This is a genomic window from Escherichia sp. KTE114 (assembly GCF_000407765.1).
In the GTDB taxonomy this organism is placed as follows: Bacteria; Pseudomonadota; Gammaproteobacteria; order Enterobacterales; family Enterobacteriaceae; genus Escherichia; species Escherichia ruysiae.
Genome location: NZ_KE136626.1, coordinates 1,976,508 through 2,091,850 on the forward strand (window position 1 = coordinate 1,976,508; position 115,343 = coordinate 2,091,850).

The window sequence follows — 115,343 nt, forward strand, 5'->3', positions numbered from 1 at the left end:
TTATCCTTTCCGGGCAGGTGGCAACCTCGCTGATAGGTTACGATGCCTTTCAGGAGTGTGACATGGTGGGAATTTCCCGGCCGGTGGTTAAACACAGTTTTCTGGTTAAGCAAACGGAAGACATTCCGCAGGTGCTGAAAAAGGCTTTCTGGCTGGCGGCAAGCGGGCGTCCTGGTCCGGTGGTGGTTGATTTACCGAAAGATATTCTTAATCCGGCGAACAAATTACCTTACGTCTGGCCGGAATCGGTCAGTATGCGCTCGTATAACCCGACAACGTTGGGTCATAAAGGGCAGATTAAACGTGCACTACAAACGCTGGCTGCGGCGAAAAAACCGGTCGTTTACGTAGGCGGTGGCGCAGTGACTGCGGCTTGCCATCAACAACTCAAACAGATTATTGAGCAACTTAATCTTCCTGTCGTCTCGTCATTAATGGGATTAGGCGCGTTTCCGGCAACGCATCGTCAGGCGCTGGGAATGCTGGGAATGCACGGCACTTACGAAGCCAATATGACAATGCATAATGCCGATGTCATTTTTGCGGTTGGCGTACGCTTTGATGATCGCACTACTAACAATCTGGCAAAGTACTGCCCAAATGCGACGGTGTTACATATTGATATCGATCCAACCTCTATCTCAAAAACCGTGACCGCCGACATCCCGATCGTTGGCGATGCGCGGCTGGTGTTGGATCAAATGCTGGAGTTGCTGGCACAAGAAACGGCTCACCAACCGTTGGATGAAATCCGTGATTGGTGGCAGAAAATTGAACAGTGGCGCGCTCGCCAGTGCCTTAAATACGACACTCGGAGCGAAAAGATTAAACCGCAGGCGGTGATCGAGACACTCTGGCGACTGACGAAGGGGGACGCTTACGTTACGTCCGACGTCGGGCAGCACCAGATGTTCGCCGCACTTTATTATCCTTTCGACAAACCGCGTCGCTGGATCAACTCCGGTGGCCTCGGCACCATGGGGTTTGGTTTACCTGCGGCGCTGGGCGTCAAAATGGCGCTGCCGGAAGAAACTGTGGTCTGCGTTACTGGCGACGGCAGTATTCAGATGAACATTCAGGAACTGTCTACTGCCTTGCAATACGAGCTTCCGGTGTTGGTGGTGAATCTTAATAACCGCTATCTGGGGATGGTGAAACAGTGGCAGGACATGATCTATTCCGGTCGTCATTCACAATCTTATATGCAATCTCTGCCAGATTTCGTCCGTCTGGCAGAAGCCTATGGTCATGTTGGTATCCAGATTTCGCGCCCGGATGAGCTGGAAAGTAAACTTGGCGAGGCGCTGGAACAGGTACGAAATAATCGCCTGGTATTTGTTGATGTCACCGTCGATGGCAGTGAGCACGTTTATCCGATGCAGATTCGCGGGGGCGGAATGGATGAAATGTGGTTAAGCAAAACGGAGAGAACCTGATTATGCGCCGGATATTATCGGTATTACTCGAAAATGAATCAGGCGCGTTATCCCGCGTGATCGGCCTTTTTGCCCAGCGTGGCTATAACATTGAAAGCCTGACCGTTGCGCCAACCGACGATCCGACATTATCGCGCATGACTATCCAGACCGTGGGCGATGAAAAAGTGCTTGAGCAGATCGAAAAGCAATTACACAAGCTGGTCGATGTGTTGCGCGTGAGCGAGCTGGGGCAGGGTGCGCACGTTGAGCGGGAGATTATGCTGGTGAAAATTCAGGCCAGCGGCTATGGACGTGACGAAGTGAAACGCAATACGGAAATATTTCGTGGGCAAATCATTGATGTCACGCCTTCGCTTTATACCGTTCAACTGGCAGGCACCAGCGATAAACTCGATGCATTTTTAGCATCGATTCGCGATGTGGCGAAAATTGTTGAAGTTGCCCGCTCTGGCGTCGTCGGTCTTTCGCGCGGCGATAAAATAATGCGTTGAGAATGATCTCAATGCGCAATTTGCAGCCCAATAAGCCACGTTGGGCTTTTTTTGCGAATTTAGTAGGAACCTGGAATAAAAGCAGTTGCCGCAGTTAATTTTCTGCGCTTAGATGTTAATGAATTTAATCCATACCAGTACAATGGTTATGGTTTTTACATTTTACGCAAGGGGCAATTGTGAAACTGGATGAAATCGCTCGGCTGGCGGGAGTGTCGCGGACCACTGCAAGCTATGTTATTAACGGCAAAGCGAAGCAATACCGTGTGAGCGACAAAACCGTTGAGAAAGTCATGGCAGTGGTGCGTGAGCACAATTACCACCCGAATGCCGTGGCGGCTGGGCTTCGTGCTGGACGCACACGTTCTATTGGTCTTGTTATCCCCGATCTTGAGAACACAAGTTATACCCGCATTGCTAACTATCTTGAACGCCAGGCGCGTCAACGCGGTTATCAGCTACTCATTGCTTGTTCCGAAGATCAGCCAGACAACGAAATGCGTTGTATTGAGCATCTTTTACAACGTCAGGTCGATGCCATCATTGTTTCGACTTCGCTGCCGCCAGAGCATCCTTTCTATCAACGCTGGGCTAATGACCCGTTCCCGATTGTCGCGCTGGATCGCGCCCTCGATCGTGAACATTTCACCAGCGTGGTTGGTGCCGACCAGGATGATGCTGAAATGTTGGCGGAAGAGTTACGTAAGTTTCCGGCCGAAACGGTACTTTATCTTGGCGCGCTGCCGGAGCTTTCTGTCAGCTTCCTGCGTGAGCAGGGTTTCCGTACTGCCTGGAAAGATGATCCGCGCGAAGTGCATTTCCTTTATGCCAATAGCTATGAGCGGGAAGCTGCTGCCCAGTTATTCGAAAAATGGCTGGAAACGCATCCGATGCCGCAGGCGCTGTTCACTACCTCTTTTGCATTGTTGCAGGGAGTGATGGATGTCACGCTGCGCCGCGATGGTAAACTGCCTTCCGATCTGGCGATTGCCACCTTTGGCGATAACGAATTGCTCGACTTCTTACAATGTCCTGTGCTGGCAGTGGCTCAGCGTCATCGGGATGTCGCAGAGCGCGTGCTGGAGATTGTCCTGGCGAGTCTGGATGAGCCGCGTAAGCCAAAACCAGGTTTAACGCGCATCAAACGAAATCTCTATCGTCGCGGCGTCCTCAGCCGTAGCTAAACGTTAAACAAAAAATGATGCGCTGGTTGATTGCGGCTGGCGCATTGAGTACGTAATTGGACATCAATATCCTTTATGTAAATAAGACTATTCCTGACTATTATCCATAAGACCTTCTAAATATCTCACCAATTAACTTCATTCGATGTGCTTAATGATAATTAAGTCGTAACGATGGATTGCAATTGCATTATTTTGTTACATGCAAATCGGCAATTGCCGATTAAACAAACACTTTTCTAATCTTTTACGCAAAGTCGCTGGCGTCAGGCATGGCGCGTGCGCAACAGGGACTGTTATCCGGGGGCGATATGTCCTAAAATGCCGCTCGCGTCGCAAACTGACACTTTATATTTTCATTAAGGAAAAAGAAGTCGTTTTTAAAACGGTAATGATGAGTGGGATTTTTTCTTACAACTATTCATAACGTTAATTTGCTTCGTTCGTTGGGCGATTTTTAAACAATGCAGATATTAGTCGTAAACATCGGGTTTTTTGCTTCGGTAAGGAATGTTCCTGGCTTGACAAGCTTTTCCTCCGCTCCGTAAACTCCTTTTAGTGGGAATTTGTGGGATAAAGTGGTAATTGGGAGAAGACTGGCATGTTCCGGGGAGCAACGTTAGTCAATCTCGACAGTAAAGGGCGCTTATCGGTGCCCACCCGTTATCGGGAAGAGCTGCTCGGGAACGCTGCCGGTCAAATGGTGTGTACCATTGACATTCATCACCCATGTCTGCTGCTTTACCCCCTTCCTGAATGGGAAATTATCGAGCAAAAATTATCGCGTCTGTCGAGCATGAACCCGGTTGAGCGCCGTGTGCAGCGCCTTCTGTTAGGTCATGCCAGCGAATGTCAGATGGATGGCGCAGGTCGATTGTTAATCGCGCCAGTACTGCGGCAACACGCCGGGCTGACAAAAGAAGTGATGTTGGTTGGACAGTTCAATAAGTTTGAGCTGTGGGATGAAACAACCTGGCATCAACAAGTCAGGGAAGATATCGACGCAGAACAGTTGGCTACCGAAAACTTATCGGAGCGGCTGCAGGACTTGTCTCTATAAAATGATGGAAAACTATAAACATACTACGGTGCTGTTGGATGAAGCCGTAAATGGCCTCAATATCCGTCCTGACGGTATCTACATTGATGGAACTTTTGGTCGCGGTGGTCACTCACGTCTGATCCTCTCGCAGCTTGGCGAAGAGGGGCGTTTGCTGGCGATCGATCGCGACCCGCAGGCTATTGCCGTTGCGAAGACTATTGATGATCCGCGCTTCTCCATCATACATGGACCTTTCTCCGCGCTGGGCGAATACGTCGCCGAGCGTGATCTTATCGGCAAGATTGATGGCATTCTCCTCGATCTTGGCGTCTCTTCACCGCAACTCGATGATGCTGAACGCGGTTTTTCCTTTATGCGCGATGGCCCGCTGGACATGCGTATGGATCCGACGCGCGGTCAATCCGCTGCTGAATGGCTACAAACTGCCGAAGAAGCCGATATCGCCTGGGTATTAAAAACGTATGGCGAGGAGCGTTTCGCTAAACGCATTGCGCGCGCCATTGTCGAGCGTAACCGTGAACAGCCGATGACCCGTACCAAAGAACTGGCGGAAGTCGTTGCTGCCGCAACGCCGGTGAAGGACAAATTCAAACATCCTGCGACCCGTACCTTCCAGGCGGTGCGCATCTGGGTAAACAGTGAACTGGAGGAGATAGAGCAGGCGCTAAAAAGCTCGCTCAACGTGTTGGCGCCAGGTGGGCGGCTTTCGATCATCAGTTTTCATTCGCTGGAAGACCGTATTGTGAAACGCTTTATGCGTGAAAACAGTCGTGGTCCGCAAGTTCCGGCAGGATTACCGATGACTGAAGAGCAGCTCAAAAAACTGGGTGGCCGTCAGTTGCGAGCATTAGGCAAGTTGATGCCGGGTGAAGAAGAGGTGGCAGAGAACCCTCGTGCCCGTAGTTCAGTTCTGCGTATTGCAGAGAGGACGAACGCATGATCAGCAGAGTGACAGAAGCTCTAAGCAAAGTTAAAGGATCGATGGGAAGCCACGAGCGCCATGCCTTGCCTGGCGTCATCGGTGACGATCTTTTGCGATTTGGGAAGCTGCCACTCTGCCTGTTCATTTGCATTATTTTGACGGCGGTGACTGTGGTGACCACAGCACACCATACCCGTTTGCTGACCGCTCAGCGCGAACAACTGGTGCTGGAGCGAGACGCTTTAGACATTGAATGGCGCAACCTGATTCTTGAAGAGAACGCGCTCGGCGACCATAGCCGGGTGGAAAGGATCGCTACGGAGAAGCTGCAAATGCAGCATGTCGATCCATCACAAGAAAATATCGTAGTGCAAAAATAAGGATAAACGCGACGCATGAAAGCAGCGGCGAAAACGCAGAAACCAAAACGTCAGGAAGAACATGCCAACTTTATCAGTTGGCGTTTTGCGTTGTTATGCGGCTGTATTTTACTGGCGCTGGCTTTTCTGCTCGGGCGCGTAGCGTGGTTACAGGTTATCTCCCCGGATATGTTGGTGAAAGAGGGCGACATGCGTTCTCTTCGCGTTCAACAAGTATCCACCTCACGCGGCATGATTACTGACCGCTCTGGTCGCCCATTAGCGGTAAGTGTGCCGGTAAAAGCGATCTGGGCTGACCCAAAAGAAGTGCATGACGCTGGCGGTATCAGCGTCGGTGACCGCTGGAAGGCGCTGGCTAACGCGCTTAACATTCCACTGGATCAGCTCTCAGCCCGCATTAACGCCAACCCGAAAGGACGCTTTATTTATCTGGCGCGTCAGGTAAACCCTGACATGGCGGACTACATCAAAAAACTGAAACTGCCGGGGATTCATCTGCGTGAAGAGTCTCGCCGTTACTATCCGTCCGGCGAAGTGACCGCTCACCTCATTGGCTTTACCAATGTCGATAGCCAGGGGATTGAGGGCGTCGAGAAGAGTTTCGATAAATGGCTTACCGGGCAGCCGGGTGAACGTATTGTGCGTAAAGACCGCTACGGTCGCGTAATTGAAGATATTTCTTCTACCGACAGCCAGGCGGCGCACAACCTTGCTCTGAGTATTGATGAACGCCTGCAGGCGCTGGTTTATCGCGAACTGAACAACGCGGTGGCCTTTAACAAGGCGGAATCCGGTAGTGCCGTGCTGGTGGATGTCAACACTGGCGAAGTGCTGGCGATGGCTAACAGCCCGTCTTATAACCCCAACAATCTGAGTGGCACGCCGAAAGAGGCGATGCGTAACCGTACCATCACCGACGTGTTTGAACCGGGTTCAACCGTCAAGCCGATGGTGGTGATGACCGCGTTGCAGCGCGGCGTGGTGCGAGAAAACTCAGTACTGAATACCGTTCCTTATCGAATTAACGGCCACGAAATCAAAGACGTGGCACGCTACAGCGAATTAACCCTGACCGGGGTATTACAGAAGTCGAGTAACGTCGGTGTTTCCAAGCTGGCGTTAGCGATGCCGTCCTCAGCGTTAGTAGATACTTACTCACGTTTTGGACTGGGAAAAGCGACCAATTTGGGGTTGGTCGGAGAACGCAGTGGCTTATATCCTCAAAAACAACGGTGGTCTGACATAGAGAGGGCCACCTTCTCTTTCGGCTACGGGCTAATGGTAACACCGTTACAGTTAGCGCGAGTCTACGCAACTATCGGCAGCTACGGCATTTATCGCCCGCTGTCGATTACCAAAGTTGACCCCCCGGTTCCCGGTGAACGAGTCTTCCCGGAATCCATTGTCCGCACCGTGGTGCATATGATGGAAAGCGTGGCGCTACCGGGCGGCGGCGGCGTGAAGGCGGCGATTAAAGGCTATCGTATCGCTATTAAAACCGGTACTGCGAAAAAGGTCGGGCCGGACGGTCGCTACATCAATAAATATATTGCTTATACCGCAGGCGTTGCGCCTGCGAGTCAGCCGCGCTTCGCGCTGGTTGTTGTTATCAACGATCCGCAGGCGGGTAAATACTACGGCGGCGCCGTTTCCGCGCCGGTCTTTGGTGCCATCATGGGCGGCGTATTGCGCACCATGAACATCGAGCCGGATGCGCTGACAACGGGTGATAAAAATGAATTTGTGATTAATCAAGGCGAGGGGACAGGTGGCAGATCGTAATTTGCGCGACCTTCTTGCTCCGTGGGTGCCAGACGCACCTTCGCGAGCACTGCGAGAGATGACACTCGACAGCCGTGTGGCTGCGGCGGGCGATCTCTTTGTAGCTGTAGTAGGTCATCAGGCGGACGGGCGTCGATATATCCCGCAGGCGATAGCGCAAGGTGTGGCTGCCATTATTGCAGAGGCGAAAGATGAGGCGACCGACGGTGAAATCCGTGAAATGCACGGCGTACCGGTCATCTATCTCAGCCAGCTCAATGAGCGTTTATCTGCACTGGCGGGCCGCTTTTACCATGAACCCTCTGACAATTTACGTCTCGTGGGCGTAACGGGCACCAACGGCAAAACCACGACTACCCAGCTTCTGGCGCAGTGGAGCCAACTGCTTGGCGAAACCAGCGCGGTAATGGGCACTGTTGGTAACGGCCTGCTGGGGAAAGTGATCCCGACAGAAAATACTACCGGTTCGGCAGTCGATGTTCAGCATGAGCTGGCGGGGCTGGTGGATCAGGGCGCGACGTTTTGCGCAATGGAAGTTTCCTCCCACGGGCTGGTACAGCACCGTGTGGCGGCATTGAAATTTGCGGCGTCGGTCTTTACCAACTTAAGCCGCGATCACCTTGATTATCATGGTGATATGGAACACTACGAAGCCGCGAAATGGCTGCTTTATTCTGAGCATCATTGCGGTCAGGCGATTATTAACGCCGACGATGAAGTGGGCCGCCGCTGGCTGGCAAAACTGCCGGACGCGGTTGCGGTGTCGATGGAAGACAATATCAATCCGAACTGTCACGGTCGTTGGCTGAAAGTGACCGATGTGAACTATCACGACAGCGGTGCGACTATCCGCTTCACCTCAAGCTGGGGCGATGGCGAAATAGAAAGTCGCCTGATGGGCGCTTTTAACGTCAGCAACCTGATGCTGGCGCTGGCGACACTGCTGGCGCTGGGTTATCCGCTGGCCGATCTGCTAAAAACCGCCGCACGTCTGCAACCGGTTTGCGGACGTATGGAAGTGTTCACTGCGCCAGGCAAACCGACGGTGGTGGTGGATTACGCGCATACGCCGGATGCACTGGAAAAAGCCTTACAGGCGGCGCGTCTGCACTGTGCGGGCAAGCTGTGGTGCGTCTTCGGCTGCGGCGGCGATCGTGATAAAGGCAAGCGTCCACTGATGGGCGCAATTGCCGAAGAGTTTGCTGACGTGGCGGTGGTGACGGACGATAACCCGCGTACCGAAGAACCGCGCGCCATCATCAACGATATTCTGGCGGGAATGTTAGACGCCGGACATGCCAAAGTGATGGAAGGCCGCGCTGAAGCGGTGACTTGCGCCGTTATGCAGGCTAAAGAGAATGATGTGGTGCTGGTCGCGGGCAAAGGCCATGAAGATTACCAGATTGTTGGCAACCAGCGTCTGGACTACTCCGATCGTGTCACGGTGGCGCGTCTGCTGGGGGTGATCGCATGATTAGCGTAACCCTTAGCCAACTGGCGAACATTCTCAACGGTGAACTGCAAGGGGCAGATATCACCCTTGATGCCGTAACGACTGACACCCGTAAACTGACGCCGGGCTGCCTGTTTGTTGCCCTGAAAGGCGAACGTTTCGATGCCCATGATTTTGCCGACCAGGCGAAAGCTGGCGGCGCGGGCGCGCTGCTGGTCAGCCGTCCACTGGATATCGAGCTGCCACAGTTAATCGTCAACGATACGCGTCTGGCGTTTGGCGAACTGGCTGCATGGGTTCGCCAGCAAGTTCCTGCTCGTGTGGTTGCCCTGACCGGTTCCTCCGGTAAAACCTCTGTGAAAGAGATGACGGCGGCGATTTTAAGCCAGTGCGGCAACACGCTTTATACGGCTGGCAACCTCAACAATGACATCGGCGTGCCGATGACGCTGCTGCGCTTAACGCCAGAATACGATTACGCAGTCATTGAACTTGGTGCGAACCATCAGGGCGAAATTGCCTGGACTGTGAGTCTGACCCGCCCGGAAGCCGCGCTGGTCAACAACCTGGCGGCGGCGCATCTGGAAGGCTTCGGTTCTTTGGCGGGCGTGGCAAAAGCGAAAGGCGAAATCTTTACCGGCCTGCCGGAAAACGGTATCGCCATTATGAATGCCGACAACAACGACTGGCTGAACTGGCAAAGCGTGATTGGCAATCGCAAAGTGTGGCGTTTCTCACCCAATGCCGCCAACAGTGATTTTACCGCCACCAATATTCATGTGACCTCGCACGGTACTGAATTTACACTGCAAACTCCAACGGGTAGCGTCGATGTCCTGCTGCCGCTGCCGGGGCGTCACAATATTGCGAATGCATTGGCTGCTGCGGCGCTCTCCATGTCCGTGGGCGCAACGCTTGATGCCATCAAAGCAGGGCTGGCAAATCTACAGGCTGTTCCTGGCCGTTTGTTCCCCATCCAACTGGCGGAAAACCAGTTGCTGCTCGACGACTCCTACAACGCTAACGTCGGCTCCATGACCGCCGCTGTTCAGGTTCTGGCTGAGATGCCGGGCTACCGTGTACTGGTCGTTGGCGATATGGCGGAACTGGGCGCTGAAAGCGAAGCCTGCCATGTACAGGTGGGCGAAGCGGCAAAAGCTGCCGGTATTGACCGCGTGTTAAGCGTGGGTAAACAAAGCCATGCTATCAGCACCGCCAGCGACGTTGGCGAACATTTTGCTGATAAAACTGCGTTAATTACGCGTCTTAAATCACTGATTGCTGAGCAACAGGTAATTACGATTTTAGTTAAGGGTTCACGTAGTGCTGCCATGGAAGAGGTAGTACGCGCTTTACAGGAGAATGGGACATGTTAGTTTGGCTGGCCGAACATTTGGTCAAATATTATTCCGGCTTTAACGTCTTTTCCTATCTGACGTTTCGCGCCATCGTCAGCCTGCTGACCGCGCTGTTCATCTCATTGTGGATGGGCCCGCGCATGATTGCTCATCTGCAAAAACTCTCCTTTGGTCAGGTGGTGCGTAACGATGGCCCGGAATCGCACTTCAGCAAGCGCGGTACGCCGACCATGGGCGGGATTATGATCCTGACAGCGATTGTGATCTCCGTACTGCTGTGGGCTTACCCGTCTAACCCGTATGTCTGGTGCGTACTGGTAGTGCTGGTCGGCTACGGCATCATTGGCTTCGTTGATGACTATCGCAAAGTCGTGCGTAAAGACACCAAAGGGTTGATCGCACGTTGGAAGTATTTCTGGATGTCGGTCATTGCGCTGGGTGTTGCTTTCGCTTTGTATCTTGCCGGGAAAGACACGCCAGCAACGCAACTGGTTGTACCGTTCTTTAAAGATGTGATGCCGCAGTTAGGTTTGTTCTACATCCTGCTGGCCTACTTCGTTATTGTCGGCACCGGTAACGCGGTAAACCTGACCGATGGTCTTGATGGCCTGGCGATTATGCCGACCGTATTTGTCGCCGGTGGTTTTGCGCTGGTGGCGTGGGCGACCGGCAACATGAACTTTGCCAGCTATTTACACATACCGTATCTGCGACACGCAGGGGAACTGGTCATTGTCTGCACCGCGATAGTCGGAGCAGGGCTGGGCTTCCTGTGGTTTAACACCTATCCGGCACAGGTCTTTATGGGCGATGTTGGTTCGCTGGCGTTAGGCGGCGCGTTGGGCATTATCGCCGTGCTGCTGCGTCAGGAATTCCTGCTGGTGATTATGGGCGGCGTGTTTGTCGTCGAAACCCTGTCGGTTATTTTGCAAGTCGGCTCCTTTAAACTGCGCGGGCAACGTATTTTCCGCATGGCGCCGATTCATCACCACTATGAACTGAAAGGCTGGCCGGAACCGCGCGTCATTGTACGTTTCTGGATTATTTCGCTGATGCTGGTCCTGATTGGTCTGGCAACGCTGAAGGTACGTTAATCATGGCTGATTACCTGGGTAAAAATGTCGTCATTATCGGCCTGGGCCTCACCGGGCTTTCTTGCGTGGACTTTTTCCTTGCTCGCGGCGTGACGCCGCGCGTAATGGATACGCGTATGACACCGCCAGGCCTGGATAAATTACCCGAAGCGGTGGAGCGCCATACTGGCGGTCTCAATGATGAATGGCTGATGGCGGCAGATCTGATTGTCGCCAGCCCCGGTATTGCGCTGGCGCATCCTTCCTTAAGCGCCGCTGCTGATGCCGGAATTGAAATTGTTGGCGATATCGAGCTGTTCTGCCGCGAAGCACAAGCGCCTGTCGTGGCGATCACCGGTTCTAACGGCAAAAGCACTGTCACCACCTTAGTGGGGGAAATGGCGAAAGCAGCAGGCGTTAACGTTGGCGTGGGTGGCAACATTGGTCTGCCAGCATTGATGCTGCTGGATGCTGAGTGCGAGCTGTATGTGCTGGAACTGTCAAGCTTCCAGCTGGAAACGACATCCAGCTTACAGGCGGTGGCGGCGACGATTCTGAACGTGACTGAAGATCATATGGATCGCTATCCATTTGGTTTACAGCAGTATCGTGCGGCAAAACTGCGTATTTACGAAAACGCAAAAGTTTGCGTGGTTAATGCCGATGATGCCTTAACGATGCCGATTCGCGGTGCGGATGAACGTTGCGTCAGCTTCGGCGTCAATATGGGTGACTATCACCTGAACCATCAGCAGGGTGAAACCTGGCTGCGGGTGAAAGGCGAGAAAGTGTTGAACGTGAAAGAGATGAAACTTTCCGGGCAGCATAACTACACCAATGCGCTGGCAGCACTGGCGCTGGCTGATGCCGCAGGTTTACCGCGTGCCAGCAGCCTGAAAGCGTTAACCACGTTTACCGGTCTGCCGCATCGCTTTGAAGTGGTGCTGGAGCATAACGGTGTGCGCTGGATTAACGATTCGAAAGCGACCAACGTCGGCAGTACCGAAGCGGCGCTGAATGGCCTGCACGTAGACGGCACGCTGCATTTGTTGCTGGGCGGCGATGGTAAATCGGCAGACTTCAGCCCACTGGCGCGCTATCTGAATGGCGATAACGTGCGTCTGTATTGTTTCGGTCGTGATGGCGCACAGTTGGCGGCGTTACGCCCGGAAGTGGCAGAGCAAACCGAAACTATGGAACAGGCGATGCGCTTGCTGGCTCCGCGTGTTCAGCCGGGAGATATGGTTCTGCTCTCCCCGGCATGTGCCAGCCTTGATCAGTTCAAGAACTTTGAACAACGAGGCAATGAGTTTGCCCGTCTGGCGAAGGAGTTAGGTTGATGCGTTTATCTCTCCCTCGCCTGAAAATGCCGCGCCTGCCAGGATTCAGTATCCTGGTCTGGATCTCCACGGCGCTAAAGGGCTGGGTGATGGGCTCGCGGGAAAAAGATACCGACAGCCTGATCATGTACGATCGCACCTTGCTGTGGCTGACCTTCGGCCTCGCGGCGATTGGCTTTATCATGGTGACCTCGGCGTCAATGCCCATAGGGCAACGCTTAACCAACGATCCGTTCTTCTTCGCGAAGCGTGATGGCGTCTATCTGATCCTGGCGTTCATTCTGGCGATCATTACGCTGCGTCTGCCGATGGAGTTCTGGCAACGCTACAGTGCTACGATGCTGCTCGGATCAATCATCCTGTTGATGATCGTGCTGGTGGTGGGTAGCTCGGTTAAAGGGGCATCGCGTTGGATCGATCTTGGCTTGCTGCGTATCCAGCCAGCTGAACTGACCAAGCTGTCGCTGTTTTGCTATATCGCCAACTATCTGGTGCGCAAAGGCGATGAAGTGCGTAACAACCTGCGCGGCTTCCTGAAACCGATGGGCGTGATTCTGGTGTTGGCCGTGTTGCTGCTGGCACAGCCTGACCTTGGTACGGTGGTGGTGTTGTTTGTGACTACGCTGGCGATGCTGTTCCTGGCTGGGGCGAAATTGTGGCAGTTCATCGCCATTATTGGCATGGGGATTTCAGCGGTTGTGTTGCTGATCCTCGCCGAACCGTACCGTATTCGTCGTGTTACCGCATTCTGGAACCCGTGGGAAGATCCTTTCGGCAGCGGCTATCAGCTGACGCAATCGCTGATGGCGTTTGGTCGCGGCGAACTGTGGGGACAAGGTTTAGGTAACTCGGTACAAAAACTGGAGTATCTGCCGGAAGCGCACACTGACTTTATTTTCGCCATTATCGGCGAAGAACTGGGGTATATCGGTGTGGTGCTGGCGCTTTTAATGGTATTCTTCGTCGCTTTTCGCGCGATGTCGATTGGTCGTAAAGCGTTAGAAATTGACCATCGTTTTTCCGGTTTTCTCGCCTGTTCAATTGGCATCTGGTTTAGTTTCCAGGCGCTGGTTAACGTCGGCGCTGCGGCGGGGATGTTACCGACCAAAGGTTTGACATTGCCGCTCATCAGTTACGGTGGTTCGAGCTTACTGATTATGTCGACAGCCATCATGATGCTGTTGCGTATTGATTATGAAACGCGTCTGGAGAAAGCGCAGGCGTTTGTACGAGGTTCACGATGAGTGGTCAAGGGAAGCGATTAATGGTGATGGCAGGCGGTACTGGCGGACATGTGTTCCCGGGGCTTGCGGTTGCGCATCATTTAATGACCCAGGGGTGGCAAGTTCGCTGGCTGGGTACTGCCGATCGTATGGAAGCGGACTTAGTGCCGAAGCACGGTATCGAGATCGACTTTATTCGTATCTCTGGTTTGCGCGGCAAGGGTATTAAAGCGTTACTCGCAGCCCCGTTGCGTATCTTTAACGCCTGGCGTCAGGCGCGGGCGATTATGAAAGCGTATAAACCTGACGTGGTGCTCGGTATGGGCGGCTACGTTTCAGGCCCAGGAGGTCTGGCAGCGTGGTCGTTAGGTATTCCGGTCGTACTTCATGAACAAAACGGTATTGCGGGCTTAACCAATAAATGGCTGGCGAAGATTGCGACCAAAGTGATGCAGGCGTTTCCAGGCGCTTTCCCTAATGCGGAAGTGGTGGGTAATCCTGTTCGTACCGATGTGCTGGCGCTGCCGTTGCCGCAGCAACGTCTGGCTGGACGTGAAGGTCCGGTTCGTGTGTTGGTAGTGGGTGGTTCTCAGGGCGCACGCATTCTTAACCAGACAATGCCGCTGGTTGCAGCAAAGCTGGGCGATTCAGTCACTATCTGGCATCAGAGTGGCAAAGGTTCGCAACAATCCGTTGAACAGGCGTATGCCGAAGCGGGGCAACCGCAGCATAAAGTGACGGAATTTATTGATGATATGGCAGCGGCGTATGCGTGGGCGGATGTCGTCGTTTGCCGCTCCGGTGCGTTGACGGTGAGTGAAATCGCTGCGGCGGGGTTACCAGCATTGTTTGTGCCGTTTCAGCATAAAGACCGCCAGCAATACTGGAATGCGTTACCGCTGGAAAAAGCGGGCGCAGCCAAAATTATCGAGCAGCCACAGCTTACCGTGGATGCTGTCGCCAACACCCTGGCCGGGTGGTCGCGAGAAACCTTATTAACCATGGCAGAACGCGCCCGTGCTGCATCCATACCGGATGCCACCGAGCGAGTGGCAAATGAAGTGAGCCGGGCTGCCCGGGCGTAATTGTGGCGATGCCTTTTGCATCGCATGAATTTGAGAAGTTAATGGCGTAAAGAATGAATACACAACAATTGGCAAAACTGCGTTACATCGTGCCCGAAATGCGTCGCGTTCGGCACATTCACTTTGTCGGCATCGGTGGTGCCGGTATGGGCGGTATTGCCGAAGTTCTGGCCAATGAAGGGTATCAGATCAGTGGTTCAGATTTAGCGCCAAATCCGGTCACGCAGCAGTTAATGAATCTGGGGGCGACGATTTACTTCAACCATCGCCCGGAAAACGTGCGCGACGCCAGCGTGGTCGTTGTTTCCAGTGCAATTTCTGCCGACAACCCTGAGATTGTTGCCGCTCATGAAGCGCGTATTCCGGTGATCCGTCGCGCGGAAATGCTGGCTGAGTTAATGCGTTTTCGTCATGGCATCGCCATTGCCGGAACGCATGGCAAAACGACAACCACCGCGATGGTTTCCAGCATCTATGCGGAAGCGGGTCTCGATCCAACTTTCGTTAACGGTGGGCTGGTAAAAGCGGCAGGTGTTCATGCGCGTTTAGGGCATGGTCGCTATTTGATTGCCGAAGCAGATGAGAGCGATGCATCGTTCCTGCATCTGCAACCCATGGTGGCGATTGTCACCAATATCGAAGCCGACCATATGGATACCTACCAGGGCGACTTTGAGAATTTAAAACAGACCTTTATTAATTTTCTGCACAACCTACCGTTTTACGGTCGTGCGGTAATGTGTGTTGACGATCCGGTGATCCGCGAATTGTTACCGCGCGTGGGGCGTCAGACCACGACTTACGGCTTCAGCGAAGATGCCGATGTGCGTGTAGAAGATTATCAGCAGATTGGCCCGCAGGGGCATTTTACGCTGCTGCGCCAGGACAAAGAGCCGATGCGCGTTACCCTGAACGCGCCTGGTCGTCATAATGCGCTGAACGCGGCGGCTGCGGTTGCGGTTGCTACGGAAGAGGGGATTGACGACGATGCTATTCTACGTGCGCTGGAGAGCTTCCAGGGAACCGGTCGTCGCTTCGATTTTCTCGGTGAGTTCCCGCTGGAGCCGGTCAACGGTAAAAGCGGTACAGCAATGCTGGTTGATGACTACGGTCACCATCCGACCGAAGTGGATGCCACCATAAAGGCGGCACGTGCAGGCTGGCCGGATAAAAACCTGGTAATGCTGTTTCAGCCGCATCGTTTTACCCGTACTCGCGACCTGTATGACGATTTCGCCAATGTACTGACTCAGGTTGATACCCTGTTGATGCTGGAAGTTTATCCGGCAGGTGAAGCACCGATTCCGGGAGCGGATAGCCGTTCACTGTGCCGCACGATTCGTGGACGTGGGAAAATTGATCCTATTCTGGTGCCAGATCCGGCGCAGGTAGCCGAGATGTTAGCACCAGTATTAACCGGTAACGACCTGATTCTCGTGCAGGGTGCGGGTAATATTGGAAAAATTGCCCGTTCTTTAGCTGAAATCAAACTGAAGCCGCAAACTCCGGAGGAAGAACAACATGACTGATAAAATCGCGGTTCTGTTGGGCGGGACCTCCGCAGAGCGGGAAGTTTCTCTGAATTCTGGCGCTGCTGTGTTAGCCGGGCTGCGCGAAGGCGGCGTCGATGCACATCCTGTTGACCCTAAAGAAGTTGACGTGACGCAACTGAAATCGATGGGATTTCAGAAAGTATTTATCGCTCTGCACGGGCGCGGCGGTGAAGACGGCACATTGCAGGGGATGCTTGAGCTGATGGGACTGCCTTATACCGGCAGCGGAGTGATGGCATCTGCGCTTTCAATGGATAAACTACGCAGCAAACTGCTGTGGCAAGGTGCTGGTTTACCGGTCGCTCCGTGGGTGGCGTTAACCCGCGCAGAGTTTGAAAAAGGCCTTAGCAATAAGGAGTTAGCCGAAATTTCTGCCCTGGGTTTACCATTAATCGTTAAGCCGAGCCGCGAAGGTTCCAGCGTGGGAATGTCAAAAGTAGTAGCAGAAAATGCTCTACAAGATGCATTAAGATTGGCATTTCAGCACGATGAAGAAGTATTGATTGAAAAATGGTTAAGTGGGCCGGAGTTCACGGTTGCGATACTCGGTGAAGAAATTTTACCGTCAATACGTATTCAACCCGCCGGAACCTTCTATGATTATGAGGCGAAGTATCTCTCTGATGAGACACAGTATTTCTGCCCCGCAGGTTTAGAAGCGGCACAAGAGGCCAATTTGCAGGCATTAGTGCTGAAAGCATGGACGACTTTAGGTTGTAAAGGATGGGGGCGTATTGACGTCATGCTGGACAGCGATGGACAGTTTTATCTGCTGGAAGCCAATACCTCTCCGGGTATGACCAGCCACAGTCTGGTGCCGATGGCGGCACGTCAGGCAGGCTTAAGCTTCTCGCAGTTGGTTGTACGAATTCTGGAACTGGCGGACTAATATGTCGCAGGCTGCTCTGAACACGCGAAACAGTGAAGAAGAAATTTCTTCTCACCGCAATAATGGAACGCGTCTGGCGGGGATACTTTTCCTGCTGACGGTTTTAACGACTGTGTTGGTGAGCGGCTGGGTCGTGTTGGGCTGGATGGAAGATGCGCAACGCCTGCCGCTCTCAAAGCTGGTGTTGACCGGTGAACGCCATTACACGCGTAATGACGATATCCGGCAGTCGATCCTGGCATTGGGTGAGCCGGGTACTTTTATGACTCAGGATGTCAACATCATCCAGACGCAAATTGAACAACGCCTGCCGTGGATTAAGCAGGTGAGCGTCAGAAAGCAGTGGCCTGATGAATTGAAGATTCATCTGGTTGAATATGTGCCGATTGCGCGGTGGAATGATCAACATATGGTAGACGCCGAAGGAAACACCTTCAGCGTGCCGCCAGATCGCACCAGCAAGCAGGTGCTCCCGATGTTGTATGGCCCGGAAGGCAGCGCCAATGAAGTGCTGCAGGGTTATCGCGAAATGGGGCAAATGCTGGCAAAGGACAGATTTACTCTGAAGGAAGCGGCAATGACCGCGCGGCGTTCCTGGCAGTTGACGCTGAATAACGATATTAAGCTCAACCTTGGCCGGGGCGATACGATGAAACGTTTGGCTCGCTTTGTAGAACTTTATCCGGTTTTACAGCAGCAGGCGCAAACCGATGGCAAACGGATTAGCTACGTTGATTTGCGTTATGACTCTGGAGCGGCAGTTGGCTGGGCGCCCTTGCCGCCGGAGGAATCTACTCAGCAACAAAATCAGGCACAGGCAGAACAACAATGATCAAGGCGACGGACAGAAAACTGGTAGTAGGACTGGAGATCGGCACCGCGAAGGTTGCCGCTTTAGTAGGGGAAGTTCTGCCCGACGGTATGGTCAATATCATTGGTGTGGGCAGCTGCCCGTCACGTGGTATGGATAAAGGCGGGGTTAACGACCTCGAATCTGTGGTCAAATGCGTACAACGCGCTATTGACCAGGCAGAATTGATGGCTGATTGCCAGATCTCTTCGGTATATCTGGCGCTTTCTGGTAAGCACATCAGCTGCCAGAATGAAATTGGTATGGTGCCCATTTCTGAAGAAGAAGTGACGCAAGAAGATGTGGAAAACGTCGTCCATACTGCGAAATCGGTGCGTGTGCGTGATGAGCATCGCGTGCTGCATGTGATCCCGCAAGAGTATGCCATTGACTATCAGGAAGGGATCAAAAATCCGGTAGGACTTTCGGGCGTGCGAATGCAGGCAAAAGTGCACCTGATCACATGTCACAACGATATGGCGAAAAACATCGTCAAAGCGGTTGAACGTTGTGGGCTGAAAGTTGACCAACTGATATTTGCCGGACTGGCATCAAGTTATTCGGTATTGACGGAAGACGAACGTGAATTGGGAGTCTGCGTCGTCGATATCGGTGGTGGTACAATGGATATCGCCGTTTATACCGGTGGGGCATTGCGCCACACCAAGGTAATTCCTTATGCTGGCAATGTGGTGACCAGCGACATTGCCTATGCCTTTGGCACGCCGCCAAGCGACGCCGAAGCGATTAAAGTTCGCCATGGCTGCGCGTTGGGTTCCATCGTCGGTAAAGATGAGAGCGTGGAAGTGCCGAGCGTAGGTGGGCGACCACCGCGTAGTCTGCAACGTCAGACGCTGGCGGAGGTGATTGAGCCACGGTATACCGAGTTGCTCAATCTGGTCAACGAAGAGATATTGCAGCTGCAGGAAAAGCTTCGCCAACAAGGCGTGAAACATCACCTGGCGGCGGGCATTGTATTAACCGGTGGCGCGGCGCAGATCGAAGGACTTGCCGCCTGCGCTCAGCGCGTGTTTCATACGCAGGTGCGTATTGGCGCGCCGCTGAATATCACCGGTTTAACTGATTATGCTCAGGAGCCGTATTACTCGACGGCTGTGGGATTGCTTCACTACGGGAAAGAGTCACATCTTAACGGTGAAGCGGAAGTAGAAAAACGTGTTACAGCATCAGTTGGCTCGTGGATCAAGCGACTCAATAGTTGGCTGCGAAAAGAGTTTTAATTTTTATGAGGTCGACGGTGATTACGGCCTCAGGCGACAGGCACATATCGGAGAGAAACTATGTTTGAACCAATGGAACTTACCAACGACGCGGTGATTAAAGTCATCGGCGTCGGCGGCGGCGGCGGTAATGCTGTTGAGCACATGGTGCGTGAGCGCATTGAAGGTGTTGAATTTTTCGCGGTAAATACCGATGCACAGGCGCTGCGTAAAACGGCGGTTGGGCAGACGATTCAGATCGGTAGTGGTATCACCAAAGGACTGGGAGCTGGCGCTAATCCAGAAGTTGGCCGTAATGCGGCTGATGAGGATCGCGATGCACTGCGTGCGGCGCTGGAAGGTGCAGACATGGTATTTATTGCAGCAGGTATGGGTGGTGGTACTGGTACAGGTGCTGCGCCGGTCGTTGCTGAAGTGGCAAAAGATTTGGGTATCCTGACCGTTGCTGTCGTGACTAAGCCTTTCAACTTTGAAGGCAAGAAGCGTATGGCCTTCGCGGAGCAGGGGATCACTGAATTGTCCAAGCATGTGGACTCATTGATCACCATCCCGAACGACAAACTGCTGAAAGTGCTGGGGCGCGGTATTTCCCTGCTTGATGCGTTTGGCGCCGCGAACGATGTGCTGAAAGGCGCAGTTCAGGGTATCGCCGAACTGATTACTCGTCCGGGTCTGATGAACGTGGACTTTGCAGACGTACGTACCGTGATGTCTGAAATGGGCTACGCAATGATGGGTTCTGGCGTGGCGAGCGGTGAAGATCGTGCGGAAGAAGCGGCTGAAATGGCTATCTCTTCTCCGCTGCTGGAAGATATCGACCTGTCTGGTGCGCGTGGCGTGCTGGTTAACATCACGGCGGGCTTCGACCTGCGTCTGGATGAGTTCGAAACCGTAGGTAACACCATCCGTGCATTTGCTTCGGATAACGCAACCGTGGTTATCGGTACTTCTCTTGACCCGGATATGAACGACGAACTGCGTGTAACCGTGGTTGCAACAGGTATCGGCATGGACAAACGTCCTGAAATCACTCTGGTGACCAATAAACAAGTTCAGCAGCCAGTGATGGATCGTTACCAGCAGCATGGTATGGCACCGCTGACGCAAGAGCAGAAACCGGTAGCTAAAGTGGTGAACGACAATACGCCGCAAACCGCGAAAGAGCCGGATTATCTGGATATCCCTGCTTTCCTGCGTAAGCAAGCTGACTAAGATTAAGCTGGAATTTGGGTTACCAGGCTCTTTGTGCTAAACTGGCCTGCCGAATGTATAGTACACTTCGGTTGGATAGGTAATTTGGCGAGATAATACGATGATCAAACAAAGGACACTTAAACGTATCGTTCAGGCGACGGGTGTCGGTTTACATACCGGCAAGAAAGTCACTCTGACGTTACGCCCTGCGCCGGCCAACACCGGGGTCATCTATCGTCGCACCGACTTGAATCCACCGGTAGATTTTCCGGCCGATGCCAAATCTGTGCGTGATACCATGCTCTGTACGTGTCTGGTCAACGAGCATGATGTACGGATTTCAACCGTTGAGCACCTGAATGCTGCGCTCGCGGGCTTAGGCATCGATAACATCGTTATCGAAGTTAACGCACCGGAAATCCCGATCATGGACGGTAGTGCCGCTCCGTTTGTTTACCTGCTGCTTGATGCTGGTATCGACGAGCTGAACTGCGCCAAGAAATTTGTTCGCATCAAAGAGACTGTTCGTGTCGAAGATGGCGATAAGTGGGCTGAATTTAAGCCGTACAATGGTTTTTCGCTGGATTTCACCATCGATTTCAACCATCCGGCTATCGATTCCAGCAATCAACGTTATGCGATGAACTTCTCTGCTGATGCATTTATGCGCCAGATCAGCCGTGCGCGTACGTTCGGTTTCATGCGTGATATCGAATACCTGCAGTCTCGTGGTTTGTGCCTGGGCGGCAGTTTCGATTGTGCCATCGTTGTTGACGATTATCGCGTACTGAACGAAGACGGCCTGCGTTTTGAAGACGAATTTGTGCGTCACAAAATGCTCGACGCGATCGGTGACTTGTTCATGTGCGGTCACAACATTATTGGTGCATTTACCGCTTATAAATCCGGTCATGCACTGAATAACAAATTGTTGCAGGCTGTCCTGGCAAAACAGGAAGCCTGGGAATATGTGACCTTCCAGGACGACGCAGAACTGCCGTTGGCCTTCAAAGCGCCTTCAGCAGTACTGGCATAACGACATTTATACTGTCGTATAAAATTCGACTGGCAAATCTGGCACTCTCTCCGGCCAGGTGAACCAGTCGTTTTTTTTTGAATTTTATAAGAGCGATAAGAAACGGTGCGAACGCTGTTTTCTTAAGCACTTTTACGCACAACTCATCTTCATTCCTGCTGTGGACTTCGGGCTTTAATGATAAGATTTGTGCGCTAAATACGTTTGAATACGATCGGGATGGCAATAACGTGAGTGGAATACTGACGCGCTGGCGACAGTTTGGTAAACGCTACTTCTGGCCGCATCTCTTATTAGGGATGGTCGCGGCGAGTTTAGGTTTGCCTGCGCTCAGCAATGCCGCCGAGCCGAACGCGCCCGCAAAAGCGACAACTCGCAACCACGAGCCTTCCGTCAAAGTTAACTTTAGTCAGTTGGCCTTGCTGGAAGCGAACACGCGCCGCCCGAACTCAAACTATTCCGTTGATTACTGGCATCAGCACGCAATTCGCACGGTAATCCGTCATCTTTCCTTCGCAATGGCGCCGCAAACGCTGCCCGTTGCCGAAGAATCTTTGCCTCTTCAGGCGCAACATCTTGCTTTACTGGATACGCTCAGCGCGCTGCTGACTCAGGAAGGCACGCCGTCTGAAAATGATTATCGCATTGATTATGCGCATTTTACCCCGCAAACAACATTTAGCACGCCCGTCTGGATAAGCCTGGCGCAAGGCATCCGTGCAGGCCCTCAACGCTTCAGCTAACAACAATAAACCTTTACTTCATTTTATTAACTCCGCAACGCGGGGCGTTTGAGATTTTATTATGCTAATCAAATTATTAACTAAAGTTTTCGGTAGTCGTAACGATCGTACCCTGCGCCGGATGCGCAAAGTCGTCAATGTCATCAATGCCATGGAACCGGAGATGGAAAAACTCTCCGACGAAGAGTTGAAGGGAAAAACCGCAGAGTTTCGCGCGCGCCTGGAAAAAGGCGAAGTGCTGGAAAATCTGATCCCGGAAGCCTTCGCAGTCGTGCGTGAAGCAAGTAAGCGCGTCTTTGGTATGCGTCACTTCGATGTACAGTTGCTCGGCGGTATGGTTCTTAATGAACGTTGCATCGCGGAAATGCGTACTGGTGAAGGTAAAACCCTGACCGCAACGCTGCCTGCTTACCTGAACGCACTAACCGGTAAAGGCGTGCATGTAGTTACCGTCAACGACTACCTGGCGCAACGTGACGCCGAAAACAACCGTCCGCTGTTTGAATTCCTTGGCCTGACTGTCGGTATCAACCTGCCGGGCATGCCAGCACCGGCAAAGCGCGAAGCTTACGCAGCTGACATCACTTACGGTACGAACAACGAATACGGCTTTGACTACCTGCGCGACAACATGGCGTTCAGCCCTGAAGAACGTGTACAGCGTAAACTGCACTATGCGCTGGTGGATGAAGTGGACTCCATCCTGATCGATGAAGCGCGTACACCGCTGATCATTTCCGGCCCGGCAGAAGACAGCTCGGAAATGTATAAGCGAGTGAACAAAATCATTCCGCACCTGATCCGTCAGGAAAAAGAAGACTCCGAAACCTTCCAGGGCGAAGGCCACTTCTCGGTTGATGAAAAATCTCGCCAGGTGAACCTGACCGAACGTGGTTTGGTACTGATTGAAGAACTGCTGGTGAAAGAAGGCATCATGGCGGAAGGTGAGTCACTGTACTCTCCGGCCAACATCATGCTGATGCACCACGTAACGGCGGCGCTGCGCGCTCATGCACTGTTTACCCGCGACGTCGATTACATCGTTAAAGATGGCGAAGTTATCATCGTTGACGAACACACCGGTCGTACCATGCAGGGGCGTCGCTGGTCCGATGGTCTGCACCAGGCTGTTGAAGCCAAAGAAGGTGTGCAGATCCAGAACGAAAACCAGACGCTGGCTTCTATCACCTTCCAGAACTACTTCCGCCTGTATGAAAAACTGGCGGGGATGACCGGTACTGCTGATACCGAAGCATTCGAATTCAGCTCAATTTACAAGCTGGATACCGTAGTCGTTCCGACTAACCGTCCGATGATTCGTAAAGATCTGCCAGACCTGGTCTACATGACCGAAGCAGAAAAAATTCAGGCAATTATCGAAGATATCAAAGAACGTACCGCGAAAGGCCAGCCGGTGCTGGTGGGGACTATTTCCATTGAAAAATCGGAGCTGGTGTCAAACGAGCTGACTAAAGCCGGTATCAAACATAACGTCCTGAACGCCAAATTCCACGCCAACGAGGCGGCGATTGTTGCTCAGGCAGGTTATCCGGCTGCGGTGACTATCGCGACCAACATGGCGGGTCGAGGTACTGACATTGTGCTCGGTGGTAGCTGGCAGGCAGAAGTTGCCGCGCTGGAAAACCCGACCGCAGAGCAAATTGAAAAAATCAAAGCCGACTGGCAGGTGCGTCACGACGCAGTACTGGCGGCAGGTGGTCTGCATATCATCGGCACCGAACGTCACGAATCTCGTCGTATCGATAACCAGCTGCGCGGTCGTTCTGGTCGTCAGGGGGATGCCGGTTCTTCCCGTTTCTACCTGTCGATGGAAGATGCGCTGATGCGTATTTTCGCCTCTGATCGCGTTTCCGGCATGATGCGTAAACTCGGGATGAAACCAGGCGAAGCCATTGAGCACCCGTGGGTGACCAAAGCGATTGCTAACGCCCAGCGTAAAGTTGAAAGCCGTAACTTCGATATTCGTAAGCAACTGCTGGAATATGATGACGTGGCTAACGACCAGCGTCGCGCCATTTACTCCCAGCGTAACGAACTGCTGGATGTCAGCGATGTGAGCGAAACCATCAACAGCATTCGTGAAGATGTGTTCAAAGCGACCATCGATGCTTACATTCCGCCACAGTCACTGGAAGAAATGTGGGATATTCCGGGTCTGCAGGAACGTCTGAAAAACGATTTCAACCTCGATTTGCCGATTGCCGAGTGGCTGGACAAAGAGCCTGAACTGCATGAAGAGACGCTGCGTGAACGTATTCTGACGCAATCCATTGAAGTGTATCAGCGTAAAGAAGAAGTGGTTGGCGCTGAGATGATGCGTCACTTCGAGAAAGGCGTGATGTTGCAAACGCTCGACTCCCTGTGGAAAGAGCACTTGGCGGCGATGGATTATCTGCGTCAGGGTATCCACCTGCGTGGCTATGCGCAGAAAGATCCGAAGCAGGAATACAAACGTGAATCGTTCTCCATGTTTGCAGCGATGCTGGAATCGCTGAAATATGAAGTTATCAGCACGCTGAGCAAAGTCCAGGTGCGTATGCCGGAAGAAGTTGAAGAGCTGGAACAACAGCGTCGTATGGAAGCCGAGCGTTTAGCGCAAATGCAGCAGCTTAGCCATCAGGATGACGACTCTGCAGCCGCAGCTGCGCTGGCGGCGCAAACTGGCGAGCGCAAAGTAGGACGTAACGATCCTTGCCCGTGCGGTTCTGGTAAAAAATATAAGCAGTGCCATGGTCGCCTGCAATAAAAGCTAACAGTTGACATAAAAGGCGCAGGATTCTGCGCCTTTTTTATAGGTTTAAGACAATGAAAAAGCTGCAAATTGCGGTGGGTATCATTCGCAATAAAAACAACGAAATTTTTATTACTCGTCGTGCCGCAGATGCGCACATGGCGAATAAGCTGGAGTTTCCTGGCGGTAAAATTGAAATGGGCGAAACACCGGAACAAGCGGTGGTGCGTGAACTTCAGGAAGAAGTCGGGATTACCCCACAACATTTTTCGCTATTTGAAAAACTGGAATATGAATTCCCGGACAGGCATATCACTCTGTGGTTCTGGCTGGTCGAAGGTTGGGAAGGGGAGCCGTGGGGTAAAGAAGGGCAACCCGGTGAGTGGATGTCGCTAGTCGGTCTTAATGCCGATGATTTTCCTCCAGCCAATGAACCGGTAATTGCGAAGCTTAAGCGTCTGTAGGTCGGATAAGGCGTCACGCCGCATCCGACATTTGCACAAGATGCCTGATGCGACGCTGGCGCGTCTTATCAGGCCTACGTGCGGCATCAGACAAAATGTTACTGCTTTGGCTCTTCGCTCCAGTCATCACTCTCAGAAAGATCGCCGCTGCTGGGGATTCGTTTTTCTTCAGCAGCCCATTCTCCGAGGTCGATCAACTGACAACGTTTGCAACAAAATGGCCGAAACGGGCTGATTTCACCCCACACCACAGTTTTCCCGCAGGTTGGGCAATTCACCGTAATAGTTTCTGACATCGTAACTCCTTAGCAGCAAGCCAGTTCAAAATCCAGGCGCTCTGGCACCAGACCATTTTCACTGTCCAGCGGCATAAAACGAATCGCAAAACGGCTTTTATGACCGGAAATTTGCGGATAAAGCTGTGAATCAAGCGCCAGATTCAGCCGCAGCAGATCAGCGTCTTCGCCATTATCCTGATAAAAACCGTTCAGGCTGGTTTGTTTACGAAAAGGAGCCGACTGGCGAATCAGATCCAGCACCATGGTAAGTGCCTGGGTGAGCGGGTCCAGGCTGGCAATCCAGGTTTCTACCTGGCTGTCACGCTGTGACTGGGGTAAATGTAGCCAAATATGCAAAGTGGGCAAATCAAAGCTACAACAGCCGCCAGGTATGCTCAGACGCTGACGCACTAAGGCAATCAGCCTGTCTTCACGCAGAAATTGCCCGATACGCGGCGCAGAAATCAACACGCTACCCGCTGCTTTTAACTGCTGAATTAATGCTTCAATACGGCTCTGATCAACGCCTGGCACGCCAATCCAGGTCTGGAGTTTACGTTGCTGGCGGTCAAGCTCTTTCAATAGCTCAGTGCGCACTTCTCCGCGCTCGAAAACATCCAGCAATTCACTGACATTACGGAAGAAATGCAGAGCGCCAGCGTAGTCAACGATGGGTAAATTTACGGTGAGTTGTTGAATTAAAAACTCAATGCGCAGCCATGTACGCATTTTTTCATTTAGTGGATGTTCAAAAAGGACCTGGGTCTGCATTACGGTTTTTCCTGTGAGACAAACTGCGACGCAAGCTGCAAATAGTGTGCGTGCAGGCGGGCAACATCCGATGCAATAGCATCCGGTGCGCCGTTATTATCAATGACGTCATCTGCCACGGCAAGACGGGCTTCGCGCGTTGCCTGGGCAGCAAGAATTTGTTCGACATGCTCGCGAGTAACATCATCGCGCTGCATGGTACGCTTAAGTTGCGTTTCTGGGCTGACATCCACCACCAGCACACGATTCGCTTTTTTATACAGTGAGTTTTCTACCAGCAATGGCACAACCCACAGTATATAGGGGGAAGTTGCCTGCTGGATCTGACGTTGCGTCTCCTGCTGAATCAGCGGATGCAGCAGGGCGTTAAGCCAGTTTTTCTCTTCCGGGTTGGCGAAGATCCGCTCGCGCAAGACCCGGCGCTGCAATGAGCCATCAGCAGCAATCATGTCAGCGCCAAAGTGTTCAGCAATGGCACGTAGTGCAGGTGCACCTGGTTCAACCACTTGACGCGCAATAATATCGGCATCAATGACGTTAATTCCGAGGTCTGCAAACGCATTTGCAACGGTACTCTTGCCACTGCCAATGCCTCCCGTTAAGGCAACTATATACCTCATAATTTATATTCCCGGGAATTCATCATGATTATCAAAACGTTAAAAATGAGCGTACAAAAGCGAAATTGATGGAACGTTCGCTCATTATTTACCAGGTAAATTTATGGGATTGTAGCGTAAAAAAAGACAATTTCGCAGTCTTGCGCCACATCGATTAGTGCGTATGATAGCGTCACTGGAGTTGCGCTCTTATCCTTATAGCCATTAACCCCAGGAATCCGCACATGCGTATTGAAGAAGATCTGAAGTTAGGTTTTAAAGACGTCCTCATCCGTCCTAAACGTTCTACTCTTAAAAGTCGTTCCGATGTTGAACTGGAGCGTCAATTCACCTTCAAACATTCAGGTCAGAGCTGGTCCGGCGTGCCGATTATCGCCGCGAATATGGACACCGTAGGCACTTTTTCCATGGCCTCTGCGCTGGCTTCTTTTGATATTCTTACCGCTGTGCATAAACACTATTCTGTCGAAGAGTGGCAAGCGTTTATCAACAATTCTTCCGCTGATGTGCTGAAACATGTGATGGTTTCTACCGGCACGTCTGATGCGGATTTCGAAAAAACCAAACAAATTCTCGACCTGAACCCGGAATTAAACTTCGTTTGTATTGACGTGGCGAATGGTTATTCCGAACACTTCGTGCAGTTCGTTGCGAAAGCGCGTGAAGCGTGGCCGACCAAAACCATTTGTGCTGGCAACGTAGTGACTGGTGAAATGTGTGAGGAGCTTATCCTCTCCGGTGCCGATATCGTTAAAGTTGGTATTGGCCCAGGTTCTGTCTGTACAACTCGCGTCAAAACAGGCGTCGGTTATCCGCAACTTTCTGCGGTAATCGAATGTGCCGATGCTGCGCACGGTCTGGGCGGGATGATCGTCAGCGATGGTGGCTGCACCACACCGGGCGATGTCGCGAAAGCTTTTGGCGGCGGTGCTGATTTCGTGATGCTCGGCGGTATGCTGGCAGGCCACGAAGAGAGTGGTGGTCGCATTGTAGAAGAGAACGGCGAGAAATTTATGCTGTTCTACGGCATGAGCTCCGAGTCTGCGATGAAACGCCACGTTGGCGGCGTTGCAGAATATCGCGCTGCAGAAGGTAAAACCGTTAAGCTGCCGCTGCGTGGTCCGGTTGAAAATACCGCGCGTGATATTTTAGGCGGTCTGCGTTCAGCTTGTACATACGTTGGGGCTTCACGCCTGAAAGAGCTGACCAAGCGCACCACGTTTATCCGTGTGCAGGAACAAGAAAACCGTATCTTCAATAACCTGTAATCTCCCAATGCTGGCGTGGATCACCACGCCAGCGTTATCCCATCCCACTCATCGCATCGCCTAAATGGAAAATTGGCAGGTACATTGCCACCACTAGCGTACCGATAATTCCTCCTGTAATGACCAGCAACGCCGGTTCCAGTAAGGCTGCAAGATTATCTGCCAGCGCCAGCGTGTTATCCCGATGATGGTGGGCGAGATTCTCCAGCATGAGATCCAGCGAGCCGGATGCCTCTCCTGTTCTCACTAATTGCAAACAGAGTGGGCTAAACTCACCGGCATTTTTTAGCGCCAGCCAGATGGGCTGACCGTTACTGATATCGTGCTGGATTTGTGTCAGAAGTTGCGCCCAGTACGGGCAGCGCATTGTTTCTCTGACGCTCTCAACCCCTTGTAAAAAAGTAATTCCTGCACTTTGTGTCAGCGCCAGAATCGTAAAAATCTGCGTGAGTTTTTGTCCCCGCATCAGGGAACCCATAATTGGGATGCGTAACAGCAATTTCTGTCGCACGATAAGCCAGGTCGGACGGCGCATCAGCAACTTATTGGCTATCGCCAGCAGAAAGCCGAACAACACCAGCAACCAGCCCCATTCACTACTAAAGTCTGCCAGCGTCATGATCCCCTGCGTTAGCGCCGGTAGTGGGGTATTAAAGGTCTTATAGATAGCGGCAAACTCCGGCAGAACAAAATGCAGCATTGCCATAACCACCATGATTGCCATCGCTAAAATGATGATGGGATAACGCAACGCTGATTTCACTTTGTCGGTCAACTGACGTTGGGCTTTTTGCTGGCGCGCCAGTTCAAAGCAGCATTCATCCAGCTTACCGGTCAGTTCACCCGTGCGGATCATCGCCTGATAGAGCGGTGGGAAAACCTCTGACCAGGGTAATAAGGCATTGGAAAAGGCAACGCCCTGTTCGAGATCGTGCGCCAGCGATTGCAGCAATACTTGCCATTGCTTACAGGGATGCTGTTCCGCCAGCAGCGCCAGCCCTTCAGAAAGGGTTAAGCCGGCTTTGAGTAGCGTCGCCAGTTGATGAATGACTTCCGCGCTTTTATCTCCTCGCCACTGTGCAGGATTGATGGCGATTCGCTTCAGACGCAGTGGGGTAACCGTCTGTTGCTGTAGCGCAAAAATCAACAAAGTACGGCTTTCTGCCCATAGCATCCCATCTTGCATATTGCCGTCGCCGGTTATGCCATGCCAGCGCCAGAGTTGCTTACTCGCCATGCGGCATCCCCAATACGCGGATTAACTCTTCAAAGGTGGTTAAGCCTTGCTCCACGGCCAGGCAGCCGTTTTCAAAAAGCGTGCGCATTCCCGCCTGTCGGGCGTGCGTTTCCAGCGATTCAACGTCGGTATTAGCGGAAATAAGCTGACGTATGACCGGTGTTATAGGCAGAACTTCAAACAAGGCCGTGCGACCATAAAAACCGTGGTAGCAGTGTCTACAACCGGGTGCTTGCCAGCGGGGCAGCGGCGATGTCCATACATTGTCGGGAATATGGATGGGTTCCCCTTGCTGCAGGCGACAATGCGGGCAAAGTTTGCGTACCAGCCGCTGGGCTATCACCAGCGTGAGCGCCGATGAAAGCATCCAGCGAGCAACGCCCATTTGCTGTAAACGCACCAGCGTTTCGCAGGTGGAATTAGTGTGTAGCGTGGACAATACCAGGTGACCGGTTTGCGCGGCTTTAATGGCAATTTCTGCCGTTTCGCCATCGCGGATCTCTCCGATCATGATGACGTCAGGATCCTGGCGCAATAACGCACGCAAAACGCCCTGAAAGGTAAGACCGGCACGTGGATGGATTTGTGTCTGGTTTAGCCCGGCGATGGGGATCTCAACGGGATCTTCGACGCTACAAATATTAATATCAGCGGTATTCAGCGTTTGCAGGGCGCTATAAAGCGTGACAGTTTTTCCGCTTCCGGTTGGCCCAGTTACCAGCACCAGTCCTTGTGGTTGCTGTAGGGCATGAGCAAAGTCCGCCAGTTGTAACGGCTGCATTCCCAGCGTGTTGACATCCAGCGCCTGGTTTACCTGCTGTAACAACCGTAATACCACCTTTTCACCGCCCCGACATGGCAAGGTTGCAATACGAAATGAGACGGCGTTCCCTGCCAGTTCGACAGTGAATTGCCCGTCCTGCGGCAGGCGATGTTCCGCAATATCCAGGCTTCCCAGCACTTTTAATCTGGCGGTTAATGCGGCTCCGGCATCCCGTGGAACATCTGGTAAAGGATGCAGCACGCCGTCGATACGCAAGCGGATACGGTAGGCGCTGTTCGCTGGTTCGATATGAATATCAGACGCGCGTTGTTCCAGCGCAGATTGTAACGTTTGGGTCAGCAACTCTGCCTTGAGCTGATGTTTCTCCTGAACGGTTACGGGCAACGTTTGTTGTGAGCGGCTGGCATGGCCTTCCATTTGCTGGCGCGTCCAGCAGGTGATCTCAATGCGTTTAGTGGTGGCAAAATGTAAGGCATCGAGGAATTCATGCGAAGGCGCATCGACTACCGCAACATGAACCACCTCTTCGCTGGCATCCAGCAAGACTCCCTGATAACGCAGACACAGGGCGGTGAGCTGTGAAATATTCATTGCCGCTCCTTAGTTGGCGTCATCAAAGCGGAAGACATCTTCGCAGGCTTGCTGCAATGCGCTGTCACTTTGAATATTGCAGTTGCGCGTCCAGCCGGTGACGCCGTTTGCGTTATCCCAACCCGGTGTCATGATGACGTTTAAACCATTAAGACTTTCTTGCCCGGTCAGCGACACCACGCCCTTCGCCACGCTCATGGCAGAGACATAGCGAGTGGTGGTGGGCGAGGGGATACCATTGCTACCGCCGTCACAGGTGTCTAATCCACCATGTTCCAGCGCGCACAATTCTACGGCAGTACGGTAAGGCACAAAGGTTTGTAGCATGTCGGTGAGTGCTGCTTTGCGCAGGTAGTTCTGATAAGCGGGAATGCCGATGGCGCTTAAAATGGCAATGATGCCAATAACCACCATCAGTTCGATAAGTGTAAAACCGCGTTGCTTGTCCATCTGTTTCGCTCCTTGATTTCGTTGGCGCTACTTTGGCAAACGCCATCGGTACAGGCGAGGGGCAAAAAACGAAACGGGAAGGTGGCTTCCGGGGTTTTTTATTACGTTGCAGCGAAAGACAAGAAATTTGCGAGGCGTTACGAAGAAAGTTGGGGAAGGGAAGATTATCCGCCCGCTACGGAGCGGATAAATCTGTCAGGAATTAGCGAAAACGCATTGAGAGATCGAGTGCCTGTACGTGTTTAGTTAGTGCACCGACGGAGATAAAGTCCACGCCCGTTTCGGCAAATTCGCGCAGTGTTTTGTCGGTGACGTTGCCAGACACTTCCAGTAGCGCCTTGCCGTTGGTGCGTTTGACGGCTTCGCGCATCTGTTCTGTTTCGAAGTTATCCAGCATGATGATATCGGCACCTGCTTTCAGGGCTTCATCAAGTTCTTCCAGATTTTCTACTTCGACTTCTACTGGCGCATCAGGGTGCAGCCAGGACGCTTTTTCGACCGCCTGACGCACTGAGCCGGAGGCAATAATATGGTTTTCTTTGATCAGGAAGGCGTCAGAAAGCCCCAGACGGTGATTCGCTCCGCCGCCGCAAAGTACCGCGTATTTCAGAGCCGAACGCAGACCCGGCAAGGTTTTGCGCGTATCCAACAACTGCGTGTTGGTGCCTTCCAGTAATTCGACATAGTGGCGAACCTTACTGGCAACCCCGGAAAGAGTTTGCACAAAATTGAGCGCCGTGCGTTCGCCCGTTAACAGCACGCGGGATGGGCCTTCAAGTTCGAACAAGGGTTGATTGGCGTGGATGAGTTCGCCGTCATCCACATGCCAAATAATGGTGACATCGTCGCCTGCCAGTTGAATAAACACCTCTTCAACCCAGCGTTTGCCGCAAAATACGCCATTTTCGCGGGTGATCACCGTGGCATGAGAGCGAGAATTTTCCGATAAAAGTTTTGCCGTAATGTCGTTGTTGGCATCAACTGTTCCGCCTAAATCTTCTCGCAGCGCCTGAGCCACCGCGCCGGGGATATCGAGATTAATGCGTTCCAGCAGCTCGTCACGTCGGGTGTCAGGGTTATAGCGGCGAGGCGGCATGTTAAAACTCCAGATAGCTAACGAATCATAAGGTAGAAACATGCTACTCTGAACCGGGTATTAGCACCACATATAAGGAGATCCTGCATGTTGTTAGAACAGGGGTGGCTGGTCGGCGCGCGCCGCGTTCCCTCACCACATTACGATTGCCGCCCGGATGACGAAACACCCACCCTGCTGGTGGTGCACAATATTAGCCTGCCGCCAGGTGAGTTTGGCGGTCCGTGGATTGATGCATTATTCACCGGAACTATTGATCCGCAGGCACATCCCTTCTTTGCTGAGATCGCCCATTTGCGCGTTTCCGCCCACTGTTTGATTCGCCGTGATGGTGAAATTGTCCAGTATGTTCCTTTCGATAAACGCGCCTGGCACGCGGGGATATCTCAGTATCAAGGTCGCGAACGCTGTAATGATTTTTCTATTGGGATTGAGCTGGAAGGCACCGACACGCTGGCTTATACCGATGCGCAGTATCAGCAACTGGCGGCGGTTACGCGGGCGCTGATTCATCGCTATCCAGATATCGCTAATAACATGACGGGGCATTGCGATATTGCGCCGGATCGTAAAACCGATCCTGGTCCTGCATTTGATTGGGCACGGTTTCGTGCGCTGGTCAGCAAGGAGACAACATGACGCTATTCACAACCTTACTGGTGTTAATTTTTGAGCGCCTGTTTAAGTTGGGCGAGCACTGGCAGCTTGATCACCGTCTTGAAGCGTTCTTTCGGCGGGTGAAACATTTTTCGCTGGGGCGCACGTTAGGTATGACCATTATTGCGATGGGGGTGACTTTTTTGCTGTTGCGCGCGTTGCATGGGTTATTGTTCAACGTCCCGACGCTGCTGGTATGGCTGTTGCTTGGTTTGCTGTGTATTGGCGCGGGTAAAGTGCGTCTCCATTATCATGCATATCTGGCAGCCGCTTCACGTAATGATAGCCATGCCCGCTCCACGATGGCTGGCGAACTCACTATGATTCACGGCGTCCCAGCAGGCTGCGATGAACGTGAATACTTGCGTGAACTGCAAAATGCACTGCTGTGGATTAACTTTCGTTTTTACTTGGCGCCGCTGTTCTGGTTGATTGTAGGGGGAACCTGGGGGCCAGTTACGCTGATGGGTTATGCGTTTTTGCGTGCATGGCAATACTGGCTGGCGCGTTACCAGACGCCGCATCATCGTTTACAGTCCGGCATTGATGCCGTGCTTCATGTGCTGGATTGGGTGCCGGTTCGCCTTGCGGGCGTGGTATATGCCTTGATCGGTCACGGAGAGAAAGCATTACCTGCCTGGTTTGCTTCGCTGGGTGATTTCCATACTTCGCAATATCAGGTGTTAACGCGTCTGGCGCAGTTCTCTCTGGCGCGTGAACCGCATGTTGATAAGGTGGAGACGCCGAAAGCAGCGGTTTCAATGGCGAAGAAAACTTCGTTCGTGGTTGTGGTGGTGATTGCGCTACTGACGATTTACGGAGCGTTAGTGTAAAGATTGTAGCCCTCACCCAGCGCGGGTGAGGGCGTAGAGAAATTAATGCGCTTTTACGGCTTTTGCGGTTTTCTCTTTAAACAGATAGCCGATGCCTAACACGAGCAGCCATACCGGGATCAGGTAAACCGAAATCGCCATTCCCGGCGTCATCAGCATAATCACCAGAACCGCCGCCATAAACAGCAGGCAGATCCAGTTACCCAGCGGATAGAGCAGAGCAGGGAAACGGGTAGCCACACCTTGTGCTTGTTTGGCGCGACGGAATTTCATATGCGCAAGACTTATCATCGCCCAGTTGATTACCAGAGCGGAAACCACCAGCGCCATTAACAGTCCGAACGCGGACTCTGGGGCAAGGTAGTTAATCAGTACGCACAATGTCGTAACCAGCGCAGAGACCAGAATGGTGTTTACCGGTACGCCGCGTTTATCGACGGAAGCGAGCATTTTCGGTGCGTTTCCTTGTTGTGCCAGACCGAAAAGCATACGGCTGTTGCAGTAGACGCAACTGTTGTAAACCGAAAGCGCCGCCGTCAACACCACGATATTCAGGGCGTTAGCGACAAAAGTATCGCCCAACTCGTGGAAGATCAGCACAAACGGACTGGTATCGGCGGTAACGCGCGTCCACGGCATCAGGGAGAGCAGAACGGCTAAGGAACCAATGTAGAAAATCAGGATGCGGTAGATAACCTGGTTAGTCGCTTTGGGAATACTTTGCTCCGGGTTATCTGCTTCTGCTGCGGTGATGCCTACTAGTTCCAGACCGCCGAACGAGAACATGATAATCGCCATCATCATCACCAGCCCGGTGAAGCCGTGCGGCAGGAAGCCACCTTGATCCCACAGGTTGCTAACGCTCGCCTGCGGGCCACCGTTGCCGCTGAACAGCAGCCAGCCACCGAAGATGATCATCGCCACCACCGCGATAACTTTGATAATGGCAAACCAGAACTCCATCTCGCCAAACACTTTAACGTTGGTCAGGTTGATGGCATTGATCACCACAAAGAATACGGCGGCCGAAGCCCAGGTGGGGATTTCCGGATACCAGAACTGAATGTATTTGCCGACGGCAGTAAGCTCTGCCATGGCAACTAAAACGTACAGTACCCAGTAGTTCCAGCCAGAGGCGAAACCAGCAAAACTGCCCCAGTATTTATAAGCAAAGTGGCTGAAGGAGCCTGCTACCGGTTCTTCGACCACCATTTCACCTAACTGACGCATGATCAGAAAGGCGATAAAACCGGCAATAGCGTAACCCAGGATAATCCCTGGCCCTGCGGACTGTATTACGGAGGCGCTTCCCAGGAATAGTCCTGTCCCTATCGCGCCACCCAGCGCGATAAGCTGGATATGGCGGTTTTTAAGGCCGCGCTTTAGCTGCTCGCCGTGCTGTTGACCTTCCATCATGAAACCTCGTGCGGTGATTGTTTTTTTGATCTACGCAGTGATGCGTGTGTAAGTTTGCAATTCCGTTTGTTGTATTAATTTGTTTACATCAAAAACGTTTGAATTGTTACAAAGGGACTTCCGTCAGATCAAGAATAATGGTATGCGCCAGTGAATGCACTCGCTTTATGCCAGGTTGAAGATGAGTTGCCTAAAAAGAAATCGTTTGTAAAGGAAAGCCCCGAAACACCCCATCGCAATAAATGAATATAAATTCATTTTAATGGCATTAAAAATCGAAAAATTGGTAAGTGAATCGGTTCAATTTGGATTTTTATAGTTTAATAAACGTTAAAAAAACCATTGCTCACGTAAAGTCTACATTTGTGCATAGTTACAATTTTGAAACGTCATATGTGTCAAGTTGTTAAAATGTGCACAGTTTCATGATTTCAATCAAAACCTGTATGGACATAAGGTGAATACTTTGTTACTTTAGCGTCACAGACATGAAATTGGTAAGACCAATTGACTTCGGCAAGTGGCTTAAGACAGGAACTCATGGCCTACAGCAAAATCCGCCAACCAAAACTCTCCGATGTGATTGAGCAGCAACTGGAGTTTTTGATCCTCGAAGGCACACTTCGTCCGGGCGAAAAACTCCCACCGGAACGCGAACTGGCGAAACAGTTCGACGTCTCCCGTCCCTCCTTGCGTGAGGCGATTCAACGTCTCGAAGCGAAGGGCTTGTTGCTTCGTCGCCAGGGTGGCGGCACTTTTGTCCAGAGCAGCCTCTGGCAAAGTTTCAGCGATCCGCTGGTGGAGCTGCTCTCCGACCATCCTGAATCACAGTATGACTTGCTCGAAACACGACACGCCCTGGAAGGTATCGCCGCTTATTACGCCGCGCTGCGTAGTACCGATGAAGACAAGGAACGCATTCGTGAACTCCACCACGCCATAGAACTGGCGCAGCAGTCTGGCGATCTGGACGCGGAATCAAATGCCGTACTCCAGTATCAGATTGCCGTCACCGAAGCGGCCCACAATGTGGTTCTGCTTCATCTGCTAAGGTGTATGGAGCCGATGTTGGCTCAGAATGTCCGTCAGAACTTCGAATTGCTCTATTCGCGTCGCGAGATGCTGCCGCTGGTGAGTAGTCACCGCACCCGCATATTCGAAGCGATTATGGCCGGTAAGCCGGAAGAAGCGCGCGAAGCATCACATCGCCATCTGGCCTTTATCGAAGAAATTTTGCTCGACAGAAGCCGTGAAGAGAGTCGCCGTGAGCGTTCTCTGCGCCGTCTGGAGCAACGAAAGAATTAGTGATTTTTCTGGTGAAAATTAGCCAGAAGATGTTGTAAATCAAGCGCATATAAAAGCGCGGCAACTAAACGTAGAACCTGTCTTATTGAGCTTTCCGGCGAGAGTTCAATGGGACAGGTTCCAGAAAACTCAACGTTATTAGATAGATAAGGAATAACCCATGTCAGAACGTTTCCCAAATGACGTGGATCCGATCGAAACTCGCGACTGGCTCCAGGCGATCGAATCGGTCATCCGTGAAGAAGGTGTTGAGCGTGCTCAGTATCTGATCGACCAACTGCTTGCTGAAGCCCGCAAAGGCGGAGTCAACGTAGCCGCAGGCACCGGCGTCAGCAACTACATCAACACCATCCCCGTTGAAGAACAACCGGAGTATCCGGGTAATCTGGAACTGGAACGCCGTATTCGTTCAGCTATCCGCTGGAACGCCATCATGACGGTTCTGCGTGCGTCGAAAAAAGACCTAGAACTGGGCGGCCACATGGCGTCCTTCCAGTCTTCCGCAACCATTTATGATGTGTGCTTTAACCACTTCTTCCGTGCACGCAACGAGCAGGATGGCGGCGACCTGGTTTACTTCCAGGGTCACATCTCTCCGGGCGTTTACGCACGTGCTTTCCTGGAAGGTCGTCTGACTCAGGAGCAGCTCGATAACTTCCGTCAGGAAGTTCACGGCAATGGCCTCTCTTCCTATCCGCACCCGAAACTGATGCCGGAATTCTGGCAGTTCCCGACCGTATCTATGGGTCTGGGACCGATTGGTGCTATTTACCAGGCTAAATTCCTGAAATATCTGGAACACCGTGGCCTGAAAGATACCTCTAAACAGACCGTTTACGCGTTCCTCGGCGACGGTGAAATGGACGAACCGGAATCCAAAGGTGCGATCACCATCGCTACCCGTGAAAAACTGGATAACCTGGTCTTCGTTATCAACTGTAACCTGCAGCGTCTTGACGGCCCGGTCACCGGTAACGGCAAGATCATCAACGAACTGGAAGGCATCTTCGAAGGTGCTGGCTGGAACGTGATCAAAGTGATGTGGGGTAGCCGTTGGGATGAACTGCTGCGTAAAGATACCAGCGGTAAACTGATCCAGCTGATGAACGAAACCGTTGACGGCGACTACCAGACCTTCAAATCGAAAGATGGCGCGTACGTTCGTGAACACTTCTTCGGTAAATATCCTGAAACCGCAGCACTGGTTGCAGACTGGACTGACGAGCAGATCTGGGCACTGAACCGTGGCGGTCACGATCCGAAGAAAATCTACGCTGCATTCAAGAAAGCGCAGGAAACCAAAGGCAAAGCGACTGTAATCCTTGCTCATACCATTAAAGGTTACGGCATGGGAGACGCGGCTGAAGGTAAAAACATCGCGCACCAGGTTAAGAAAATGAACATGGACGGCGTGCGTCACATCCGCGACCGTTTCAATGTGCCGGTGTCTGATGCAGATATCGAAAAACTGCCGTACATCACCTTCCCGGAAGGTTCTGAAGAGCATACCTATCTGCACGCTCAGCGTCAGAAACTGCACGGTTATCTGCCAAGCCGTCAGCCGAACTTCACCGAGAAGCTGGAGCTGCCGAGCCTGCAAGACTTCGGCGCGCTGCTGGAAGAGCAGAGCAAAGAGATCTCTACCACTATCGCTTTCGTCCGTGCCCTGAACGTGATGCTGAAGAACAAGTCGATCAAAGATCGTCTGGTACCGATCATCGCCGACGAAGCGCGTACTTTCGGTATGGAAGGTCTGTTCCGTCAGATTGGTATTTACAGCCCGAACGGTCAGCAGTACACCCCGCAGGACCGCGAGCAGGTTGCTTACTATAAAGAAGACGAGAAAGGTCAGATTCTGCAGGAAGGGATCAACGAGCTGGGCGCAGGTTGTTCCTGGCTGGCAGCGGCGACCTCTTACAGCACCAACAACCTGCCGATGATTCCGTTCTACATCTATTACTCGATGTTCGGCTTCCAGCGTATCGGCGATCTGTGCTGGGCGGCTGGCGACCAGCAAGCGCGTGGCTTCCTGATCGGCGGTACTTCCGGTCGTACTACCCTGAACGGCGAAGGTCTGCAGCACGAAGATGGTCACAGCCATATTCAGTCGCTGACTATCCCGAACTGTATCTCTTACGACCCGGCTTACGCTTACGAAGTTGCTGTCATCATGCATGACGGTCTGGAGCGTATGTACGGTGAAAAACAAGAGAACGTTTACTACTACATCACTACGCTGAACGAAAACTACCACATGCCGGCAATGCCGGAAGGTGCTGAGGAAGGTATCCGTAAAGGTATCTACAAACTCGAAACCATTGAAGGTAGCAAAGGTAAAGTTCAGCTGCTGGGCTCCGGTTCTATTCTGCGTCACGTCCGTGAAGCAGCACAGATCCTGGCGAAAGATTACGGCGTAGGTTCTGACGTATATAGCGTGACCTCCTTCACCGAACTGGCGCGTGATGGTCAGGATTGTGAACGCTGGAACATGCTGCACCCGCTGGAAACTCCGCGCGTTCCGTACATTGCTCAGGTGATGAACGACGCTCCGGCAGTGGCATCTACCGACTATATGAAACTGTTCGCTGAGCAGGTTCGTACTTACGTACCGGCTGACGACTACCGCGTCCTGGGTACTGATGGCTTCGGTCGTTCCGACAGCCGTGAGAACCTGCGTCACCACTTCGAAGTTGATGCTTCCTATGTAGTGGTTGCGGCGCTGGGCGAACTGGCTAAACGTGGCGAAATCGATAAGAAAGTGGTTGCTGACGCAATCGCCAAATTCAACATCGATGCAGAAAAAGTTAACCCGCGTCTGGCGTAAGAGGTAAAAGAATAATGGCTATCGAAATCAAAGTACCGGACATCGGGGCTGATGAAGTTGAAATCACCGAGATCCTGGTCAAAGTGGGCGACAAAGTTGAAGCCGAACAGTCGCTGATCACCGTAGAAGGCGACAAAGCCTCTATGGAAGTTCCGTCTCCGCAGGCAGGTATTGTTAAAGAGATTAAAGTCTCTGTTGGCGATAAAACCCAGACCGGTGCACTTATTATGATTTTCGATTCCGCCGACGGTGCAGCTGACGCTGCACCTGCTCAGGCAGAAGAGAAGAAAGAAGCAGCTCCGGCAGCAGCACCAGCGGCAGCGGCGGCAAAAGACGTTAACGTTCCGGATATCGGCAGCGACGAAGTCGAAGTGACCGAAATCCTGGTGAAAGTGGGCGATAAAGTTGAAGCTGAACAGTCGCTGATCACCGTAGAAGGCGACAAGGCTTCTATGGAAGTTCCGGCGCCGTTTGCGGGCACCGTGAAAGAGATCAAAGTGAATGTTGGCGACAAAGTGTCCACCGGCTCGCTGATCATGATCTTCGAAGTTGCGGGTGAAGCAGGTGCGGCAGCTCCGGCTCCGGCGGCTAAACAGGAAGCAGCTCCTGCAGCAGCACCAGCGCCAGCGGCTGGCGTGAAAGAAGTTAACGTTCCGGATATCGGCGGTGACGAAGTTGAAGTGACCGAAGTGATGGTGAAAGTGGGCGACAAAGTTGCCGCTGAACAGTCACTGATCACCGTAGAAGGCGACAAAGCCTCTATGGAAGTTCCGGCTCCGTTTGCAGGTGTTGTGAAGGAACTGAAAGTCAACGTTGGCGATAAAGTGAAAACTGGCTCGCTGATTATGATCTTCGAAGTTGAAGGCGCAGCGCCTGCGGCGGCTCCGGCGAAACAGGAAGCGGCAGCGCCGGCTCCGGCAGCAAAAGCTGAAGCTCCGGCAGCAGCACCGGCTGCGAAAGCCGAAGGCAAATCTGAATTTGCTGAAAACGACGCTTACGTTCACGCGACTCCGCTGATCCGTCGTCTGGCTCGCGAGTTTGGCGTTAACCTGGCGAAAGTGAAGGGCACAGGCCGTAAAGGTCGTATCCTGCGCGAAGACGTTCAGGTTTACGTGAAAGAAGCTATCAAACGTGCAGAAGCGGCTCCGGCGGCGACTGGCGGCGGTATCCCAGGCATGTTGCCGTGGCCGAAGGTGGACTTCAGCAAGTTTGGTGAAATCGAAGAAGTGGAACTGGGCCGTATCCAGAAAATCTCTGGCGCGAACCTGAGCCGTAACTGGGTGATGATCCCGCATGTTACTCACTTCGACAAAACCGATATCACCGAGCTGGAAGCGTTCCGTAAACAGCAGAACGAAGAAGCAGCGAAACGTAAGCTGGATGTGAAGATCACCCCGGTTGTCTTCATCATGAAAGCCGTTGCTGCGGCGCTTGAGCAGATGCCTCGCTTCAACAGTTCTCTGTCGGAAGACGGTCAGCGTCTGACCCTGAAGAAATACATCAACATCGGTGTGGCGGTGGATACCCCGAACGGTCTGGTTGTTCCGGTATTCAAAGACGTCAACAAGAAAGGCATCATCGAGCTGTCTCGCGAGCTGATGACCATTTCCAAGAAAGCGCGTGACGGTAAGCTGACTGCAAGCGAAATGCAGGGCGGTTGCTTTACCATCTCCAGCATCGGTGGCCTGGGTACTACCCACTTCGCACCGATTGTGAACGCACCGGAAGTGGCTATCCTCGGCGTTTCCAAGTCCGCGATGGAGCCGGTGTGGAATGGTAAAGAGTTCGTGCCGCGTCTGATGCTGCCGATTTCTCTCTCCTTCGACCACCGCGTGATCGACGGTGCTGATGGTGCCCGTTTCATTACCATCATTAACAACACGCTGTCTGATATTCGCCGTCTGGTGATGTAAATAAAAGAGCCGGCCCAACGGCCGGCTTTTTTCTGGTAATCTCATGAATGTATTGAGATTATTAGCGAATAGACAAATCGGTTGCCGTTTGTTGTTTAAAAATTGTTAACAATTTTGTAAAATACCGACGGATAGAACGACCCGGTGGATAATGGGCGTCATAAAAAAAACGTCAGACCCGCCGGAGATAAATATATAGAGGTCATGATGAGTACTGAAATCAAAACTCAGGTCGTGGTACTTGGGGCAGGCCCCGCAGGTTACTCTGCTGCCTTCCGTTGCGCTGATTTAGGTCTGGAAACCGTAATCGTAGAACGCTACAACACCCTCGGCGGTGTTTGCCTGAACGTCGGCTGTATCCCTTCTAAAGCACTGCTGCACGTAGCAAAAGTTATCGAAGAAGCCAAAGCTCTGGCTGAACACGGTATCGTCTTCGGTGAACCGAAAACTGATATCGACAAGATTCGTACCTGGAAAGAGAAAGTGATCAATCAGCTGACCGGTGGTCTGGCTGGTATGGCGAAAGGCCGCAAAGTAAAAGTGGTCAACGGTCTGGGTAAATTCACCGGGGCAAACACCCTGGAAGTTGAAGGTGAGAACGGTAAAACCGTGATCAACTTCGACAACGCGATCATCGCAGCGGGTTCTCGCCCGATCCAACTGCCGTTTATTCCGCATGAAGATCCGCGTATCTGGGACTCCACTGACGCGCTGGAACTGAAAGAAGTACCAGAACGCCTGCTGGTTATGGGTGGCGGTATCATCGGTCTGGAAATGGGAACCGTATACCACGCGCTGGGTTCACAGATTGACGTGGTTGAAATGTTCGACCAGGTTATCCCGGCAGCTGACAAAGACATCGTTAAAGTCTTCACCAAACGTATCAGCAAGAAATTCAACCTGATGCTGGAAACCAAAGTCACTGCTGTTGAAGCGAAAGAAGACGGTATTTATGTGACGATGGAAGGCAAAAAAGCACCGGCTGAACCGCAGCGTTACGACGCCGTGCTGGTAGCGATTGGTCGTGTGCCGAACGGTAAAAACCTCGACGCAGGCAAAGCTGGCGTGGAAGTTGACGACCGTGGCTTCATCCGCGTTGATAAACAACTGCGTACTAACGTACCGCACATCTTTGCTATCGGCGATATCGTCGGTCAGCCGATGCTGGCACACAAAGGTGTTCACGAAGGTCACGTTGCTGCTGAAGTTATCGCAGGTAAGAAACACTACTTCGATCCGAAAGTTATCCCGTCTATCGCCTATACCGAACCAGAAGTTGCATGGGTGGGTCTGACCGAGAAAGAAGCGAAAGAGAAAGGCATCAGCTACGAAACCGCCACCTTCCCGTGGGCTGCTTCTGGTCGTGCTATCGCTTCCGACTGCGCAGACGGTATGACCAAACTGATTTTCGACAAAGAATCTCACCGTGTGATCGGTGGTGCAATTGTCGGTACTAACGGCGGCGAGCTGCTGGGTGAAATCGGTCTGGCAATCGAAATGGGTTGTGACGCGGAAGACATCGCGCTGACCATCCACGCGCACCCGACTCTGCACGAGTCTGTGGGTCTGGCGGCAGAAATATTCGAAGGTAGCATCACCGACCTGCCGAACCCGAAAGCGAAGAAGAAGTAATTCTTCGTGTGCCGGAACATCCGGCAAATTAAGAAGCGGCTATTCTGGCCGCTTCAGATTGTTGACAAAGTGCTCGTTGTTGATGCCGGATAAGCTTGCGCATCGGGCGATTCGATGTTTGTCATCAGTCTTAAGCGGCTAACAACGCCGCTTTTTTTACGCCTGCAATTTACCTTTCCTGTCTTCTTGCTCCACGCTCAGACAACCGTTCACGTACCGCTGACCGTTGTTCGTTATTCAGCCTGGCAGTATGGTTACTGTCGTTTAGACGTTGCGGGCGGTTCTCCTGAACTTTCTCCCGAAAAACCTGACGTTGTTCAGGAGATGCCGATTGAATACGCTGGCGGGCGTTATCACGCTGTTGTTGGTTCAGTGGGCGCTGCTCAGGTGATGCAGACTGAATATGCTGACGCGCCGCCTCTCTTCGCTGCTGGTTCTGCGGGTTAGTTCGCATTTTCTCGCGTACCGCCTGGCGCTGTTCGGGTGAGGCGGACTGAATACGCTCACGCGCCGCCTCTCTTCGCTGCTGGTTCTGCGGGTTAGTCTGCATTTTCTCGCGGACCGCCTGGCGCTGCTCAGGTGACGCGGACTGATAACGCTGACGAGCGGCATCCTTTTGCTGCTGGGTCAGTGGTTGGCGACGGCTGAACTCGCGAAAATCTTCATAATTACCATAGTGTTCCGCTTCATTAAACCGCTGTGCCGCAGCCTGACGCTGACTGTCGCGCGACGGTGCAGGTAGCGACGTGGCGCTCATGCCGCCACTGACATCGGTTTGATGAAACCGCTTTGCCATATCCCTGTCATGATAAGGCACACCATCTCGATAGTTTGGGTTGTGCCGCCATGCCATATTCTTATCAGTAAGATGCTCACCGGTGATGCGGTTGAAATTGTTGACGTCGATATTGATGTTGTCACCGTTGTGTTGCCAGCCGTTGCCGTCACGATGACCGCCATCGTGATGATAATCATCATCGTCATGATGATGATGGTCATGATCGTCGTCATCCCAGTCGATGCTGCTGAATAACGCGTATGTAGTGGCGACGCCCATGCTGTAGCCGAAACCGCGCACAAAGCTGTCAACAAACGGTTCTCCGGCTGGCGGCGGCAGATAAACCGGCGGATACGCGGAATTGGCCCAGTTCCCGTAAACCACGGTCGGGTTATAGTTGGGAATATAAACCATATCCGGATTGGTTGGTTCGATAGTTATTACGGTTGGTGCAGGCTCTGCAATGACGGGGCTGGCTGTTGAAACGGTATTGGATTGTATGACGGGAGCCGTGACAGCCTGTTTTACCGGTACAGCTTTCTTCGTTGCCGTAATGACTTTCTGTTCGGTTGATGACTTCAGCGATCCGGTTTGTTGCGCCAGTTGACGCAAACGCTGTACCGAGTCCATTACATCCTGCGGCTGCGCCAGAAACGCATCGCCGAGGTTTTGTACCCACTGCGGGTTTTCGCCCATCAATGCCATCAGCTGTGGAAACGCCACCAGTGATTTGACGCTGGCATCCCACGGCTGGTCAGCTACTGCCTGAATAGCAGCGTCACCTTGTTTAAGTGGATTATCGTGCGACCATTGCACTGCTTGCGCAACGTTTGCCGGATAGGTTGATGCCATTAACACTTGTGAAAGCAGAGAATCGGGGTACAGCGCGACAGGCGCGACCCATTGATCAATTTGTGCAGTACTGAAGGTAGATTTGACGACGGCGGGCGTTACTGGCGGCGCGGAAACCGTTGCAGGAAGCGTAGCTGTAGTGACAACAGGCACAGTTTGCGCTTCTACAGGCGTTTCCACAGTGCGGCTTTTTACATACAAAGCACCGGAAGTGGCACAAAGCCCGGCACTGCAAATTAGCGCCAGCACATGGGGTTTAAACAGCAAAGTCATTTTCATAATTCGGATCTCAAGGAAATCGCAATGGTCGGCGAACTGCCACCCGCAGGTGCTGTGAATCCGAGTATAAAGAGGCGGTAGTTTAAATTTTGACTAATCTTGGGATTCGTTGAGAAAGGTGATTATCACCAGGCGAATTAACGAGGTTTTTACGAAGGGAAACAATCTCTAGACCATCCTTAACGATTCAGCCACTTTTTTATGTTGCTTTTTTGTAAACAGATTAACACATCGTCAAAATCCTGCTATTCTGCCCGTTGCGGTACTGGGCATTTACCCTACAAACTGCTGTCTCACAGGAGCGTGAAGAGAATCGCCTGCCGCACTATGACAATGAGAGCGAGGAGAACCGTCGTGCTAGAAGAATACCGTAAGCACGTAGCTGAGCGTGCCGCTGAGGGGATTGCGCCCAAGCCCCTGGATGCAAACCAAATGGCCGCGCTCGTAGAGCTGCTGAAAAACCCGCCTGCGGGCGAAGAAGAATTCCTGTTAGATCTGTTAACCAACCGAGTTCCCCCTGGCGTCGATGAAGCCGCCTATGTAAAAGCTGGTTTCCTTGCTGCTGTCGCGAAAGGCGAAGCCAAATCCCCACTGTTGACTCCAGAAAAAGCCATTGAACTGCTGGGCACCATGCAGGGTGGTTACAACATTCATCCGCTGATTGATGCGTTGGACGATGCCAAACTGGCGCCAATTGCCGCCAAAGCACTGTCTCATACGCTGCTGATGTTCGATAACTTCTATGATGTAGAAGAAAAAGCCAAAGCAGGCAACAAATACGCGAAGCAGGTTATGCAGTCCTGGGCGGATGCCGAATGGTTCCTGAATCGCCCGGCGCTGGCTGAAAAACTGACCGTTACCGTTTTCAAAGTTACCGGCGAAACCAACACTGATGACCTCTCTCCGGCACCGGATGCGTGGTCACGCCCGGATATCCCACTGCACGCGCTGGCGATGCTGAAAAATGCCCGTGAAGGTATTGAGCCAGACCAGCCAGGCGTTGTTGGGCCGATCAAACAGATTGAAGCCCTGCAACAGAAAGGTTTCCCGCTGGCGTACGTCGGTGACGTTGTGGGCACGGGTTCTTCGCGTAAATCCGCCACTAACTCCGTACTGTGGTTTATGGGCGATGATATTCCGCATGTGCCAAACAAACGCGGTGGCGGACTGTGCCTCGGCGGCAAAATTGCACCAATCTTCTTTAACACGATGGAAGATGCCGGCGCACTGCCAATTGAAGTGGATGTTTCTAACCTGAATATGGGCGACGTGATTGACGTTTACCCTTACAAAGGTGAAGTACGTAACCACGAAACCAACGAACTGCTGGCGACCTTCGAACTGAAAACTGACGTACTGATCGATGAAGTACGTGCGGGTGGTCGTATTCCGCTGATTATCGGTCGTGGCCTGACCACCAAAGCGCGTGAAGCACTTGGTCTGCCGCACAGCGATGTCTTCCGTCAGGCGAAAGATGTCGCTGAAAGCGATCGCGGCTTCTCGCTGGCGCAGAAAATGGTTGGTCGTGCCTGTGGCGTGAAAGGCATTCGTCCGGGCGCTTACTGTGAGCCGAAAATGACTTCGGTCGGTTCTCAGGACACCACCGGCCCAATGACCCGTGATGAACTGAAAGACCTGGCGTGCCTGGGCTTCTCGGCTGACCTGGTGATGCAGTCTTTCTGTCACACAGCGGCTTATCCGAAGCCGGTTGACGTTAACACACACCACACGCTGCCGGACTTCATTATGAACCGTGGCGGTGTGTCGCTGCGTCCGGGTGATGGCGTAATCCACTCCTGGCTGAACCGTATGCTGCTGCCGGATACCGTGGGTACTGGCGGTGACTCTCATACTCGTTTCCCGATTGGTATCTCCTTCCCGGCGGGTTCTGGTCTGGTGGCATTTGCTGCCGCGACTGGCGTTATGCCGCTGGATATGCCGGAATCCGTTCTGGTGCGCTTCAAAGGCAAAATGCAGCCGGGCATTACCCTGCGCGATCTGGTACACGCGATCCCGCTGTATGCGATCAAACAAGGTCTGCTGACCGTTGAGAAAAAAGGTAAGAAAAACATCTTCTCTGGTCGCATTCTGGAAATTGAAGGTCTGCCGGATCTGAAAGTTGAGCAGGCATTTGAGCTGACCGATGCGTCCGCCGAGCGTTCCGCTGCCGGTTGTACCATTAAGCTGAACAAAGAGCCGATTATCGAATACCTGAACTCCAACATCGTTCTGCTGAAGTGGATGATCGCGGAAGGTTACGGCGATCGTCGTACCCTCGAACGTCGTATTCAGGGCATGGAAAAATGGCTGGCGAATCCTGAGCTGCTGGAAGCCGATGCGGATGCGGAATACGCGGCAGTGATCGACATCGATCTGGCGGATATTAAAGAGCCAATCCTGTGTGCTCCGAACGATCCAGACGACGCACGTCCGCTGTCAGCGGTACAGGGCGAGAAGATCGACGAAGTATTTATCGGTTCCTGCATGACCAACATCGGTCACTTCCGTGCTGCGGGTAAACTGCTGGATGCGCACAAAGGCCAACTGCCGACGCGCCTGTGGGTGGCACCGCCAACCCGTATGGACGCTGCACAGTTGACCGAAGAAGGCTACTACAGCGTCTTCGGTAAGAGTGGTGCGCGTATCGAGATCCCTGGCTGTTCCCTGTGTATGGGCAACCAGGCGCGTGTGGCAGACGGCGCGACGGTGGTTTCCACCTCGACCCGTAACTTCCCGAACCGTCTGGGGACTGGCGCGAACGTCTTCCTGGCTTCTGCGGAGCTGGCTGCTGTCGCGGCACTTCTTGGCAAACTGCCAACGCCGGAGGAGTACCAGACCTACGTTGCGCAGGTAGATAAAACTGCCGTTGATACTTACCGTTATCTGAACTTCAACCAGCTTTCTCAGTACACCGAAAAAGCGGATGGGGTGATTTTCCAGACTGCGGTTTAAAAAGTCAGCGCACGCGCTGCGCATAAACGAGACAATGCCCGGTGAATGTGATTCCCGGGCATTTTTTATTTCTAAACCATCGCCGTTCCGCTGTTTTTCTCCGGTAAGGCTGCGATAATTACATCAATGGCGCAATGCGATTTCGGCGCATTGCCGGGAGCAGAGGAACACACTATGGATTACGAATTTCTGCGCGATATTACCGGAGTGGTAAAGGTGCGTATGTCCATGGGGCATGAAGTGGTCGGGCACTGGTTTAATGAAGAGGTGAAAGAAAACCTGGCCTTGCTTGATGAAGTGGAAGACGCCGCGCGCACGCTCAAAGGTAGCGAACGTTCCTGGCAGCGGGCAGGGCATGAGTACACGCTATGGATGGACGGCGAAGAGGTGATGATTCGCGCCAATCAACTGGAATTCGCTGGCGATGAAATGGAAGAGGGGATGAACTACTACGACGAAGAAAGCCTGTCGCTGTGCGGCGTTGAGGATTTTCTTCAGGTGGTGGCGGCTTACCGCAATTTCGTGCAACAGAAGTAACTAAATCAGGCGGAGCCTCGGTGCTCCGCCTGAGCCGTTAAATAGCTGGCATATTGCGCCCGTAATAAATCTCGCGCATTTCTTTCCACAGCGCAGCGGTAATTTCTTTGCGCTCGCTGTCGGTCAAATCTTCCGGTTTGGTGTGGAACATGTAGTGCTTAAGGTCGAACTCTTTAAGCAACATCTTGGTATGGAAGATATTTTCCTGATAGACGTTTACATCCACCATGTCATACAGCGCCTTCATATCCTCAGACATAAAGTTCTGAATCGAATTAATCTCATGGTCGATAAAGTGCTTCATTCCGTTGATGTCACGGGTAAAACCGCGCACGCGATAATCAATGGTTACGATATCAGACTCAAGCTGGTGGATCAGGTAATTCAGCGCCTTCAGCGGGGAAATCACGCCGCAGGTGGAGACTTCTATGTCGGCGCGGAAGGTACATAAACCGCCTTCAGGATGGCTTTCCGGGTAGGTATGTACGCAAATATGACTTTTATCGAGATGGGCAACCACGGCTTCTGGCAGCGGGCCGGGGTGTTCTGTTTTGTCGATAAGTTTCGGATCAACCGGCTCTTCGCTCACCAGAATAGTGACGCTGGCACCCTGTGGTTCGTAATCCTGGCGGGCGATGTTAAGAATATTGGCTCCGATAATGGAACAGGTTTCTGACAGGATTTCGGTCAGACGGTTGGCATTATAGAGTTCATCGATATAAGCAATATAACCGTCGCGCTCTTCGGCGGTTTTGGCGTAGCAGATATCGTAAATACAAAAACTCAGACTTTTGGTCAGATTATTAAAGCCATGCAGTTTCAGTTTTTTCAATTTCTTATCTTCTCCTTAGGACGGCTGTGAAGCCAGTGCGTCTTGCAGATACTGAGGTAAGGCAAAAGCTGCCGTATGGACTGCCGGGTTGTAATAACGGCATTTCAGGCCAGAAGCGAGAAAACGCGCCTGAATAATTTCGGTAGAGAGATGGCGTAAGGCGTCGTTATCTGTCGCCCATGCAAAGGTCATGATGCCGCCGTAATAGGTCGGGATCGCCGCCTGATAAAAGCCAACGTCGCTGAAGTAATGGCTGAGTTTGCGATGACTGTCGATAGCCTCTTCCTGCTGTAAAAAGCAGACGCCGTTTTGTGCGACGAAGATACCGCCAGGATTCAGGCAGCGTTTGCAACCTTCATAAAATGCTGAGGTGAACAGGCTTTCGCCGGGACCGATGGGATCGGTACAGTCGGAGATGATCACGTCGAAGGTCTGGCTGGTTTGATTAACGAAATTGACGCCATCGTCGATCACCAGTTTAAAGCGCGGATCGTCGTAGCTACCGGCGTTATGGTTTGGCAGATACTGACGGCAGAACGACACGACACCCGCATCGATTTCCACCATCGTGATTGACTCAACGTTTTTATGCCGGGTCACTTCTCGCAGCATGGCACCGTCACCGCCGCCGATGATCAGCACATGTTTCGCGTGACCGTGAGCCAGTAGCGGAACATGGGTCATCATCTCATGATAGATAAACTCGTCGCGCTCGGTGGTTTGTACTACGCCATCCAGCGCCATCACGCGACCAAATGCGGCGTTCTCAAAAATGATCAGATCCTGGTGATCGGTCTTTTCATGATACAGAACGTTATCTACAGCAAAGTACTGCCCAAACTGGTCGTGTAGCGTTTCATGCCACCGTTTTTTTTCGGCCATGGGTTGATACCTCCTTTGTTAACACCCGTAAAAAAAGGGCGCAACATAATAGCTAACATTGACCGCAGATGCACGGTCAATATTTCTACAAAAAGGTATCAGGGATTATTTGACGTAGGCAAGCAGGCTTAAGGAATCGCGAGCCAGGGCTTTGCACTTTTTAGCGACGGGAATACCAATACCGCTGAGATCTCGATAGCTATCTTCACCGAGAGATTTCATGTCGAAGGTGTCGTAGTTGCTGAGATCCCACTGGTTTTGCTGGGCGAAAAAGACCAGTGCGCGACGAATTTGCCCGTTAGGTAAGTTCTGGTAACCGCAATCGTTCTTCAGAAAAACAAAAACAGCCGTTAAATCGGCCATATCTTCGGCTTCAGACTCGCTGAGCGCGTAACTATTTGCGCATACAGCCATCAGGCTGCCGAATAATACTGTTCTGAAAAACGTCTTCATTGCTTCTACCAGGACTTAAAGATGATAAACGTTAGCACACTGCGAGCGAGGCGACGACCATTATTGTGGATTAAATTGTGTCTGTGGCTTGACCTTCCTGTAAGGGGAAGGACTATGCTCAACGTTTGATTTTGTTTCGCCTGCTTAAGAATAAGGAAATAACTATGCAACGTCGTGATTTCTTAAAATATTCCGTCGCGCTGGGCGTGGCTTCGGCCTTGCCGCTGTGGAGCCGCGCAGTTTTTGCGGCGGATCGTCCAACGTTACCGATCCCTGATTTGCTCACGACCAATGCCCGTAATCGTATTCAGTTAACTATTGGCGCAGGCCAGTCCACTTTTGGCGGGAAAACCGCAACTACCTGGGGTTACAACGGCAATCTGCTGGGGCCAGCGGTGAAATTACAGCGCGGCAAAGCTGTAACGGTTGATATCTATAACCAACTGGCGGAAGAGACGACGTTGCACTGGCACGGGCTGGAAGTGCCGGGGGAAGTGGACGGCGGCCCGCAGGGGATTATTCCGCCTGGTGGTAAACGCACGGTGACGCTGAACGTCGATCAACCTGCCGCTACCTGCTGGTTCCATCCGCATCAACACGGCAAAACCGGGCGTCAGGTGGCGATGGGGCTGGCTGGGCTGGTGGTGATTGAAGATGACGAGATCCTGAAATTAATGCTGCCGAAACAGTGGGGTATCGATGATGTCCCGGTGATTGTTCAGGATAAAAAATTTAACGCTGACGGGCAGATTGATTATCAACTGAATGTGATGACCGCCGCCGTGGGCTGGTTTGGCGATACGCTGCTGACCAACGGCGCTATCTACCCGCAACATGCTGCTCCGCGTGGCTGGCTGCGTCTGCGTTTGCTCAATGGCTGTAATGCCCGCTCGCTCAATTTCGCCACCAGCGACAATCGCCCGCTTTATGTGATTGCCAGCGACGGTGGTCTGCTACCTGAGCCGGTGAAGGTGAGCGAGCTGCCGGTGCTGATGGGCGAGCGTTTTGAAGTGCTGGTGGAGGTTAACGACAACAAACCGTTTGACCTGGTGACGCTGCCGGTCAGCCAGATGGGGATGGCGATTGCGCCGTTTGACAAGCCGCATTCGGTAATGCGGATTCAGCCGATTGCTATTAGTGCCTCCGGTGCTTTGCCAGACACATTAAGTAGCCTGCCTGCGTTACCTTCGCTGGACGGATTAACGGTACGCAAGCTGCAACTTTCTATGGACCCGATGCTCGATATGATGGGGATGCAGATGCTAATGGAGAAATATGGCGATCAGGCGATGGCCGGGATGGATCACAGTCAGATGATGGGGCATATGGGGCACGGCAATATGAATCATATGAACCACGGCGGGAAGTTTGATTTCCACCATGCCAATAAAATCAACGGTCAGGCGTTTGATATGAACAAGCCGATGTTTGCGGCGGCGAAAGGGCAGTACGAGCGTTGGGTTATTTCTGGCGTGGGTGACATGATGCTGCATCCGTTCCATATCCACGGTACGCAGTTCCGTATCTTGTCAGAAAATGGCAAACCGCCAGCGACGCATCGCGCAGGCTGGAAAGATACCGTTAAAGTAGAAGGTAATGTCAGCGAAGTGCTGGTGAAGTTTAATCACGATGCCCCGAAAGAACACGCTTATATGGCGCACTGCCATCTGCTGGAGCATGAAGATACGGGGATGATGTTAGGGTTTACGGTGTAAAAATACTGTATTCGGGAAGATGCCCGGATCTCTCCGGGCATTAAACTGATGACAAACGCAAAACTGCCTGATGCGCTACGCTTATCAGGCCTACGTACCATACGATTTTGTAGGCCGAATAAGGCGTTTACGCCGCATCCGGCATGAACAAAGCGCACTTTGTCAGTAATCTGAGCGAATCTTACTTCACATCATCCGGCAGCGCATAAGCCACAATATAGTCGCCCATCTTCGTACCAAATGAACCGTGACCGCCTGCGGAGATCACCACATACTGCTTACCATTCACTTCATAGGTCATCGGTGTTGCCTGACCGCCCGCTGGTAGACGACCCTGCCACAGTTTTTCACCGTTGCTCATGTTGTAAGCGCGCAGGTAGTTATCTGCCGTAGCGGCAATAAACAGCACGTTACCCGCCGTGGAGATTGGTCCGCCAAGCATCGGCATACCCATGTTGAACGGCACCGGAACCGGCATCGGGAACGGCATACTGTCCTGCGGCGTACCAATACGTTTCTTCCACACCACTTCATTGGTTTTCAGATCCAGCGCCGAAATATAACCCCATGCTGGCTGTTTACACGGCAGACCAAATGGTGAAAGGAACGGATTGAGCGTGACGCCATACGGTACACCGTACTGCGGCTGAATACCGGATTCCGTACCCGTGCCTTTGGCATCTTTCGGTTGTTCCATTGGGTTGCCAGGGCCGCGCGGGATCAGTTTCGAAACAAATGGCAGCGCCATTGGGTTGGCAATTGCCACTTCACGATTCGGATCAACGGAAATCCCGCCCCATTCGAACATCCCCAGGTTACCCGGGAATACCAGCGTACCCTGTTCAGATGGTGGGGTGAAAATGCCTTCATAGCGCATCTGGTGGAACATCACGCGGCACACCAGTTGGTCAAACATGGTAGCGCCCCACATATCCGCGCCGCTCAAATCTTTCGTCGGACGGAAGCTCAGTTCAGAGAACGGTTGGGTCGGGGTAACGTAATCGCCTTTCGCTGCGCCTTGTGGCACTGGTTTTTCCGGGGCAGGAACCACCAGTTCACCATTACGACGATCGAGCACAAAAATGTTGCCGGTTTTCGCAGGAGCATAAATAACCGGCACCTTCTGACCATTAACGGTGATATCCGCCAGCGTCGGCTGTGCCGGAAGATCCATATCCCACAGGTCATGGTGAACGGTCTGGTAACTCCACGCCAGTTTCCCGGTAGTGGCATTCAGCGCCAGAATCGAGCTGGCATAACGTTCCTGTTCCGGTGTGCGGTTACCGCCCCAGATATCTGGCGTGGTCACGCCCATCGGCAGATACACCAGATCCAGCTTCGCGTCATAGGCCGCAGGTGCCCAGGAGTTTGGCGAGTTAAAGGTAAAGGTGTGTTCGTCAGACGGGATCGCGTTCGGATCTTTCGCGCCCGGATCAAAAGCCCACAGCAGCTTCCCGGTGTTGACATCAAAACCACGGATCACGCCAGACGTTTCGCGGGTTGAGAAGTTATCGGTGACTGAACCGGCCATTACGATGGTTTTATCGGTGATAATCGGCGGCGAAGTCGGCTCATACAGACCCGGTTTGGTGTCCGGCATATTGCTTTGCAGATTGAGCACGCCTTTATCGGCGAAGGTTTCGCACAGCTTGCCGTTTTCAGCGTTAATCGCAATCAGGCGGCCATCATTCACCGGAAGAATGATACGACGCGGGCAATCCGCCATCACTTCCGGCGAAGCGGTTTCAGCTTTGGCTTCATGATAAGAGACGCCACGGCAGGTTACGTGCTGGAAAGACTCGTTGGTTTTCAGCTCAGGATCGTAGTGCCATTTCTCTTTGCCGCTGGCGGCATCGAGTGCAAACAGGCGCTGGTGAGCGGTGCACAGGTAAAGCGTGTCGCCCACTTTAATTGGCGTCACTTCATTGGTGATTTCGCCCGGATCGTTCGGCTGTTTCACATCACCCGTGCGAAATACCCAGGCTTCTTTCAGGTTGTGGACGTTATCGGCGTTAATTTGTTTCAGAGGCGAAAAGCGTTGGCCTTCCTGATTGCGGCCATAGGCAGGCCAGTCCTGATCGGCAACGGGGGAGATGGCTTCTGCTGGTGTGGCATCGGCGCTTAAGGTGCCATGGATTTCCTGCGGATCGTTAAATCCCGCCCAGGTGAGAATTCCGCCGCTAATCAGCAACGCCACTACCAGCGCGGCAACTGCGCCACTGGAAGGAATGACCAGGCGACGCCAGACAAACGGCAGGATCAGCCAGATGCCGAAGAAGACCAGAATGTCGCTGCGCGGGGTCAGCGCCCAGAAATCGAAACCGACTTCCCAGACGCCCCAAATCATGGTGCCGAGCAGCAGAGCCGCGTACAGCCAAAGTGCGGCGCGTTTACTGCGCCACAGCATCCAGGCGACGCCGAGCATCACAAGGCCTGCAATAGGGTAGTACCAGGAGCCGCCAATCGCGACCAGCCAGCCTCCGCCAATGAGAAGATACAGCCCGCAAAGAGCTGCAAAAAGGGCTGTTAGCGTGACGAGTAATCGCCGCGAGCCGGTATTGTTAATTGCCATAAAGAAACACCATTTCAATTCATTAATATTTTAGTAGCAATTAATTATAGGTTTTAACATGTGTGATCGTCATCACAATTTGAGCTTTATTAACAGATTCCGCCAATGAATAGTTTTACTGGTATACTGCGTGTCTTGCGCTTTGCTGCGGTGCCGAAGCCAGCCCGTGCGAAGTGATTTGTTTTTAAATCATATGGTTAGAGATATGAAACATACTGTAGAAGTAATGATCCCCGAAGCGGAGATTAAAGCGCGTATCGCCGAACTGGGTCGTCAGATTACTGAGCGTTACAAAGACAGCGGCAGCGATATGGTGCTGGTAGGCCTGCTGCGTGGCTCATTTATGTTTATGGCGGACCTGTGCCGTGAAGTTCAGGTATCTCATGAAGTCGACTTTATGACCGCCTCCAGCTACGGTAGCGGCATGTCCACCACCCGTGATGTGAAAATCCTCAAAGATCTGGATGAAGATATCCGTGGCAAGGACGTGCTGATTGTTGAAGATATCATCGACTCGGGTAATACACTGTCGAAAGTGCGTGAAATCTTAAGCCTGCGCGAACCGAAGTCGCTGGCGATTTGTACGCTGCTGGATAAACCGTCCCGCCGTGAAGTGAACGTCCCGGTAGAATTTATCGGTTTCTCGATCCCGGATGAGTTTGTGGTGGGTTACGGTATTGATTACGCACAGCGTTACCGCCATCTGCCGTATATCGGCAAAGTGATTCTGCTGGACGAGTAAGTGCGGATTTGCCGGATGTGTTGCATCCGGCATGGCGAATTTATTTGTGGTTGATGTGCTTCAGCTTGAGGTTGGAAATCCCGTGGCGGTAACGTTGCTCCAGGGTTTCGCGGTTGGTGGCTGTGACATCCAGGTCACGCAGTAAGCCGTCGTGAATGCCGTAAGCCCAGCCGTGAATGGTGACTTTCTGCCCGCGTTTCCACGCTGATTGCATAATGGTGGAGTGACCCAGGTTATATACCTGTTCCATTACGTTCAGTTCGCACAGGGTATCCAGACGACGTTCCGGCGGCATTTCGCCGAGCAATGAGCTATGTTTGAACCAGATATCGCGGATGTGCAGCAGCCAGTTGTTGATTAGTCCCAGTTCCGGGTTTTCAATAGCAGCTTGCACGCCGCCGCAACCATAGTGGCCACAGATAATAATATGTTCAACTTCGAGAACATCCACTGCATACTGAACCACGGAGAGGCAGTTTAGATCGGTGTGAATGACCAGGTTAGCAACATTACGGTGAACAAAGAGTTCGCCCGGCTCAAGACCGGTTAAACGTTCTGCAGGAACGCGACTGTCGGAACATCCAATCCATAGAAAGCGCGGTTTTTGCGCTTGTGCCAGTTTCTCAAAAAACCCGGGATCCTCTTCCACCAGCATTTTTGACCATAGTGCATTATTGCTGATGAGTGTATCTATGTCTTTCATGGAGGTTAACGACCTGTAACCAAATAATTACGTTTGGCTAATATAGGGCAACTCCGGGACGATTTAAACCACAGATAAAGTGTAAGAACGTAAGGTAAGTAAAAATTTATGACCATTGCACTGGAACTTCAACAGCTTAAAAAAAACTATCCAGGCGGCGTTCAGGCGCTTCGTGGAATAGATTTGCAGGTCGAGGCGGGTGATTTTTATGCGCTTCTGGGGCCGAATGGGGCCGGGAAATCGACCACTATCGGTATTATCAGCTCGCTGGTAAATAAGACCTCCGGGCGCGTCAGCGTATTTGGTTACGATCTTGAAAAAGATGTCGTCAACGCCAAACGCCAGTTGGGGCTGGTGCCGCAGGAATTTAACTTCAACCCGTTTGAAACCGTACAGCAAATAGTGGTGAATCAGGCGGGGTACTACGGCGTAGAGCGCAAAGAAGCGTACATCCGCAGCGAAAAGTATCTTAAACAGCTCGATCTATGGGGAAAGCGTAACGAACGTGCGCGTATGTTATCTGGTGGGATGAAGCGCCGTTTAATGATCGCCCGTGCGTTAATGCATGAACCTAAACTGCTAATTCTTGACGAACCAACTGCAGGTGTGGATATCGAACTTCGCCGCTCAATGTGGGGCTTTTTGAAGGATTTAAACGACAAAGGCACCACCATCATTCTCACCACGCACTACCTGGAAGAAGCAGAAATGCTGTGCCGCAATATCGGCATTATTCAGCACGGTGAACTGGTGGAGAATACCTCGATGAAGGCGCTGCTGGCGAAGCTGAAATCGGAAACCTTTATTCTCGATCTCGCACCGAAAAGCCCGTTGCCGAAACTCGATGGCTATCAGTATCGACTGGTAGATACCGCCACGCTTGAAGTTGAAGTGCTGCGTGAGCAGGGGATCAACAGTGTGTTTACGCAGTTAAGCGAGCAGGGCATTCAGGTATTAAGTATGCGTAACAAAGCCAACCGTCTGGAAGAGCTGTTTGTGTCACTGGTTAATGAAAAACAAGGAGATCGCGCATGATGCATCTTTACTGGGTGGCGTTAAAAAGCATCTGGGCGAAAGAGATCCATCGCTTTATGCGTATCTGGGTGCAGACGCTGGTGCCGCCGGTCATCACCATGACCCTTTACTTTATTATCTTCGGCAACCTGATTGGTTCTCGCATTGGTGATATGCATGGCTTCAGCTATATGCAGTTCATCGTACCGGGGCTGATCATGATGTCGGTGATCACCAATGCCTACGCCAACGTCGCTTCATCATTTTTTGGTGCCAAGTTCCAGCGTAATATTGAAGAGCTGCTGGTAGCGCCGGTTCCAACGCACGTGATTATCGCCGGATATGTCGGCGGTGGTGTCGCGCGCGGGTTGTTTGTTGGCATTCTGGTGACGGCGATTTCGCTGTTCTTTGTGCCGTTTCAGGTGCATTCGTGGGTATTCGTTGCCTTAACACTGGTGCTAACGGCGGTGTTGTTCTCCCTTGCGGGTTTGCTGAACGGTGTGTTTGCCAAAACGTTCGATGACATCAGCCTGGTGCCAACCTTTGTGTTAACGCCACTCACGTATTTGGGCGGGGTCTTTTACTCCCTGACTTTGCTGCCGCCGTTCTGGCAGGGGCTGTCGCATCTGAACCCGATCGTTTATATGATCAGTGGTTTCCGCTACGGCTTCCTCGGCATTAATGATGTGCCGCTGGTCACTACTTTTGGCGTACTGGTTGTTTTTATTATTGCGTTTTATCTGATCTGCTGGTCGCTGATCCAGCGTGGGCGCGGCTTGCGTAGCTAAGTCTATCTCCTCTCCTCCGGATGCGGGGGAGGGGAGTTTTGACGGCTATCACCCTTTATCAACACTGGTCAGGGTAGACTGATTTTCGGCTAAGGAGGAAAGCGATGTTAGGTTGGGTCATTACCTGTCACGACGATAGGGCGCAAGAGATACTGGATGCGCTGGAAAAAAAACATGGTGCACTTATCCAGTGTCGGGCAGTGAATTTCTGGCGTGGGTTAAGTTCAAATATGCTTAGCCGCATGATGTGCGATGCTCTGCATGAAACGGACTCTGGCGATGGGGTGATTTTTTTAACCGATATAGCAGGCGCTGCACCTTATCGCGTTGCGTCGTTATTAAGCCACAAGCATTCTCGTTGTGAAGTCATTTCTGGGGTGACGTTACCGTTAATTGAGCAGATGCTCCCCTGTCGGGAGACAATGTCCAGTGCGGCATTTCGAGAGCATATCGTGGCATCAGGAGCACCTGAAGTCAGTAGCCTCTGGCATCAGCAACAAAAGAATCCCCCTTTTGTCCTCAAGCACAATTGGTTCGAGTATTAAATCGCATTCTGATTTTGCTACACTAACTGCGTTGTTTCTCGCCTGGTAGTTTCCTCATGATTAAAAAGATAATTTTCCTGGTGCTGCTGGTTTCATCTGCTGTCAGCGCAGCACTTCCCACGCGTTATATGCAAACCACTCAGGATGCGACTATCTGGGGAAAAATTGGCGACAACACGGTAACAGTCGGTAACATTCGTGCCGGGCAGATTATTTCGGTCATCCCAACCGCAGCCGATTATTATGAATTCAATTTTGGTTTTGCTACGGGATATATTGATAAAGGCCATCTTGAACCTGTACAAGGGCGGCAAAAAGTTGAAGATGGTCTGGGCGATCTGAATAAACCACTGAGCAACCAAAATCTTATTACCTGGAAAGATACGCCGGTATATAACGCGCCCGATGCAGGCAGTGCGCCATTTGGCGTGCTGGCCGATAACTTGCGTTATCCCATTATCAATAAATTGAAAGATCGCCTGAATCAAACCTGGTATCAAATTCGTATTGGCGAACGTCTGGCCTATATCAGTGCGCTGGATGCGCAGCAGGATAATGGTATTCCTGTATTGACCTACCATCATATTTTACGCGATGAAGAGAATACCCGTTTTCGGCATACTTCGACCACGACCTCGGTACGTGCATTCAATAACCAGATGACCTGGTTGCGCGACAGGGGATATACCACGTTGACCTTGTATCAACTGGAAGGATATCTGCGTAATTCGATGAATCTACCCGCTCGCGCGGTTGTGCTGACCTTTGATGATGGTTTGAAGTCGGTGAGTCGGTATGCATATCCCATTCTGAAAAAATACGGTATGAAGGCGACGGCATTTATTATTACCTCGCGTATTAAACGCCATCCACAAAAATGGAATCCACAGTCATTACAGTTTATGAGTATTTCTGAACTGCATGACGTCAGCGATATTTTTGATTTCCAGTCACATACCCATTTTTTGCATCGTGTGGATGGTTATCGCCGCCCCATATTACTTAGCCGCAGTGAGCATAATATTTTGTTTGATTTTGAACGTTCACGTCGGGCGCTGACGCAATTTAATCCGCATGTATTGTATCTTTCTTATCCGTTTGGCGGATTTAATGCCAAAGCGGTTAAAGCGGCAAATGATGCCGGATTTCATCTGGCGGTGACGACCATGAAAGGTAAAGTTAAACCGGGGGATAATCCCTTGTTGCTAAAACGGCTTTATATCTTAAGAACGGATTCGCTGGAGACGATGTCGCGGCTGGTGAGTAACCAGCCGCAGGGGTGATTATCAGGCAACCTGAACCGGGATCGCTTTTGCGGTACGTTTCATTTCGTTGTCGCCTTCAAAGTAGGCGACGTTTGGCCGCCAGGTACGGGCTTCGGCATCTGGCATAGTGACGAAGCTGGCGATGATGACAATATCGCCGACGCTGGCGCAGTGAGCCGCCGCGCCGTTGACAGAAATAATTCTCGAACCGCGCTCTGCCGCGATGGCGTAGGTGGAGAAACGCTTGCCGTTGGTGACATTCCAGATATCAATGGCTTCGTTTTCGAGAATACCGGCTGCGTCAAGAAAATCCTGGTCAATGGCGCAAGAACCTTCATAGTGCAGGTCCGCATGAGTCACTTTCACGCGGTGGAGTTTGCCCTGCAGCATCGTGCGAATCATAACTTCTACCTTTCTACCCTGTCGTTAACGAAGCAGGCGGAGCCTGCTTTGAGAAAATTCTCACGCAGTATTGCCCGATTTTTGTTTAGTGTCTACTCATCTGACGGCATTTGCATCAGCAGTTTGCGTACCGCGCCGAAGCCCGCCATGCAACGCCTGTAACCGATTGAAATTTCTCTGAACGCTGCTCGGTAAACAACAAAGAGGCGGCTGACGACTGCGTGCCTTGACTGGATACTGCCTTCACGCAAGACAACACGGAAGGCAGGTAAGATGGACGCACCAAGTACCACGCCGCATGACGCGGTGTTTAAACAATTTTTAATGCATGCGGATACCGCTCGCGACTTCCTCGACATACACCTGCCTGAGGAATTGCGTGAGATCTGCGATCTCAACACGCTGCATCTGGAGTCGGGAAGTTTCATCGAAGAGAGCCTGAAAGGGCACAGCACCGACGTGCTCTATTCCGTGCAAATGCTGGGTAATCCCGGCTATCTGTATGTCGTGATTGAGCATCAAAGCAAGCCGGACAAAAAAATGGCCTTTCGTATGATGCGCTACTCTATTGCCGCCATGCACCGACATCTGGAGGCTGACCACGATAAGCTGCCGCTGGTGGTGCCGATTCTGTTTTATCAGGGCGAGGCCACACCTTACCCGCTCTCAATGTGCTGGTTTGATATGTTTTACTCACCGGAACTGGCGCGACGCGTCTACAACAACCCTTTCCCGCTGGTGGATATCACCATCACGCCGGATGACGAAATCATGCAGCACCGGCGGATTGCGATCCTCGAACTGCTGCAAAAACATATTCGCCAGCGCGACTTAATGTTATTGCTGGAGCAACTGGTCACGCTGATTGACGAAGGGTACACTAGCGGAAGTCAGTTAGTTGCCATGCAAAACTATATGCTGCAACGCGGTCATACTGAACAAGCGGATTTGTTTTACGGTGTGGTGAGAGACAGGGAATCGGGAGGGGAGTCTATGATGACGTTGGCGCAGTGGTTTGAAGAGAAGGGAAGACAGGAGGTAAGACAGGCGGTGAGACAGGAGGTAACACAGGAAGTAAGACAGGAAGTAAGTCAAGAATTCGCCCAACGTCTTCTGAGTAAAGGAATGTCTCGGGAAGACGTTGCAGAGATGGCAAATTTACCTCTTGCTGAGATTGATAAACTGAGTAATTAAGTTGTCGGTATTATCAGTTATAGCCAGATAATTGTTATTGTTAACTGACCAGATAATTAAGGGAACCTATGGACATAAAGACACGGAGAGAAACCAGGCAGACGTTGGCGCAGTGGTTTGAAGATAAGGGATTTCAGAAGGCGTATCAGGAGGCGTTTCAGAAGGGATATCAAGAGGGACTCCAGAAGGAAAGGCAGGAATTCGCCAAGCGTCTTTTGAGTAAAGGGATGTCTCGAGACGATGTTGCAGAAATGGCCAATTTACCTCTTGCTGAGCTTGATAAGCTGATTAACTAAATTGCCTGCGATATGAATAATTGCTTACAGACGTCATCGCCATGACGTGGGCAAATGAATAACTGGCGCCATCAGCCGTAGCGCCAGTTAAATATTACGCCAGCTCGACCATTTTGTTGTCGATCAGGCGAGCGTCGCCAAGCCAGGCTGCTACCAGAATCACGGCGCGTTTGCTGTTTTCAGTGACTTCCAGCAACGTGTCAGCATCACGAATCTGAATATCATCGGCGCGGAAACCTTTTTCATTCAGTTCTTGCCCTGCAATAGCAATAATCTCATCAAGATCCCGCTCTCCAGCCTGCAATTTGTCTGCAATCGAACATAAAACCTTGTACAGACCAGGCGCAATTTTGCGTTGTTCTGCCGTCAGATAACCGTTACGAGAACTGAGCGCCAGACCGTCTTTGGCGCGCATAATCGGCACACCGACAATCTCAATATCAAAGCCCATATCGGCAACCATTTTGCGGATCAGCGCCAGTTGCTGAAAATCTTTTTCACCGAAGCAGGCGATGTCCGGCTGGACAAGGTTGAACAACTTGCTAACGATGGTTGATACGCCGCGAAAATGTCCCGGACGGCTGGCACCTTCCAGCATGGTGGAAAGACCGGGAACATCAACATAGGTGTGGGTTTCTGTACCGTTCGGGTAGATCTCTTTTACTGATGGAGCGAAAACCAGATCCACTTTACGTTTGTTTAGCTTCTCGCAGTCTTCCTGCAAGGTGCGTGGATAGCGAGCCAGGTCTTCCGGGCGGTCGAACTGCATCGGGTTAACGAAAATACTGACGACGACCACATCGGCGCGGGCTTTGGCTTCATCGACCAGCTTCATATGGCCATCGTGCAGGTTACCCATGGTAGGCACCAGCGCCACGCGCTTGCCTTCCATACGCAGGCGGCGAATTTGCTGGCGCAGCAGCGGCAGGGTTTCGATAATTAACACAACGTGACTCCTTAATGGAAACTGTGTTCTTCGCCCGGGTAAACGCCGGACTCCACTTCAGCCATATACTGCCGTACAGCAGCGCGGATGTCGCCCGCTTCGGCAAGGAAATTTTTGGCGAATTTAGGGATGTGACCACCGGTTATGCCGAATGCGTCGTGCATCACGAGGATTTGTCCGTCGGTTACATTCCCCGCGCCAATACCGATAACCGGAATCGCCAACGCCTCGGTAATACGTTTTGCCAGCTCAACCGGTACGCATTCCAGCACCAGCAATTGTGCGCCTGCGGCTTCTAACGCTAATGCGTCATTGAGTAAACGGTCGCCTGCATCGCCGCGCCCTTGCACTTTATAACCGCCGAAAATATTCACCGACTGCGGCGTTAAGCCCAAATGCCCACACACCGGAACGGCACGTTCGGTCAGCATTTGAACTGTTTCTACCAGCCAGGCACCGCCTTCGATTTTGACCATATTCGCACCCGCGCGCATGACAGTTGCGGCGTTTTCAAATGCTTGTTCAGGAGTGGCATAAGCCATAAATGGCAGGTCAGCCAGCAGCAGACAGTTTGGCGCACCGCGACGAACGGCGGCTGTGTGGTAGGCGATATCTTCCACAGTGACGGGGAGGGTAGAGTCATGTCCCTGAACCGTCATTCCAAGGGAATCACCCACCAGCATGACGTTAATTCCTTCATCGGCAAACAATTTTGCAAAGCTATAGTCGTAAGCAGTGATGGTGGCGAAGCGTTTTTTGTCCTGTTTACATTTTTGCAGCAGGGAAATGGTAGTCGGTTTCATAACGTATCCTGATGGCTAATGTCAGATCTGTTGGCATTCTATCAGGCGGAGAAGGGGGGGCAATCGTTTTAGTGATGTCAGCTTCGCCCGGGCAGAAGTCGCTGACCGGGCGTAGTGAGTATGGTGATGCGTGGTTTTTATATAATAACCGGTTTCATATAACAATCATTCATAGGAGAAAACCAGCGTCCCATTTGCGCCAACGGTTCCTCCCGTGACGACTGTTTCTACCGGGCCATCACGAACGACTTGCGCCAGGAAGTTCAACGTTTGTGATGTACCGCTGGTGATGTCGTCCAGGTTAATAAAATCACTGTTCCATACGTCAGGTTCATTTTCCGTATAAGTATTTGCACTGTCGGCCCGCAGTAACATTGTTTTTGTGCTGCTTTTAGCCCAAATGGCAACGGCAGCTCCCTGAGCGGTACCGGAATTATTGCCCAGCAATGTCGGATCTGTTCTCGCGGCAAAAGGTGTTTTTAATTTAACCTTAATATTACTTACCGCCAGGCAGTTAGCTAACATAACCTGAAAAGGTACCTGCCGGGTTATATTTTTTTTCACCTCTACAGTGGTGTATTTCCCGAGATCAACAGTCGTACTATTTTTTATATTATCGCCAACCAATTGGGCGGTATAACACGTTGGGCCAGAGACGTAAAAGTCGGTCATATTTAGCTGAAGTGCAATATAGGTGTTTGTCCCACTACTGGCTTCGAATATAACTGCGGGGCCATTCGCAGTTAACGCATAACCGGGGTTAGGATTTATTAGCCATTTTACCAGAAAGTCGGATGCATACAATCCCTGACTATTGGCATTTGGGCTAAAAGTATTATCAATATAATATCTGACGCTAATATCTACAGACAGTGGTACACCCTCAGCAGGAATGTCACGACAGTTGCTAACCGTTGATTGTGTTTTTTTTATCCCATCGATTAAATAAAATGTTCCTGGTGAATATGTTACTGATGACGCGCTAACGTTGATGATCTGGAATGTAAAATAGAGTCCTTGACGGTCAGTACGAAATAATTGTTCACCATTAACCATTTTCCCTGGTTCTGCGACTAAGTTGTGTGCCACATTCGTGCGAGCATCCGAAGCCAGAGAGCAGAATACGCGTCCCGTACCAGAAGCAGATGAGACATAAGTGCCGCCACTGCGCTCCAGACCGGTGTCAACAGGGGTGGCTGAATTTGTTGGTGCGATGACAGCACCGGTTCTTGCAAAAGGCCTTAATTGCCCAAAAAAAAAGGCAGGACTATTTTTATCATTCATGTCACCGTAACTTGGTGCTATAGCTTGAGTAGGGGCCGATACTGTGATGGTCGCCAATACCAGAAGCGCCATCATGATATGCATAAGGCTATTTTGAGATGCTTTCATTATATTCTTCAATCCATTGAGTTGGTTTAGTTATAGCTCGCATCCACCAACACGCTCGTGGAAACTTTCCCGGCAGACACCGTTTGTAAGGCGTTAACTTGTTGCATCCTGGTGTAAAAGGTCCAGCTACTATTCACCAGTTTGTCAGCCGTTACGCTATAGATGGAGCGGGATTGTCCACCAGGCGACCAGACATTAAACATGTTGTTATGATCTACAGCTGAGAAAATCACAATACCGACATTTTCTGCTCCAACGGTTTCCTCATTTGGGAAAATTTGTTGCGAGCCAGCTGCAAATACACCGTTCTTGGGCATGAACTGGAGATGGAGTTGGGAAAGCGAATTTTCTCCCGGTGCAGTACAACCTTTCACTTTAATAGAAAAATCTTCACCGCCGTCAATATTTTGTTCTGCAGTCATACCACTGGTGAAATAATCCAGCTTCACTGTAGATAAGTTAATGATCCCGCCATTGCTAATTTCCAGCTCACAGGTGGCGCTGGTAATTGTCGCTAACATTTCAAGGGGTAATTCGGCGTGAAGAAGAGGGGCGGGGAACAACGCCCCCACCACCACAGCAACCGCAAGGCGGTGTTTTTTCATAATGTCCCTTATCACATTTAGCCAGTTTATTACTGGTAAGTAATGTTGAATACGGTTGGGGCGCTAAAGGTACCGGCAGTGATGTCTGTGTCTGCTTTACCTGTGTCTCTCACTAACGTTGCGTAAAGATCAACTAATCTATCTCCACCGGGTCTGGATATGGCATTTGTCAGATCCACCTCACCAGGGGTTGAGCTGTTGCAACCAAGAACAGGCCCTGTAGAAGGTGTATGAGTGAGACCAACTTTTACCGCGACGGCATTTGCTCCACCCGTTGCGGTTGAATTGCGGTTAGCAAAATAGCTGCCCGTACCGTTGTTATCACAAGAAAAACCTGCTGCAGGGGTAACGGAAATAAGTGCTTTTTTCCCCGGAATACCTGCGCAGCCTGTCAGTGAAATCTGGAACAGTTCTGACTTTGTTCCATTTTTAATGTCATCAGTATATATCGGGCCGGTAAAGGTAACCTGAGTGATTGGTGTGCCACCACCATTTTGCATTACTGCATTACAGGTACCGGTTTTTACATTCGTGGTTACGGTTAAATCAATGTTTTGTGTTGCCTGTACTGATGTTGACAGAAAACCGCCACAGGCCAGCACACTCAGTAAACATAACGGTAATGTTTTCATTTTCATGGTGTAGCCCTGTTATTCGTAGTTAAAATTAAAAGTTGCTTTCGCACTAAATGTACCGACACGAAGATCGCCCAACGTTGACGTGGTCGCCCGGAGTGCGACAGTCATGGGTACACCTGTTCCCTGGACGGTTGATGAACCAAATTCAGGCGCAGTCCAGGTTATTTTACTGGTGTTGTCATTGGGTTTAACAAAGGTATCGCCAGAGGTGCTTGTTCGTTTAAAACCCATACCAATATTCTTGGTTTTACCATCGCTAACATCGAGTGGAACGATTAAGTTTGAACCAGCTACAACGCTTTCTTGTGTCGAAATTGTTGTGCTGACAGCAGTTGTACTCTGGCAGTCCTTTGGTTTAAGGAAAAATGTTGCTTCTGAACCACTCTCTTTATTCTGGATCTTGTCTAACTCAATATCAGGAATAGTCAGGGTATAGCCCCCAGCGACATCACCAGTAAGTGTTCCACCACTGGCATTGGTTATTTCCATATTGCAGGTGGGTTCATTAATCTCGGCAATAAACTCCAGGTCTAATTCATTAGCCCAGGATGGCGCCGAAATCACCAGTGTGGCCAGGGCTAAATAAAGGTTTTTTCGTTTCATAGGATTTCCATATTGAACGACATTAATGTGCTCCAGATACCGTACACATTACGTTATCCAGCACGACAGTTCTCTTACCATCCTCTTCAACGAGAGGGGCTTGGTAAAAGGCTTTACAGGACTGTGGCTGCTGGGTTTTTACATCGACCCAACGAATGTTGAGCTCACCTTTTTCAGCAATACCGCGCACAAATACCTGATTTCCCTGGCCGACGCTCCCCAAAACGTTTCCTGTCTCATCAGTTACGTCAGCCGCAAAGGGAAGGATATTGCCGTCGCTACGACGCATATGGATAAGCGCAGAACGGCCCTGATCGGTTTCAAAACTGGTCAGAATAACGGCCCCGCTACGCGGAACAGTTTTCACACTGGTACTTTTCAGTTCGACATCGTTTTCAAGTCCTTCGATATCCAGTGACACTTCATTTTCACGATAAGCAGATGCGGATGAAGTGATGCCATAGCCCCAGTGGTCAACAGTATTTTGACCACCGTTTATTCGTGCTCCTTTCGCTCCCGGCGCTTTTACCAGGACCAGGGTATCGCTGTCGTTGAAGCTGTCGTTAGAAAACGTCAGGCCGCCTCTATGAAGCACAAAACCACCGTCGGTACTCAGGGATAGCTGACGGGAGTTATCACTGGTGGCTGAAGCAGAGCTGGATATCGTTCCCCATGGGGAATCGTAGCTAAAATAGCCACCAATAGTGCTCAGGTCGGCGCTTCGTTTATTCATGTTGTAGCCGGTATTGAGGCTGTAGCTGTAATTCTCATTACTGCCGTTGCTGCTGATATTCATGGTATGGTTGCCATTGAAATCACTGCTGACTCGGCTGTCGATATAACGGAAACCACTCTCCCGGCGCTTCCCGCCCAACAGTGTTTCAATTGGCAGGGTAATGCTCAGATACATGCTGTCGTCTTTTCTATTATTTTCGTCCCAGGTGCGCTGTACGCTGACGCTCCACGATCCCCAAGAATGTCCTTTGCTGTAACCCATACCATAGTTGGAACGACTACCTCTTCCTCCCCAGTAATCCATCCAACTTCCATTTAAGTAGAACGAACCGTAGTCCTCTTCGCCTACTTTTAAAGGTTGGTTAAGACTCACAGTGAATTGATTACGCAGACGTGAATATGTCTCCATAGTGGAATCGTCGCCTTTATCAAGATACTTTGCGTTATCCTGTAAGGTCAGAGCATCATTCAATCCCAGATAGTCGCTGGTGGAATAGCGATATGCGGCCAGGTTGAGAGACGTATTTGTCGGGGTGAATAATTTATTCCATGAAATACGGTAACTCTGCCCGGTATATGTGTTGTCATTTTCGACGATGGCTTTTGACTGCGTGACGTCGAACGAGAACGCACCCATGCTAGTGTTTACGCCTACACCCAGTAATAGCGCCAGATAATCACTATCGGTTATCTGAATACCGGTGTAACCGGTAAAGTAGTTGTTCAGACCGTAATAGAAACTTCCTTGAAGAAGATTGTAATCATCGCGTAGCGAGTCATTATCCACCTGACCACCGCTAATATCCCACCGACCAACGCCAGGGCGCAGCATTTGTGCAACTGACGAAAAGGGTTGGGTAAATGTGCGTTTTGAACCATCTGCTTCTTCAATGGTGACAACAAGATCGTTTCCGTAACCTGCTGGCGAGAGAGCATCAATAACGAAAGCACCCGCAGGCACCGTACTCTCATAAATTTTATAACTACCCTGAGTAACAGTTATTTTTGCGTTACTGTTTGCCACACCGCGAATTACGGGCGAAAAACCGTTCAATGATGGCGGTAACATCCTGTCATCGCTATAAAGTCGAACCCCTTTAATGGATACAGAGTCGAACGTCTCACCTGTCGTGTAGGTTTCGCCCAGAATTAATTGTGAACGGATGGCGGAGATGTCTCGCTGTAAATAGCGGTTTTGAAAATCGAAGCGGCTTTCGCCGTCATTTGTCCAGCTATAGTTTCCGTTAGTGCGCAGACGCCAGTTACCCAGATTAATACCCGCATTTAGCGCCGCATAAAATGACTGATTATCATCGCCATGATATGAGTTTTCCCAGCCGTTTAAGCGGTAAGAGAGCATTGCAGCAGTGACACCATCCTCCCATAAAGAGGGATCGACATAGCCCTGATAATTGGTTATTAGCCATGCCTGGGGGATCGTGAGATTAAATTGTTGTTCACCGACATCGAAATACTCATGTGCTTGTGGGATAGCGACACTAAGATTCAGACAATCGTCTTCAGGATTTTCACGTTTTTGCAGAATACCTTCGTTATCTTTTAATTCAGGCTGTTTTATATGTAAACGGGCCAGCATTTTATGAGAAATACACGCTGAAGCTACTTTACTTCCGGTATCGATAAACTCAATTTCCATACTACTGGCTGATATATCATTTACATATACGCGCGCGTTATATTTCCCTGGTAATACAGGATTACCTTCGGAATAACGAGAAAGATCGATGCCCGCAGCAGAAGAGCCCATAAGAAAATTAGCATCGTATTCAATGGATTCCGCAGCCACTGCGAATCCACTAAATGCACTAATGCAACAAAGGGCAATATGTTTCAACTTACAACGAATCATCATTCTCTTGTGCTCATGTACTGGCGCTCAGCCATTAAACGAAATAAAAATCAGAGCGACGCATTTCCCGTCACTGAACTACCAAAATCATTAATGGCGGCATAGGTTATTTTCGCACCGCTAATTGATGAGCTGAGTCCCTCAACATTAAATACAGCCTCGTTTTTCGGCGGTATCATTGAGGCCTTTACTGCATATTCTTTGCCATTTGCTTTCAATGTGACAGAAGCATAGGAAACGTGAAACTGAGTAGGGTTAGTGGCTTTAATTTTATTACCTTCCCAACGCCATTTAATGGCTGCAGGGGCAGAAAACGCATCACCGGTAAGTCCTGTCGGACGATAGAACAATTTAATACGTGTGCGGAATGCAAGCTGTAATATATTTTTATCAGCGACATCGGCTGCATTGGCTTTAGGGGGAATTTCCAGTACGTTAAACCAGAACACGCTTTCCCGATCTTTAGGCAGTTGTTGGCTACCGGTATAGGTGATGGTGATGGTCTGCCCGCGTTTGGGTTCAATACGAGATACTGGTGGCGTGGCATTAAAGGGTACCTGGATTGCTGATGGATCAGCATTATCATTGCCGGTATCTAACCAGGTCTGGACCAATAAAGGACGAGCTCCTTTATTTTCTAGTCGCGCAGTTACACTTTTGTCTTTTTCAGCGTAAATAATACGCGTACCATTGATAACAATATCGGCATGAGCTACTGGAGTAACCATCGCACAAAGTGTAGTCAATATTGCGATATTTAGTTTATGACTCAAAAACATTCATTTATCCCTTTATATATCTATCCCTTAAATGGGATGCCATGACGGCATCCCATAATGTTTTTTCCGCAGAAGCTTCTTAGGAAAAATGCGCCTTAGTTGTAGCTAATGATATAAGAGGTGTTTGCTTTAACGTGGCCCGCTGATACCGCCGCGCCAGCTTCGCTGGTTGCGTAAGAGGCTTTGTAAGTCCAGGTTGCAGATTTCTTATCGGAGCTGAGTGTTCCTGCAAATGCGCTGGAACTGTCGCCAATTTTAACTAACTGCAGAGCGCCGCCAGAGGCAACATTGTGCAGAGCGATGTCGACGTTTTTCGCCGCTTGATCAGTTTCAATATTGCTCAGGGTGCCCTGGGCTGTATTGTTGAACATAGAGTCAAAAGTCATACTGGTGCTGTTAAGGTCAACAGCGGTACCAGTGCAATCGAGTTTCATATCGATCTGCTTATTTTCACCATTGATAGCGGTTTGTTCAACGTTACCAACGTCAGCGATAGTGACTGTCTTCAGCATGACGTTATAGTCATAACCTTTCTCGTTGTTGATGATCATGGCACAGGTTCCTGTCGTTACCAGACCGCCAATATTAAGTTGCCCACCTTCTACACCTGCAGTAGCTGAGCCAGCAACAACGAAAGAGGCTGCCAGAGCGGCTGCTAAAATCTTCTTGTTCATTAATAATTCTCCATTGGGGATTTTATACGTAATTTCTTCAATGTTTATAGTTAGTTGCCTTCGAAGTTGCATTCCCTGGCGAAATAACTGCGGCAGAAGATACATGCTTATGTGAATTCTGTAAAATTGATGCGATGAATTGTAAATGGATAATACATTCGTTTTTAAGTTATTTATTTGTGGTGCGGATGATTCGTGGTGAGTTATCTATTTTTATTTACAGAAATGAACGGGAGTAAAGGGGGGGGATAATGAAAAAAAAGTCCCATCACGGCAGGTTGTACGCGACTAATTGAAGGTCGGATGGTTAAAGGAAATGTCGGATATGTCGACTGTGATACGAGCAGAAGGTATATATACCTATATATAATATCTATATTTTTTGTTTATTTAGAAATTTTAAAAAGTGATGTTAGAAATATTAACGTCACAAAAATGTTATTATAGATTAGCTGTGTTTTGCATCAACTTTCTGCACGAAATGTGCTCTCTATAGTAAAAATGCATGATTAGTTGATTGAAATTAACTAAATGGTAAATAACTTAACTTAAATTTGCATAAAATATAAATTTTATGAATGTTTGATTGGCTGGTATGATTATTACCAGCGTGGTAGCGAAGGAAAAGTAGTTTTCGTTAACAAGGCGTGCAACGACTCCCCATCAGGAAATACCACGTCAGGCGCAATCTCAAACAGCGGCCACAGCATAAAGCCACGATTTTTCATATCGTAGTGTGGAACGGTCAGGCGTTCGGTATTTATCACTTCATTACCAAACAGCATGATATCGAGATCCAGCGTGCGCGGTCCCCAACGTTCAGCTTTGCGGACGCGGCCTTGCTGCAATTCAATACGCTGTGTGTGATTGAGTAACTCTTCAGGTGCGAGAGTGGTTTCCAGCGCCACGGCAGCATTCAGATAATCAGGTTGATCCTGCGGACCCAGCGGCGGGGTGCGGTAAAACGAAGAAATGGCAAGAATGCGGCTTTCAGGGATATCGCCTAATGCTTTCACGGCAGCATTGACCTGCTCCAGCGGAGAGGCCAGATTGCTGCCTATGGCAATATATGCCACTGTCATGCGGTGCCCTCACGACGTGGTGCGCGTTTGCGTGGGCGGCGAGTACGACGACGAGCTGACGGTTCTTCATCCAGTTCGTTAAGCATCCCTTTTTGGTCTGGCGGCGCGGAAACCTGGAACTCACCCCACCATTTCACCAGACGTTGCAGTTCAGCGTTACGCTCAACTTCAGCTCGCAAGGCCAACAGGTCGTAAGCCGCACGGAACTTTGGATGCTCCAGCAGTTTCCATGCGCGTTTACCCTGACGACGGGACATACGCAACTGTAGCTGCCAGATATCGCGGGTTAAAGTCGTCAGACGTTTCGGGATCGCCAGTGAACGGCAGGCTTCGTCCAGCACATCGTTCATCGCCAGCGCGAAAGCGTCGTGATAGGTCAGGCCGCTTTCCTGGGCGATCTTCTGTGCTGTTTCCAGCAGTGGATACCAGAACATGGCGGCAAACAGGAACGCCGGGTTCACACGCATATCGTTATGGATACGCGTATCGGTATTCTTCAGAACCTGCTCAATGATCCGCTCCATCGGGCTGTCGCCATTTTCCGTGAAGTAACGGGTAATGGTCGGGAACAGCGGCTGGAACAGATGATATTCACACAGCAGTTTATAGGTTTCGTAACCGTAGCCCGCTTGTAGCAGCTTAAGAGACTCTTCAAACAGGCGCGCCGGAGGGATATCGTTCAGCAGGGTAGCGAGGCGAGGGATCGGTTCTGCGGTTTCCGGGCTGATGCGCATACCCAGTTTTGCTGCAAAACGTACCGCGCGCAGCATACGTACCGGATCTTCACGGTAGCGCGTTTCCGGGTTACCAATCAGACGGATAACACCGTCTTTCAGATCTTTCATGCCGCCAACGTAATCACGGACGGTAAAATCTGCGACGCTGTAATACAGGCTGTTGATAGTAAAATCGCGGCGCTGGGCGTCTTCTTCGATGGAACCGAAAATGTTGTCGCGCAGCAACATGCCATTTTGCCCGCGTTGGGAGGTCGTGCGGTCGCTGACGTTACCTTCGTGGTGTCCACGGAAGGTTGCGACTTCGATAATCTCCGGGCCAAACATCACATGAGCAAGACGGAAACGGCGACCCACCAGGCGGCAGTTACGGAATAGTTTACGCACCTGCTCAGGCGTGGCGTTGGTGGTCACGTCAAAATCTTTCGGCTTTTTGCCAAGTAACAGGTCGCGCACGCCGCCGCCAACCAGCCAGGCTTCGTATCCCGCTTTATTGAGCCTGTACATTACCTTCAGGGCATTTTCACTGATATCTTTGCGGGAGATAGCATGTTGCTCACGCGGGATCACCGTCACCTGGGGACGGGCGGCAGCCTGTTCAGCCTCGCTTTCCTCGCGGCTTAGCACCTTGCGGCAAAAATTAGCGACTCGGGTAAAAATAGTACACCTCGGTAGTGTCAAACATCATTCAGGACAAAAAAATAGCGGCTAATCATAGCTCAGCATGACGCATTTGAGAATGTTGAATTTACAATTGCCGACTCAGGTACGGCGGTCAGCGTCCAGTTTTTGACGGCTGACTGAAGGATTTGCTCGACGCTGAAATCCTGCCAGTGTGTTTCTGCCTGCTGACCCAGAAATTGAAGCGCGGCGATTAACACCGGGCGAGGATCGCCTTTCGGCAACGCAGGCGCATGATTCTGCTTGGAAAGTTTAGCGCCTTGTGCGTTAAGCGCCAGCGGCAAATGAATGTAATCTGGCACCTGCCAGCCAAAAAGCTGGTACAGCGAGATTTGCCGCACCGTCGGTTCAATCAAATCTGCGCCACGGACAATTTCTGTCACGCCCTGGAAGTGATCGTCAACCACCACTGCCAGGTTATAGGCGAACAAACCGTCACGGCGATGAATAATAAAATCTTCCCGCGCCAGTTTTTCGTCAGCGTGAATAATACCGCGCAGCTGATCGGTAAACTGGGTGACCGGATGCTGCTGGCGGATGCGTACTGCTGCGTTTTCTGGGGAATGATGTAATTCACGGCAATGACCGTCGTAAATACCGCCAATGCTGTGAATACGCGCACGCGTACAGGTGCAGTAATAACTTAGCCCTTGCTCACGTAACCAGGCGAGTGCTTCGCGATAGGCGTCATGACGTTGCGATTGCCAGAGAACATCGCCGTCCCAGTACAGACCGTAATGTTCCAGCTGGCGCAGGATTGTCTCTGCGGCACCGGGAACTTCACGAGGCGGGTCGATATCTTCAATGCGTACCAGCCAGCGACCTTGCCGGGCGCGTGCCTGTAGATAGCTACCAAGCGCGGCAATCAGAGAGCCAAAATGAAGCTCGCCGGAAGGAGAGGGGGCGAAGCGACCAATATAGTGTGTGTCTGTCATCTCGTTGAACAAAAAATAAGGCGGGAGCATTTCCCGCCTGTGGTAAACGTGATGGAACGGCTGTAATTAGCCAGCCATCTGTTTTTCGCGAATTTCAGCCAGCGTTTTGCAGTCGATGCACAGATCGGCTGTCGGGCGCGCTTCCAGACGACGAATACCAATTTCAACACCGCAGGATTCGCAGTAGCCGAAATCTTCGTCTTCCACTTTTTTCAGCGTCTTCTCGATCTTTTTGATCAGCTTACGCTCGCGATCGCGGTTACGCAGTTCGAGGCTGAACTCTTCTTCCTGGGCTGCACGGTCTACCGGGTCCGGGAAGTTGGCTGCTTCATCCTGCATATGTGTAACGGTGCGATCGACTTCATCCCTGAGTTGATTACGCCATGCTTCCAGAATACGACGGAAGTGCGCCAGCTGGGCTTCATTCATATACTCTTCGCCCGGCTTCTCCTGATATGGTTCCACCCCAGCGATGGCGAGAATACTCAGGGACGATGTTTTACGGTTTTGCCCTTCTTGCATGTTGCTTCTCCTTAACACGCACTATCGATCCCCATGTTCGGGGGAAAAATGAGGCCGCTATAAATAGCAGATGCTTTTCCGGATAGCAATTATCTAAACGTAACACTTGACAACTGTGTGAGGAAAAGCGTATTTGCGCACGCGACCAGAATGTAAATTAACCAGTTACTTACTTTACTACAATGTAACCGGCAGTGATTTTTTAAGAGCCATGCCTTCAGCAGAAAGTTCCGCTTTATAAGCCAGAATTTCTACCCCCTTCTGTTGAGCCTCTGACAATAGTTGCGCGTATTTCTCATCGATGTGGCGCGCGGGTGAAAACCGTGTAATGGCTGAATGCAGCACGGCAAAAAAAATCACTGCACGCTGACCTTCAGCTGCTACGCTCATCAACTCCCGAAGATGTTTCTGACCTCGTTCAGTGACTGCATCGGGAAAGTATCCCTGTTCATTTTCCGCTAACGTAACCGATTTCACTTCAATATAGCAGTCAGGTCGAAACCTCGCCTGTAACATGAAGTCAATACGACTGCGCTCGGCGCCGTATTTTACTTCGCTTTTCAGCGAGCTATAGCCTGACAGTTCCGAAATATCCCCATTGAGGATAGCCTCTTTCGTCAATCTGTTTGCCCAAAGTGTATTGACGCAAATAAATGCACCGCTTTGGCTTTGGGTCAATTCCCAGGTGTGTGGATATTTCCGTTTTGTGTTGTCGGAAGTGGAATACCAGACGGTATCGCCAGGCGTTGCACAACCGGTCATCGCACCTGTATTAGGGCAGTGTAGCGTTAATTCGCGGCCATCGGGTGTGATCACATCGGCTAAAAAGCGTTTATAACGCTGAACCAGCGTGGCGCGTTGTAGAGGGGGTGAAAATTTCATTGTGACAACCCTTGTTATTGCGTCAGTGTCCAGCGTTTTAGCGGCGTGTAGCGTGTGCGCCCACGGGCAAACGAGGAGGCGTAGAGGGTAAACTCCGTCACCGCATATGACCAGTTAAAACCAGGCTGCGGGATTGTCACCGCCTCGCTGGCGTCGCGCAATAAGGTGATATGCGGATGAAACGGTCGATTGCTTTGAAAACAACCACTGCGAGCGGCCTGCGAACGGAGCATATTTGCTAACTGGATTAAGCCGCGCGGTGGCTGGCGCATCCCTAACCACACCACGCGCGAACGCAGCCACTGACCGGCGTCATCAAGCGTCAGAGTGAAGCCCGGTTGACGAATACGTCCGGCTAAAAGAGAAAGCGCCTTCTCTTTCTCTGCGCTCACTTCGCCTAAAAACGCCAGCGTCAGATGCAAATTTTCGGCGGCAACCGGGCGCCCCGCTTCTGGCGGAAATTGTGCGGCACGCCAGTGGATAATCTGTTCGCGAATTTCTGCGGGTAAGTCGATGGCAAAGAACAGCCGTTGCGGTTCAGACATGTGAGGCACTCGGTTATGAATTACCGCGATGCTACAATGTGGCGCGAAGAATGTTAACCCTCAGGAGCGTTTTGTGTCGTCGTTGCCCGTTGCTGCCGTCTTACCTGAATTACTTGCTGCTCTCGATACCGCACCGCAGGTGTTATTAAGCGCGCCGACCGGAGCCGGGAAATCGACCAGGCTGCCGCTGCAACTGCTGGCGCATCCAGGCATTAACGGAAAAATTATCCTGCTGGAGCCACGGCGTCTGGCGGCACGTAACGTTGCGCAACGACTGGCGGAGCTGCTTAACGAAAAGCCTGGTGACACGGTTGGCTACCGGATGCGTGCGCAAAATTGCGTGGGGCCGAATACCCGACTGGAAGTCGTTACTGAAGGTGTACTGACGCGCATGATCCAACGCGATCCAGAACTAAGCGGCGTCGGTATGGTGATCCTTGATGAATTTCATGAACGCAGCTTGCAGGCTGATCTGGCGTTGGCGCTATTGCTGGACGTGCAACAAGGGCTGCGCGATGACTTAAAGCTGCTGATTATGTCGGCTACGCTGGATAATGACCGCTTACAGCAGATGCTGCCAGAAGCGCCGGTTGTTGTTTCTGAAGGACGTTCTTATCCGGTTGAACGCCGTTATTTGCCGCTGCCTGCTCATCAACGCTTTGACGAAGCCGTCGCGGTTGCTACCGCCGAATTGCTGCGTCAGGAAAGCGGATCATTACTGCTATTTTTACCCGGCGTCGGAGAAATTCAGCGCGTTCAGGAACAACTGGCTTCGCGCATCGGCAGTGATGTGTTGCTCTGCCCGCTGTATGGTGCGTTGTCGCTGAACGATCAGCGAAAAGCGATCCTCCCCGCACCACAAGGAATGCGCAAAGTGGTGCTGGCGACCAATATTGCTGAAACCAGTTTAACTATTGAAGGTATTCGTCTGGTGGTAGACAGCGCCCAGGAGCGTGTAGCGCGCTTTGATCCGCGCACGGGGCTTACGCGACTGATTACTCAACGCGTTAGTCAGGCATCAATGACGCAACGCGCCGGGCGTGCCGGGCGTCTGGAGCCGGGCATTTGTTTACATCTGATAGCCAAAGAACAGTCAGAACGCGCTGCCGCGCAAAGTGAACCGGAGATCTTACAAAGCGATCTCTCCGGTTTGCTGATGGAATTACTGCAATGGGGATGCAGCGATCCGGCGCAGATGAGCTGGCTGGATCAACCGCCAGCGGTGAATCTACAGGCGGCGAAACGTCTGTTACAAATGCTGGGGGCGCTGGACGGTGATCGGCTAAGCTCGAAAGGGCAGAACATGGCGACGCTGGGTAACGACCCGCGTTTAGCGGCAATGCTGGTGAGTGCGAATAGCGACGACGAAGCCGCGACCGCCGCAAAAATTGCCGCCATTCTCGAAGAGCCGCCACGGATGGGGAATAGCGATCTGGGTGTGGTGTTTTCGCGCAATCAACCGGCCTGGCAGCAACGCAGTCAGCAACTGTTAAAACGCTTAAATGTGCGTGGTGGCGAGGCAGACAGTTCGCTTATCGCGCCGCTTCTCGCCAGGGCGTTTGCCGATCGTATTGCTCGCCGCCGTGGGCAAGAGGGGCGCTATCAACTGGCGAACGGCATGGGAGCGATGCTGGACACCGATGATGCCTTAAGCCGCCATGAATGGCTGGTAGCGCCGTTATTATTGCAGGGCAGCTCCTCGCCGGATGCGCGAATTTTACTGGCGCTACCGGTCGATATTGATGAGTTAGTACAACGCTGCCCGCAGCTGCTATATCAATCTGACACCGTTGAATGGGACGATGTTCAAGGTACGTTGAAAGCCTGGCGTCGGCTGCAGATTGGTCAGCTCACAGTAAAAGTACAGCCGCTGGCGAAACCGTCGGAAGATGAATTACATCATGCAATGCTCAACGGTATTCGCGATAAAGGTCTAAGCGTACTTAACTGGACGCCGGAAGCGGAACAGCTACGTTTGCGTTTGCTGTGTGCTGCGAAGTGGCTACCGGAATATGACTGGCCAGCGGTTGATGAGGCAAATTTGCTGGCGACGCTGGAAACGTGGCTGCTGCCACATATGACCGGAGTGCATTCACTGCGAGGTCTGAAATCACTCGATATTTATCAGGCGCTGCGCGGATTACTTGATTGGGGAATGCAGCAACGGCTGGATAGTGAACTTCCTGCGCATTACACTGTGCCGACGGGAAGCCGGATCGCCATTCGTTATCATGAAGATAACCCCCCTGCGCTGGCGGTGAGAATGCAGGAGATGTTTGGCGAAGCCACCAATCCGACGATTGCCCAGGGGCGCGTGCCGTTGGTGCTGGAGCTGCTTTCACCCGCCCAAAGGCCGCTGCAAATCACGCGTGATTTAAGCGCCTTCTGGCAAGGGGCGTATCGCGAAGTGCAAAAAGAGATGAAGGGGCGTTATCCCAAACATGTCTGGCCGGACGACCCCGCCAACACCGCGCCGACGCGCCGGACGAAAAAGTATTCGTGAGGTTGGTTTTCTCCCTCTCCCTCAAGGGAGAGGGAACCGATCGAGCACAAAATTTGAGAGATATCTTCTTCTGTCTTGCAACGGAAGAACAGAAAATCGGGCTTTTGCGCCTGAATATTGCGGAGAAAAAGTATGGCCGGGAATGACCGCGAGCCAATTGGACGCAAAGGGAAACCGACGCGTCCTGTCAAACAAAAGGTAAGCCGTCGTCGTTATGAAGATGACGATGATTATGATGACTATGAGGATGAAGAACCGATGCCGCGCAAAGGTAAAGGCAAAGGGCGTAAGCCTCGTGGTAAACGCGGCTGGCTCTGGCTGCTACTGAAACTGGGCATCGTATTTGCGGTGTTAATCGCCGTTTATGGGGTTTATCTCGATCAAAAAATTCGCAGCCGTATTGATGGCAAGGTCTGGCAATTGCCAGCGGCAGTTTATGGTCGGATGGTAAACCTTGAGCCAGACATGACCATCAGCAAGAACGAGATGGTGAAACTGCTGGAGGCAACCCAGTATCGTCAGGTGTCGAAGATGACCCGTCCTGGCGAATTTACCGTGCAGGCTAACAGCATTGAGATGATCCGCCGTCCGTTTGATTTCCCGGATAGTAAAGAAGGGCAGGTGCGTGCGCGTCTGACCTTTGATGGCGATCATCTGGCGACCATCGTCAATATGGATAACAACCGTCAGTTCGGTTTCTTCCGCCTTGATCCGCGACTGATAACGATGATCTCTTCGCCAAACGGCGAGCAACGTCTGTTTGTGCCGCGCAGTGGCTTCCCGGATCTGCTGGTGGATACCTTGCTGGCGACGGAAGACCGGCATTTCTACGAGCATGACGGTATCAGCCTCTACTCCATCGGACGTGCGGTTCTGGCGAACCTGACTGCCGGACGCACGGTGCAGGGGGCGAGTACGCTGACGCAACAGTTGGTGAAAAACTTGTTCCTTTCCAGTGAGCGTTCTTACTGGCGTAAAGCGAACGAAGCTTACATGGCGCTGATCATGGATGCGCGTTACAGCAAAGATCGTATTCTTGAGCTGTATATGAACGAGGTGTATCTCGGTCAGAGCGGTGACAACGAAATCCGTGGTTTCCCGCTGGCGAGCCTGTATTACTTTGGGCGTCCGGTGGAAGAGTTGAGCCTTGATCAGCAGGCGCTGCTAGTTGGTATGGTGAAAGGTGCGTCAATTTACAACCCGTGGCGTAACCCGAAACTGGCACTGGAGCGGCGTAATCTGGTGCTGCGATTGCTGCAACAACAGCAGATTATTGATCAAGAACTCTACGACATGTTGAGTGCGCGTCCGCTGGGCGTTCAGCCGCGCGGTGGGGTAATCTCTCCACAGCCTGCTTTTATGCAACTGGTACGTCAGGAGCTGCAGGCGAAACTGGGCGATAAAGTGAAAGATCTCTCCGGCGTGAAGATCTTCACTACCTTTGACTCGGTGGCTCAGGACGCCGCAGAAAAAGCTGCCGTGGAAGGCATTCCGGCACTGAAGAAACAGCGTAAGTTGAGCGATCTGGAAACGGCGATTGTGGTCGTCGACCGCTTTAGTGGCGAAGTTCGTGCGATGGTCGGTGGTTCAGAACCGCAATTTGCGGGCTATAACCGTGCGATGCAGGCGCGTCGTTCGATTGGTTCACTGGCAAAACCGGCGACTTATCTGACGGCCTTAAGCCAGCCGAAAATCTATCGCCTGAATACGTGGATTGCCGATGCGCCCATCGCGCTGCGTCAGCCGAACGGTCAGGTCTGGTCACCGCAGAACGATGATCGTCGTTATAGCGAAAGCGGTAGAGTGATGCTGGTGGATGCGCTGACGCGTTCGATGAACGTGCCAACGGTAAATCTGGGGATGGCGCTGGGGCTGCCTGCGGTTACGGACACCTGGATTAAGCTGGGCGTGCCGAAAGATCAGCTGAATCCGGTTCCGGCGATGCTGCTGGGGGCGTTGAACCTGACGCCAATCGAAGTGGCACAGGCATTCCAGACTATCGCCAGCGGCGGTAACCGCGCACCGCTTTCTGCACTGCGTTCAGTGATTGCTGAAGATGGTAAAGTGCTCTATCAGAGCTTCCCGCAGGCGGAACGCGCTGTTCCGGCGCAGGCGGCGTATCTGACACTATGGACCATGCAACAGGTTGTGCAGCGTGGTACGGGTCGTCAGCTTGGGGCTAAATATCCAAATCTGCATCTGGCAGGGAAAACAGGGACTACCAACAACAACGTTGATACCTGGTTTGCGGGCATTGACGGCAGCACGGTGACCATCACCTGGGTAGGCCGCGATAACAACCAGCCAACTAAGCTGTATGGTGCCAGCGGGGCAATGTCGATTTACCAGCGTTATCTGGCTAACCAGACGCCAACGCCGCTGAATCTTGTACCGCCGGAGGATATTGTGGATATGGGCGTAGACTACGACGGTAACTTTGTTTGCAGCGGTGGTATGAGAACTTTGCCAGTATGGACCAGCGATCCAGATTCGTTGTGCCAGCAAAGCGAGATTCAACAGCAGCCGTCGGGCAATCCGTTTGATCAGTCTTCTCAGCCGCAGCAGCCTGCGCAACAGGAGCAGAAAGACAGCGACGGCGTAGCAGGCTGGATCAAGGATATGTTTGGCAGTAATTAACGTTCTCAGGCAGTAATGCGTTGATACTAATGGCAGGTTCTCTGTTGATACAGGGAACCTGCTAAATTTAGTGGGATGCAAATATCAGAAGAAATTGACCTGTTTAATATTCAACGCAATGAATTTAAATATTTTTTGCGTGAAGCATTCTTCCTTTGATGCCAAAAGACATCCTCTCAGAATGGTCGATGAAAGCGTATCGACACAGCCTTTGCCGGACTTAATGAGAAAGCGAATCAAAAAGGTAAATAGTGAATGACTATAGCAGTGCACGCTAATGAGGTATCTCTCAACGTTGTTATTGGTATTAATGAGGGGGGCAAAAGATGATGCGCTCTGGTCAGCAAGTATCACATCCTGAGAATCACTATCAGGCATTATTGCAGGAAATTATGGCATTAAGTGGCCTGGACCCGAAAGGCGTGGCGCAGTATCTCGGCACTTCTTACATTGCAGTTACTCGCTGGATTCGCGGAGATATTGAACCCAGTGCCGATACGATAAAAGAATTGCATGAGCTACTTGCGAAGCTCAATGCGGGTCTGGCGATCGATCTTGCAAATCTGAATACGACACGAACATTCGCCTCTCGTGGGATACGTAAAAAAACCACAGCCGACAAATATGAAGGCACGATTGTGCTGCGCGATGAGCCGGGCCCGGCTCTGCTCTCCCGACTTAAAAAAGGAGAACTTTGGGGCAATGGTGAATACCAGTTGGCTGAAATTCTTTCATCGCATCCTGAAGCCGCGCAGACCGTGAAAGAGGCTGTAGCGGAGGGCGTTTCAGCAGGAAAGAATACGTATACTTATGACGCGCATACATATCACACCAAAGTTCCGCCTCAAGGGATTGCCCAGGTGCTGCAAAAATATTTGCCCGAAGGCGGACTGGTGCTTGATCCCTTTGCGGGAAGCGGTATGACAGGGGTTGCGGCGCTGACGACCGGCCATGATGTCATTCTCAATGAACTGTCACCTGCAGCCAGTTTTATCGCTAATCGATTTACATCGCAATGCGATCCCGCTGCGCTCGCGGCGGCGGTAAAAGTAGTTACTGAGAGTCTGGCGGATCTGCGCAAAACCCTTTACACAACGCAATGCCGTACCTGTGGAAAAGAGGCGGAGTTGCTCTTTACTGTCTGGTCATACAAAGTCATTTGCAGCGAGTGTAGTAAGGAGTTTGTGCTTTGGGACGAATGCCGTAGCTACGGTAACACTGTGCGCGAACATAAATTTTTGCGCGAGTTCCCGTGCCCTTATTGTCATCATCAGGTCAAAAAATCGCGCCTTGCCCGAACGACGCCAGTGCCGGTTCTTGTGGGGTATAAATGCTGCGGTAAAGCTCAGTCCGAGGTGCCGCCTGTGGAGGCCGATCTCAAGCTCATTGCCGCAATTGACGCAGGCAAATATCTTGCTGAGGGGTTCATCCCGGATTTCGAGCTGCCAGATGGAGTGAATCTGGCACAGCCCAAGCGTCATGGTCTGACTAACATAAAGCATTTTTATACTGCCAGAAATCTGGCGGCGATGAGCCAGTTGTGGAAAGCGATTCATCGCGTTGAAGATACCAATATTGCCGCATTTCTCGGCTTTGTTTTCACTTCGCTCTATCAGCGTGTGACCCGGCTTTCTGAGTACCGTTTTTGGGGCGGCAGCGGTAATACGGCAAATTTTAATGTCCCGTATATTTTCAATGAAGCGAATATCTTTTTGACCTTCGAACGCAAGGCCAGATCAATTATTGATCACCTTGAAACCACGGCTAAAGCTTACGTTGGCCGTTGTCAGGTTAAAACGGGTTCCGCGACCGATCTTTCGTTTCTACCGGATAATAGTGTTGATTTGATTTTCACCGATCCGCCGTTTGGAGCCAACATTAACTATAGCGAAATGAATATGTTGTGGGAGTCCTGGTTAATGTCCTATACGGATGCCACGGATGAAGCCATAGTTAATCGCGTACAAAAAAAGGATGCCAACAGATATCAGGAATTAATGACGCAGAGTCTGGCTGAAAGTTATCGTGTGCTAAGACCAGGACACTGGATGGTGTTGGTATTTATGAACTCTTCGGAGGACATCTGGAATCGTCTGCGTAATGCAGTGCTGGATGCTGGTTTTACCATTGAAAGGATCGATATTTTCGACAAGCAGCACGGTACGTTTAAGCAATTTGTTAGCGATAACACCGCAGGTGCTGATCTCATGCTGCATTGTCGTAAAGTTGAAAATGGCAACAAGCAGGAAGTGTCAACGGCGGAGACGAAAACCATTTCAGTTAAGGAATTCCTGAGCCAGCGAAATGGTACGATCCCCGTGCTTCCTTATCTGCACGTTAAACGTGAGGCTGATATTGATTATCGCACTCTCTACAGCGAATATCTGGCTGAAAGTCTTTTACTGCATGGGAAAATGTTGGACTTCGCGACCTTCAGGTCTCAGGCAATTGCTCTTTTGGAAGGTAATAAGGATCCGTTGTAATGGCATACTTACAAGCATTTACTGATACTGAAAAGGTATTTGCTAAACGGTGGTTGGCAACTCAGGTTGCCGCCATGATGGGCAGAAAGCTGGAGGAAGGCGACTGGAGCCGCGTTTACTGCCTGGCAAAAAATATTCCCGATGGTGGCTGGAGCAATTTACATATTGATGTCAATTATCAGGGATTGGGGCTGGAGATGAAACTCTTGCGCATAGCAGGCCTGCGGGACAGACCGATCAAGTCAGTCTGCGGTACTACGCTTATGCACCCAGCTGCAACGCGTTCGATCCGTATTGATGATACCACTCGTGATGCTAACGATGTGATGCATGACGTCTTCCAGCAATACGCAGAGCTTATTGAACGTCGAACGCAAACGGTAAGAGATGCCGCACCTCATAAGACCCCTGATATGCGTACAGGCTGGCTGCTATGGGAGGATAGTCTGACGGAATTCCTCTATTTTGAAGAGCGGATGATCCCGCCAAATCCGGAGCAGTACACAGCAGTATGGAATGTTACTCCAGCTAAAGGGGCACGTAAGGCCAGCAAAAGTTTGTGGATATATGACCGGGATACAAAGCAGAAACGCTATTCAGTGACGACGAGTGCGGGTATCAAGATCCAGCCATATTTTGACGTGCCGCTGCCGTCAGACGAGAATCTTTGCTATTTTCGCGTGCAGAGTGAACCGGTGAATGAAGAGATCGTCCGCATGTGGGTTTCTGCCTCTACGGCTCAGGCACTAAAAAGCCGTCTGGGTTCGCTCGATACCGCCACCATGAATGAAGCAATTTTCCGTGCCATTGAACAGAGTGAGAACAACACTCAGGCGCCGGAAGTTGATGAAGGACTGGCGGTTTCTATAGATATCAGTAAACAAGCGCACGTTCAGCTCGCGGAAGCCTGGGAGGCCGTGAGCGATGAGCACCGCGCGCAGCTTCTTCTGAAAGCGCTATCCTGACGCTGCTTGTGTAGACTGGGGAATAAATCACTACGCCTTGTGGAGTGAATGAACACAGGGCGTAGATAAGTCAAGTTCAGTAACATCCCGCCTAAACAATTAACCCTTTCTTTTCATCTGATTGTTTATTGACCCTTCAGGGGCGCGCATATTGCGTACCGCTTGCGAACCCGTCAGCCTTTCGAATATTATCTTATCTTTATAATAATCATTCTCGTTTACGTTATCATTCACTTTACATCAGAGATATACCAATGGCGCGTTACAAAACTGCTCAGCCAAAACACTCGCTGCGTAAAATCGCAGTTGTAGTAGCCACAGCGGTTAGCGGCATGTCTGTTTATGCACAGGCAGCGGTTGAACCGAAAGAAGACACTATCACCGTTACCGCAGCACCTGCTCCGCAAGAAAGCGCGTGGGGGCCGGCGGCTACCATAGCAGCGCGACAATCCGCTACCGGCACCAAAACAGATACGCCGATTCAAAAAGTGCCACAGTCTATTTCTGTTGTAACCGCCGAAGAGATGGCGCTGCATCAGCCTAAGTCAGTCAAAGAGGCACTTAGCTACACGCCGGGTGTCTCTGTTGGTACGCGTGGCGCATCCAACACCTATGACCACCTGATCATTCGCGGTTTTGCCGCAGAAGGCCAAAGCCAGAATAACTATCTGAACGGCCTGAAGTTGCAGGGTAACTTCTATAACGATGCGGTCATTGACCCGTATATGCTGGAACGTGCTGAAATTATGCGTGGCCCGGTTTCCGTGCTTTACGGTAAAAGCAGCCCTGGCGGCCTGTTGAACATGGTCAGCAAACGCCCGACTACCGAACCTCTGAAAGAAGTTCAGTTTAAAGCCGGTACTGACAGCCTGTTCCAGACCGGTTTTGACTTTAGTGATGCGCTGGATGATGACGGCGTTTACTCTTATCGCCTGACCGGTCTTGCGCGTTCTGCCAATGCTCAGCAGAAAGGGTCAGAAGAGCAGCGTTATGCTATTGCACCGGCGTTCACCTGGCGTCCGGACGATAAAACCAATTTCACCTTCCTTTCTTACTTCCAGAACGAGCCGGAAACCGGTTATTACGGCTGGTTGCCAAAAGAGGGAACCGTTGAGCCGCTGCCGAACGGTAAGCGTCTGCCGACGGACTTTAACGAAGGCGCGAAAAACAACACCTATTCTCGTAATGAGAAGATGGTAGGGTACAGCTTCGACCACGAATTTAACGATACCTTTACCGTGCGTCAGAACCTGCGCTTTGCGGAAAACAAAACCTCGCAAAACAGCGTTTATGGTTACGGTGTCTGCTCCGATCCGGCGAATGCTTACAGCCAACAATGTGCGGCATTAGCGCCAGCGGATAAAGGCCATTATCTGGCGCGTAAATACGTCGTTGATGATGAGAAACTGCAAAATTTCTCTGTTGATACCCAGCTGCAGAGCAAGTTTGCCACTGGCGATATCGACCACACCCTGCTGACTGGTGTTGATTTCATGCGTATGCGTAACGACATCAACGCCTGGTTTGGTTACGACGACTCCGTACCGCTGCTCGATCTGTACAATCCGGTGAATACCGATTTCGACTTCAATGCGAAAGATCCGGCAAACTCCGGCCCTTACCGCATTCTGAATAAGCAGAAGCAAACGGGTATTTACGTTCAGGATCAGGCGCAGTGGGATAAAGTTCTGGTCACCCTGGGTGGCCGTTATGACTGGGCGGATCAAAAATCTCTTAACCGCGTTGCCGGGACGACCGATAAACGTGATGACAAACAGTTTACCTGGCGTGGTGGTGTTAACTACCTGTTTGATAATGGCGTAACACCGTACTTCAGCTATAGCGAATCGTTTGAACCTTCTTCCCAGGTCGGAAAGGATGGTAATATTTTCGCACCGTCTAAAGGTAAGCAGTACGAAGTCGGCGTGAAATATGTGCCGGAAGATCGCCCAATTGTGGTGACAGGTGCACTGTATAATCTCACCAAAACCAATAACCTGATGGCGGACCCTGAGGGTTCTTTCTTCTCGGTTGAAGGTGGCGAGATCCGCGCACGTGGCGTAGAAATCGAAGCAAAAGCGGCGTTGTCGGCGAGTGTTAACGTGGTGGGTTCTTATACCTACACCGATGCGGAATACACCACCGATACTACCTACAAAGGCAATACGCCTGCGCAGGTGCCAAAACACATGGCTTCTCTGTGGGCTGACTACACCTTCTTTGACGGCCCACTTTCAGGTCTGACGCTGGGCACTGGTGGTCGTTATACTGGCTCCAGCTATGGTGATCCGGCTAACTCCTTTAAAGTGGGAAGTTATACGGTCGTGGATGCGTTAGTGCGTTATGATCTGGCGCGAGTCGGTATGGCTGGCTCCAACGTGGCGCTGCATGTCAACAGCCTGTTCGATCGTGAATACGTCGCCAGCTGCTTTAATACCTATGGCTGCTTCTGGGGCGCAGAACGTCAGGTCGTTGCAACCGCAACCTTCCGTTTCTAATTTCTCTTTTGGGGCACGGATTTCCGTGCCCGTTTCACAAGTTGGCTGTTATGCAGGAATACACGAATCATTCCGATACCACTTTTGCACTGCGTAATATCTCCTTTCGTGTGCCCGGGCGCACGCTTTTGCATCCGCTGTCGTTAACCTTTCCTGCCGGGAAAGTGACTGGTCTGATTGGTCACAACGGTTCTGGTAAATCCACTCTGCTCAAAATGCTCGGTCGTCATCAGCCGCCGTCGGAAGGTGAAATTCTTCTTGATGCCCAGCCGCTGGAAAGCTGGAGCAGCAAAGCGTTCGCCCGCAAAGTGGCTTATTTGCCGCAGCAGCTTCCTCCGGCAGAAGGGATGACCGTGCGTGAACTGGTGGCGATTGGTCGTTACCCGTGGCATGGCGCGCTGGGGCGCTTTGGTGCGGCAGATCGCGAAAAGGTCGAGGAAGCTATCTCGCTGGTTGGTTTAAAACCGCTGGCGCATCGTCTGGTCGATAGTCTCTCTGGCGGCGAACGTCAGCGGGCGTGGATCGCCATGCTGGTGGCGCAGGATAGCCGCTGTCTGTTGCTGGACGAACCGACCTCGGCGCTGGATATCGCGCACCAGGTTGACGTACTGGCGCTGGTGCATCGTTTAAGTCAGGAACGTGGTCTGACGGTCATTGCCGTGCTGCACGATATCAATATGGCAGCGCGCTACTGTGATTATCTGGTCGCCCTGCGCGGCGGTGAAATGATTGCTCAGGGAACGCCTGCGGAAATTATGCGCGGCGAAACCCTCGAAATGATTTATGGCATCCCGATGGGTATTTTGCCGCATCCGGCGGGTGCAGCACCTGTGAGTTTTGTTTATTAATGAGCGGCTTACCTCTTATTTCGCGCCGCCGACTGTTAACGGCGATGGCGCTTTCTCCGTTGTTATGGCAGATGAATACCGCCCGTGCGGCGGCTATTGATCCAAATCGTATTGTGGCACTGGAGTGGTTGCCGGTGGAGTTACTACTGGCGCTCGGCATCGTGCCTTACGGTGTGGCGGACACCATCAATTATCGTCTGTGGGTCAGCGAACCGCCGTTGCCGGAGTCGGTGATTGACGTTGGTTTGCGTACAGAACCTAACCTCGAACTGCTGACCGAAATGAAACCGTCGTTTATGGTCTGGTCGGCGGGATATGGTCCTTCACCAGAAATGTTGGCTCGTATTGCGCCGGGACGCGGATTTAACTTCAGCGACGGCAAACAGCCGCTGGCGATGGCGCGTAAATCGCTGGCGGAAATGGCCGATTTACTTAACCTGAAAAGCGCAGCAGAAACGCATTTAGCGCAATATGAAGACTTTATCCGCAGCATGAAACCCCGCTTTGTGAAGCGAGGAGCGCGTCCATTATTGCTGACAACATTGATTGATCCGCGCCATATGCTGGTCTTCGGTCCAAACAGCCTGTTCCAGGAAATTCTCGATGAATACGGCATCCCAAATGCCTGGCAGGGTGAAACCAACTTCTGGGGCAGTATCGCCGTCAGTATCGATCGTTTGGCAGCGTACAAAGATGTTGATGTGCTCTGTTTTGATCACGATAACAGCAAAGAGATGGACGCGTTAATGGCGACGCCGCTGTGGCAGGCCATGCCGTTTGTCCGTGCCGGACGCTTTCAGCGCGTACCCGCAGTCTGGTTCTATGGTGCGACGCTTTCAGCAATGCACTTTGTGCGGATTCTGGATAACGCCATTGGAGGTAAAGCGTGAGTAAACGTATTGCGCTTTTCCCGGTGTTATTGCTGGTGCTGTTGGTGATTGCCGCTGCGGCGTTGACCTGGATGAACTTCTCGCAGGCGCTGCCGCGTAGTCAGTGGGCGCAGGCTGCCTGGTCGCCGGATATCGATGTCATTGAACAGATGATTTTTCACTACAGCTTGCTGCCGCGTCTGGCTATTTCGCTGTTGGTTGGCGCAGGTCTGGGGCTAGTGGGCGTGCTGTTTCAGCAAGTGTTGCGTAACCCTTTGGCAGAACCGACCACGCTGGGCGTCGCAACGGGCGCGCAACTGGGAATTACCGTCACCACGCTCTGGGCGATCCCCGGCGCGATGGCGAGCCAGTTTGCCGCGTTGGCAGGGGCTTGTGTCGTTGGCTTAATTGTCTTTGGCGTCGCGTGGGGGAAACGGCTTTCGCCGGTAACGCTGATCCTCGCGGGGCTGGTGGTGAGCCTTTATTGTGGAGCCATCAACCAGTTACTGGTTATCTTCCATCACGACCAGCTGCAAAGCATGTTCCTGTGGAGCACCGGAACGCTGACGCAAACCGACTGGGGCGGCGTTGAGCGTTTATGGCCGCAGCTGCTGGGCGGCGTGATGCTGACGTTACTGCTATTGCGTCCGTTAACCCTGATGGGGCTTGATGATGGCGTGGCGCGCAATCTCGGGCTGGCCTTGTCGCTCGCGCGTCTGGCGGCGCTGTCGCTGGCGATTGTCATCAGTGCTCTGCTGGTGAACGCGGTAGGGATTATCGGCTTTATCGGCTTGTTCGCGCCACTGCTGGCAAAAATGCTGGGGGCGCGGCGTTTGCTGCCACGACTGCTGCTGGCGTCGCTGATTGGTGCGTTGATCCTCTGGCTTTCCGATCAAATCATCCTCTGGCTGACTCGTGTGTGGATGGAAGTTTCCACCGGATCGGTGACTGCGCTCATCGGTGCACCGCTGCTACTGTGGCTGCTGCCGCGTTTACGCAGCATTAGCGCGCCGGATATGAAGGTTAACGATCGTGTCGCGACTGAACGCCAACATGTGCTGGCGTTTGCCCTCGCGGGCGGCGTGCTGCTGTTGATTGCTGTGGTGGTGGCGCTGTCGTTTGGCCGTGATGCGCACGGCTGGACGTGGGCGAGCGGGGCGCTGCTTGATGATTTAATGCCCTGGCGTTGGCCGCGAATTATGGCGGCGCTGTTTGCGGGCGTAATGCTGGCGGTGGCGGGCTGCATTATTCAGCGGCTGACCGGAAACCCGATGGCAAGCCCGGAAGTGCTGGGGATTAGTTCCGGTGCGGCGTTTGGCGTAGTGTTGATGCTGTTTCTGGTGCCGGGCAACGCCTTTGGCTGGCTGTTGCCTGCGGGAAGTCTCGGCGCGGCGGTGACCTTGTTAATCATTATGATCGCTGCCAGTCGCGGAGGTTTTTCCCCACACCGGATGCTGCTCGCGGGGATGGCGTTAAGCACCGCGTTCACCATGCTTTTGATGATGTTGCAGGCGAGTGGTGACCCGCGAATGGCGCAAGTGCTGACCTGGATTTCCGGTTCGACCTACAACGCGACCGATGCACAGGTCTGGCGCACCGGAATTGTGATGGTGATTTTGCTGGCGATTACCCCGCTGTGCCGCCGCTGGCTGACCATTTTACCGCTGGGTGGTGATACCGCACGAGCTGTGGGAATGGCGCTGACGCCGACGCGAATTGCGTTGCTGATGCTGGCGGCCTGTCTGACAGCGACCGCGACGATGACTATTGGACCGTTGAGTTTTGTTGGTCTGATGGCACCGCATATCGCGCGGATGATGGGCTTTCGACGGACGATGCCGCACATTGTGATTTCGGCGTTGGTGGGAGGTTTATTGCTGGTATTCGCTGACTGGTGTGGGCGGATGGTGCTGTTTCCGTTCCAGATCCCAGCGGGGCTGCTATCGACGTTTATTGGCGCGCCGTACTTTATCTATTTGTTGAGAAAGCAGAGTCGTTAATTGAATGCCTCGCCCGGTGGGCGAGGCAAAATCATCACAATTTCGCAAACACCCGACGCGCAGCATCGATGGTGTTGTTGATATCTTCCATGCTGTGCGCCACAGACATAAAGCCCGCTTCAAACGCTGACGGTGCCAGATATACACCTTCATCCAGCATCATATGGAAGAAACGCTTAAAGCGTTCCACGTCACAGGCCATCACGTCCTGGTAGCACGTCACGGACTCGGCGTCGGTAAAGAAAATACCGAACATGCCGCCAACATGGTTAACGACCAGCGGAATTCCCGCTTCTTCTGCCGCTTCCAGCAGACCTTCTGCCAAACGCGTGGTTAACTCATTCAGCGTTTCGTGAATGCCCGGCTGCGCGACTTCATTCAGACAGGCGAAACCTGCTGCCATCGCAATTGGGTTACCGGAAAGCGTACCAGCCTGATAGACCGGGCCGGTCGGAGCCAGTGCATCCATTACATCACGACGACCGCCGAATGCGCCTACTGGCATCCCACCGCCGATGATTTTGCCGAGGCAGGTGAGATCCGGCACCACGCCGTAATAATCCTGTGCGCCTGCCAGCGCCACGCGGAAGCCGGTCATAACTTCATCGATGATCAGCAATGCGCCAAACTCGTCACACAGCGCGCGCAGACCCGGCAGGAACTCTGGCAGCGGAGGAACACAGTTCATGTTGCCTGCCACTGGCTCGACGATAATGCAGGCAATCTCTTGCGGATACTGTTCAAACGCGGCGCGTACAGACGCCAGATCGTTATAGGTACAGGTTAAGGTATGTTTGGCGAAATCTGCCGGAACGCCCGGAGAGTTTGGCTGACCTAACGTGAGCGCACCAGAACCGGCTTTCACCAGCAGGCAGTCAGCGTGGCCGTGGTAACAACCTTCAAATTTAATGATTTTGTCGCGACCGGTAAAACCACGCGCCAGGCGGATGGCGCTCATCGTTGCTTCGGTGCCGGAGTTCACCATGCGCACCATATCCATCGTCGGCACGAGTTCGGTCACCAGCTCCGCCATTTTTACTTCCATTTCGGTCGGCGCGCCAAAGCTCAGACCACGTTCAGCGGCTTCAATCACTGCATTGCGGATCGCCGGATGATTATGACCCAGCACCATCGGCCCCCAGGAACCGACATAATCGATATAGGCTTTGCCATCAACGTCGTACAGATAAGCACCGTCCGCTTTTTCGATAAACAGTGGAGTGCCGCCCACGCCGGTAAAGGCGCGAACAGGAGAGTTCACACCGCCAGGGATCAGCTCGCGCGCTGCGCTGTAAAGGTTTTCAGACTTACTCATGGAGGGTTCCTGATTCGTAGAAAAAGTGAATGGCTGCTATTCTATGTTATTCATAACAAGTTAAATACTCGTCAAACATCAGGTTGCTTATACTGCTGCAACCTGGATTCCTAAGAGTATAAAAGTTTTGAGTATTTGAAACATTACGCTTTGCAAAGGATTTTCATGGAACGAGCGAGTAAAATGCCGTCATCTTATTTGTATGACCAATATGTGATCATTGGATGAAAACCGAAACTCCTTCTTATGAAATACCGCAGGCCGCGCGTCTGCGACGCAGACAACTGATTCGCCAACTTCTTGAGCGCGACAAAACGCCATTAGCCATTTTGTTTATGGCGGCGGTCGTCGGCACCCTTGTCGGGCTGGCGGCAGTTGCTTTTGACAAAGGCGTCGCCTGGTTGCAAAACCAACGTATGGGCGCGCTGGTACATACCGCTGATAATTACCCACTTCTGTTAACCGTCGCTTTTCTTTGTTCGGCGGTGCTGGCAATGTTCGGCTACTTTCTGGTGCGTAAATACGCGCCAGAAGCAGGTGGTTCGGGGATTCCGGAAATTGAAGGGGCGCTGGAAGATCAACGTCCCGTTCGCTGGTGGCGTGTATTGCCGGTGAAATTCTTTGGCGGGTTGGGGACACTCGGTGGTGGCATGGTTCTTGGGCGTGAAGGACCAACCGTGCAAATCGGCGGTAACATTGGCCGTATGGTGCTTGATATTTTCCGCATGAAAGGTGATGAAGCTCGCCACACGTTGCTGGCAACCGGTGCAGCGGCTGGTCTGGCGGCGGCCTTTAACGCGCCGCTGGCGGGTATTCTATTTATTATCGAAGAGATGCGTCCGCAATTTCGCTATACGCTGATTTCGATTAAGGCGGTATTTATTGGCGTCATTATGTCGACCATTATGTACCGGATATTTAATCACGAAGTCGCGTTAATTGACGTCGGTAAACTTTCTGACGCGCCGCTCAATACGCTGTGGCTTTATCTGATCCTCGGTATTATTTTTGGTATTTTCGGCCCTATTTTTAATAAATGGGTGCTGGGGATGCAGGATTTACTGCACCGTGTGCACGGCGGCAATATCACTAAATGGGTGCTGATGGGCGGTGCGATTGGCGGTCTGTGCGGTTTGCTGGGGTTCGTTGCGCCAGAAACTTCAGGCGGCGGTTTTAACCTGATTCCTATCGCCACAGCGGGGAATTTCAGCATGGGAATGCTGATTTTTATTTTTGTCGCACGGGTGATCACTACGCTGCTTTGCTTCTCTTCCGGTGCGCCGGGCGGTATTTTCGCTCCGATGCTGGCGCTCGGTACGGTTTTGGGAACGGCATTTGGCATGGCTGCCACGGAGATATTTCCGCAATACCACCTTGAAGCAGGGACATTTGCTATTGCTGGAATGGGGGCGTTACTGGCGGCCTCTGTTCGTGCGCCGTTGACCGGGATCATCCTGGTACTTGAGATGACAGATAACTATCAGCTCATTTTGCCAATGATTATTACCGGTCTTGGCGCAACACTATTAGCACAATTTACTGGTGGAAAACCGTTATACTCGGCGATTCTTGCCCGCACGCTGGCAAAACAGGAAGCGGAGCAGCTGGCGCGAAGCAAGGCCGTGGCTGCCAGCGAGAATACTTGAACGAAATACCAGGGTATTAGATAATGGCAGTTATTATTGGGTTAGAATTTGCCCAATTGCCGATGTCGTTTGGAGCAAAATATGAGTGATGACGTAGCACTGCCGCTGGAGTTTACCGACGCAGCAGCCAACAAAGTTAAAAGCCTGATCGCTGACGAAGATAACCCGAATCTGAAATTACGCGTGTATATCACCGGTGGCGGTTGCAGCGGCTTCCAGTATGGTTTCACCTTTGATGATCAGGTGAACGAAGGCGATATGACTATCGAAAAACAGGGCGTTGGCCTGGTGGTTGATCCGATGAGCCTGCAATATCTGGTCGGCGGTTCCGTTGATTATACCGAAGGTCTGGAAGGTTCACGCTTCATCGTAACCAACCCGAATGCGAAAAGCACCTGCGGTTGCGGTTCTTCCTTCAGCATCTAATCTGCTGTTAATGTGCCGGATAAACTATCCGGCACATCTTCTCTCTTCAACGCCCATTCTCATCCAGCGCAAACGTCGGCAATTTCAGATGCCACCGAATAGCCGCCAGCCGTATCAATAGCGTTACAACCATTCCCATCATACTGGCTGTTTCCAGCGGTACGGAGAAGGTGTAATGAGCTGTAGCATGGACAATACCGCCGATAATACAGGCCGTCGCGTAGATTTCTGTGCGTAATATCATGGGGATTTCGCGCGCCAGTACATCGCGGATGATCCCGCCGCCAACGCCGGTGATCACACCCATACAAACCGCGATTAACGGACCGGCTTCCGCATTAAAGGCTTTGTTGACGCCAATACCAACGAACACTGCCAGACCAACAGCATCCAGCACTGGCAGCATCCATTTGGGTAAGCGCCTTGGCTGGCGTACCAGAACGATAGTCAGCATACTGGTCACCATCGCGACAACCAGATCGGTGGGATCTTTCACCCAAAATACCGGACCGTGATCCAGCGCCATGTCGCGAATTGTCCCGCCACCTACTGCGGTAACCACGCCCAGAACCAGGACGCCAAAAGGGTCCATACGCAATTTTCCGGCCAGCAAAACGCCGGAGATGGCAAATACCGCTGTACCGACTATATCCAGCCAATAGACGAGCATTTTTCAATCCCCACTGAGCACCTGAAAGGTCAGGCGCTAATCCACTTGTGAAAGCGCATTACAGAGTTGTTGTGCAGCGAGGATAATACGTGGGCTTGCGCGTTCAAACCAGTCACTTGTGAGAGGAATAACGGGAATTTTGAGTTGTTCGCCCCAGTATTGCTTTATTTTAGGAATTTTATCCGCTCCGCCAGTGATGACAATGGCCTGCGGCGCGCGTGCTAATACTTGCTCACGGCTAACCTGCGGCCAGGGAACTCGACTGTCTTTAAAGATGTTTTCTCCGCCGCAAACTTCCAGTATCTGGTTCTGAATCGACTCTTTTCCGCTGGTGAATGGCGGATTAATGCCGAATTGTAAGAAAACACGTTTTTTCGGTTTATCAGCATATTGCGCTTTCAGTTGCGCATACTGTTCCAGTAAGGTTTGCGCGGCTTTTCCGGCCTTGTCAGGTTGCGGACTCCAGGGAGCCAGTTGACGTAACGCATCGGCAATTTGTTCAATGCTTGTCGCATCGACCCATATGACTTTTATTCCCAGCGAAGCAAGCTGGTCAACCTGCCGCTCGGCATTGCCTCCGCGCCAGGCAACCACCAAATCGGGTTTCAGCGCCACGATGCGTTCCAGATTCATCCCTTGCCAGGTGGAAACCTGCTCAATCTTCTGTGCTTCTGGCGGATAGTCGGAATAACTGCTGACCCCTACCGGCGTGATCCCGGCGGCAAAGGCAAGTTCAGTGTTGGCGGGGGAAAGTGTGATAACGCGCGGCGCGGCGTTGAGCCACAGCGGCGCGAGAAAAGACAGGGCGACCAGCGCCCTGAACAGTGACTTAGCCATGAGCCAGTTTCTGCACCAGTGACTCAACCATCAGGCTGGACTGTTTGGCTGCAACGGCCAGAAATTCGTCGAAGCTGAGATGAGACTGTTGATCGGCCACGTCGGAGATGGCGCGTACCACCACAAACGGTACGTTAAAATTGTGGCAGACATGAGCGATAGCTGTCGCTTCCATCTCTACCGCAATGGCCTGCGGGAAGTTGTGGCGGATTTTCGCCAGGCCAACAGAGCCGTTGATGAACGCGTCGCCGCTGACAATCAGGCCACGTACAGCGTTAAGATTCAGTTCGGCAATGCAGGACTCGGCGGCAGCGATCAGTTTATCATCAGCTTTGAAGCCTGCCGGACAGCCAGGTAACTGACCATATTCATAACCAAATGCCGTGACATCCGCGTCGTGATAGCGTGCTTCGTCAGAGACAACGATATCGCCCACTTTCAGCGTTGGCGCCAGGCCCCCTGCAGAACCGGTGTTAATAATCACATCTGGTTTGCAGTGTTCCAGCAGCAGAGTCGCACCCAGCGCCGCAGCGACTTTACCGATGCCCGATTTCAGAAGCGCAACCTCGGTTCCGTTCAGTTGACCTGTGTAGATTTCACAGCCACCCAGACGGAGAGTTTGACGGTTTTCGATTTTGTCACGCAGCAGCGTAACTTCTTCTTCCATTGCACCAATGATGCCGATTTTCATAGATTTACTCGCGATAAGCCCGATTTGAGGGCATAGTTTATCATGCGCTTACGGGGAAGCGTATTTCTCACGCGGGAGAGGACATGGCACAGATTGATTTCCGAAAAAAAATAAACTGGCATCGTCGTTATCGTTCACCGCAGGGTGTTAAAACCGAGCATGAGATCTTGCGGATCTTCGAAAGCGATCGCGGACGTATTATCAACTCTCCGGCGATTCGTCGTCTGCAACAAAAGACCCAGGTTTTTCCACTTGAGCGCAATGCCGCCGTACGCACGCGTCTTACCCATTCAATGGAAGTTCAGCAGGTGGGGCGCTATATCGCCAAAGAGATTTTAAGTCGTCTGAAAGAACTTAAATTGCTGGAGGAGTACGGCCTGGATGAACTGACCGGGCCGTTTGAAAGCATTGTCGAGATGTCATGCCTGATGCACGATATCGGTAATCCACCGTTTGGTCATTTTGGCGAAGCGGCTATAAATGACTGGTTTCGCCAGCGTTTGTACCCGGCGGATGCCGAAAGTCAGCCGCTGACTGACGATCGCTGTAGCGTGACAGCGTTGCGATTGCGGGAAGGGGAGGAACAACTTAACGAGCTGCGGCGCAAAATTCGTCAGGACTTATGTCATTTTGAAGGTAATGCACAAGGTATTCGTCTGGTGCATACATTGATGCGGATGAATCTCACCTGGGCGCAGGTTGGCGGTATTTTAAAATATACTCGTCCGGCGTGGTGGCGTGGTGAAACGCCTGAGACTCACCACTATTTAATGAAAAAACCGGGCTATTATCTTTCTGAAGAAGCCTATATTGCCCGTTTGCGTAAAGAACTTAATTTGGCGCTTTACAGTCGTTTTCCATTAACGTGGATTATGGAAGCAGCTGACGATATCTCTTATTGTGTGGCTGATCTTGAAGATGCGGTAGAGAAAAGAATATTTACCGTTGAGCAGCTTTATCATCATTTGCATGATGCGTGGGGTCAGCATGAGAAAGGTTCTCTGTTTGCACAAGTGGTAGAAAATGCCTGGGAAAAATCGCGCTCAAATAGTTTAAGCCGCAGTACGGAAGATCAGTTTTTTATGTATTTACGGGTGAACACCCTCAATAAGCTGGTGCCCTATGCGGCACAACGATTTATTGATAATTTGCCGACGATTTTTGCCGGAACGTTTAATCATGCCCTGTTAGAAGATGCCAGTGAATGTAGTGAACTTTTGAAGTTATATAAAAATGTCGCCGTAAAACATGTGTTTAGCCATCCAGATGTCGAGCAGCTTGAGTTGCAGGGGTATCGGGTGATTAGCGGGTTATTAGAGATTTATCGTCCTTTATTAAGCATGTCATTATCAGACTTTACTGAACTGGTAGAAAAAGAGCGAGTAAAACGTTTCCCCATTGAATCACGCTTATTCCATAAGCTCTCAACGCGCCATCGGCTGGCCTATGTCGAGGCTGTCAGTAAATTATCGTCAGATTCTCCTGAGTTCCCGTTATGGGAATATTATTATCGTTGTCGGCTGTTACAGGATTATATCAGTGGCATGACGGACCTTTATGCGTGGGATGAATATCGGCGGCTGATGGCGGTAGAACAATAACCAGGCTTTTGTAAAGACGGACAATAAATTTTTACTTTTTGCAGAAACTTTAGTTCGGAACTTCGCGCTATAAAACGAATCTGAAGAACACAGCAATTTTGCGTTATCTGTTAATCGAGACTGAAATACATGAAAAAAACCACATTAGCACTGAGTGCACTGGCTCTGAGTTTAGGTTTGGCATTATCTCCGCTCTCTGCAACGGCGGCTGAGACTTCTTCAGCAACGACAGCCCAGCAGATGCCAAGCCTTGCACCGATGCTCGAAAAGGTGATGCCTTCAGTGGTCAGCATTAACGTAGAAGGTAGCACAACCGTCAATACGCCGCGTATGCCGCGCAATTTCCAGCAGTTCTTCGGCGATGATTCTCCGTTCTGCCAGGAAGGTTCTCCGTTCCAGAGCTCTCCGTTCTGCCAGGGCGGGCAGGGCGGTAACGGCGGCGGCCAGCAACAAAAATTTATGGCGCTGGGGTCTGGCGTTATTATTGATGCCGATAAAGGCTATGTCGTCACCAACAACCACGTTGTCGATAACGCGACGGTCATTAAAGTTCAGTTAAGTGATGGTCGTAAGTTTGACGCGAAAATGGTCGGCAAAGATCCGCGTTCTGATATCGCGCTGATCCAAATCCAGAACCCGAAAAACCTGACTGCAATTAAGATGGCGGATTCCGACGCGCTGCGCGTGGGGGATTACACCGTCGCTATCGGTAACCCGTTTGGTCTGGGCGAGACGGTAACTTCCGGTATCGTCTCTGCGTTGGGGCGTAGCGGCCTGAATGCCGAAAACTACGAAAACTTCATCCAGACCGATGCGGCGATCAACCGTGGTAACTCCGGTGGTGCGCTGGTTAACCTGAACGGCGAACTGATCGGTATCAACACCGCGATCCTCGCACCGGACGGCGGCAACATCGGTATCGGTTTTGCTATCCCGAGCAACATGGTGAAAAACCTGACCTCGCAGATGGTGGAATACGGCCAGGTGAAACGCGGTGAGCTGGGTATTATGGGAACCGAACTGAACTCCGAACTGGCGAAAGCGATGAAAGTTGACGCCCAGCGCGGTGCATTCGTAAGTCAGGTTCTGCCGAATTCTTCTGCCGCGAAAGCAGGTATTAAAGCAGGTGATGTGATCACCTCCCTGAACGGTAAGCCAATCAGCAGCTTTGCCGCGCTGCGAGCTCAGGTTGGCACTATGCCAGTGGGCAGCAAACTGACTCTGGGCTTACTGCGCGACGGTAAGCAGGTTAACGTGAACCTGGAACTGCAGCAGAGCAGCCAGAATCAGGTTGATTCCAGCTCCATCTTCAACGGCATTGAAGGCGCTGAGATGAGCAACAAAGGCAAAGATCAGGGCGTCGTCGTGAACAACGTGAAAACGGGCACCCCGGCTGCACAGATTGGCCTGAAAAAAGGTGATGTGATTATTGGCGCGAACCAGCAGGCAGTGAAAAACATCGCTGAACTGCGTAAAGTTCTCGACAGCAAACCGTCCGTGCTGGCACTGAACATTCAGCGCGGCGACAGCACCATCTACCTGTTAATGCAGTAATCTCCCTTAACCCCTTCCCGCCCAGGGAAGGGGGTCTTCATGCAATCTGTGAACTACCCCACAACTCCATATATATCTTCGTTCCTTTGGGCATTTGCACAATGCCGCGCTTCCCTCACTTCCTTATGCTAAACCGTGCACAACGGAGGGCTTATGGCTGGCTGGCATCTTGATACCAAAATGGCGCAGGACATTGTGGCGCGCACCATGCGCATTATCGATACCAATATCAATGTAATGGATGCTCGCGGGCGCATTATTGGCAGCGGCGATCGTGAACGTATTGGTGAATTGCACGAAGGTGCGTTGCTGGTACTTTCGCAGGGACGAGTCGTCGATATCGATGACGCGGTAGCACGTCATCTGCACGGTGTGCGGCAGGGGATTAATTTACCGTTACGGCTGGAAGGTGAGATTGTCGGCGTAATTGGCCTGACTGGTGAACCAGAGAATCTGCGCAAATATGGCGAACTGGTCTGTATGACGGCTGAAATGATGCTGGAACAGTCGCGGTTGATGCACCTGCTGGCGCAGGATAGCCGTTTGCGGGAAGAACTGGTGATGAACCTGATTCAGGCCGAGGAGAATACACCCGCACTCACTGAATGGGCGCAACGGCTGGGGATAGACCTCAATCAGCCGCGAGTGGTGGCTATTGTCGAGGTCGACAGCGGTCAGCTTGGCGTAGATAGCGCAATGGCGGAGTTACAGCAATTGCAAAACGCGCTGATTACACCCGAGCGTAATAATCTGGTGGCGATTGTCTCGCTGACCGAAATGGTGGTGTTGAAACCGGCGTTGAATCCGTTTGGGCGCTGGGATGCAGAAGAACATTGTAAGCGAGTTGAGCAGCTCATTACTCGTATGAAAGAGTACGGTCAGCTGCGATTTCGCGTTTCGTTGGGTAATTATTTTACCGGACCTGGCAGTATTGCTCGCTCTTACCGCACGGCGAAAACAACGATGGTGGTTGGTAAACAGCGAATGCCCGAAAATCGCTGCTATTTTTATCAGGATTTGATGCTGCCAGTCTTACTTGATAGTTTGCGCGGCGACTGGCAGGCCAACGAACTGGCGCGACCACTGGCGCGATTGAAAGCGATGGACACTAACGGCTTGCTGCGGCGAACGCTGGCGGCGTGGTTTCGCCACAATGTGCAACCGCTGGCAACGTCAAAGGCGCTGTTTATTCACCGAAATACGCTGGAGTATCGACTTAATCGTATATCAGAACTGACCGGGCTTGATTTGGGCAATTTTGATGACAGGTTGCTGCTGTATGTGGCGCTGCAACTGGATGAAGAGCGGTAGGTTCATAACAAAATTAAAGCCGGGTGATACTTTACCCGGCTCGCAGAATGACATCAGTTACTATTATTTGCGTGTCAGCTTTTCCAGATCCGCTTCAATCTCACTGATCTTATTGGTTACCACTGACTCCAGGTGACGCAAGTCATCGAGGATCTTACGCTTAAGATCAACTTCGCTACGGTCACGCTGGCAGATTTGATCAAGCTCATCAATGATATAACGAAGATTCGGGCTGATTTCCTGCACTTCTTTATAACCCTGACCCACACCATCGGCGACCACCGTTTTGCGCTGACGCGGATATTTAAACTTCACGCTCTTGGCGAAAAACTCACCTTTGTCTTTCTGAAAATAGATTTTCAGAATATCGTTGTTGGCTTCCTGCCGGAGGCTGTAACGATCAATTTCTTCAGGATTGGTAATACCCAGACTTTTCAGATTGTCGTACATAGCGTTACCTCAAAATGAGTCAGTAAATTGTGCTTATCTTAGCATTTGGCCTGGCCTGCCCGGCTCGACTGTGATCGCAGAAAGCCTTTTTCTTCCAGACTTCTATCATGGCGTAAAAATCAAAAAAATACCTGCTTTATTCTGGCGATAAAATTCACGTCTACACCAGTTCCAGCATCGTTACTTCCGGGCGGCAGTTCAGACGCAAACCATACAAACTGCCCACGCCACGGGTTGTGTAGATGTGTCGTTCGCCAAAGGCATTTAATCCGGCGACGTAACGTTTATCTTCGACAGGGGCAAAAGGTTCACCAACCAACGGTACGCGCAGTTGCCCGCCATGAGTATGGCCGCACAGCATCAGATCCCAGGATTCATCACGCATGACTTCTTTGCTGTCGGGATTATGTGCCAGCACCAGACGAGGCAGATTTGCTTCGCTGGCAGGAGGTGGTTTGCATTGCCCGGCCCATAAATCACCGGTGCTTACCAGTTCAAATTGTCTGTTCGGCGTGGCGATCACCGTTGCCTGGTTAAACAACACCGTGATGCCCGCCGATTTCAGCGCATCGCCAATTAAGCGATTCTTTTGTGTGCCGACGGGGCGATCGTGGTTGCCAAAACAGGCAAATGTCGGCGCACATTTGGCAAGGGGAGAGAGTACGTCACTGAACGCCGAAAAATTCAGCGGCATATCAAATAAGACATAATCGCCGCCCAGCAAAATCAAATCAGGCTTTTGCGCTACGCCAAGGGCAATAGCGTCAGAAATCAGGTTTAAAGGAACAAAACGAGAGTAATGGAGATCTGCCAGAAAAAGAATTTTGAATGGAGGAGCTTTGTCTTTAAAAAAGGCGAGGCGGTGATGGGTTAATTCAAGCCAGCTGGGTTCCAGGTAATGCATATAACCGAAACCTGAACTCACCGCTAACGTTGCGGCGGTAGCCTGTAAAAAACGCCTGCGTGTGATCATCATCCATTCCTGCAAAAAAACTGGGCAGCATCATGCTGCCCGTGTACGTACTCTTAATCGATGGTACGCAGCAGTTCGTTAATGCCGACTTTGCCGCGAGTTTTCGCGTCAACTTTCTTAACGATAACCGCACAGTAGAGGCTGTATTTGCCATCTTTCGACGGCAGGTTGCCAGAAACAACCACAGAACCTGCCGGAACGCGGCCGTAGTGGATTTCGCCGGTTTCACGGTCGTAAATACGGGTGCTCTGACCGATATATACACCCATGGAAATGACGGAGCCTTCTTCGACAATCACCCCTTCAACCACTTCAGAGCGTGCGCCGATGAAGCAGTTATCTTCAATAATGGTCGGGTTAGCCTGCAGCGGCTCCAGCACGCCGCCGATACCCACGCCACCGGAAAGGTGGACGTTTTTACCAATCTGCGCACAGGAACCGACGGTCGCCCAGGTATCAACCATGGTGCCTTCATCAACGTATGCGCCGATGTTGACGTAAGACGGCATCAGCACGGTGTTACGGGCAATAAACGCACCCTGACGCACTGCCGCTGGCGGTACTACGCGGAAACCTTCTTTCTGGAAACGCGCTTCGTCGTAGTTGGCGAATTTCATCGGCACTTTATCGAAGTAGCGGCTTTCTGCCCCTTCGATCACCTGATTATCATTAATACGGAAAGAGAGCAGCACCGCTTTTTTCAACCACTGATGCGTCACCCACTGACCGTCGATTTTTTCCGCAACACGCAGAGCGCCGGAGTCCAGCAGGGCGATCACCCGATTTACCGCTTCGCGGGTAACGGTGTCTGCATTGGCTGGCGTGATTTCGGCACGGCGTTCAAAAGCGGTTTCAATAATGTTCTGTAACTGCTGCATTGTTAAACTCTTTTCATATCAGTAAACACATCACCCTTTATCGTTTGGATTGAGGGCCTCTGTCAACCGCTGATGCACTTCCTGCTGCAACTCATTATTAAGTGCACGTCGGTCGGCGGTGGCGATTATGAATAAATCTTCTACTCGCTCACCAATGGTTGTAATTCGGGCGCCATGAAGCGAAATTCCCAGATCGGCAAAAATTTTCCCCACCCTCGCCAGCAAGCCAGGTTGATCCAGCGCGATCAATTCGAGGAATGATTTTCGGTCGGTATGGGTCGGCAAAAACGTCACTTCGGTTTCAACAGTAAAGTGACGTAATTTAGCCGGTTGGCGACGCGGCTGTGGCGGTTGCCAGCTACTTTGTGTCAGTACTTGCTCCAGACCAAACCGAATAACCTCATGACGATCTGCGGATAGCGGGCTACCATCGGGTTCCAGCACGATGAAGGTATCCATCGCCATACCGTCGCGAGTGGTGAAAATTTGTGCGTCGTGGACACTTAAATTGCGGCGGTCTAATTCGGCACAGACGGCGGCAAACAGATAGGGGCGGTCCGGGCTCCAGATAAAAATCTCGGTGCCGCCGCGCGTAGCCTGTGGGCTAAGTAATACCAGCGGCTTGCTTAAATCATGCTGTAATAAATGGCGAGCGTGCCAGGCCAGTTGATTTGGGCTATGGCGGACAAAATAGTTAGCGCGACAGCGAGACCAGATCTGGTGTAGCGCCTCTTCGTCGATATTGTCCATACGCAGCAGCGCCAGTGCCTGAAGCTGGTGATGGCGAACCCGTTCGCGCATATCTGGCGTGTTTTGCATTCCGCGTCGTAGCTGTTTTTCGGTGGCAAAATAGAGTTCGCGCAACAGACTTTGCTTCCAGCTATTCCACAGTGTTTCGTTAGTGGCGCAAATATCGGCTACCGTTAAACAGACCAGAAAACGCAGTCGATTTTCCGTTTGTACTTCTTCGGCGAATTGTTTGATGACTTCCGGATCCTGAATATCGCGGCGCTGGGCGGTGACCGACATCAGCAAGTGCTGGCGAACCAGCCAGGCGACCAGTTGCGTTTCGCGTGAGTTCAGCCCGTGGAGTTCGGCAAAATGCACCACGTCTTGTGCGCCGAGTATGGAGTGGTCGCCGCCGCGCCCTTTGGCGATATCGTGAAACAGTGCGGCGATGAAAATCAGCTCCGGTGACGGCAGGCGCGGCCAGACGTCCACACACAACGGATGGCGCTGGCGCGTTTCTTCACTGGCAAAACTCTCCAGTTTCAACATAACGCGAATGGTATGTTCATCCACTGTGTAAGCGTGGAACAGGTCAAACTGCATCTGCCCGACGATATGCGACCATTGGGGCATATAGGCGCCCAGCACGCTATGGCGATGCATCGGCAGTAACCCGCGACGCATTGCGCCGGGGTGACGCAGAATGCTCAAAAATAGCTTTCGCGCTTCAGGAATGTTGCACAGTGGTTGTTGCAGATGACGGCGGGCGTGACGTAACTGGCGCAGCGTGGTGGAGTAAATGCCGGTGATCGCGCTATTACGCACCATGGTGTAGAACATACGCAAGATGGCTTCTGGCTGGCGCATAAACAGCGTTTCATCGCGCAGGTCGATAAGCGTACCGCGTAGCTGAAATTCATCGTCAATCGGACGCGGCTTTTCATCGGCGGGCAGGGCGAGGATGGCTTCATCAAACAGTTGTAGCAGCATCTGGTTGAGTTCGCTGACGCGGCGCGTGACGCGGAAATAGTCCTTCATCATCCGCTCGACCGGTTCGTTACCTTCACCACTGTAATTCAGACGCTGGGCGACGGTAAGCTGGCGATCGAATAACAGGCGATTATCGTAACGGCTGACGACCAGATGCAGGGCAAAGCGAATGCGCCACAATATATGCAGACATTCGTTTAATTCCGCCCGCTCCGCAGATGTTAAGAAGCCAAATCCAACCATTTCATCCAGCGATGTTGCGCCAAAATGACGGCGGGCCACCCATTGCAGAGTGTGGATATCGCGCAAGCCGCCGGGGCTACTTTTGATGTCTGGCTCAAGGTTGTAGCTGGTTCCGTGGTAACGCTGATGGCGCTGGTTCTGTTCTTCAACTTTCGCCGCGTAGAACTTGTCGGAAGGCCAGAATCCTTCGCTGAAAATGTGTTTTTGCAGTTCGAGGAACAGCGCAACATCGCCAATTAATAAGCGGGATTCGATTAAATTGGTGGCGACGGTTAAATCCGATAACCCTTCCAGCATGCACTCTTCAAGCGTGCGCACACTATGACCGACTTCCAGCTTTACATCCCAGAGCAGCGTTAACAGCTCGCCCACTTTTTGCGCCTGGTCGTCCGGGAGTTTCTTACGGCTTAAGATCAGTAAATCGACGTCTGAAAGCGGATGCAGCTCGCCACGACCATAGCCACCGACAGCGACCAGCGCCAGGTCGGCAATCTGGCTGAAACCGGCTTCAATCCATAACCGTTGCAGGAGTTGGTCGATAAACTCGGTACGGGCTTCAATCAATTGTTCTGCGGAGATCCCGCTATCAAAGGCATCGCCCAGCCAACGCTGGAAGGTATCAATATGGGCTTTTATCCCAGAGACGGTTAATTCGTCACGGGGCCAGACGCATGGATTTTGCGGTTGACCGGGCAGGGTGGGGAGAGCGGTATTTGCGTACTGTTCTGGAAGGGTATTCATTGTGCGCCACCCATAGGATTAAATTATCGCATTAAAAAAGCCGGCATTCGCCGGCTTCAGATGACTGACAAACTGGCTTAATAGCCAAAATGGGCACGTTTTCCCCCTCGCCCTTTTAGGGAGAGGGTCGGGGTGAGGGTGATTATTCGCACCAGAACTGGTCTGTTCCCCTCACCCTAACCCTCTCCCCTGAAGGGGCGAGGGGACTGTCCGGGCTCTTTTTTAGGCCTTGTCATCAGTCTGAAGCCAGCTTTATTTTATTCGTCGTGCGAGATTATCGCCGGGATGGTGTCATCCTTGCGTAGCGTCAGAATTTCGCAGCCGTTATCAGTCACCACAATAGTATGCTCGTATTGTGCAGACAAGCTGCGATCTTTGGTTTTTACCGTCCAGCCATCTTTCATGGTGCGGATCTCTTTTTTACCCGCGTTGACCATTGGCTCGATGGTGAACGTCATCCCTGGTTTCAGCACGACATTGGTTTCAGGAGAGTCATAGTGCAGCACCTGCGGTTCTTCATGGAAGCCGCGACCAATACCGTGACCGCAATATTCTCGAACGACGGAGAAGCCTTCTGCTTCGACAAATTTCTGAATCGCCGCGCCGATTTCGCGCAGATTGATGCCTGGTTTTACCATACGCAGCGCCAGGTACAGGCTCTCTTGCGTGATGCGGCACAGGCGTTCTCCCATGATGGTTGGCTTACCGACGATAAACATTTTCGAGGTGTCGCCGTGGAAACCGTCTTTAATTACGGTGACGTCAATGTTAACGATATCGCCGTCTTTCAGCAGCTTGGCGTCGTCCGGGATACCGTGGCACACCACTTCATTAATAGAGATGCAAACGGATTTCGGATAACCGTGATAGCCGAGGCAGGCAGAAACCGCGTGTTGTTCATTCACAATGTAATCATTACAGATGCGATCCAGCTCGCCGGTGCTGATACCCGGTTTAACATAGGGTTCGATCATTTCCAGCACTTCGGCAGCCAGGCGGCCAGCGACGCGCATTTTTTCGATATCTTCAGGGGTCTTGATTGAGATAGCCATTAATTCTGTCCATCAGCGTCGGTGATACCGACAATATATATGTAAGTGCTGTCAATGGTATCACACCCTGTCAAATTGAGAATCATTCTGAACTTCGCGAAACGTGCCACCGAGGGTTTTCTATAATAGAAAATTCAGCGTCTGATGCTGTACACAGCGCCAACAATTATTGGAGTCCACGGCGTATTTGTGGTATAAAGCGCGCCGGACTTCCGATCCATTTCGTATACACAGACTGGACGGAAGCGACAATCTCACTTTGTGTAACAACACACACGTATCGGCACATATTCCGGGGTGCCCTTTGGGGTCGGTAATATGGGATACGTGGAGGCATAACCCCAACTTTTATATAGAGGTTTTAATCATGGCAACTGTTTCCATGCGCGACATGCTCAAGGCTGGTGTTCACTTTGGTCACCAGACCCGTTACTGGAACCCGAAAATGAAGCCGTTCATCTTCGGTGCGCGTAACAAAGTTCACATCATCAACCTTGAGAAAACTGTACCGATGTTCAACGAAGCTCTGGCTGAACTGAACAAGATTGCTTCTCGCAAAGGTAAAATCCTTTTCGTTGGTACTAAACGCGCTGCAAGCGAAGCGGTGAAAGACGCTGCTCTGAGCTGCGACCAGTTCTTCGTGAACCATCGCTGGCTGGGCGGTATGCTGACTAACTGGAAAACCGTTCGTCAGTCCATCAAACGTCTGAAAGACCTGGAAACTCAGTCTCAGGACGGTACTTTCGACAAGCTGACCAAGAAAGAAGCGCTGATGCGCACTCGTGAGCTGGAGAAACTGGAAAACAGCCTGGGCGGTATCAAAGACATGGGCGGTCTGCCGGACGCTCTGTTTGTAATCGATGCTGACCACGAACACATTGCTATCAAAGAAGCAAACAACCTGGGTATTCCGGTATTTGCTATCGTTGATACCAACTCTGATCCGGACGGTGTTGACTTCGTTATCCCGGGTAACGACGACGCAATCCGTGCTGTGACCCTGTACCTGGGCGCTGTTGCTGCAACCGTACGTGAAGGCCGTTCTCAGGATCTGGCTTCCCAGGCGGAAGAAAGCTTCGTAGAAGCTGAGTAATAAGGCACGCTCGTACGAGCCCTTATAGACCAGGTAGTACACGTTTGGTTAGGGGGCCTGCATATGGCCCCCTTTTTCACTTTTATATCTGTGCGGTTTAATGCCGGGCAGATCACATCTCCGAGGATTTTAGAATGGCTGAAATTACCGCATCCCTGGTAAAAGAGCTGCGTGAGCGTACTGGCGCAGGCATGATGGATTGCAAAAAAGCACTGACTGAAGCTAACGGCGACATCGAGCTGGCAATCGAAAACATGCGTAAGTCCGGTGCTATCAAAGCAGCGAAAAAAGCAGGCAACGTTGCTGCTGACGGCGTGATCAAAACCAAAATCGACGGCAACTACGGCATCATTCTGGAAGTTAACTGCCAGACTGACTTCGTAGCAAAAGACGCTGGTTTCCAGGCGTTCGCAGACAAAGTTCTGGACGCAGCTGTAGCTGGCAAAATCACTGACGTTGAAGTTCTGAAAGCACAGTTCGAAGAAGAACGCGTTGCGCTGGTAGCGAAAATCGGTGAAAACATCAACATTCGCCGCGTTGCTGCGCTGGAAGGCGACGTTCTGGGTTCTTATCAGCACGGTGCGCGTATCGGCGTTCTGGTTGCTGCTAAAGGCGCTGACGAAGAGCTGGTTAAACACATCGCTATGCACGTTGCTGCAAGCAAGCCGGAATTCATCAAGCCGGAAGACGTATCTGCTGAAGTGGTAGAGAAAGAATACCAGGTACAGCTGGATATCGCGATGCAGTCTGGTAAGCCGAAAGAAATCGCAGAGAAAATGGTTGAAGGCCGCATGAAGAAATTCACCGGCGAAGTTTCTCTGACCGGTCAGCCGTTCGTAATGGAACCGGCAAAAACTGTTGGTCAGCTGCTGAAAGAGCATAACGCTGAAGTGACTGGCTTCATCCGCTTCGAAGTGGGTGAAGGCATCGAGAAAGTTGAGACTGACTTTGCAGCAGAAGTTGCTGCGATGTCCAAGCAGTCTTAATTATCGAAAAGGAGCCGCCTGAGGGCGGCTTCTTTTTGCGCCCATCTTGTAAATTCAGCTAACCCTTATGGGGCTGCGCTGAAAAGCGACGTACAATGTCGCTAGTATTAATTCATTTCAATCGTTGACAGTCTCAGGAAAGAAACATGGCTACCAATGCAAAACCCGTCTATAAACGCATTCTGCTTAAGTTGAGTGGCGAAGCTCTGCAGGGCACTGAAGGCTTCGGTATTGATGCAAGCATACTGGATCGCATGGCTCAGGAAATCAAAGAACTGGTTGAACTGGGTATTCAGGTTGGTGTGGTGATTGGTGGGGGTAACCTGTTCCGTGGCGCTGGTCTGGCGAAAGCGGGTATGAACCGCGTTGTGGGCGACCACATGGGGATGCTGGCTACCGTAATGAACGGTCTGGCAATGCGTGATGCACTGCACCGCGCCTATGTGAACGCTCGTCTGATGTCCGCTATTCCATTGAATGGCGTATGCGACAGCTACAGCTGGGCAGAAGCTATCAGTCTGTTGCGCAACAACCGTGTGGTGATCCTCTCCGCCGGTACTGGTAATCCATTCTTTACCACTGACTCCGCAGCTTGCCTGCGTGGTATCGAAATTGAAGCCGATGTGGTGCTGAAAGCAACCAAAGTTGACGGTGTGTTTACCGCTGACCCGGCGAAAGATCCAACTGCAACTATGTACGAGCAGCTGACCTACAGTGAAGTTCTGGAAAAAGAGCTGAAAGTAATGGACCTGGCGGCCTTCACGCTGGCTCGTGACCACAAATTACCGATTCGTGTTTTCAACATGAATAAACCGGGTGCGCTGCGCCGTGTGGTAATGGGTGAAAAAGAAGGGACTTTAATCACGGAATAATTCCCGTGATGGATAAATAAGGGTAAGATTCCGCATAAGTATCGCGGGGGCGTAAGTCTGGTTATAAGGCGTTATTGTTGCAGGCAGTTTGGTCACGGTCAGCGCGCAGCAACCGGAGCGTACATAAGTACGTGAGGATGGCGAGCACTGCCCGGGGGCAAAATGGCAAATAAAATAGCCTAATAATCCAGACGATTACCCGTAATATGTTTAATCAGGGCTATACTTAGCACACTTCCACTGTGTGTGACTGTCTGGTCTGACTGAGACAAGTTTTCAAGGATTCGTAACGTGATTAGCGATATCAGAAAAGATGCTGAAGTACGCATGGACAAATGCGTCGAAGCGTTCAAAACCCAAATCAGCAAAATACGCACGGGTCGTGCTTCTCCCAGCCTGCTGGATGGCATTGTCGTGGAATATTACGGCACGCCGACGCCGCTGCGTCAGCTGGCAAGCGTAACGGTAGAAGATTCCCGCACTCTGAAAATCAACGTGTTTGATCGTTCAATGTCTCCGGCCGTTGAAAAAGCGATTATGGCGTCCGATCTCGGCCTGAACCCGAACTCTGCAGGTAGCGACATCCGTGTTCCGCTGCCGCCGCTGACGGAAGAACGTCGTAAAGATCTGACTAAAATCGTTCGTGGTGAAGCTGAACAGGCGCGTGTTGCAGTACGTAACGTGCGTCGTGATGCGAACGATAAAGTGAAAGCACTGTTGAAAGATAAAGAGATCAGCGAAGACGACGATCGCCGTTCTCAGGACGATGTACAGAAACTGACTGATGCTGCAATCAAGAAAATTGAAGCGGCGCTGGCAGACAAAGAAGCAGAACTGATGCAGTTCTGATTTCTTGAACGACAAAAAACGCCGCTCAGTAGATCCTTGCGGATCGGCTGGCGGCGTTTTGCTTTTTATTCTGTCTCAACTCTGGATGTTTCATGAAGCAACTCACCATTCTGGGCTCGACCGGCTCGATTGGTTGCAGCACGCTGGACGTGGTGCGCCATAATCCCGAACACTTCCGCGTAGTTGCGCTGGTGGCAGGCAAAAATGTCACTCGCATGGTAGAACAGTGCCTGGAATTCTCTCCCCGTTATGCCGTAATGGACGATGAAGCGAGTGCGAAACTTCTTAAAACGACGCTACAACAACATGGTAGTTGCACCGAAGTCTTAAGCGGTCAGCAGGCTGCCTGTGATATGGCGGCGCTTGAAGATGTTGATCAGGTGATGGCTGCGATTGTTGGTGCTGCAGGCCTGTTACCTACGCTTGCCGCTATCCGCGCGGGTAAAACCATACTGCTGGCCAACAAAGAATCACTGGTCACCTGTGGACGTCTGTTTATGGACGCCGTAAAGCAGAGTAAAGCGCAGTTATTACCGGTCGATAGCGAACATAACGCCATTTTTCAGAGTTTACCGCAACCTATCCAGCACAATCTGGGATACGCTGACCTTGAGCAAAATGGCGTGGTGTCCATTTTGCTTACCGGGTCTGGTGGCCCTTTCCGTGAGACGCCATTGCACGATTTGGCAACAATGACGCCCGATCAAGCCTGCCGTCATCCGAACTGGTCGATGGGACGTAAAATTTCTGTCGATTCGGCTACCATGATGAACAAAGGTCTGGAATACATTGAAGCGCGCTGGTTGTTTAACGCCAGTGCCAGCCAGATGGAAGTGCTGATTCACCCGCAGTCAGTGATTCACTCAATGGTGCGTTATCAGGACGGCAGCGTTCTGGCGCAACTGGGAGAACCCGATATGCGTACGCCAATTGCCCACACCATGGCATGGCCGAATCGCGTGAACTCTGGCGTGAAGCCGCTCGACTTTTGCAAACTGAGTGCGTTGACATTTGCCGCACCGGATTATGATCGCTATCCATGCCTGAAACTGGCGATGGATGCTTTCGAACAAGGCCAGGCTGCGACGACCGCATTGAATGCCGCAAACGAAATCACCGTTGCTGCGTTTCTTGCGCAACAAATCCGCTTTACGGATATCGCCGCATTGAATTTATCCGTTCTGGAAAATATGGATATGCGCGAACCACAATGCGTGGACGATGTGTTGTCTGTCGATGCCTGTGCGCGTGAGGTCGCCAGAAAAGAGGTGATGCGTCTCGCAAGCTGAGGATAATCCGGCTACAGAGAGTCGTGCTATTTGTTAGCGTAGTGCTTCAGTGATATAGTCTGCGCCATCTGATCGTAAGTAGTTGGCTTTCTAAGGTCAGGTATGCCGTGGTTTTACACGGCTTTTTTTTGTATAGGCTTCAGTATTCCTGAGTACCGTAAACCCTGTCAGGGAATAAGAAACGCGTGATGTTGTCTGCTACTCAACCACTTAGCGAAAAATTGCCAGTTCATGGCTGTCGCCATGTCGCGATCATTATGGATGGCAACGGGCGCTGGGCAAAAAAGCAAGGGAAGATTCGTGCCTTTGGGCATAAAGCCGGGGCTAAATCGGTCCGCCGGGCGGTCTCTTTTGCGGCCAACAACGGTATTGAGGCGTTAACGCTGTATGCCTTTAGTAGTGAAAACTGGAACCGACCAGCGCAGGAAGTCAGTGCGTTAATGGAACTGTTTGTGTGGGCGCTCGATAGCGAAGTAAAAAGCCTGCACCGACATAACGTGCGTCTGCGTATTATTGGCGATACCAGTCGTTTTAACTCGCGTTTGCAAGAACGTATTCGTAAATCTGAAGCGTTAACTGCCGGGAATACCGGTCTGACGTTGAATATTGCGGCGAACTACGGTGGACGTTGGGATATAGTCCAGGGCGTCAGGCAACTGGCTGAAAAGGTGCAGCAAGGAAACCTGCAACCGGATCAGATAGATGAAGAGATGCTAAACCAGCATGTCTGTATGCATGAACTGGCCCCTGTAGATTTAGTAATTAGGACTGGGGGGGAGCATCGCATTAGTAACTTTTTGCTTTGGCAAATTGCCTATGCCGAACTTTACTTTACAGATGTTCTCTGGCCCGATTTCGATGAACAAGACTTTGAAGGGGCACTAAATGCCTTTGCTAATCGAGAGCGTCGTTTCGGCGGCACCGAGCCCGGTGATGAAACAGCCTGATGGGGGTCGCTTTTGCTGAAGTATCGCCTGATATCTGCTTTTGTTTTAATACCTGTCGTCATCGCGGCGCTGTTCTTATTGCCGCCGGTGGGTTTCGCTATTGTTACGCTGGTAGTCTGTATGCTGGCAGCGTGGGAATGGGGACAGCTTAGCGGTTTTACCTCTCGCTCGCAGCGGGTATGGCTGGCGGTGCTGTGCGGGTTATTGTTGGCGCTGATGCTTTTTCTGTTGCCGGAATATCACCGAAATATCCATCAACCACTGGTTGAGGTCTCACTTTGGGCTTCGCTTGGCTGGTGGGTTGTCGCGTTATTGCTGGTGTTATTCTATCCCGGTTCCGCGACAATATGGCGTAAGTCCAAAACATTGCGCATTATCTTTGGCGTGCTAACTATTGTTCCCTTCTTTTGGGGCATGTTGGCGTTACGAGCCTGGCACTATGACGAGAATCATTACAGTGGCGCGATATGGCTGCTCTATGTCATGATCCTGGTCTGGGGCGCTGACTCTGGCGCATATATGTTTGGCAAATTGTTTGGCAAACATAAGCTGGCACCGAAGGTTTCTCCGGGTAAAACCTGGCAAGGCTTTATTGGCGGACTCGCGACCGCAGCGGTAATCTCATGGGGTTATGGCATGTGGGCGAATCTGGACGTTGCACCCGTCACCTTACTCATTTGCTCTATTGTCGCAGCGTTAGCCTCAGTGCTTGGCGATCTGACCGAGAGCATGTTTAAGCGTGAAGCAGGAATTAAGGACAGCGGTCATTTAATTCCAGGACATGGCGGTATTTTGGATCGTATTGATAGCCTGACGGCTGCTGTACCGGTCTTTGCTTGCCTGCTGTTGCTGGTATTCAGGACGCTTTAACGGAAGGTATTATGCTGAGTTTTCTCTGGGATTTGGCTTCGTTCATCGTTGCATTGGGTGTACTTATCACCGTGCATGAATTTGGTCATTTCTGGGTTGCCCGGCGTTGCGGTGTTCGCGTTGAGCGTTTCTCTATAGGTTTTGGTAAGGCGCTCTGGCGCCGAACTGATAAGCTAGGCACCGAATATGTCATCGCCCTGATCCCTTTGGGCGGTTATGTCAAAATGCTGGATGAGCGTGCTGAACCGGTTGCTCCGGAGCTTCGCCACCATGCCTTCAATAATAAATCTGTTGGCCAACGTGCGGCGATCATTGCCGCAGGTCCGGTTGCAAACTTCATTTTTGCTATCTTTGCTTACTGGCTGGTTTTTATCATTGGTGTGCCTGGCGTACGCCCGGTGGTTGGTGAAATATCAGCCAATTCGATAGCTGCACAAGCACAAATTGCACCAGGAACGGAACTAAAAGCCGTAGATGGTATCGAAACGCCTGATTGGGATGCCGTGCGTTTGCAGTTGGTCGATAAAATTGGTGATGAAAGCACCATCATTACCGTAGCACCATTTGGTAGCGACCAGCGGCGAGATGTAAAGCTCGATTTACGTCAGTGGGCGTTTGAGCCTGATAAAGAAGATCCAGTATCTTCTTTGGGGATTCGTCCCCGTGGGCCGCAAATTGAACCTGTAGTGGAAAATGTGCAGCCAAATTCGGCGGCAAACAAGGCGGGTTTGCAAGCAGGCGACAGGATCGTTAAAGTCGATGGTCAGCCATTAACGCAATGGGTGACCTTTGTGATGCTTGTCCGGGATAATCCGGGTAAATCCTTAGCGTTGGAAATCGAAAGGCAGGGGAGTCCCTTGTCTTTAACATTAGTCCCGGAGAGCAAACCGGGCAATGGTAAGGCGATTGGTTTTGTCGGCATTGAGCCGAAAGTCATTCCTTTGCCAGATGAGTATAAAGTTGTACGCCAGTATGGGCCGTTCAACGCCATCGTCGAAGCCACGGACAAAACGTGGCAGTTGATGAAGCTGACGGTCAGTATGCTGGGAAAATTGATCACCGGTGATGTGAAACTGAACAACCTCAGTGGGCCGATCTCTATCGCCAAGG

103 protein-coding genes (2 of these 103 cut by a window edge) are annotated in these 115,343 nt (G+C 51.6%); 64 read left to right on the forward strand and 39 right to left on the reverse strand.

The features are described from left to right. From ilvI to mutT, 23 genes are all read left to right on the forward strand, one after another. Window positions 1-1,436: the 3' portion of an acetolactate synthase 3 large subunit gene (gene ilvI, locus WC5_RS11490; RefSeq protein ID WP_000425627.1), read on the forward strand. 289 nt of this gene lie to the left of the window's left edge; only the last 1,436 of its 1,725 coding nucleotides appear in the window; the start codon falls outside the window, past its left edge; the stop codon is at window positions 1,434-1,436. A 2-nt stretch (window positions 1,437-1,438) separates the two neighbouring features. Then, window positions 1,439-1,930, forward strand: coding sequence for an acetolactate synthase small subunit (ilvN, locus tag WC5_RS11485; protein ID WP_010355142.1), 492 nt, complete (start codon window positions 1,439-1,441; stop codon window positions 1,928-1,930). Between the two features lie 11 nt (window positions 1,931-1,941). Further along, on the forward strand, window positions 1,942-2,028 hold the full coding sequence (locus tag WC5_RS25290) for a hypothetical protein (RefSeq protein WP_032147791.1): 87 nt from the start codon (window positions 1,942-1,944) through the stop codon (window positions 2,026-2,028). 81 nt (window positions 2,029-2,109) lie between these two features. Beyond that, a complete protein-coding gene (cra, locus tag WC5_RS11480; RefSeq protein WP_000762401.1) occupies window positions 2,110-3,114 on the forward strand; it encodes a catabolite repressor/activator in 1,005 nt (334 codons plus the stop codon). A gap of 601 nt (window positions 3,115-3,715) precedes the next feature. Further along, the gene (gene mraZ / locus WC5_RS11475) at window positions 3,716-4,174 is read left to right on the forward strand and encodes a division/cell wall cluster transcriptional repressor MraZ (RefSeq protein ID WP_000488288.1); all 459 of its coding nucleotides are present in this window, start codon (window positions 3,716-3,718) and stop codon (window positions 4,172-4,174) included. Between the two features lies 1 nt (window position 4,175). Then, window positions 4,176-5,117, forward strand: a complete 942-nt coding sequence (rsmH, locus tag WC5_RS11470; protein ID WP_000970479.1) for a 16S rRNA (cytosine(1402)-N(4))-methyltransferase RsmH — start codon at window positions 4,176-4,178, stop codon at window positions 5,115-5,117. Further along, window positions 5,114-5,479 carry a cell division protein FtsL gene (gene ftsL / locus WC5_RS11465; protein ID WP_000625658.1) on the forward strand — a complete coding sequence of 122 codons (366 nt, stop codon included), beginning with the start codon at window positions 5,114-5,116 and terminating at the stop codon, window positions 5,477-5,479. Before rsmH ends, ftsL begins: the two co-directional genes overlap by 4 nt. A gap of 15 nt (window positions 5,480-5,494) precedes the next feature. Next, entirely contained in the window at window positions 5,495-7,261 is a 1,767-nt protein-coding gene (gene ftsI, locus WC5_RS11460; RefSeq protein ID WP_000642204.1) for a peptidoglycan glycosyltransferase FtsI, read from the forward strand. Continuing rightward, window positions 7,248-8,735 (forward strand): UDP-N-acetylmuramoyl-L-alanyl-D-glutamate--2,6-diaminopimelate ligase, encoded by a 1,488-nt coding sequence (gene murE, locus WC5_RS11455; protein WP_000785126.1) that lies wholly within the window; start codon window positions 7,248-7,250, stop codon window positions 8,733-8,735. Before ftsI ends, murE begins: the two co-directional genes overlap by 14 nt. After that, window positions 8,732-10,090, forward strand: coding sequence for a UDP-N-acetylmuramoyl-tripeptide--D-alanyl-D-alanine ligase (murF, locus tag WC5_RS11450; protein WP_000626652.1), 1,359 nt, complete (start codon window positions 8,732-8,734; stop codon window positions 10,088-10,090). Before murE ends, murF begins: the two co-directional genes overlap by 4 nt. Further along, on the forward strand, window positions 10,084-11,166 hold the full coding sequence (mraY, locus tag WC5_RS11445) for a phospho-N-acetylmuramoyl-pentapeptide-transferase (RefSeq protein WP_000964122.1): 1,083 nt from the start codon (window positions 10,084-10,086) through the stop codon (window positions 11,164-11,166). Before murF ends, mraY begins: the two co-directional genes overlap by 7 nt. A 2-nt stretch (window positions 11,167-11,168) precedes the next feature. Next, a complete protein-coding gene (murD, locus tag WC5_RS11440; protein ID WP_000796425.1) occupies window positions 11,169-12,485 on the forward strand; it encodes a UDP-N-acetylmuramoyl-L-alanine--D-glutamate ligase in 1,317 nt (438 codons plus the stop codon). After that, complete coding sequence (gene ftsW, locus WC5_RS11435) at window positions 12,485-13,729, forward strand: cell division protein FtsW (RefSeq protein ID WP_010345404.1); 1,245 nt, start codon at window positions 12,485-12,487, stop codon at window positions 13,727-13,729. Before murD ends, ftsW begins: the two co-directional genes overlap by 1 nt. Continuing rightward, entirely contained in the window at window positions 13,726-14,793 is a 1,068-nt protein-coding gene (gene murG, locus WC5_RS11430) for an undecaprenyldiphospho-muramoylpentapeptide beta-N-acetylglucosaminyltransferase (RefSeq protein WP_000016579.1), read from the forward strand. Before ftsW ends, murG begins: the two co-directional genes overlap by 4 nt. A 53-nt stretch (window positions 14,794-14,846) precedes the next feature. Next, a complete protein-coding gene (murC, locus tag WC5_RS11425; RefSeq protein ID WP_001096083.1) occupies window positions 14,847-16,322 on the forward strand; it encodes a UDP-N-acetylmuramate--L-alanine ligase in 1,476 nt (491 codons plus the stop codon). Beyond that, window positions 16,315-17,235 (forward strand): D-alanine--D-alanine ligase, encoded by a 921-nt coding sequence (gene ddlB / locus WC5_RS11420; RefSeq protein WP_000130077.1) that lies wholly within the window; start codon window positions 16,315-16,317, stop codon window positions 17,233-17,235. The genes murC and ddlB overlap by 8 nt, the downstream gene beginning before the upstream one ends. Window position 17,236: 1 nt before the next feature. Beyond that, window positions 17,237-18,067, forward strand: coding sequence for a cell division protein FtsQ (gene ftsQ, locus WC5_RS11415; protein WP_000075731.1), 831 nt, complete (start codon window positions 17,237-17,239; stop codon window positions 18,065-18,067). After that, entirely contained in the window at window positions 18,064-19,326 is a 1,263-nt protein-coding gene (gene ftsA, locus WC5_RS11410; RefSeq protein WP_000588474.1) for a cell division protein FtsA, read from the forward strand. The genes ftsQ and ftsA overlap by 4 nt, the downstream gene beginning before the upstream one ends. Window positions 19,327-19,386: 60 nt before the next feature. After that, entirely contained in the window at window positions 19,387-20,538 is a 1,152-nt protein-coding gene (gene ftsZ, locus WC5_RS11405; RefSeq protein ID WP_000462777.1) for a cell division protein FtsZ, read from the forward strand. A gap of 100 nt (window positions 20,539-20,638) precedes the next feature. Continuing rightward, window positions 20,639-21,556, forward strand: a complete 918-nt coding sequence (gene lpxC, locus WC5_RS11400; protein ID WP_000595482.1) for a UDP-3-O-acyl-N-acetylglucosamine deacetylase — start codon at window positions 20,639-20,641, stop codon at window positions 21,554-21,556. Window positions 21,557-21,786: 230 nt separating this feature from the next. Continuing rightward, entirely contained in the window at window positions 21,787-22,299 is a 513-nt protein-coding gene (gene secM / locus WC5_RS11395) for a secA translation cis-regulator SecM (protein ID WP_000014329.1), read from the forward strand. A gap of 61 nt (window positions 22,300-22,360) precedes the next feature. After that, window positions 22,361-25,066 carry a preprotein translocase subunit SecA gene (gene secA / locus WC5_RS11390; RefSeq protein WP_016231575.1) on the forward strand — a complete coding sequence of 902 codons (2,706 nt, stop codon included), beginning with the start codon at window positions 22,361-22,363 and terminating at the stop codon, window positions 25,064-25,066. A gap of 59 nt (window positions 25,067-25,125) precedes the next feature. After that, window positions 25,126-25,515: an 8-oxo-dGTP diphosphatase MutT gene (gene mutT, locus WC5_RS11385; RefSeq protein ID WP_000736052.1), complete on the forward strand. Its 390-nt coding sequence runs from the start codon at window positions 25,126-25,128 to the stop codon at window positions 25,513-25,515. Window positions 25,516-25,613: 98 nt separating this feature from the next. Here the strand turns inward: mutT and yacG are convergent, their stop codons facing one another. From yacG to coaE, 3 genes are read right to left on the reverse strand one after another with little or no spacing between them, the layout of a single operon-like run. Beyond that, the gene (yacG, locus tag WC5_RS11380; protein WP_000005033.1) at window positions 25,614-25,811 is read right to left on the reverse strand and encodes a DNA gyrase inhibitor YacG; all 198 of its coding nucleotides are present in this window, start codon (window positions 25,809-25,811) and stop codon (window positions 25,614-25,616) included. 9 nt (window positions 25,812-25,820) lie between these two features. Further along, window positions 25,821-26,564, reverse strand: coding sequence for a cell division protein ZapD (gene zapD / locus WC5_RS11375; RefSeq protein ID WP_001194741.1), 744 nt, complete (start codon window positions 26,562-26,564; stop codon window positions 25,821-25,823). Then, window positions 26,564-27,184, reverse strand: coding sequence for a dephospho-CoA kinase (gene coaE, locus WC5_RS11370; RefSeq protein WP_001269534.1), 621 nt, complete (start codon window positions 27,182-27,184; stop codon window positions 26,564-26,566). The genes zapD and coaE overlap by 1 nt, the downstream gene beginning before the upstream one ends. 24 nt (window positions 27,185-27,208) lie before the next feature. Here coaE and WC5_RS25555 point away from each other — a divergent pair, with 24 nt between their 5' ends. Together WC5_RS25555 and guaC are read left to right on the forward strand one after the other, a co-directional pair. After that, a complete protein-coding gene (locus WC5_RS25555; protein WP_176241868.1) occupies window positions 27,209-27,253 on the forward strand; it encodes a hypothetical protein in 45 nt (14 codons plus the stop codon). Between the two features lie 155 nt (window positions 27,254-27,408). Continuing rightward, entirely contained in the window at window positions 27,409-28,452 is a 1,044-nt protein-coding gene (gene guaC, locus WC5_RS11365) for a GMP reductase (protein ID WP_001217347.1), read from the forward strand. A gap of 34 nt (window positions 28,453-28,486) precedes the next feature. On the opposite strand, the gene hofC is transcribed toward guaC, so the two are convergent. The 4 genes from hofC to nadC form a co-directional block, all read right to left on the reverse strand. Then, window positions 28,487-29,689, reverse strand: a complete 1,203-nt coding sequence (gene hofC, locus WC5_RS11360) for a protein transport protein HofC (protein ID WP_000157280.1) — start codon at window positions 29,687-29,689, stop codon at window positions 28,487-28,489. Further along, window positions 29,679-31,064 carry a type II secretion system protein GspE gene (gspE, locus tag WC5_RS11355; RefSeq protein WP_001027404.1) on the reverse strand — a complete coding sequence of 462 codons (1,386 nt, stop codon included), beginning with the start codon at window positions 31,062-31,064 and terminating at the stop codon, window positions 29,679-29,681. Before gspE ends, hofC begins: the two co-directional genes overlap by 11 nt. A 9-nt stretch (window positions 31,065-31,073) precedes the next feature. Next, window positions 31,074-31,514 (reverse strand): prepilin peptidase-dependent pilin, encoded by a 441-nt coding sequence (gene ppdD, locus WC5_RS11350; protein WP_000360898.1) that lies wholly within the window; start codon window positions 31,512-31,514, stop codon window positions 31,074-31,076. A gap of 202 nt (window positions 31,515-31,716) precedes the next feature. Continuing rightward, complete coding sequence (gene nadC, locus WC5_RS11345; RefSeq protein WP_001135186.1) at window positions 31,717-32,610, reverse strand: carboxylating nicotinate-nucleotide diphosphorylase; 894 nt, start codon at window positions 32,608-32,610, stop codon at window positions 31,717-31,719. Between the two features lie 87 nt (window positions 32,611-32,697). Between nadC and ampD the strand changes: the two genes are divergently transcribed. Both ampD and ampE read left to right on the forward strand, forming a co-directional pair. Next, window positions 32,698-33,249: a 1,6-anhydro-N-acetylmuramyl-L-alanine amidase AmpD gene (gene ampD / locus WC5_RS11340; RefSeq protein WP_000923717.1), complete on the forward strand. Its 552-nt coding sequence runs from the start codon at window positions 32,698-32,700 to the stop codon at window positions 33,247-33,249. After that, on the forward strand, window positions 33,246-34,100 hold the full coding sequence (gene ampE, locus WC5_RS11335; RefSeq protein ID WP_000171990.1) for a beta-lactamase regulator AmpE: 855 nt from the start codon (window positions 33,246-33,248) through the stop codon (window positions 34,098-34,100). Before ampD ends, ampE begins: the two co-directional genes overlap by 4 nt. Window positions 34,101-34,142: 42 nt before the next feature. On the opposite strand, the gene aroP is transcribed toward ampE, so the two are convergent. Next, window positions 34,143-35,516, reverse strand: coding sequence for an aromatic amino acid transporter AroP (gene aroP / locus WC5_RS11330; RefSeq protein WP_077629236.1), 1,374 nt, complete (start codon window positions 35,514-35,516; stop codon window positions 34,143-34,145). 540 nt (window positions 35,517-36,056) lie between these two features. Between aroP and pdhR the strand changes: the two genes are divergently transcribed. From pdhR to lpdA, 4 genes are all read left to right on the forward strand, one after another. Beyond that, window positions 36,057-36,821 carry a pyruvate dehydrogenase complex transcriptional repressor PdhR gene (pdhR, locus tag WC5_RS11325; RefSeq protein ID WP_000331776.1) on the forward strand — a complete coding sequence of 255 codons (765 nt, stop codon included), beginning with the start codon at window positions 36,057-36,059 and terminating at the stop codon, window positions 36,819-36,821. Between the two features lie 160 nt (window positions 36,822-36,981). Beyond that, window positions 36,982-39,645, forward strand: coding sequence for a pyruvate dehydrogenase (acetyl-transferring), homodimeric type (gene aceE / locus WC5_RS11320; protein WP_000003836.1), 2,664 nt, complete (start codon window positions 36,982-36,984; stop codon window positions 39,643-39,645). Window positions 39,646-39,659: 14 nt separating this feature from the next. Further along, window positions 39,660-41,558, forward strand: a complete 1,899-nt coding sequence (gene aceF / locus WC5_RS11315; protein ID WP_000963503.1) for a pyruvate dehydrogenase complex dihydrolipoyllysine-residue acetyltransferase — start codon at window positions 39,660-39,662, stop codon at window positions 41,556-41,558. A 207-nt stretch (window positions 41,559-41,765) separates the two neighbouring features. Next, window positions 41,766-43,190: a dihydrolipoyl dehydrogenase gene (gene lpdA / locus WC5_RS11310; protein WP_000102484.1), complete on the forward strand. Its 1,425-nt coding sequence runs from the start codon at window positions 41,766-41,768 to the stop codon at window positions 43,188-43,190. Between the two features lie 169 nt (window positions 43,191-43,359). On the opposite strand, the gene WC5_RS11305 is transcribed toward lpdA, so the two are convergent. Continuing rightward, window positions 43,360-45,099, reverse strand: a complete 1,740-nt coding sequence (locus WC5_RS11305; RefSeq protein ID WP_000784396.1) for a DUF3300 domain-containing protein — start codon at window positions 45,097-45,099, stop codon at window positions 43,360-43,362. A gap of 354 nt (window positions 45,100-45,453) precedes the next feature. Between WC5_RS11305 and acnB the strand changes: the two genes are divergently transcribed. Continuing rightward, entirely contained in the window at window positions 45,454-48,051 is a 2,598-nt protein-coding gene (gene acnB / locus WC5_RS11300; protein ID WP_010350028.1) for a bifunctional aconitate hydratase 2/2-methylisocitrate dehydratase, read from the forward strand. Between the two features lie 174 nt (window positions 48,052-48,225). Then, complete coding sequence (gene yacL / locus WC5_RS11295) at window positions 48,226-48,588, forward strand: protein YacL (RefSeq protein WP_010350025.1); 363 nt, start codon at window positions 48,226-48,228, stop codon at window positions 48,586-48,588. A 37-nt stretch (window positions 48,589-48,625) separates the two neighbouring features. On the opposite strand, the gene speD is transcribed toward yacL, so the two are convergent. The 3 genes from speD to WC5_RS11280 form a co-directional block, all read right to left on the reverse strand. Next, entirely contained in the window at window positions 48,626-49,420 is a 795-nt protein-coding gene (speD, locus tag WC5_RS11290; protein ID WP_000734283.1) for an adenosylmethionine decarboxylase, read from the reverse strand. Between the two features lie 15 nt (window positions 49,421-49,435). Continuing rightward, entirely contained in the window at window positions 49,436-50,302 is an 867-nt protein-coding gene (speE, locus tag WC5_RS11285; RefSeq protein ID WP_000818482.1) for a polyamine aminopropyltransferase, read from the reverse strand. Between the two features lie 105 nt (window positions 50,303-50,407). Further along, complete coding sequence (locus tag WC5_RS11280; RefSeq protein ID WP_000846617.1) at window positions 50,408-50,755, reverse strand: YacC family pilotin-like protein; 348 nt, start codon at window positions 50,753-50,755, stop codon at window positions 50,408-50,410. 164 nt (window positions 50,756-50,919) lie between these two features. Here WC5_RS11280 and cueO point away from each other — a divergent pair, with 164 nt between their 5' ends. Further along, window positions 50,920-52,470: a multicopper oxidase CueO gene (cueO, locus tag WC5_RS11275; RefSeq protein WP_001189580.1), complete on the forward strand. Its 1,551-nt coding sequence runs from the start codon at window positions 50,920-50,922 to the stop codon at window positions 52,468-52,470. A 181-nt stretch (window positions 52,471-52,651) separates the two neighbouring features. On the opposite strand, the gene gcd is transcribed toward cueO, so the two are convergent. Further along, entirely contained in the window at window positions 52,652-55,042 is a 2,391-nt protein-coding gene (gcd, locus tag WC5_RS11270) for a quinoprotein glucose dehydrogenase (protein ID WP_010351111.1), read from the reverse strand. Between the two features lie 205 nt (window positions 55,043-55,247). On the opposite strand from gcd, the gene hpt reads away from it, so the two are divergent. Then, the gene (gene hpt, locus WC5_RS11265; protein ID WP_000683335.1) at window positions 55,248-55,784 is read left to right on the forward strand and encodes a hypoxanthine phosphoribosyltransferase; all 537 of its coding nucleotides are present in this window, start codon (window positions 55,248-55,250) and stop codon (window positions 55,782-55,784) included. 40 nt (window positions 55,785-55,824) lie between these two features. Here the strand turns inward: hpt and can are convergent, their stop codons facing one another. Continuing rightward, window positions 55,825-56,487 (reverse strand): carbonate dehydratase, encoded by a 663-nt coding sequence (can, locus tag WC5_RS11260; protein ID WP_000651594.1) that lies wholly within the window; start codon window positions 56,485-56,487, stop codon window positions 55,825-55,827. A 108-nt stretch (window positions 56,488-56,595) separates the two neighbouring features. Here can and WC5_RS11255 point away from each other — a divergent pair, with 108 nt between their 5' ends. From WC5_RS11255 to WC5_RS11240, 4 genes are all read left to right on the forward strand, one after another. Beyond that, window positions 56,596-57,522, forward strand: a complete 927-nt coding sequence (locus tag WC5_RS11255; RefSeq protein WP_000150612.1) for an ABC transporter ATP-binding protein — start codon at window positions 56,596-56,598, stop codon at window positions 57,520-57,522. Next, on the forward strand, window positions 57,519-58,289 hold the full coding sequence (locus WC5_RS11250; RefSeq protein ID WP_000972201.1) for an ABC transporter permease: 771 nt from the start codon (window positions 57,519-57,521) through the stop codon (window positions 58,287-58,289). The genes WC5_RS11255 and WC5_RS11250 overlap by 4 nt, the downstream gene beginning before the upstream one ends. Window positions 58,290-58,393: 104 nt before the next feature. Next, the gene (locus tag WC5_RS11245; RefSeq protein WP_000901973.1) at window positions 58,394-58,834 is read left to right on the forward strand and encodes a PTS sugar transporter subunit IIA; all 441 of its coding nucleotides are present in this window, start codon (window positions 58,394-58,396) and stop codon (window positions 58,832-58,834) included. A 56-nt stretch (window positions 58,835-58,890) separates the two neighbouring features. After that, window positions 58,891-60,117: a polysaccharide deacetylase family protein gene (locus WC5_RS11240; RefSeq protein ID WP_000591805.1), complete on the forward strand. Its 1,227-nt coding sequence runs from the start codon at window positions 58,891-58,893 to the stop codon at window positions 60,115-60,117. 3 nt (window positions 60,118-60,120) lie between these two features. Here WC5_RS11240 and panD read toward each other — a convergent pair whose 3' ends face one another. Next, window positions 60,121-60,501, reverse strand: a complete 381-nt coding sequence (panD, locus tag WC5_RS11235; protein WP_000621508.1) for an aspartate 1-decarboxylase — start codon at window positions 60,499-60,501, stop codon at window positions 60,121-60,123. A gap of 273 nt (window positions 60,502-60,774) precedes the next feature. Here panD and WC5_RS11230 point away from each other — a divergent pair, with 273 nt between their 5' ends. Together WC5_RS11230 and WC5_RS11225 are read left to right on the forward strand one after the other, a co-directional pair. Next, window positions 60,775-61,695, forward strand: a complete 921-nt coding sequence (locus WC5_RS11230) for an Rpn family recombination-promoting nuclease/putative transposase (RefSeq protein WP_000339895.1) — start codon at window positions 60,775-60,777, stop codon at window positions 61,693-61,695. A 68-nt stretch (window positions 61,696-61,763) separates the two neighbouring features. Further along, window positions 61,764-61,991, forward strand: coding sequence for a hypothetical protein (locus WC5_RS11225; protein WP_000351996.1), 228 nt, complete (start codon window positions 61,764-61,766; stop codon window positions 61,989-61,991). Between the two features lie 94 nt (window positions 61,992-62,085). On the opposite strand, the gene panC is transcribed toward WC5_RS11225, so the two are convergent. From panC to thpR, 15 genes are all read right to left on the reverse strand, one after another. Next, window positions 62,086-62,937, reverse strand: coding sequence for a pantoate--beta-alanine ligase (gene panC, locus WC5_RS11220; RefSeq protein WP_000905367.1), 852 nt, complete (start codon window positions 62,935-62,937; stop codon window positions 62,086-62,088). A gap of 11 nt (window positions 62,938-62,948) precedes the next feature. After that, window positions 62,949-63,740, reverse strand: coding sequence for a 3-methyl-2-oxobutanoate hydroxymethyltransferase (panB, locus tag WC5_RS11215; protein ID WP_000805483.1), 792 nt, complete (start codon window positions 63,738-63,740; stop codon window positions 62,949-62,951). Window positions 63,741-63,905: 165 nt separating this feature from the next. Further along, a complete protein-coding gene (locus WC5_RS11210; RefSeq protein WP_016231576.1) occupies window positions 63,906-65,132 on the reverse strand; it encodes a fimbrial protein in 1,227 nt (408 codons plus the stop codon). A gap of 26 nt (window positions 65,133-65,158) precedes the next feature. Further along, window positions 65,159-65,737, reverse strand: coding sequence for a fimbrial-like protein (locus WC5_RS11205; protein WP_000716607.1), 579 nt, complete (start codon window positions 65,735-65,737; stop codon window positions 65,159-65,161). A gap of 29 nt (window positions 65,738-65,766) precedes the next feature. Further along, window positions 65,767-66,375, reverse strand: coding sequence for a fimbrial protein (locus WC5_RS11200; RefSeq protein ID WP_000782895.1), 609 nt, complete (start codon window positions 66,373-66,375; stop codon window positions 65,767-65,769). 12 nt (window positions 66,376-66,387) lie between these two features. Further along, window positions 66,388-66,978 carry a fimbrial protein gene (locus WC5_RS11195; protein ID WP_000823892.1) on the reverse strand — a complete coding sequence of 197 codons (591 nt, stop codon included), beginning with the start codon at window positions 66,976-66,978 and terminating at the stop codon, window positions 66,388-66,390. Between the two features lie 22 nt (window positions 66,979-67,000). Beyond that, on the reverse strand, window positions 67,001-69,586 hold the full coding sequence (locus WC5_RS11190; RefSeq protein ID WP_000973431.1) for an outer membrane usher protein: 2,586 nt from the start codon (window positions 69,584-69,586) through the stop codon (window positions 67,001-67,003). Window positions 69,587-69,633: 47 nt separating this feature from the next. Continuing rightward, the gene (locus tag WC5_RS11185; RefSeq protein WP_000480007.1) at window positions 69,634-70,362 is read right to left on the reverse strand and encodes a fimbrial chaperone; all 729 of its coding nucleotides are present in this window, start codon (window positions 70,360-70,362) and stop codon (window positions 69,634-69,636) included. Window positions 70,363-70,457: 95 nt separating this feature from the next. Further along, entirely contained in the window at window positions 70,458-71,036 is a 579-nt protein-coding gene (locus tag WC5_RS11180; RefSeq protein WP_001034994.1) for a fimbrial protein, read from the reverse strand. Between the two features lie 602 nt (window positions 71,037-71,638). Beyond that, the gene (folK, locus tag WC5_RS11175) at window positions 71,639-72,118 is read right to left on the reverse strand and encodes a 2-amino-4-hydroxy-6-hydroxymethyldihydropteridine diphosphokinase (RefSeq protein WP_000215159.1); all 480 of its coding nucleotides are present in this window, start codon (window positions 72,116-72,118) and stop codon (window positions 71,639-71,641) included. Then, window positions 72,115-73,512 (reverse strand): polynucleotide adenylyltransferase PcnB, encoded by a 1,398-nt coding sequence (gene pcnB, locus WC5_RS11170; protein WP_206748363.1) that lies wholly within the window; start codon window positions 73,510-73,512, stop codon window positions 72,115-72,117. Before pcnB ends, folK begins: the two co-directional genes overlap by 4 nt. Window positions 73,513-73,571: 59 nt before the next feature. After that, entirely contained in the window at window positions 73,572-74,468 is an 897-nt protein-coding gene (gene gluQRS / locus WC5_RS11165) for a tRNA glutamyl-Q(34) synthetase GluQRS (protein WP_032147816.1), read from the reverse strand. Window positions 74,469-74,534: 66 nt separating this feature from the next. After that, a complete protein-coding gene (gene dksA / locus WC5_RS11160; protein WP_001155227.1) occupies window positions 74,535-74,990 on the reverse strand; it encodes an RNA polymerase-binding protein DksA in 456 nt (151 codons plus the stop codon). A 177-nt stretch (window positions 74,991-75,167) separates the two neighbouring features. Continuing rightward, entirely contained in the window at window positions 75,168-75,872 is a 705-nt protein-coding gene (sfsA, locus tag WC5_RS11155; RefSeq protein ID WP_000672746.1) for a DNA/RNA nuclease SfsA, read from the reverse strand. Window positions 75,873-75,886: 14 nt separating this feature from the next. Next, complete coding sequence (gene thpR, locus WC5_RS11150; RefSeq protein ID WP_001294673.1) at window positions 75,887-76,417, reverse strand: RNA 2',3'-cyclic phosphodiesterase; 531 nt, start codon at window positions 76,415-76,417, stop codon at window positions 75,887-75,889. A gap of 73 nt (window positions 76,418-76,490) precedes the next feature. Here thpR and hrpB point away from each other — a divergent pair, with 73 nt between their 5' ends. The 8 genes from hrpB (at window position 76,491) to fhuB (ending at window position 91,220) form a co-directional block, all read left to right on the forward strand. Continuing rightward, window positions 76,491-78,920, forward strand: coding sequence for an ATP-dependent helicase HrpB (gene hrpB / locus WC5_RS11145; RefSeq protein ID WP_010351088.1), 2,430 nt, complete (start codon window positions 76,491-76,493; stop codon window positions 78,918-78,920). 132 nt (window positions 78,921-79,052) lie between these two features. Continuing rightward, entirely contained in the window at window positions 79,053-81,557 is a 2,505-nt protein-coding gene (gene mrcB, locus WC5_RS11140) for a bifunctional glycosyl transferase/transpeptidase (protein ID WP_000918199.1), read from the forward strand. A 326-nt stretch (window positions 81,558-81,883) separates the two neighbouring features. Beyond that, on the forward strand, window positions 81,884-84,040 hold the full coding sequence (locus WC5_RS11135) for a DNA methyltransferase (protein WP_000986361.1): 2,157 nt from the start codon (window positions 81,884-81,886) through the stop codon (window positions 84,038-84,040). Continuing rightward, window positions 84,040-85,005 carry a hypothetical protein gene (locus tag WC5_RS11130; protein ID WP_000323818.1) on the forward strand — a complete coding sequence of 322 codons (966 nt, stop codon included), beginning with the start codon at window positions 84,040-84,042 and terminating at the stop codon, window positions 85,003-85,005. Before WC5_RS11135 ends, WC5_RS11130 begins: the two co-directional genes overlap by 1 nt. A 254-nt stretch (window positions 85,006-85,259) precedes the next feature. Continuing rightward, window positions 85,260-87,503, forward strand: coding sequence for a ferrichrome porin FhuA (fhuA, locus tag WC5_RS11125; protein ID WP_016231577.1), 2,244 nt, complete (start codon window positions 85,260-85,262; stop codon window positions 87,501-87,503). A 50-nt stretch (window positions 87,504-87,553) separates the two neighbouring features. After that, entirely contained in the window at window positions 87,554-88,351 is a 798-nt protein-coding gene (fhuC, locus tag WC5_RS11120) for a Fe3+-hydroxamate ABC transporter ATP-binding protein FhuC (protein WP_001158929.1), read from the forward strand. Then, window positions 88,351-89,241: a Fe(3+)-hydroxamate ABC transporter substrate-binding protein FhuD gene (fhuD, locus tag WC5_RS11115; protein ID WP_000016001.1), complete on the forward strand. Its 891-nt coding sequence runs from the start codon at window positions 88,351-88,353 to the stop codon at window positions 89,239-89,241. The genes fhuC and fhuD overlap by 1 nt, the downstream gene beginning before the upstream one ends. Next, window positions 89,238-91,220, forward strand: a complete 1,983-nt coding sequence (gene fhuB, locus WC5_RS11110) for a Fe(3+)-hydroxamate ABC transporter permease FhuB (protein ID WP_000044120.1) — start codon at window positions 89,238-89,240, stop codon at window positions 91,218-91,220. The genes fhuD and fhuB overlap by 4 nt, the downstream gene beginning before the upstream one ends. Window positions 91,221-91,254: 34 nt before the next feature. On the opposite strand, the gene hemL is transcribed toward fhuB, so the two are convergent. Then, complete coding sequence (gene hemL, locus WC5_RS11105; RefSeq protein WP_000045244.1) at window positions 91,255-92,535, reverse strand: glutamate-1-semialdehyde 2,1-aminomutase; 1,281 nt, start codon at window positions 92,533-92,535, stop codon at window positions 91,255-91,257. 165 nt (window positions 92,536-92,700) lie between these two features. On the opposite strand from hemL, the gene WC5_RS25660 reads away from it, so the two are divergent. The 4 genes from WC5_RS25660 to erpA are packed head-to-tail and all read left to right on the forward strand — an operon-like array spanning window position 92,701 to window position 94,607. Beyond that, a complete protein-coding gene (locus WC5_RS25660) occupies window positions 92,701-92,763 on the forward strand; it encodes a hypothetical protein (protein ID WP_212741837.1) in 63 nt (20 codons plus the stop codon). Then, window positions 92,760-94,181 carry a H(+)/Cl(-) exchange transporter ClcA gene (gene clcA, locus WC5_RS11100; RefSeq protein ID WP_000846360.1) on the forward strand — a complete coding sequence of 474 codons (1,422 nt, stop codon included), beginning with the start codon at window positions 92,760-92,762 and terminating at the stop codon, window positions 94,179-94,181. Before WC5_RS25660 ends, clcA begins: the two co-directional genes overlap by 4 nt. A gap of 23 nt (window positions 94,182-94,204) precedes the next feature. Beyond that, window positions 94,205-94,270: a small protein YadW gene (yadW, locus tag WC5_RS25295; RefSeq protein WP_122998795.1), complete on the forward strand. Its 66-nt coding sequence runs from the start codon at window positions 94,205-94,207 to the stop codon at window positions 94,268-94,270. Continuing rightward, window positions 94,263-94,607 (forward strand): iron-sulfur cluster insertion protein ErpA, encoded by a 345-nt coding sequence (gene erpA, locus WC5_RS11095; RefSeq protein WP_001295564.1) that lies wholly within the window; start codon window positions 94,263-94,265, stop codon window positions 94,605-94,607. The genes yadW and erpA overlap by 8 nt, the downstream gene beginning before the upstream one ends. A gap of 46 nt (window positions 94,608-94,653) precedes the next feature. Here the strand turns inward: erpA and WC5_RS11090 are convergent, their stop codons facing one another. From WC5_RS11090 to mtnN, 3 genes are read right to left on the reverse strand one after another with little or no spacing between them, the layout of a single operon-like run. After that, window positions 94,654-95,277, reverse strand: a complete 624-nt coding sequence (locus WC5_RS11090; RefSeq protein WP_000964220.1) for a TRIC cation channel family protein — start codon at window positions 95,275-95,277, stop codon at window positions 94,654-94,656. A gap of 36 nt (window positions 95,278-95,313) precedes the next feature. Next, the gene (gene btuF, locus WC5_RS11085) at window positions 95,314-96,114 is read right to left on the reverse strand and encodes a vitamin B12 ABC transporter substrate-binding protein BtuF (protein WP_010351085.1); all 801 of its coding nucleotides are present in this window, start codon (window positions 96,112-96,114) and stop codon (window positions 95,314-95,316) included. Beyond that, window positions 96,107-96,805, reverse strand: a complete 699-nt coding sequence (gene mtnN / locus WC5_RS11080; protein ID WP_000689855.1) for a 5'-methylthioadenosine/S-adenosylhomocysteine nucleosidase — start codon at window positions 96,803-96,805, stop codon at window positions 96,107-96,109. The genes btuF and mtnN overlap by 8 nt, the downstream gene beginning before the upstream one ends. A gap of 83 nt (window positions 96,806-96,888) precedes the next feature. Here mtnN and dgt point away from each other — a divergent pair, with 83 nt between their 5' ends. The 3 genes from dgt to cdaR all read left to right on the forward strand — a co-directional run bounded on the left by dgt (window position 96,889) and on the right by cdaR (window position 101,271). Continuing rightward, entirely contained in the window at window positions 96,889-98,406 is a 1,518-nt protein-coding gene (dgt, locus tag WC5_RS11075) for a dGTPase (protein WP_000057105.1), read from the forward strand. Between the two features lie 129 nt (window positions 98,407-98,535). Further along, a complete protein-coding gene (gene degP / locus WC5_RS11070; protein WP_000753946.1) occupies window positions 98,536-99,960 on the forward strand; it encodes a serine endoprotease DegP in 1,425 nt (474 codons plus the stop codon). 153 nt (window positions 99,961-100,113) lie between these two features. After that, window positions 100,114-101,271, forward strand: coding sequence for a DNA-binding transcriptional regulator CdaR (gene cdaR, locus WC5_RS11065; RefSeq protein ID WP_000929428.1), 1,158 nt, complete (start codon window positions 100,114-100,116; stop codon window positions 101,269-101,271). 63 nt (window positions 101,272-101,334) lie between these two features. On the opposite strand, the gene WC5_RS11060 is transcribed toward cdaR, so the two are convergent. From WC5_RS11060 to map, 5 genes are all read right to left on the reverse strand, one after another. Then, the gene (locus WC5_RS11060; protein WP_000272188.1) at window positions 101,335-101,721 is read right to left on the reverse strand and encodes a DUF3461 family protein; all 387 of its coding nucleotides are present in this window, start codon (window positions 101,719-101,721) and stop codon (window positions 101,335-101,337) included. 160 nt (window positions 101,722-101,881) lie between these two features. Next, a complete protein-coding gene (yaeI, locus tag WC5_RS11055; RefSeq protein WP_016231578.1) occupies window positions 101,882-102,694 on the reverse strand; it encodes a phosphodiesterase YaeI in 813 nt (270 codons plus the stop codon). A gap of 53 nt (window positions 102,695-102,747) precedes the next feature. After that, a complete protein-coding gene (gene dapD / locus WC5_RS11050) occupies window positions 102,748-103,572 on the reverse strand; it encodes a 2,3,4,5-tetrahydropyridine-2,6-dicarboxylate N-succinyltransferase (RefSeq protein ID WP_001186664.1) in 825 nt (274 codons plus the stop codon). Window positions 103,573-103,602: 30 nt separating this feature from the next. Next, window positions 103,603-106,275 (reverse strand): bifunctional uridylyltransferase/uridylyl-removing protein GlnD, encoded by a 2,673-nt coding sequence (glnD, locus tag WC5_RS11045; protein ID WP_001094594.1) that lies wholly within the window; start codon window positions 106,273-106,275, stop codon window positions 103,603-103,605. 257 nt (window positions 106,276-106,532) lie between these two features. Further along, on the reverse strand, window positions 106,533-107,327 hold the full coding sequence (gene map, locus WC5_RS11040; protein ID WP_001018187.1) for a type I methionyl aminopeptidase: 795 nt from the start codon (window positions 107,325-107,327) through the stop codon (window positions 106,533-106,535). Window positions 107,328-107,694: 367 nt separating this feature from the next. Between map and rpsB the strand changes: the two genes are divergently transcribed. From rpsB to rseP, 8 genes are all read left to right on the forward strand, one after another. After that, a complete protein-coding gene (rpsB, locus tag WC5_RS11035; RefSeq protein ID WP_000246882.1) occupies window positions 107,695-108,420 on the forward strand; it encodes a 30S ribosomal protein S2 in 726 nt (241 codons plus the stop codon). A gap of 134 nt (window positions 108,421-108,554) precedes the next feature. Beyond that, a complete protein-coding gene (tsf, locus tag WC5_RS11030; protein ID WP_000818112.1) occupies window positions 108,555-109,406 on the forward strand; it encodes a translation elongation factor Ts in 852 nt (283 codons plus the stop codon). Between the two features lie 146 nt (window positions 109,407-109,552). Then, window positions 109,553-110,278, forward strand: a complete 726-nt coding sequence (pyrH, locus tag WC5_RS11025) for a UMP kinase (RefSeq protein ID WP_000224573.1) — start codon at window positions 109,553-109,555, stop codon at window positions 110,276-110,278. A gap of 291 nt (window positions 110,279-110,569) precedes the next feature. After that, a complete protein-coding gene (frr, locus tag WC5_RS11020) occupies window positions 110,570-111,127 on the forward strand; it encodes a ribosome recycling factor (RefSeq protein WP_000622418.1) in 558 nt (185 codons plus the stop codon). Between the two features lie 92 nt (window positions 111,128-111,219). Further along, on the forward strand, window positions 111,220-112,416 hold the full coding sequence (gene ispC, locus WC5_RS11015) for a 1-deoxy-D-xylulose-5-phosphate reductoisomerase (RefSeq protein ID WP_000811944.1): 1,197 nt from the start codon (window positions 111,220-111,222) through the stop codon (window positions 112,414-112,416). Between the two features lie 188 nt (window positions 112,417-112,604). Next, window positions 112,605-113,363, forward strand: a complete 759-nt coding sequence (ispU, locus tag WC5_RS11010; RefSeq protein WP_001517776.1) for a (2E,6E)-farnesyl-diphosphate-specific ditrans,polycis-undecaprenyl-diphosphate synthase — start codon at window positions 112,605-112,607, stop codon at window positions 113,361-113,363. Window positions 113,364-113,375: 12 nt separating this feature from the next. Continuing rightward, window positions 113,376-114,233, forward strand: a complete 858-nt coding sequence (cdsA, locus tag WC5_RS11005) for a phosphatidate cytidylyltransferase (protein ID WP_000922433.1) — start codon at window positions 113,376-113,378, stop codon at window positions 114,231-114,233. A gap of 11 nt (window positions 114,234-114,244) precedes the next feature. Next, window positions 114,245-115,343, forward strand: partial view of a sigma E protease regulator RseP gene (gene rseP / locus WC5_RS11000; protein ID WP_000948223.1) — the 5' portion only. It continues 254 nt past the right edge of the window; 1,099 of the gene's 1,353 nt are visible here — the first part of the coding sequence; its start codon is at window positions 114,245-114,247; its stop codon lies beyond the right edge, outside the window.

Bases quoted from the DNA above. Each gene is read 5' to 3' on its own strand.
- ilvN (WP_010355142.1), top strand. From the start codon at position 1,439: ATGCGCCGGATATTATCGGTATTACTCGAAAATGAATCAGGCGCGTTA.
- WC5_RS25290 (WP_032147791.1), top strand. From the start codon at position 1,942: ATGCGCAATTTGCAGCCCAATAAGCCACGTTGGGCTTTTTTTGCGAAT.
- mraZ (WP_000488288.1), top strand. From the start codon at position 3,716: ATGTTCCGGGGAGCAACGTTAGTCAATCTCGACAGTAAAGGGCGCTTA.
- rsmH (WP_000970479.1), top strand. From the start codon at position 4,176: ATGATGGAAAACTATAAACATACTACGGTGCTGTTGGATGAAGCCGTA.
- ftsL (WP_000625658.1), top strand. From the start codon at position 5,114: ATGATCAGCAGAGTGACAGAAGCTCTAAGCAAAGTTAAAGGATCGATG.
- ftsI (WP_000642204.1), top strand. From the start codon at position 5,495: ATGAAAGCAGCGGCGAAAACGCAGAAACCAAAACGTCAGGAAGAACAT.
- murF (WP_000626652.1), top strand. From the start codon at position 8,732: ATGATTAGCGTAACCCTTAGCCAACTGGCGAACATTCTCAACGGTGAA.
- mraY (WP_000964122.1), top strand. From the start codon at position 10,084: ATGTTAGTTTGGCTGGCCGAACATTTGGTCAAATATTATTCCGGCTTT.
- murD (WP_000796425.1), top strand. From the start codon at position 11,169: ATGGCTGATTACCTGGGTAAAAATGTCGTCATTATCGGCCTGGGCCTC.
- ftsW (WP_010345404.1), top strand. From the start codon at position 12,485: ATGCGTTTATCTCTCCCTCGCCTGAAAATGCCGCGCCTGCCAGGATTC.
- murG (WP_000016579.1), top strand. From the start codon at position 13,726: ATGAGTGGTCAAGGGAAGCGATTAATGGTGATGGCAGGCGGTACTGGC.
- murC (WP_001096083.1), top strand. From the start codon at position 14,847: ATGAATACACAACAATTGGCAAAACTGCGTTACATCGTGCCCGAAATG.
- ddlB (WP_000130077.1), top strand. From the start codon at position 16,315: ATGACTGATAAAATCGCGGTTCTGTTGGGCGGGACCTCCGCAGAGCGG.
- ftsQ (WP_000075731.1), top strand. From the start codon at position 17,237: ATGTCGCAGGCTGCTCTGAACACGCGAAACAGTGAAGAAGAAATTTCT.
- ftsA (WP_000588474.1), top strand. From the start codon at position 18,064: ATGATCAAGGCGACGGACAGAAAACTGGTAGTAGGACTGGAGATCGGC.
- ftsZ (WP_000462777.1), top strand. From the start codon at position 19,387: ATGTTTGAACCAATGGAACTTACCAACGACGCGGTGATTAAAGTCATC.
- lpxC (WP_000595482.1), top strand. From the start codon at position 20,639: ATGATCAAACAAAGGACACTTAAACGTATCGTTCAGGCGACGGGTGTC.
- secA (WP_016231575.1), top strand. From the start codon at position 22,361: ATGCTAATCAAATTATTAACTAAAGTTTTCGGTAGTCGTAACGATCGT.
- mutT (WP_000736052.1), top strand. From the start codon at position 25,126: ATGAAAAAGCTGCAAATTGCGGTGGGTATCATTCGCAATAAAAACAAC.
- yacG (WP_000005033.1), bottom strand. From the start codon at position 25,811: ATGTCAGAAACTATTACGGTGAATTGCCCAACCTGCGGGAAAACTGTG.
- zapD (WP_001194741.1), bottom strand. From the start codon at position 26,564: ATGCAGACCCAGGTCCTTTTTGAACATCCACTAAATGAAAAAATGCGT.
- coaE (WP_001269534.1), bottom strand. From the start codon at position 27,184: ATGAGGTATATAGTTGCCTTAACGGGAGGCATTGGCAGTGGCAAGAGT.
- guaC (WP_001217347.1), top strand. From the start codon at position 27,409: ATGCGTATTGAAGAAGATCTGAAGTTAGGTTTTAAAGACGTCCTCATC.
- hofC (WP_000157280.1), bottom strand. From the start codon at position 29,689: ATGGCGAGTAAGCAACTCTGGCGCTGGCATGGCATAACCGGCGACGGC.
- gspE (WP_001027404.1), bottom strand. From the start codon at position 31,064: ATGAATATTTCACAGCTCACCGCCCTGTGTCTGCGTTATCAGGGAGTC.
- ppdD (WP_000360898.1), bottom strand. From the start codon at position 31,514: ATGGACAAGCAACGCGGTTTTACACTTATCGAACTGATGGTGGTTATT.
- nadC (WP_001135186.1), bottom strand. From the start codon at position 32,610: ATGCCGCCTCGCCGCTATAACCCTGACACCCGACGTGACGAGCTGCTG.
- ampD (WP_000923717.1), top strand. From the start codon at position 32,698: ATGTTGTTAGAACAGGGGTGGCTGGTCGGCGCGCGCCGCGTTCCCTCA.
- ampE (WP_000171990.1), top strand. From the start codon at position 33,246: ATGACGCTATTCACAACCTTACTGGTGTTAATTTTTGAGCGCCTGTTT.
- aroP (WP_077629236.1), bottom strand. From the start codon at position 35,516: ATGATGGAAGGTCAACAGCACGGCGAGCAGCTAAAGCGCGGCCTTAAA.
- pdhR (WP_000331776.1), top strand. From the start codon at position 36,057: ATGGCCTACAGCAAAATCCGCCAACCAAAACTCTCCGATGTGATTGAG.
- aceE (WP_000003836.1), top strand. From the start codon at position 36,982: ATGTCAGAACGTTTCCCAAATGACGTGGATCCGATCGAAACTCGCGAC.
- aceF (WP_000963503.1), top strand. From the start codon at position 39,660: ATGGCTATCGAAATCAAAGTACCGGACATCGGGGCTGATGAAGTTGAA.
- lpdA (WP_000102484.1), top strand. From the start codon at position 41,766: ATGAGTACTGAAATCAAAACTCAGGTCGTGGTACTTGGGGCAGGCCCC.
- WC5_RS11305 (WP_000784396.1), bottom strand. From the start codon at position 45,099: ATGAAAATGACTTTGCTGTTTAAACCCCATGTGCTGGCGCTAATTTGC.
- yacL (WP_010350025.1), top strand. From the start codon at position 48,226: ATGGATTACGAATTTCTGCGCGATATTACCGGAGTGGTAAAGGTGCGT.
- speE (WP_000818482.1), bottom strand. From the start codon at position 50,302: ATGGCCGAAAAAAAACGGTGGCATGAAACGCTACACGACCAGTTTGGG.
- WC5_RS11280 (WP_000846617.1), bottom strand. From the start codon at position 50,755: ATGAAGACGTTTTTCAGAACAGTATTATTCGGCAGCCTGATGGCTGTA.
- cueO (WP_001189580.1), top strand. From the start codon at position 50,920: ATGCAACGTCGTGATTTCTTAAAATATTCCGTCGCGCTGGGCGTGGCT.
- gcd (WP_010351111.1), bottom strand. From the start codon at position 55,042: ATGGCAATTAACAATACCGGCTCGCGGCGATTACTCGTCACGCTAACA.
- hpt (WP_000683335.1), top strand. From the start codon at position 55,248: ATGAAACATACTGTAGAAGTAATGATCCCCGAAGCGGAGATTAAAGCG.
- can (WP_000651594.1), bottom strand. From the start codon at position 56,487: ATGAAAGACATAGATACACTCATCAGCAATAATGCACTATGGTCAAAA.
- WC5_RS11255 (WP_000150612.1), top strand. From the start codon at position 56,596: ATGACCATTGCACTGGAACTTCAACAGCTTAAAAAAAACTATCCAGGC.
- WC5_RS11250 (WP_000972201.1), top strand. From the start codon at position 57,519: ATGATGCATCTTTACTGGGTGGCGTTAAAAAGCATCTGGGCGAAAGAG.
- WC5_RS11245 (WP_000901973.1), top strand. From the start codon at position 58,394: ATGTTAGGTTGGGTCATTACCTGTCACGACGATAGGGCGCAAGAGATA.
- WC5_RS11240 (WP_000591805.1), top strand. From the start codon at position 58,891: ATGATTAAAAAGATAATTTTCCTGGTGCTGCTGGTTTCATCTGCTGTC.
- panD (WP_000621508.1), bottom strand. From the start codon at position 60,501: ATGATTCGCACGATGCTGCAGGGCAAACTCCACCGCGTGAAAGTGACT.
- WC5_RS11230 (WP_000339895.1), top strand. From the start codon at position 60,775: ATGGACGCACCAAGTACCACGCCGCATGACGCGGTGTTTAAACAATTT.
- WC5_RS11225 (WP_000351996.1), top strand. From the start codon at position 61,764: ATGGACATAAAGACACGGAGAGAAACCAGGCAGACGTTGGCGCAGTGG.
- panB (WP_000805483.1), bottom strand. From the start codon at position 63,740: ATGAAACCGACTACCATTTCCCTGCTGCAAAAATGTAAACAGGACAAA.
- WC5_RS11210 (WP_016231576.1), bottom strand. From the start codon at position 65,132: ATGAAAGCATCTCAAAATAGCCTTATGCATATCATGATGGCGCTTCTG.
- WC5_RS11205 (WP_000716607.1), bottom strand. From the start codon at position 65,737: ATGAAAAAACACCGCCTTGCGGTTGCTGTGGTGGTGGGGGCGTTGTTC.
- WC5_RS11200 (WP_000782895.1), bottom strand. From the start codon at position 66,375: ATGAAAATGAAAACATTACCGTTATGTTTACTGAGTGTGCTGGCCTGT.
- WC5_RS11195 (WP_000823892.1), bottom strand. From the start codon at position 66,978: ATGAAACGAAAAAACCTTTATTTAGCCCTGGCCACACTGGTGATTTCG.
- WC5_RS11190 (WP_000973431.1), bottom strand. From the start codon at position 69,586: ATGATGATTCGTTGTAAGTTGAAACATATTGCCCTTTGTTGCATTAGT.
- WC5_RS11185 (WP_000480007.1), bottom strand. From the start codon at position 70,362: ATGTTTTTGAGTCATAAACTAAATATCGCAATATTGACTACACTTTGT.
- WC5_RS11180 (WP_001034994.1), bottom strand. From the start codon at position 71,036: ATGAACAAGAAGATTTTAGCAGCCGCTCTGGCAGCCTCTTTCGTTGTT.
- folK (WP_000215159.1), bottom strand. From the start codon at position 72,118: ATGACAGTGGCATATATTGCCATAGGCAGCAATCTGGCCTCTCCGCTG.
- gluQRS (WP_032147816.1), bottom strand. From the start codon at position 74,468: ATGACAGACACACACTATATTGGTCGCTTCGCCCCCTCTCCTTCCGGC.
- dksA (WP_001155227.1), bottom strand. From the start codon at position 74,990: ATGCAAGAAGGGCAAAACCGTAAAACATCGTCCCTGAGTATTCTCGCC.
- sfsA (WP_000672746.1), bottom strand. From the start codon at position 75,872: ATGAAATTTTCACCCCCTCTACAACGCGCCACGCTGGTTCAGCGTTAT.
- thpR (WP_001294673.1), bottom strand. From the start codon at position 76,417: ATGTCTGAACCGCAACGGCTGTTCTTTGCCATCGACTTACCCGCAGAA.
- mrcB (WP_000918199.1), top strand. From the start codon at position 79,053: ATGGCCGGGAATGACCGCGAGCCAATTGGACGCAAAGGGAAACCGACG.
- WC5_RS11135 (WP_000986361.1), top strand. From the start codon at position 81,884: ATGATGCGCTCTGGTCAGCAAGTATCACATCCTGAGAATCACTATCAG.
- WC5_RS11130 (WP_000323818.1), top strand. From the start codon at position 84,040: ATGGCATACTTACAAGCATTTACTGATACTGAAAAGGTATTTGCTAAA.
- fhuA (WP_016231577.1), top strand. From the start codon at position 85,260: ATGGCGCGTTACAAAACTGCTCAGCCAAAACACTCGCTGCGTAAAATC.
- fhuC (WP_001158929.1), top strand. From the start codon at position 87,554: ATGCAGGAATACACGAATCATTCCGATACCACTTTTGCACTGCGTAAT.
- fhuD (WP_000016001.1), top strand. From the start codon at position 88,351: ATGAGCGGCTTACCTCTTATTTCGCGCCGCCGACTGTTAACGGCGATG.
- hemL (WP_000045244.1), bottom strand. From the start codon at position 92,535: ATGAGTAAGTCTGAAAACCTTTACAGCGCAGCGCGCGAGCTGATCCCT.
- clcA (WP_000846360.1), top strand. From the start codon at position 92,760: ATGAAAACCGAAACTCCTTCTTATGAAATACCGCAGGCCGCGCGTCTG.
- erpA (WP_001295564.1), top strand. From the start codon at position 94,263: ATGAGTGATGACGTAGCACTGCCGCTGGAGTTTACCGACGCAGCAGCC.
- WC5_RS11090 (WP_000964220.1), bottom strand. From the start codon at position 95,277: ATGCTCGTCTATTGGCTGGATATAGTCGGTACAGCGGTATTTGCCATC.
- btuF (WP_010351085.1), bottom strand. From the start codon at position 96,114: ATGGCTAAGTCACTGTTCAGGGCGCTGGTCGCCCTGTCTTTTCTCGCG.
- mtnN (WP_000689855.1), bottom strand. From the start codon at position 96,805: ATGAAAATCGGCATCATTGGTGCAATGGAAGAAGAAGTTACGCTGCTG.
- dgt (WP_000057105.1), top strand. From the start codon at position 96,889: ATGGCACAGATTGATTTCCGAAAAAAAATAAACTGGCATCGTCGTTAT.
- degP (WP_000753946.1), top strand. From the start codon at position 98,536: ATGAAAAAAACCACATTAGCACTGAGTGCACTGGCTCTGAGTTTAGGT.
- cdaR (WP_000929428.1), top strand. From the start codon at position 100,114: ATGGCTGGCTGGCATCTTGATACCAAAATGGCGCAGGACATTGTGGCG.
- WC5_RS11060 (WP_000272188.1), bottom strand. From the start codon at position 101,721: ATGTACGACAATCTGAAAAGTCTGGGTATTACCAATCCTGAAGAAATT.
- yaeI (WP_016231578.1), bottom strand. From the start codon at position 102,694: ATGATCACACGCAGGCGTTTTTTACAGGCTACCGCCGCAACGTTAGCG.
- dapD (WP_001186664.1), bottom strand. From the start codon at position 103,572: ATGCAGCAGTTACAGAACATTATTGAAACCGCTTTTGAACGCCGTGCC.
- glnD (WP_001094594.1), bottom strand. From the start codon at position 106,275: ATGAATACCCTTCCAGAACAGTACGCAAATACCGCTCTCCCCACCCTG.
- map (WP_001018187.1), bottom strand. From the start codon at position 107,327: ATGGCTATCTCAATCAAGACCCCTGAAGATATCGAAAAAATGCGCGTC.
- rpsB (WP_000246882.1), top strand. From the start codon at position 107,695: ATGGCAACTGTTTCCATGCGCGACATGCTCAAGGCTGGTGTTCACTTT.
- tsf (WP_000818112.1), top strand. From the start codon at position 108,555: ATGGCTGAAATTACCGCATCCCTGGTAAAAGAGCTGCGTGAGCGTACT.
- pyrH (WP_000224573.1), top strand. From the start codon at position 109,553: ATGGCTACCAATGCAAAACCCGTCTATAAACGCATTCTGCTTAAGTTG.
- ispC (WP_000811944.1), top strand. From the start codon at position 111,220: ATGAAGCAACTCACCATTCTGGGCTCGACCGGCTCGATTGGTTGCAGC.
- ispU (WP_001517776.1), top strand. From the start codon at position 112,605: ATGTTGTCTGCTACTCAACCACTTAGCGAAAAATTGCCAGTTCATGGC.